Consider the following 115,343-nt stretch of genomic DNA (forward strand, 5'->3'; position numbering starts at 1 on the left):
CTGGTGAATGGTTAGAATTAAGCTTCGACAAGCACGGCTTAAATGCATCAAATCCTACTTACGCTTTTAGTGATCAAGCCGATGTTGTTGTTCATGCACGCTTAGCAGCAGATGCTCGAGGCGCCACCAAAATGGACCGTCCAGAATGGGTTGCGGTCAACCCAGAAAATGGTGAAGTCTATGTCACACTGACCAATAACACTAACCGTGGTCGCTCATACGAGACCGATGCTGCCAATCCTCGCAGTTACGTCGATGTAAAAAATGGTAGTGCAAGTAACTCAGGAAATATGAATGGGCATATTATTCGTTTCCATGAAAATGCAGACAAGACAACGGCAACAACCTTTACTTGGGATATTTTCTTGTTTGGCGCAGAAGCTGACGCTGCAGCAAATATTAACTTATCTGGCTTAGATGATCTGAATGACTTTTCTAGCCCAGATGGTATGTGGTTCGACCCGCGTGGTGTGCTTTGGATTCAAACGGATGACGGCCAATATACAGACGAAACCAACTGTATGATGCTTGCAGCACTTCCTGGTAAAGTCGGTGATGGTGGCAAAACAATGGCTGCCTCTACCAAATCTGGAGGACAGGAAACCATTGTCGGTGCTCAATTAAAAAATGATCGTGTCCGCCGTTTCTTAACTGGACCAAGTGGCTGTGAAATAACAGGTGTAACAATGACTCCTGATTACAAAGCAATTTTTGTAAACGTTCAGCATCCTGAAGGTACATGGCCTGCAAACCAAAGTTCTAAATACAGCTTAATGGGGTCTGCTCCAAGGTCAGCGACTGTCGTTATTACACGTAAAGATGGTGGTGTGATTGCCGGTGAAGCATTAGAAAAAAAAGCAACAACAGCATAAAATAAAATCATAAAATGCCGACCTATGGTCGGCATTTTTTATTGAACCAAAGGAATCTTAAAGTGAATTATTTGACCTTGCGTTGTGCCTTGCTGTGATTTTTCTTGCCACAACCATGTATTATTTTTCAATCTTAAAAAATTTGAACAACGAGTTCCGTAAACAGGACTTTGAATAAAAGTAGACGATAATAAAACTTCCATTTCAGTGCTAATCCCCGTTTGTGGAAGCCTCTCAGCAATCACTTTTCGTTCATCTTCCAAAATATCCCAAGCAGTGTATTCAAGATCAGCTTCTGCTGTGGTGCTTTGTTGCAACATTGGTAAAAATTCTTGCGTAAAACGCTTACGTAAATGTTTGGTTTTTTCCCAGTGCTCCGTCATTAAACCATTAGACACCACATATACCCCTTGAGCCAAAACTTGTGGGGCCTCACCACGGTTGCTCATATACACAGCTTGATATTGATCGCCGACAAATAAATTAAAGCCTGCATAATCACATTGCTTTTTTTCCAATTCTTGAGCGAATCTAATCGGAGTCAAAGACGATTCTAAAAAGGTCTGGATCAAGTGCCCACGTGACGTTGGATATTTCTTTTGATCTTGACCATCTCGAAAATTAGTCACTACAGCCCATCGACCAGATTCGGTCACCCCCATCCAGGTACCACCTGACTGTAAATCTTGTCCCGCAATAATTGGACTATTTTCCCATGGGGTTAAACCACGGGTTGGACGTTGATAAAATTCATCTCGATTTGAAATTAGACAAAGAGGCATCTCGTCCAAGACATGCCAAGCTAAAGCCACGATACACATATTTTGTACTCATTATCTTTACACATTGAATGTACAACATTTTTCTTTATATTCAGCTAAAATCTGTGCAAAACAGAACGAGAATGAACAGGAATGCTGACCTATCCAAATATTGACCCTATTGCAGTTTCACTAGGCCCCTTACAAGTGCATTGGTATGGACTAATGTACTTACTGGCATTTTTATTTGCTTGGGGACTAGCGACCTACCGGACCAAACAACGTGATGGTTGGACACCGGACATGGTTTCCGACCTAATTTTCTATGGTGCCTTAGGTGTAGTCGTGGGTGGTCGTATGGGCTACGTTTTCTTTTATGGTTTTGAACAGTTTCTTGCCAACCCACTTTGGCTGTTTCAAGTCTGGACAGGCGGTATGAGTTTCCATGGTGGCTTCTTGGGTGTCATGATTGCAATGCTGTTCTGGTGCAAAAAATATAAAATGACATGGTTTCAAACCTTAGACTTCATCGCACCCTGCGTTCCGACAGGTTTAATGTTTGGCCGTATAGGCAATTTTATTGGGGGTGAACTCTATGGTCGCCAAGTCACTGATCCAAACTTTGCTTTGGGTATGATTTTTCCGACAGACCCATTGCAATTGGTTCGCCATCCGTCACAAATTTATCAAGCACTGGCTGAAGGTTTAATTTTATTTATCGTGTTGTGGTGGTTCAGTTCAAAACCACGTCCACGTATGGCCGTTTCAGCGCTGTTCCTGATTGGCTATGGCATTGCACGTTTTGTGGTGGAGTTTTTCCGCGAGCCAGACAATGGACAACTCTTTATCGGCTGGATGAGTAAGGGACAATTCCTCACTGTACCGATGATTTTGATCGGTCTATGGATGATGTGGTATGCCTACCAAAAGAAAATTTACGATTGGGGACCACAGAAAAATAGTTAAAAGTGAGCGAGGCAAAAGCCTCGCTTTTTTATGGTTATTTTTGCTAAAGTGCATCAATTCCGTTTGATTAATCAAAAAATTATGCTTGAATTTTGGTTTGATTCTAAAGTTTCGATGTGGCGTAAACTGATCATTTTTTCTGCCATCGCCATTACAACTGCTGTGTTGTATTGGATGCAACCCTTGAAACCTGATGCCATCCTCATGTATTTGGGAACGGGAATTATTTTTCTGATATGCCGTTACTGCAAAGTTCATTTCGCTCTAAAAAAGCCCAACGGCTTGTTATATCGTCTACTGCATTGGATTCCAATCGCATTATTACTGGCCTTAATCTTTATGCATATGCAAGAAGGTGAAATTTTGGTTTCTGGTGCTCAAGGTATTGGCTTTATGGCTTTAGCAGTGTGCTTATTCTCACCTTTGTCTTTCTTGAATCGACAGCATCATTCAACCGAGCAAAAATGATTTTAGATTTTTGGTATTCAGCACGATGTACACGACAAATTAAGCTGATTGTTTGTATCACCACATGTGTGATGATTTATCTATGCGCTACAGTGGCACCACTTTCACCTCTATTCACCATGATCAGTCTTGTCATTGGAATGGCGGTGCATGGATTAAGAGTATTAAGTTTAAAAATAACAGCAGATAACCCCTATCAAAGTGGATTTTCTATTTTATTTTTGATTATGCCAATGATCGCACTTATGACATTAATCTCGAGCTTAAGCGCAGAACATCAAGTGATTCTGATACTTCAGGTATTGGGCTTTACAGCACTTGGTTTATTTCTTTTGTCGACATTTCCACATCGAAAATTTAATTAATCTCAATATGTTTATTGAATCCTGATACTTTTCCTTTTTTATGAAAATTGATGATAAAAAAGACCGCAAAAGCGGTCTTTTTTATCATCGAAGATGATTAAGCAGCTAACGCATCTTTAGCTTTAGTCGCTAAAGCTGTGAATGCAACTGCATCATGCATAGCGATATCAGCAAGTACACGACGGTCGATAATCACTTGAGCTTTTTTCAAGCCAGCGATCATACGGCTGTATGACAAACCATTTAAACGCGCACCAGCATTGATACGTGCAATCCACAAAGCGCGGAATTGACGTTTCTTCTGACGACGGTCACGGTAAGCATATTGACCTGCTTTAATTACTGCTTGGAACGCTACGCGATAAACACGTGAGCGAGCGCCGTAGTAACCTTTAGCACGAGCAAGAATTTTTTTATGACGACGATGCGCCTGTACACCACGTTTTACACGAGCCATTTATAATCTCCTTAGATGTATGGGCACATACGACGAACTGAAGCAACGTCACTCACGTGAACCATTACACAGCCGCGTAACTGACGAATACGCTTAGCAGATTTTTTGGTCAAAATGTGGCGTTTGAACGCTTGTTTACGCTTGATACCGTTAGCAGTCGCTTTAAAGCGTTTAGCTGCACCACGGCGAGTTTTCATCTTAGGCATAACAACCTCTTTTGAACACCTGTTCGGAGCGTCTGCACCATTGCAAAAACGACCTGCAGGTAAGGGAGCGCGTATTCTAAAGCATATTTGTTTAAAACAAAAGCACCTCTTCGGAAAAATACAGCGCACATTCTGGTTTGTTTTGCTCCTGATCGTACTGGTAAGCGTATTTATCCACGATCATATTACCTTCCCCTGCTTACATATTTGTTTGTATGCAAATACACGTGGATGTATAAGCCTTATTCATTGCACATAGAAATTAAAAACCAACCCAAACATTATTTCAAATGAGAGTTTAGGAGAGCTCAAATCAATATTCTTATAATTAGAGCAATCAGAGGTGATATCAGCCTAACAGTGATCTGATTAAGATCACTGTTAGGCTGATATATCTGCGCAAGAGAGAGGACTCAAAAGCATGTTCAAGTACGCGTATTCATTTTTTAGACTTGCCAGTCTGCCTAATTCAGGAAATACTCTGCCTCGAATAATAATCTGCTTTTGCTCTTATCCATGATTTAACGAAAGAAATAGAATTTATGAAACAAATATTGTGTTTTTCTCTACTCATGAGCCTCCCCTTAAGTGCTGTTTATAGCGCTGAAGTTAAAAGCTCCAAACAACTTTCTGTTCAAAAAAGTGCAGCGTTGCCTGCTCATTTGACCACGCGTATTCAATGGACCAAATTTCCTCAACCCGAATATAAGAATGAAGATTTAAAAGACCAAAACCGGAGTGCCATTATTCGCATCTATGCTGATGAATCAGGTCAAATCAGTAAAGCCACTGTACAAGAAAGTACCGGTTTAGGTGACTTAGACCAACGCTTACTGAAAGCCGTGAATAATGCGCATGTCAAACCTCATATTGAGAATAATATAGCGATTGCACAAATTGGCTATCAAGCATTTAATCTCAAACTGAGTCCAGATCATGAGCGTGAAATTTGCCAATATGGCTTTAATTCTAAAAATTGGCAAGCTCAGCAAAAAGCGAAAAAAACTTCTTTTTCCTATCGAACTCAACCCACTTTATCGCTCAATTCTGAACAATTAAATGGGCATAATCGTACAATTAAATTTAGTTTTAAAGTCAATAAACAAGGGGATGTCAAAAAAGTTAGAATTAAAAAAGGCTCAGGCATTTTTGCCTTAGATCAAATGCTTGTTCAAGCCGTATCTAATGTACAGGTCGATGTTCAACGTCAATATTGGATTTATAAAAAATCAACACTTAAAGATGAAATCAAGTTTGATTTAGATCAATGTGACTAATCCATTTTGCGTAAAAATAATTATGGATACATAGGTGTGGTCTAATGCCACACTTTTTCCCATCATCATAAAAATGTCATTTCAAAAAGAGAAGAATTTTTCCTGCGCATTTTAATCAACAGACTTGTATTATTCATCACTTTTTATTCTTTCAAGTGAAAGGATGATACATCCATATTTTAAAATTTCACTCTGATCATTCAAGTCAAAACCCTCGACCATTCTGGTTCAAACCGCTTATTTTAGAACAAAGAAAAAGCCAAATACACGAATAAATAACGTGCGAATTTGGCCACACTGACTATGCATAAAAATCGCCAAAAATTTTCTTTGAGTAAACCTGCAATCAAAGTGATTGGATCACCAATAATCGGTAGCCAACTCAAGAATAATGACCAGTAGCCATATTTTTGATAAATTTTTTGAGCTTTCAGCATATTCTGCGCTGAAACAGGAAACCATGTTTTATCTTTAAATTGTTCTATTTTTAAACCCAAATACCAATTTATACATGACCCCAAAACATTACCGAGACTTGCCATCAAAACCACGATATAAACTGGATAATCATCTTGTAATAACACGCCTACCAAGACTGCTTCTGATTGCAATGGCAACAGAGTTGCAGCACCAAATGCTGCACAAAATAATAGCAATAAGCTCAGGATTAAAGCCCAAGTTTTTTCTTGGTCGATCTATATTCATAACTCGACCAAAAAATGGTTAAAACCAAAACAATATACCGACTTAAACTATAACGCTCGGTTAAAGGCTGAATCGCTTCACGTAAAATCTGTTGGTCATTCGTGTTCAAAGTAGCCGCAAAATTTTGAATATGGACTGCTTCTGCAACAAAAATCATTAAACATAAGGCAATACCAAAAATAACACTTAAGTAAATTCTGGCATTCGTTTCGATAATACGTGTCAAATTTAAAAAGAATTCTTTCATTGTGGTCTGTGCATCCAATAAAAAACCACCATTCAGGTGGTTTTTGTGATTATTATTTATTTTATCACAGTTCCAGATGATTCACTTTTAAGGAATCATTTGAATAGATAATGCTTTTTGAACAGCAGGTCTTGCGGTTAAGCGTTGAATATAGTCTTTTACATGTGGATAATCTTCTAATTCAATGTTCTGCCATTCGTAGCGTAATACCCAAGGCAAAATTGCCATATCTGCAATTGAATATTCACCAGCAACATATTTCTGCCCAATCAATTGTTTGTTTAGAACGCCATATAACCTTTTTGTTTCGTTGACATAGCGATCAATGGCATAAGGAATTTTTTCGGCTGCAAATTTCCCGAAATGATGATTTTGCCCTAGCATTGGCCCTAATCCACCCATTTGCCACATCAGCCATTGCTCAACTTCAACACGTTGCTGCTCATCGCTTGGGTAATACATCCCTGTTTTACGGCCTAAATATTGTAAAATTGCGCCCGATTCAAAGATTGAAATAGCCTCACCGCGCGGGCCTTCTTGATCAACAATGGCAGGAATTTTATTGTTTGGAGAAATCTTTAAAAAATCAGGTTGGAACTGATCATTTTCTAAAATATTAATTGGGAAAATTTGATAATCCAAGCCCATTTCTTCTAGTGCGATGGTAATTTTATGTCCATTGGGAGTGCCCCAATAATATAAATCAATCATTTTCTCTCTCTTTTACTGTTCTAGTCTTACTTTAAAATATGAAACAATACCCATCTTTATAGCATCTTTTAGCGCTTAAAAACTTAATCTTTGCTTAAACTTAATAAACACAATTAAGTTGCTTGATCTATTAATTTATCACCTATTATCCGATTAAGATTTTTCTCAATTTTTTAATTAAAATGCTTGAAAAGCTAAATTGCAGACCTATATTTATTCAAAGTAAAGCAAAAATCGCTTAAAGCTATAGCTTTACAGAGTGTTGATGCTCAGCATGACAGCCTTGAAATCTTATTTATAAAACTTTGCTAAACTCAGGAGGTTCTATCAATGAGTAATGTAAGTCTTACTCCACTATTTCGTCGCAGTATCGGTTTTGACCGTCTTAATGATCTATTTGATCATGCGATGCAAAGTGATACCCCTAATTATCCACCTTATAATATTGAAAAGACGGGTGACCATCACTACCGCATTGTGGTTGCTACCGCAGGCTTTGCCGAAGAAGAACTGATGATTAAGCTTGAAAATCAAGTACTCACCATTTTAGGTAAACCTGCGGAAGAAAGAACCGATAACACGATTGAATTTTTACATAAAGGAATTGTCCGTCGTTCATTCAAACTCTCGCTACGCCTAGATGAACATATTGAAGTACAGCATGCCGACTATGAAAATGGTTTATTAAAAATAGACTTAGAGCGCATTATTCCAGAAGAGAAATTGCCGAGAAAAATTCCAATTGGGAAAAGAATTGAACGCTTAAAGTCCACTACTGTCGATGCATAAACCTTATAAAAGACCTGCCTATGTGCAGGTCTTTTTCTATTTCTTCTAGTTTTAATTTAACAATCACCTCAAAAAAATAAAATGATATTTAGAAGCTTATATGAAATATACTACTCAAGCAGTACATAAAAAAATCATAAATATTTGCAAAGAAAAATAGGCAAAATATGCATTATTCAAAACCTGCCAATATGGGTCCAGCCACGATTTTTATCGCTTTTATGTGTTTCATCATTCTGATTGGTCTATTTCTTTTTGGCTGGTCACATTATAAAGTATGGAAACAAGGTATGGATGGTCAAGCGGCATTAGTAGAAGCTGAGCAATCCAAAATGATTCAAGTTCAGGTCGCTAAAGCAGAACTGGAAAGTGCCAAATTGCGTGCCGAAGCCATAAAATTAGTCGGTCAAGCCGCGAAAGATTATCCTGAATACCGTAAACAGGAATTTATTGGTGCCTTTGGTGAGGCATTACGTGATGGTCGTATTCAGCAAATTATTTATGTACCGACCGAAGCCAATATTCCAATTGTGGAAGCAGGTAAAAACAGTAGCCCTCTACAACAATAAGTAAAAAAGGCAGGCATAAAAAAGCACTGCCCATGCAGTGCTTTTTTATTCAATGAGTGCTTATTTTTTACGTTTTGGTCCAATGAGCATACCCATTTGACGACCTTCCATTTTTGGTGCCTGTTCAACAGTACCAAATTCAATTACGTCTGCTTCAACTTTTTGTAATTGAGCCAAACCTAATTGTTGGTGAGCCATTTCACGACCACGGAAGCGTAAGGTAATTTTTACCTTGTTGCCTTCTTCAAGGAAACGAAGAATAGCACGCAGCTTGATGTTGTAATCGCCAACATCTGTACCTGGACGCAACTTAATTTCTTTCACCTGAACTTGATGCTGTTTTTTCTTCGCATCTTTTTGCTTTTGCTTCAGATCAAACAAATGTTTATTAAAGTCCATGATTTTACAAACAGGTGGCTCTGCATTAGCAACGATCTCGACCAAATCAAGCTCTACTTCTTCTGCAGCACGCAACGCTTCAGCAAGTGAAACGATGCCTTTTTGTTCCCCATCTGCAGCAACGAGACGTACTTCTTTTGCACGGATCTCGTCATTTAATGCAGGACGATTGCTTTTAGCACCTTGTTGTTGGTTACGGTCAGGCTGTTTAATCTTTATTACTCCACAATATACCGGCCACGTTCGGCGACGGCTACTTTCACTAGGTCAACGAAGGCATCAATTGACATAGTACCTAAATTTTTTCCTGAGCGCGTACGAACATTCACTGTTCCTTCCTCAACTTCACGGTCTCCAAGAACCAATAAGTAAGGAATACGCTCTAAAGTACGTTCACGAATCTTAAAGCCGATTTTCTCATTTCTCAAGTCAGAAATGGTACGAATTCCATTTTCTTTAAGTTTCGCAACGACTAAATCACAAGCATCTGCTTGAGAATCAGTAATATTCATGACACAGGCTTGCGTTGGTGCAAGCCATGGTGGCATAAAGCCCGCATAGTGTTCAATAAGTATACCAATAAATCGCTCGAAACTGCCAAGTATTGCACGATGCAACATTACAGGTTGATCACGATCATTGTCTTCAGTTACGTAAGACGCGTCTAAACGCTCAGGTAAATTGAAATCACACTGAATTGTACCACATTGCCAAACACGGCCTAAACAGTCTTTCAATGAGAATTCAATTTTCGGACCGTAGAACGCACCTTCACCCGGTTGTAAGTCCCACTCTAATCCCGCAGTATCTAAAGCATCAGCCAGAGATTTTTCTGCCATGTCCCATAGTGCATCTTCACCGACGCGTTTCTCTGGGCGAGTAGACAGCTTCATTTGTACTTCTTCGAAACCGAAGTCTTTATATACATCTAAAGTCAGTTTAATAAAGTCAGCCACTTCTTGGCCAATTTGCTCTTTGGTACAGAAAATATGTGCATCATCTTGAGTAAAGCCACGAACACGCATAATGCCGTGCAATGAACCCGATGGTTCGTTACGGTGACACGAACCGAACTCGGCCAAACGAATTGGCAAATCACGGTATGATTTTAAACCTTGGTTGAACACTTGTACGTGACAAGGACAGTTCATCGGTTTAATGGCATAGTTACGGCTTTCTGAATGCGTCGTGAACATACCATCTGCATAATTTGCAGCATGGCCTGATTTTTCCCAAAGCGTGAAATCAACCACTTGTGGGGTACGAATTTCGAGGTAGCCATTATCTTGTTGTACTTTACGCATGTATTGTTCAAGCACTTGATAAATGGTCCAACCGTTCGGATGCCAGAACACCATACCTGGTGCTTCTTCTTGCATATGGAACAGGTCTAAGGCTTTACCAATTTTACGGTGATCGCGTTTTTCTGCTTCTTCAATACGTTTTACATAAGCCGCAAGCTGTTTCTTGTCTGCCCACGCTGTACCATAAATGCGTTGTAACTGTTCATTCTTCGCATCACCACGCCAGTAAGCACCTGACATTTTAGTGAGCTTGAATGATTTTAAGAATTTAGTGTTGGGAACGTGTGGACCACGACACATATCGACGTATTCTTGATGATAGTACAAGCCCATTTGGGTCTCGTCTGGCATATCATCAATTAAACGTAATTTATAATCTTCGCCACGTTGCGTGAATAATTCAATGACTTCGGCACGAGGTGTCATTTTTTTAATGACATCATAATCTTCATCGATCAGCTTTTTCATGCGTGCTTCGATGGCTGCGAAGTCATCTAAAGTAAATGGTTTTTCACTGAAGATATCGTAATAGAACCCTTCTTCAATCACTGGACCAATGACCATTTTTGCTTCTGGGAACAATTGCTTAACTGCATGACCCACCAAATGTGCGCATGAGTGACGAATAATTTCGACACCTTCGTCATCTTTTGGCGTAATAATTTGCAAACTTGCATCAGTGGTAATCAAGTCAGATGCATCGACTAAACGTCCATCCACTTTCCCTGCAACTGTATTTTTTGCAAGACCTGGGCCGATGCTCGTCGCAACTTCCATCACAGATACGGCGTGATCAAATTCTTTTTGATCGCCATTTGGCAAAGTGATAATTGGCATAAAAAATCCTTAAGGAGTGATGCCCCGTACCATAGGGCATATCACCGCGAGATTATGATCAAGGCGAGCCTCAAAAGATAAAAACGGTGGATAAATAAAATTTGCTGAGAATTTTACACTGTCATTCCCTTTTTATAAACCTTAGACAAAAGTTAATCGTAAATTAAATTGGTTTTTAATCTTAAAAATAAATACAAGGCTTCGTATTTTAAATACAAGGCGCTTTAATCTTTAAGTTTTTTATTAAAAATTCCCAATAAGAAGATCACAATATTGCTCCAATTTAAGCAATATCTTTGTACAACACTCTGCTTTTTATCGATCTGTTATAGATGTATGATTATTTTTTAAAACTGTTCTTTTGGCTTGTACTTTTCAAATAAACTATTTTTAAAAAGCAAATTTTAAAACCGAACAGTTCAACAGACCGAAATACTATAAAACAATTTTATTATTATTCAATGGTTTATAATTATTAAAAAATCACTCGACTAAAGCATAACTGCAAGACCGACAACAAGGGCATATCTTTTTAGCAGGATATGAAAATAAATATGGAATGGAGTTTCAACATGATGAGTGCATACGATGAATTACCGCGTACCCCCGCCAATTTTGTGGCACTGTCGCCTTTACGTTATTTAGATCGTGCCGCGTATATCTATCCTCATCAACATGCCATTATTCATGGTCAACGCCGAATTAGTTGGCAACAAACGTATCAGCGTTGCCGCCAATTTGCTTCAAAACTCCAAAAACTCGGTATTGGCAAAAATGATACCGTGTCTGTACTATTACCTAATGTCCCAGCGATGATTGAAGCACATTTTGCAGTGCCTATGGCCGGTGCTGTACTCAACACCTTAAATACGCGTTTAGATGCCAAAACGCTCGCCTTTATGCTTGAGCATGCTGAAACCAAAGTACTTTTGGTAGATCCAGAATTTGTAAGCCTTGCTACGGAAGCACTCGCTCTAGTTACACAGAATATTTATGTCATTGATGTGGCTGATGCGGAATATGAACATCCTTCAATCCCAATGGGTCAAATCGAATATGAAGAATGGCTGCTAGATGGTGATGTAAACTTTGAATGGCATTTACCACAAGATGAATGGGATGCAATCAGTCTCAGTTATACCTCTGGCACTACAGGCAATCCAAAAGGCGTGGTTTACCATCATCGTGGTGCTTATATCAATGCAGCTAGCAATATCATTGCCTGCGGCATGACCCCACGTGCCACTTACTTATGGACACTTCCCCTCTTCCATTGTAATGGCTGGTGCTTTGCTTGGACCATGGCGGCCAACGGTGGAACCAATGTTTGCCTAAGAAAAGTCGATGCTGAATTAATTTTCAAATTGATTGCTGAACATAAAGTCGATTATTTCTGTGGGGCTCCTATTGTACTCTCGATGCTCATTAATACACCTGAACAGAAAAAAACTGCTTTTGATCATCGTGTAGAAGTGATGGTGGCAGGTGCAGCACCTCCTGCTGCTATTATTGAGGGCATGCGTCATATCGGTATCAATGTGACTCATGTTTATGGTTTAACCGAAACCTATGGACCTTCTGCCTTATGCGCCTCACAAGCAGGTTGGAGCGACCTTTCGATTCAAGAACAAGCCAAACTCCATTCACGACAAGGTGTGCCATATCCATTACAAGATGGTATGAAAGTGCTTGATCCTGAAACCATGCAAGAAGTACCACATGATGGTGAAACCATGGGGGAAATTATGTTCCGTGGCAATATTGTCATGAAAGGCTACTTAAAGAACCCTGAAGCAACTACAGAAGCTTTTGCTGGTGGCTGGTTCCATACAGGCGATTTAGCTGTTTGCCAACCTGATGGCTATGCAAAAATTACCGATCGCTCAAAGGATGTCATTATTTCAGGAGGAGAGAACATTTCATCACTTGAAGTCGAAGAAGTACTTTATCAACACCCTGCCGTACTCACTGCCGCAGTGGTGGCAAAACCTGACCCACGTTGGCAAGAAGTACCATGCGCTTTTATTGAACTCAAAGAAGGTAAAACTGCCACGCCTGAAGAATTGATTGAATTCTGCAAACAACATTTAGCACGTTTTAAAGTGCCAAAAGATGTAATGATTACTGAAATTCCTAAAACATCTACAGGGAAGTTGCAGAAATTTATCTTACGTGATTGGGCTAAAAAACGTGCAAACAGTGAAGTAATTTAAAAGCCTCAGCCTAAATTTTCTAGAATAGAATATAAAAGTGCGCATGTAAAAAACGGCTTAAAATAAGCCGTTTTTTACTGTTCAATTCATTCTATGAAAAGCTTTATAGCAAAACTGTGGTCTTGAGATTCATCAGTTATCTGAAATTAATGCCACTTGCTGAATATAGTTAAATAATTTCAACTTAGAGGCAGCGACCTGCTCTTCAGGTAATTCCTTAGTAATATCACGTTGAATACGCAAAATATGCTGACGAATCGGATGATGTTCAGCCGCATTATGCGCTTTCATAAATTCTTTAATGGCAGGGTCACCTTGAGCAATCATACGATCGACCCAACGCTGTAATTGTGCGGTTTTTTTCGCACCCTGTTGCGGTGTCAAATAAGACAAAATTACGGCTTCATCTTCATTACGCAATAACTTACCAATCCGTAAAAATTGGCGACGACGCGCTTCATGTGAAGTTATGGTACGTACATCTAATAATGCATCAATCAAACGCTCTTCCACAGGAAGTTTTTGAATCTGTTTAAGACTCAATTCTGACAATTGCTCACCCAAAGCAGCCATACGCTGAACTGCTTTCTTTTGTTCGGTTTTGCTTGCACGCCCTTCTAAAGTTTCAAAGTCATCTTCAGTAAAACGCTGTTGCGGTCGACGTGCCACGATTAATCTGCCTCGTAAAATTTTGCTGCGAATAGTGCATGAATTTCAGATAAAGCTTGTTCTTCATCTGTACCATCTAGGACTAAACGTAAAGTTGTGCCTTTGCCTGCACCAAGCATCAGCAAAGACATAATATTTTTTGCATCCACTAATTTGTCACCTTTCCCAATTTGAATCGATGAACGAAATTTGGTGGTCACTTCAATTAGCTTTCCAGATGCACGCGCATGTAAACCTAGTTTATTAATTACGTCAACAGTTGTGTCAATCATGACCAGTGCTTCATTTCTCTATGTAAGACCTGAATAGACCAATTTTCCTCAAGGGCTTTTTTGAGTCTATCCACCATATATACTGAACGATGCTGCCCTCCCGTACATCCAATCGACACCGTCATATAATGACGATGACCTTCTGAAAAGGCAGGCAGCCACTTATCTAAAAAACAATAAATATCTTGAAACATCTCATTGGTCTGTTCACTTTGCAGCAAAAATTGTTGCACAGGTAAATCTAAACCTGAATATTTCCGCAATTCCAAATCCCAATGAGGATTGGGCAGATGACGGACATCGAATACATAATCTGCATCCAATGGAATACCGTGTTTATAACCAAAAGATTGCAAAATTAAAATTAATTTATCGGACTGTCCAAGTTTAGACAATAAAGTATGTTTTAGATCATGCACACTTTTATCTGTAGTATCAATATGGACTGTGGAACGTAATTGTATCGGAAGCAATAAGGTTTTTTCTTCTTGAATACATTGATTTAAACTTTTGAAACGACCAGCCAAAGGATGTGGTCGACGTGATGCACTAAATCGAGAAATCAATTCCTGATCTTGTGTAGTCAAATAAATAATATCGACTGAACCATATTTTTGCAGTTGCTCAAAAACAAGATCAAATTCTTGTAAATCTGCTCGTGTGCTGCGTACATCAACACCTAACGCGAGTTGTTCAAGATTATTTTCTCGATCAAGTTTTTCAACTATTTCAGGCAGTAATGCCAAAGGTAGATTATCAATACAGTAATAACCCAAATCCTCAAGCACCTGCAAAGCAGATGACTTTCCTGATCCAGATTGTCCTGTAACGATTAAAATACGCTTCATGGCAAGGCTGTCCTTAATAACTTATCTATGCAGTATATTTGACTTGCAGGTTATCAATCAGACGGGTGGTGCCGAGTTTAGCAGCAACAAATAACACCACATCCTGATTAAATACTTCAATTTTGTCTAAATCTAATGTGCGCGCTTCCACATAATCCACAATAAAACCTGCTTGTGTCAATGTTTGCTTAATATTTTCTAACACTTCAGCTAAGTTAACAGCCTGCTTCAGTTGTTGTTCAGCCTCTTTTAAACTCTGAAATATGATCGGTGCAGTTTTACGCTGTTCTTCAGTTAGATAGCCGTTGCGCGAACTGAGTGCCAAGCCATCTGTCGCACGCGTAATCGGTACGCCAATCACTTCTAAAGGAATATTCAAATCACGAACAAACTGACGAATAACCGCCAATTGCTGATAATCTTTTTGTCCAAAAAATGCAAAATTGGGTTGTACCATATTGAACAGTTTAGTGACCACGACGGCAACACCATCAAAGTGACCATGACGCTGTAAACCACACAAATCATTGGTAATATCAGACACGCTAATATTGGTTAGACGTGGTTTATGACCATACATTTGTTCAACACTTGGTGCAAAAACGATATCGCAGCCCACTTCGGCCAATAAATGGCTATCGTGCTCTAAAGTACGTGGATAATTTTCAAAATCTTCATTGGGGCCAAACTGAATGGGATTAACAAAAATACTCACCACCACCACATCGCATAAACGACGTGCTTCGCGTACCAAATTCAAATGACCTTCGTGTAAATTACCCATGGTCGGTACAAAACCAATAATTTTACGCGACGATCGAGCTGGGCTCAGTGAAGCGGTCAAGCCTTGGATGGTAGTTTCTGTTTTCATGTTACAGCTCGACTTGAAAAGTATGTTCTTTGGCAGGAAATGAAGCGTCTTGAACTGCAGCATGATACGCTTTAAACGCATCTAAAATAGCCGTTTCCCCTGACTGTTCTTTCATAAAATTACGGACAAATTTAGCCACACGACCAAACGTTAAACCGAGCATATCTTGTACAACCAATACTTGGCCATCTGTATCTACACCTGCACCAATCCCAATGACAGGAATATGCGGGAATAATTCAGTAATTTCTTTACCCAATTGGGCTGGTACACATTCAAGTAGCAATAATGCCGCACCTGCTTCCACTACAGCTTTACAGTCTGCAATTAATTGATCCGCAGCCTCACGGGTACGGGCTTGCAATTTATAACCACCAAAAACATGTACAGATTGTGGTGTTAGACCCAAATGAACACACACGGGTATACCATTACGCGTGAATACCGTTACTGTTTCACTCAGCCATGCACCACCTTCAATTTTGACCATCTGTGCACCGGCTTGCATCACGGTTTTAGCACTCACTAAAGCATCATTAAGCGTGGCATAACTCATGAAAGGTAAATCAGTCATAATGAATGCATGCTGATTACCACGACGTACAGCTGCTGTATGGTATGCCATATCTTCGACCGTAACAGGCAGGGTTGAATCACGACCTTGAATCGCCATCCCTAAAGAGTCACCAATTAAAATACTATCGATTTCTGCTATTTCCATAGCTTTTGCCATACTAGCATCGTAGCAAGTCAGACAGGAAAATTTTCGCCCATCTGTTTTAAATTGTTTTAAATTACTGAGACTAATCATCAAGATGTTCCTCTATCTTGTTCCAAGAACATGCCTAAATTAAATATTCGCCCACGATTCATCATCCAAAAGTGAAACGGTCGGATGTTGTATGACAGACAAATCTTTTAATTGTTGTGTTTTAACTTGCATATTTACATCTAAATCGAGCAAAGGAATAACCACAAAATCTCGTTCTAGTAGTCCAACATGCGGAACGCTTAAACGTTCATTCTGAATATTTTCTTGGCCATACAGCAGCAAGTCCAAATCCAGCGTCCGCTCACCCCAACGTCGTAAACGAACTCGACCTGATTCTTGCTCAAAATACTGTAATTGATCCAACAATGCGAGCGCGGTTAAATCAGTTTCCAGTCGAACCACTGCATTTAAATAATGCGGTTGGTCTTGCGGCCCCATCGGTGGACTTTGATATAGTTTTGAAACCTGAACAGCACCCAGCATTGCTAGTTTTTGTACAGCTTCACGCAAAATCTGCCGTGAATCGCCTAAATTACTGCCTAAACCAATATACGTTATGGTCATTGGGTGGGCCCAAAGACCACATGACTTAAATCACGCTTAACCCGTTTACGTTTTAAAATCGGATGGTCATAAGCAATTGCTGAACCATCAGATGCTGAAACTGCTTTTTGAACTGGTTTTTCAGGTCTGCTTCTACTTTTACGATCACGACGATTGCGAGGTTCTGGCTCATTGACCAATGGTTCAATTTCAACTTGAGCCGCTCTAGCATCTACTGTTTCTTCTACCACCGCAGCTTTACGACGACTTTTTGCACGTTGACGGTTATATTGACTGATGGCACGTTCTTTTTCATCGGTGCTCATGAGCTGATACGTATCCCACCACATTCCCATCCCTTGGGTACTCGCATCACCAGATTTTTCGCGCAATAATAAAAAGTCAAAGCCAGCACGAAAACGCGCATGGTTTGCTAAGGCTTGAATTTGCTGCGGCTTAGGGCTGAGTAAACGGGTTTGCATTTCCCAAACTTCACGAATAAAAGTTTCAGCAAAGCGAGGAATAATCGTTCGTGTCGCCTGACGCTTTAATACATCCAAACCTGCTTGTGCACGGGCTTCAGCAGGAACAGTACCTTTACTCAAATAAAACTCACAACGTTCTAAAAAAGGTTTCCAAAGCAATACCGCATAGAAAAAGGCTGGATTAATCGTTTTGCCAATTTGAATACGTTGATCAGTATTGATTGCAGCACGTTCAATAAATGTGCTGATCTGAGGCGGAATTTCTGCAAATAACTGACTCCAAATATCAAAATCAATTAACATTGGCAGTACACGATTTAAATGACCCATCGTGAATAATTTTTGTGACTCATCATATAAACGATGAGGAGAAATATCACGTAATAACGGGGTCAATTTAGGCGTAAAAATTTCTAATATTTCAGGTGCAATACTAAAATTTAGTTTGGCTGCAAAGCGTAAAGTCCGTAACATTCGTACTGGATCTTCTTCAAAACGTAAAGTTGGGTCGCCCAACAAACGTAACGTTTTATTTTTAATATCATCGATGGCATGACAGAAATCAAGCACAATACCCGTGTGTGGTTGATAGTACATAGCATTGATCGAGAAATCACGACGAATAAAATCTTGTTCAATCGTGCCCCAATTATTATCGCGTAAAATCATACCAGAAGCTGAAGTGACCGCTTTTTTAGGCGGTGCACGAAAAGTGGCGACTTCTATCAATTCACGACCCGAATAAACATGGGCCAATTCAAAACGTCGTCCAATAATACGACAACGCCTTCCAAAAACGTCTTTAATCTGAGCAGGTGTTGCATTGGTGACGGCATCAAAATCTTTAGGATTCAGGCCTAGCATTAGGTCACGAACACCACCACCAACAATGTAGGCTTCAAAGCCTGCCTTGGTTAAAGCCTCGATAACATCTAATATGGAAGAAGGTAATTGAGCGGTTGATAAACCACATTTTGACGCGCGCAAAGTTTGCAAAAGACGCTGTCTCCTACGTCTGAACGTAAAATATCTAAGATGACGCTAATCATATATCTAACACCATCAAAGGGCAATTTGATTATCTCATTGCTGGATATTTTGTTGTGGGCGATGAAATGTATTTATCCACAATTATAAGCTCAGATTATAACGTTAAATTACAATCCTAAGCGCTGTTTATTTTTGGCAAATAATGCAGGCCCAATACCTTTTACCTGCTGCACATCCTCAATGGTTTTAAATTTTCCATTTTTTTGTCGGTAAGCAATAATAGCTTCTGCTTTCTTTAAACCTACCCCAGATAAAGTTTGCAACTGCTCTGCATTGGCTTGATTTAAACTGACTTTATTGCCCGTTACAGCAACTAAACTTGGTTTTGCTAAATAATAATTTTGAGATGTTGCTGTATTTGGACCTTTTAAACGTGCATCTTGAGCATCTTGATCCGCCTTCCATTTCAAATACTCTTGATCAAATTTTTGAGCATACCCATTTGAACCCAACAACAAGGAGATGAAAATCCCCATATATAAAAAATCACTGAGTATCTGTATTCTTTTTTGCATTGTAGATTAAACCTATTTTTTTAATTGTTGTTTTGCCTGTTCCCAAAGCTGATCCATTTCTTCTAATGTCATATTTTCCACAGTTTTGTGGTGTTGTAATGCCTGATCTTCAATGAAAGCAAAGCGTGTTTTAAATTTATGAATAGTGCTTAATAACGCCATTTCACTAGAAAGCCCCAGTTTACGTCCAACATTGATCAGTGAAAATAGACAATCTCCAAATTCATCAAAAATTTCGTCGGAATTTTGATTCTGCATGGCTTGTTGCAACTCGGACAACTCTTCATTCAGTTTGCCAAAAGCATCATTAACATTTGGAAAATCAAAACCAATTTTTGCCGCTTTTTTTTGGATTTCATGTGCTTGCTGAATGGCAGGCCCATGTTTTATCTCATCTAAGCGAGATTGTATTTTACCTTGCTTTTCTTGTTGTTTGATCTGCTGCCAAAGTACGGCAACATCATCTGAACTAAGCTGTAAAAATGCATCTGCCTGAAAAACATGTGGATGACGACGAATCATTTTTTGAGTAATCGCCTTCACGACATCATTAAAATCAAAGGCATTCTGCTCACTGTACATTTGCGACTGAAATACCACTTGCAGAAGTAAATCTCCTAGTTCATCGCGAATGTCTTCAATATTGCCTTGCCTTACGGCTGCTTCGACTTCATAGGCTTCTTCAATTGCATATTGAGTTAAACTTTATGGTGTTTGCTGCTGATCCCATGGACATTTTTCTCGTAACTCACGCATCACGGCCAATAATTGTTCCATAGTCTGACTCTCTCCGTTTTTTTGATGGTAAATCGCGATTATTTAAATATCTGAATTTTAGGAAAATTAAAACCTTTACAAGATGCTTCCGAACGCCAAGCCACTGTCAACATAACATCTCCTAAATTAAAATTTTGATAAGCAAAAGTTCCAATCATCGGATGACTACACATCCCGCCATTTTCAATAGGATGCACATTGGTTTGTAATTCATTTAGACTTAAACGCACACCCAATCCCGCAGCTTTCAATACAGATTCTTTCGTGGTCCAGACTTTAAACCAATATTCAGCATCTTGCTGCAACTCATTCCAGCACTGCAACTCTTTGGCATGAAAAGCATGTTTCGCCAACGCTTCGAATCGCACCTGACGATCTAAATCTTCTATATCCACTCCTAAATCAGGCATGTACCGACTACTGGCTAAAGCATAATTTTTTTGACTATGACTATGATTAAAATGAAATGCAGAAAAATGTGTTAAATACGGTTTGCCATATTCGGTGACAGAGAAAGCATCCTGCTGAATGTCAGTTTCTAATTGCTGCGCCAACAATTGATTACGATGCTGATAGATTTTTTGTTTTTGCAGTTGAATTTTCGCCCTACGATCAAGCCCATGAGATAAACCGACAATCTTCTCTAGCGTAGCTACATCCACTCGTATAACTTTGCTCACCTGCATCTCCGTCGTGACCCATTCCATTACATCTTAAAACAAAAAAGCCCCAAGTAAACTTCGGGCTTTTATCATTAATAGAGGATCACTTAGCTTTTGAATTTCTTTTCAGCTTTTTTAAACTTCTGCACATAACGGCGTTTACGTGCTGCAATACGCTCATCCATTTGTGTTTTGCGACCTTCAAATGGATTTTCAGAGGTTTTAAACTCAATTCGAACTGGTGTCCCTTCAAGCTTATAGACTTTACGGAATACGTTCTCAAGATAACGACGATAATCGGCAGGGGTTTTATCTACCTTATTACCATGCACGACAATTGTTGGTGGATTTTGTCCACCCATGTGCGCATAACGCATTTTAATACGACGACCGCTAATCATAGGTGGTTGATGTGCTTCAGTCGCATCATTCAAAATCTGTGTGATTTTGGCAGGTGAAACTTTTAAATGCGAAGAATCATAAGCACGATGGATCGAAGGATATAAATCACCGACTCCAGTACCATGTAAGGCAGAAATCAAATGTACTTTTGCCCATGGAATAAAGTCAAAACGACGATCGACGTCAAGCTTACATTGCTTGCGGTCGTACTCGGTCATGTTATCCCATTTATTGATTGCAATCACCATCGCACGACCCGCTTCTAAAGCATAGCCGATTAAATGCAAATCTTGTTCTACCACGCCTTCACGCGCATCAAGCACGACAACAATAACATGTGCATCTTTAATGGCTTGTAAAGTTTTAACAATCGAGAATTTCTCAATCATTTCATCCACTTTACCTTTCCGACGTACACCAGCCGTATCAATTAAAGTATATTTTTTCTCATTACGCTCATACGGAATATAAATCGAATCTCGCGTTGTGCCTGGCATGTCGTACACTACGACACGATCTTCACCCAACAAGCGGTTGACCAAAGTCGATTTACCTACATTTGGTCGACCAATCACTGCCAAACGTAAGCCCGTATTTTTGTCATGTTCTTCTTGGCTTTCATCTTCAGGAACATCAGACAATACTTCTTCAAGCATTTGAGCCACACCACGACCATGACTTGCAGCCACGTGTAGAGGTTCGCCAAAGCCCAGTTGATAAAACTCAACCACAGCGGCTTCTGCATGGACGCCATCTACTTTATTGGCCACCAAATAAACTTTTTTGCCCAAAGTACGAATTTCGCGAGCAATTTGCTCATCAGATGCCAGTAAGCCTGCACGTGCATCGACGACAAAAACAATAATATCAGCTTCATTGATGGCTGTTTTCGACTGTTCTGCCATATAAGCATCAATGCCTGCTTCACTTTCGCCAATACCACCAGTATCCACGACAATGAATGATTTATTTTGATAAACAGCATCACCATATTTACGGTCGCGAGTGAGTCCCGCAAAGTCAGCAACAAGTGCATCACGACTCTTGGTAATCTGATTAAACAACGTTGATTTTCCGACGTTCGGACGACCAATGAGCGCAATAACGGGTTTCATAGAATAACCTTTATTCAAAATCAGCCAGTGAGACTGGTCTGAACATCAGAAACAATGGAAGAATATAAAATATAAATAACTAAATAAAACACGGGGCATTGAAAATTTTCAAATACCCCGTGTTTAAAAAATACGGATTTGGACTAGTTTAACATAAGCCAATAAAAATTAACGGTTCTGCCAAACGCTTAATGCGCCCTTTCTCGTAGAAACATACAATTGTCCGTCAATCACACGCAAAGAACGTACTTCACCACTGGTTTTTGAACGCCCCACAAGCTGTCCAGACGTGGGATCAATTAAATGCAATACGCCATCTAAATCACCCACCACCAAGTCTTGTCCTAAAATAACAGGATTACTTAACTGACGATTCAGCAAACTTTCGTTTTGCCATAACTGCTCACCTGTAGTGAGTGCATAAGCGGTAATCTTACCGTCGGCTTGAGTTACATAAACAATATTATTCGATACTTCTGGACGCTGGATACTGCTGGCATCTTCACTCCACACTACTTGCTGTGAAGCTAAATCGGTAACCGTTACTTGGCCTTGGAAACTGGTGGTCACCAAAAACTGACCCGCAACCACTGGATCACCATCAATATCATTGAGACGTTGAATATCTGAACGTCCTTCGCTGACTGAAACACGGCGCTGCATACGCGGAATACCGCTTAATACATCAAGCGCGTAAACATAAGCATTGGATGAAGCAATTAAGACTGTACGTGAGTCAAGTGCAACCGGTGATGCCATACCTCGTAAACTAAATTGTACATTCGGCATGTTATAGGTCCAGACTTGCTGGCCTGTGGCGAGATCATGTGCATAGACCGTACCATCGTTGCTAACACTAATTACACGGCTTGACTGAATCAGTGAAGCCGATAGTAAAGCACCTGACAACTGCGCACTCCACTTTTGCTCACCTGTTGCTTGATCAAGCGCAAACAGTTGGCCTTTTTTATTCCCAACAATGACTATTCCTTCAGCAGCTTCTACGCCAGAACTTAGACCCTGTTTAGAAACTTTTGTTTCCCACAAACGCTGTTTACCTTTATAGGCAGTTACCTCACCTTTCGGATCAAGTGCGAAGATAACGCCATTATCTACATCTAAACGCAAACGTAACGGATCTTCTTCACTGGTTGAAGAAACACTTTGGGAAAATACAGGCACAAGGCTTTTTGCTTGAACTAATTTTGGTAATGGATTGGGTTTCACCTTTTCCACTTTCACTTTATTGGTTGAACAACCAACAAGTGCGAAAGTTAAAATGGTGAGTGCAAACGGTATTTTATATTTTCTATCCATCATGTTTTATCCACTTGTGTTTCTAAAATTGGGCGCTCAACTTCAGGATCATCAACTAAAACGCCAACACTTTCGAGTTTAATTTGTAAAATTTGACGCTCTTGCTTACGCTCAATCAATGTTTCCCAAGCGCTCATGTATGATTTTTTGGCATTTTCGATATCATTTTTTGCCACATATACGTCACCACGTGCTTCATCAGCCGTCGCTTTAAATGCAGGATCAGTCACTACTGCTAATGTTTTAATCGCATCATCATATTTTTTCTGGGCTAACTGCGTATATGCCAATCGTAAATTAACCACTTGAATCAGGCCAACATCATCCACTTTAGCATGTTGAACTTTTTTCAAAGCACGTTCAGCATGGGCATAATCAGCTTTATCGTAAGCTAATTTTGCCATCAGTAATTGGGTTTGAATCGCCTGCACTGAGTCTGGAGACTCTTTTACAATTTTATCCGCTGTTGAAGCAAGCGCATTAAATGCATTCTCATTTCCCTGCACACTTCTCGCTTCGTCCATTAACTGTTGAACTTTTGCAGTTTCCATTTGAGATTCAGCTAAATTTTTCTTCTGCCAGTATTCCCATCCAAAAAAGGCAATCAACGCAATTAAAATCCCACTGATCATGGCAGAACCATATTTCTTGGTGAAAGATTTCAAGTTATCAAATTGCTCGTCATCACTTAATGCATTCATGTGATTGCCCTTTCCTTATATTCTTAGCTTATTTTGAAGAAAATTTTTCAATGATAAATGGTACAAAGTCTGTCATCGGCACTTCAGTTTGTGCTGCTGTGGCCAACTCTTTAACCAAAACCTGATGTGCCGCTGCCTCACGTTCGCCGAAAATCAGAGCATACAATGCACCTGATTGGTCAGCTTTTTTCATTTGGCTCTTCATTGAACCTTGTGATCCGACTTTCAAGCGAATATTACTATTCATAGCCTCAAGCTGATCACGAACCTGTTCAGCAAAAATCATTGCTTTGCCTTGAGCAGCAGGATCTGACAATAAAAAGATTTCGCAGTCACGCACAGGCGTAGAATCTTCTAATTGTTCAAGCAGCAACAAAAGACGTTCCATACCCATCGCAAAACCAACAGCTGGAACAGATTGATCTGCTTTACCTTTCAGTTGCCCCACAAGACCATCGTAACGACCGCCTGCACACACTGTTCCTTGTGAACCTAAATGTGTTGTGGTCCATTCAAATACTGTTTTGTTGTAATAATCTAGACCACGAACCAGTTTTTGATTAATGACAAACTTAATTCCTGCATCGTTTAAATACTGCTGTAATTGCGCGAAATGACTCATGGTATCTTCACCCATAAAATCATGCAATTTCGGTGCATTTTCTAGAATTTTTTGTGTACGCACATCTTTAGAATCTAAAATACGTAAAGGATTAGTGTCTAAACGACGCTGCGAATCTTCATCCAAATCCGCTTTATGCAACATTAAAAATTCAACCAATGCCGCACGATATTCAGCACGTTCCTCAGATTCACCTAAAGTGTTGAGTTCTAGTTGAACTTTATCTGCCACACCCATACGTTTCCACAAACGTGCAGTCATCAGAATCAACTCTGCATCCATATCTGGCGTTGCTACACCAAAGGTTTCTACACCAAATTGATGAAACTGACGATAACGCCCTTTCTGCGGTTTTTCATAACGGAACATTGGGCCGATGTACCACACACGAGGTGTTGCACCGCGAAGTAAGTTGTGTTCAAGCATGGCACGAACACAACCAGCTGTTCCTTCTGGGCGTAACGTCAAGGACTCAGGTGGATTACCTTTGTCCAAAAAGGTGTACATTTCTTTTTCAACGATATCTGTTGCGTCACCAATTGAACGTTTGAATAAGTTGGTTTGCTCAACGATGGGCAAGCGAATCTGTTGATAACCATAAGCGTCCATAATGGATGCCAAATGTTGCTCAAGACGTCTCCACGCTGCTGTTTGCGTTGGGAGAATGTCATTAAAACCTTTAATTGCGACGATTGAACTCATGACTTACTCAAAAACTTGTGCGAATAATTTCTTTAGACTTGGCTTCTTCAATCTCGATAACACGTTGACGAACCATATTTTCAATCTCATCAACCAATTGATTAGTATCAATTAAATGACTTTTTTCACCATTACGATACACCAGTGAACGTGGACTTGCACCCACTACACCAATATCCGCTTCTTTGGCTTCGCCTGGACCATTCACTTTACAGCCAATGACCGATACATCCATTGGAGTACGAATATCTTCTAAACGCTCTTCTAAAGCTTGCATCACTTTAATCACGTTGAATTCTTGACGTGAACAGCTTGGGCAAGCAATAAAGTTAATCCCATTTGATCGAAGACTGAGTGATTTTAAAATATCAAAACCAATCTTAATCTCTTCTTCGGGTTCAGCTGCCAATGAAATACGCATGGTGTCGCCAATGCCTTCCATCAACAGGCCGCCCAAAGCAATTGCAGATTTAACAGAACCTGTACGATAAATACCCGCTTCAGTGACACCCAAATGTAATGGATTATCAATCTGCGCCGATAATAAACGGTAAGCATCCATGGTTAAAAACACATTTGAAGCTTTCACCGATATTTTAAATTCTTGATAATTCAATCGATCTAAAATATCAATATGACGCATCGCTGATTCTAGCAATGCCGCACCAGTGGGTTCGCCATATTTCTTTTGAATGTCTTTTTCGAGTGAACCTGCATTGACCCCGATACGCATCGAAATATCATGATGTTTTGCTGCAGCCACCACTTCACGAATCTTCGCTTCAGAACCAATATTGCCGGGATTAATACGTAAACAATCGGCACCAGCATCGGCAACTGCTAAAGCAATCTTATAATCAAAATGAATATCGGCAACCAAAGGCACAGAAACACGTTTACGAATTTCACCAAATGCGATTGCAGCCTCCATCGATGGAACTGAAACACGCATGATATCCGCACCCACTTCGGCGCAACGCTCAATCTGAGCAACGGTTGCATCCACATCACAGGTTTCAGTATTGGTCATACTTTGGATGCTGATGGGCGCATCACCGCCTACATAGACTGAACCTACACGAATTTTTCGAGTCGGACGGCGCTTAATCGGATTTTCAATCATGATTATTGCTCTTCTCTGTAGCCATTAACGTGACAAACGGAAATCTGCTTTACCATTGACGGTATAAGGTGACAATCCAATTTCTTCATTATTTAAAGTCAGTGAAACAGCAGATGCATCATCAAGACGAATTTGGAAAGGTGTTTCACCATTTAGTGTTACGCTAGCGGCTTGACGACCCGTTGCCAAAACCTTACCCGTCGAATCGACAATATGAATAGACGTAGGACGCTTAAAATCAAGTTGCAATTGATCGCCAGATACAACCGTTGAATTATCTAAACTCAATACTTGAACATCTGATTCAGCAGGCGTAATTTCTGTTTCATTTGTTGTACTGGACGACCAGTTTTGTATTGCCATCACAGCAATCGCAATCGCCAACAATACTGCAAATCCAACCACTAAACGCTTGAACCACTTTTTATTGCGATCGCTATTCGAGCCTGGCAACTTCCCCATAATTTTAATTGGAGAATTATTTAAAGCATGGTTGGGTAGTAACCCAGTATCATTTTGATAGATCTCATCAAAGCGCTGAATGATACTGCTGGCATCGACTTTAAGATATTTCGCGTAAGTCCGATAATAACCTTTAATAAAAGTCGCTTCAGGCAATGACTTATAATCATCCTGCTCTAAAGCAGTCAAAGTTTTTACAGGAATGCTTAAATCACTGGCAGCGTCACTTAATTCACGCTGTTGTGCAATTCGCACTTGACGCAAGTACTCACCTGGACGCTGAATATTTCCTAATGCACTGGATACTGCACTTGAACTCGATTGCTGTGAATTCGGATTTACTTCCATACGGCCTCAGTACTGTACTGTAATTGCAGATAACGTTGGTATTCTGGACTCTCTGGGAATAATGCACGCAATTGATTGACAAGTACCTGCATACCCATTTTGTCACTATTTGCCCGTGCAATTCGGATACCAATCCAAAGAGCCCGCGCACCTTGATTTTTCTGACCCACCCCGCGCGCAAACTGTTCATACAGCTGTGTCGCAGCAGCGGTCTGTTGTTTCAAATAAAAAATCTCTGACAACTCTAACATTGAAATATAAGAATCACGATTGGCTTGTAAAGCTTGTTTGAATGATTTTTCAGCATTCGCACCATCGCCTATTTTTAAATAAATCCGACCGACATTTTCCAAAGCTCGAAAGCGCTGATCATAACCTAGTGTTGTGCCTGCAACATTCAGTTGTTCAATCGCTTCATTATAGCGTTCAGTTTGATACAAATAAGTACCATAGTTGTTACGAGCTTGTGCATTTTTGGGGTCTGCAGAAATTGCACGCTTAAAATAAGCATCTGCTTTATCCATACTCACTTTACTGCCTTCTTGTTGCAGTAAAATCCCCATCATCATATTTGCGGCTGAATCTCTCGACTCAATTTCGAGTGCCTGATCTAAAGCCCGCTTTGCGGAATCTAAATCACCTGTTTTAATATATTCGGCTGCCAACTGAGTTCGAACCTGAATGGCTTTTTCAGGATCTTTTTTGCCTAATGTACTTTGAGTTTGACAAGCAGCCATCAAAATAGCAGATACACCAATACTGGTCAGAACAGCAACTTTGTTTATGGGCTTTCTCAACTGGCATCCCCTGTTATTATCCTTGAGAGCGCATGATCTCATTTTGCTGCGCCACTTTCTTTTTCCACTGTTCAGCACGACGTGTGCGATCAGCCACTTGTCCGACTAACTGGCCACACGCAGCATCGATATCATCACCACGTGTCTGACGAATCGTACACACAAATCCAGCATCAGACAAAGTTTTTTGGAAAGAAATAATTCGGTTACGGCTTGAACGGCCATAAGGTGCATGTGGAAAAGGATTAAACGGAATTAAATTAATCTTGCTAGGTAAGTTTTTTAATAATTTAATCATTTGCTGCGCGTGTTCAGGATGATCATTCACCCCATCTAACATGACATATTCAATAGTGACATGTTTACGTGAACTTTCATTACCATCTTTGGTGATATAACGCTGACAGGCAGCAATCAATTGTTCAAGTGGATATTTCTTATTGATAGGAACCAATTCATTACGTAATTCATCATTCGGTGCATGCAATGAAATAGCCAAAGCGACGTCAATATCTTTCACCAATTGATCAATTTTAGGCACCACGCCTGAAGTTGATAACGTTACACGGCGTTTAGACATACCATATGCGAAGTCATCGAGCATAATACGCATTGAACTGAGCACTGCATCATAGTTCAATAAAGGCTCGCCCATGCCCATCATTACCACATTGGTCACTGAACGCTCACGCTCAGCCACAGGCACATCTTCCATATAGGAGTAGTTCGCAACCCACAATTGACCAATGATTTCGTCAGGAGTTAAATCACGTTGAAAGCCCTGTTTACCTGTTGAGCAAAATGAACAATCCAACGCACAACCCACTTGTGAAGAAATACACAAGGTACGACGCAAACCACTTCGATGTTCTGCTGGAATCAGTACAGTTTCAACCAATGAACCGTCACCATCGCCGACACGGAAAACCCACTTACGGGTACCATCTTTAGAATATTCACGATGCACCACTTCTGGCGCTTTCACTTCAGAAATTTTTTCTAATTTTTCACGTAGTTTTCCTGAAATATTGGTCATTTCAGCAAAATCAGTGACAAAGAACTGATGAATCCATTTCATAATTTGCCCAGCACGAAATTTCTTTTCACCTAAATCTTCAAAGAATTTTTCGAGTTGCGGACGTGACATGCCGAGTAAATTCACTTTTTCCACAGCATTCTGTAGTTTGGGTGCAGCAGGAGATTGTTGCTGTTCATCAACAGTTGCAGATGAAGCGGCCACTTCAGTACTCATGTGTATTACCTAGATCATGTCAAAAACGAAAGGAAGAAGCTCAATAAACAAGCAAATAAATAGGATAAGAATAAAAAAACCAGATAAGCATAATAACACTTATCTGGTTTGAATACTTGGAATTAACGAGTACGCGGAGCAATCTCAGTTTGAGCGAAGAAGTAGTTAACTTCACGATCAGCTGATGCTACAGAGTCAGAACCGTGAGCAGCATTTTCATCGATGCTTACAGCAAAATCTGCACGGATAGTACCAGGAGCAGCTTCTTTAGGATTCGTTGCACCAAGAATTTCACGGTGTGCAAGAACTGCATTTTCGCCTTCAAGAACTGAAACAACTACAGGGCCAGAAGTCATGAATGCAACAAGATCAGCAAAGAAACCACGTTCTTTGTGCTCAGCGTAGAAGCCTTCAGCTTCAGCTTGAGTCAAATGTTTCATTTTAGTAGCAACAATTTTAAGACCCGCTTTTTCAAAACGAGCAAAAATGTCACCGATGTTGTTTTTAGCAACTGCATCTGGTTTTACGATAGATAAAGCACGTTCGATAGCCATGATAGGCTCCTTATGTCAATTTGACGAGAAAATTTTGCCGCATTATACCGAGATAATCAGCAAGTATCAGCTTTTCATATGTAAAAAATGAGATTTTTCGATAGAGAACTTAACGAACTTCGTCAATCCATGCCATTTGAATCCCTTCTAAAAGACCTTCAGTCGATTTTGCAGGATCATCTTGAAATTCTGGTAAGGCACATACCCATGCATGTAAGTCAGTAAAGCGTATCCATTGTGGATCAACTTCCGGATGAGCTTCTGAAAGCTCAATTGCGATATCAATTGTGTCAGTCCAACGTAAACCCATAGGTATTCCCAAGTGCTAAATATATGCACGGTTATACTGAAGCAAATTGCTCAAATCTAAAAATCTTTTTTCAATTTTTAATCTCTATTTTTATAACACTATATTTAAAAATGGTGCGGTCGCAATAATCGTACTGGCCACCAGCGCCCCAATCAGCGCCCCAATCAGTACATCGCTTGGATAATGCAAACCGAGGACCATACGTGAAAGTGCCACCAAAATAGTAAAAGGCAACATTAGAATCAGTAACATTGGTTGAATATAACCCACCACTGTACTCACCATGACGGCGTGTAAAGTATGTCCTGAAGGAAAACTAAAATGATCGAGTGGCTGTTCATGCAAACAAATGACCTGATGCACTTGATAAGGTCGAGGTCGTGTGGTTTTTTGTTTTAAAATTTTATAAATACCGGTCCCAACAAGACCACTCATCATGACATAACTAATTTGTACAATATAAAATAAGCCTTCTAAAACCCAAAGACTCAGCAACATCACCCCCCAAAATAAACCATCACCCAAACGACTGATGCCTTTAAAAAAATGAATGACTGCTTGTGATTTTGAAAAATGGTTGAGGTATAAACAGCCTTTTAAGTCGAGATCTAGTATTGTTATTTTTGCTTTTTTAAAACTCATCATGATACTCCTTAAGCTTTGGCTTAAAATTTAAGATGTCATGTGCATCTCCATAGCGACGCCATATAAAGCTTGTTCAAATTGATGTACAGGATATTGCCAACCCACGTGTTGCACATTTTTTCGCGCTTGAATACCCATTTGCTTTAATTGCCCATTATCGGGTAACTGATACATCGATTGAATCAAACCACTAATATTTCCCAATGGGCTGAGCCAGCCCGTTTCACCTTGCTTTACATGTAAATGCGCACAGGCATAATTATACGCAATGATCGGCAAACCACTTGCCATGGCCTCTAGTACCACATTGCCAAAAGTTTCAACCTGACTTGCAAAAACAAAAATGTTGGCACTGGCATAGGCTTGAGCCAACTTTAAACCCGTTAAAGTACCTGTAAAAATAACGTCTTGTCCTTGAGCGATCATTTCTAAATGGCTGCGTTCTGGGCCATCCCCCACAATCACCAATTTTATATTGGTTTTATTGATTCGCCGCATTGCGATATAGGCATTGATTAAAACATCTATTTCTTTTTCAGGAGATAATCGCCCCACATAGAGCAAAACTTTTGTATCCGAATTTACACCCCATTGCTGACGCAAATTTTGTGAATAATGATCCGGAGAAAATTGTTCAATATCGACACCACGCCCAACAATCACCAACGGGCACGATACACCCAACTGTCTTAAAATAACTTCTGTGTCTTTACTCGGAATACAGGTCATTTGGGTATTGTTGTGAAACCAACGTAAATAACGCTGGATCGGTTTAACCATAAAAGCCAAATCAAAAGAACGGCTAAACTCCTGAAAGGGAGAGTGAAAACCACTTGAAACAGGAATTTTTTTTGAGTTGGCAGCCTGTAACACTGCTAACCCCAATGGTCCTTCCGTCACTATATGCACGACATCTGGACTAAATTTTTCTAGTGCTTGAGAGACTTTTAAAAATTGTGGCCAACCAAACTGCAAACTTGGATATTTAGGGATTGATTGTGCTTTAACCAAGCATTCTCGATTCGGTGAAAACTCATGACACTTATGCTTTTGTTCTGGTCGAATGAGTAAAATTTTATGACCTTGTTTTTGTAGACCTTTACAGAGTTGCAGCAAAGACAATGCAACGCCATTAATTTCAGGTGGCCAAGTTTCAGTCACAATAGCGATTTTTAATCTTGGGCGAACCAAATCTTTTAAATCTTGAAGATGATCAGCTGCATGTTCTTGCTTTTTTTGCTTAAAATAAAACTGAAAGCTTTCAGGAAAATCTTGTTGTTTGAGCAGGCTGGTCGCATACAAAGTTGTCATACAACACCTATATCGTTATTTTAAACTGAGTGTAGATGTTGTTTCTTTCAATTTGATGATTTTTATATGACAGTTTCTTGACATATATTTTGAATATAAAACACGTTGTAATGCAAAAGCCTTTTTGAAGCTGCATTTAAGTTAAATCGGGTTTGCACCACGTAAATATTTCTTCACAACCATTGTTCAATTAAAACATCAGGTTAATATACAAATTATCCTTATAGACACCTGCAGGTGTCATCGCCGTTGGACGTTCCATCAATTGCACCAACACTACAAATTTATTTTGATTGGTCGCAGGCTGTGAAATTGGCGAATTCCAGCGTGATGCAGTAGCACCACTAATATTCATTTGTGTTCTAAGTTTGTAGTTTTTTTCATTGGATAGATAACTACTGCCTGTCGAATTGGTTAAATTGCGTGAGTTAAATTGAATCGCATATCGACTGTCACAGGCAACTGAAAACGAGGTAGCGGCCTGACTTAAATACGATGAATTTAAATTTAATTGTGTCGCGGTTAAGCGTTCAATTTGACATTGTTTGGCATATACCAACGATATCTGACCCAGACACAATAGGAATAACAAGATTTTCATTTTCATGGTCTTACTCCACTTATTTACAACTCAAATCGAGCGGTGCTAAGTTCTCTTGAGCTGGAGTATCTGTCACTTTCAGCTCCGCTAAACAAGTCCGCGATTCTTTGGTTTTAATCTGTAACGGATAAGTGCCTGGAATAAGCCCATACAAAGTCACTGTACCGTCGGTAGACACAGGATAAACTTCATCCTCTTCCCCATTTTTAATATAAACCTCGGAGCCTGGTGCAAATAATTGCTGATTTACATCCAACAACCTTAAGGTCACTTGTTTCGCATGATAGATCGGAAAATTAAGAACATAACCCCGTTGATTTAATGCTGTTAGCTTTTGGCTGGAATATGGAATTTTATCTTCAACAGGTAATTGATTTTCATCAAATGCAATATCATATTTAACGTAAGGAATAATATCGTGAACAAAGGCATAACCTTTTTTATTGGTTTTATCGACATAGGTTAAAGATCTTAAAATATCAATATCTTTATAATCACCTACATGAACCAATGAAAAGGCATTATCAACAATTTTGGTAAAACTCAGTTTGTTACCTAACCACACCACGGCACCACGATAATTTAATTGAGATTCATGATTTTCTTGACTCTGTACATGATAAAAATCAAGATCACCAACATTGGTTTTAACCACGCCATTCACGTTATACATGGTTTCATCACTACGACGATTGACACCCACCGAGTAATCAAACCCAACTTGATTAGAATCATATTTAACCAATTGTAAATTGGTATTTTGATCAGCAGACTGACTAAAATAAACTGCTTTATCATCAAAACTATAACTTAATGATAAGATGCCACCCGAATCTTTACGTTCACCAAAGGCATTAAAATAACTGAGACCAAATGATACTCTAGGCCCAAAATTTCGATTAAATCCAACATTCACAACTTTTTGGGTATTCTGTGAAAACTCAGGATTGTCATAATATTTTTGTTCAGCATAGTTAATATTAACATTATGCAAATAAGGCACATCAGTCATACCAAAATAAGCCAAGTTTTCAAATTTCGGATAATTAAAGGCATTGTCTAAATCATCACCCAAAAATTTAAAATCTCGTTCCGTATATTTAGAACTGGCACCTATTGAAAAACGCCCAAAATCTTTACTCGCGGACAAACCATAAGAATAGTTAAATTGATTATCCTTATCATGTGAAGCTAAAACAACACTATCGAGAATAAAAATATTTTTGATGGCTTGAGTCCATAACAAACCCACATTTTGTATATCCTGACTATAAGAAATATTGGTACCAAGTGTGGTCGAATTTGAAATCCCTTTTCGATAATAGCCACTTGCAAAAAAATCACGATAATCACTACTATCCAAATTATAGTTATAGCGCAATTTCCCTAAGGCAACATTATATTCACTTAAGTCGGGACGTAATAAACGATTGGTCACCATAATCGGAAAACTTTGTACACTTCGATTTCCCAATACATCTTCTACTACTATTTGTGCATTTCCCGCCTGCTGAATTTGTGCCCCTGTCTGTAAGTTATAATCACCCGGACTCACCTTTTGACTATAAATATTTACCCCATTAATAAATAAGTCTACTGTGGATGGAATACGTGCACTCCCCTGTAGTGTCGGCATATTCCAGTACACAAAATTCGGCCGCTCCGTGAAATTGGTTCCCCAATTTAAACCAGCGAAGCGCAAAGAATTGATTAATGGATTATAGGCAGTGGTGCTGTCACCTACCGTTAAGCGTGTCATTTTTTCTGGGAATTCAAACTCGACACTGCTGCTTAATCTGACCACGCGCTCATCTGTAGGTGTATTTTGATAAAGCATTGAATTTTTTAGTATCCAATAGTTTTTAAAAATACCCAACTCAACCAAACTGCTATAAGAGTTGTTTGAATTACTGTTGGCATAGACAAAATCATAATTTATAAAACCACCCAAACTGGCTTTTTGAGGAATGACATTTGCCGTTAAACTATTTAAAGTGGTTTGAAAAAAATGTGTAGGTATGGTGAGTTTAATTGCTTGTGATGACTGATCAAAAACAGATTGTATTTCACCATTACTGACTAAACAATAATTGGGACGTGCAGATAATTTTTTAAGCTGAGCAGTATCAATTTGTCGTTCTGTTAATAAATTACATTCAATATAGTACTGCTTCCCATCGGTTAACAAAGTGACATCAGTATTATGATCAAGCTCATTAATCCATAGATTAGCAATATTTTCTTCTAAAATATTTTCACTTGCATTCACTTGTAGTGCAAAAAAAATATTAATAAAGATTAATATTTTTATTCGTGTATTCATAATAATTACCCCACATCAATTTAATCCGATAATTTAAGCTCCACCATATCGTCGTTCTTGTCCGTAAATAACTGAACATAATATTTATTAGGATTGGTTATTTGACTACTACTTAAATCATAAGAAAGACTTTTATTGGCCAATAAATAATTCATTGTTTCACTTTTAAAGACTTCTTTTTTATTGGCATCTACTATTTTTAAATTACTGATTTGAATATGTGAGTTGGCCTGATTGGTTGCAATTAATTTATTCTTATCAATATTAAATTTTATTTTAATATTTTCTTGTTTAAGTATCAACTAAAAAGTAAACATGTATTCATTACCAAAACCCTTTGAAATCTGCCCAACCCAACGCTCTATTTGATCTGCCTTCATCACCTTAAAATCCCGCCAGTTATACTTCATCTGCTTCCAAACCATCTCAATTCTATTCAACTCAGGACTATACGCAGGTAGAAAATACAAAGTCGTTGAATACTCTTGTACAAGAAGCTTGCGCCAATCTACCATCTGTTTGCTGCGATGAATCGAGGCATTGTCAACAATCAACACCAAAGGAACTTGATAGCTGCGTTTCACCTGTGCTGCTACACCCATCAAATAGGCATAAAACCAGCGACTGTTAACGGATTCCTGTAGGCAACTGGTGATCAGATGACCCGTTGACAGTAGACAACCCATCACATTGACTCGCTTTAGTCTTACAGCATCAACCGCATGGACATCGCCTATCATTGTCCATGCATAACGGTTGTCAGGCGTAGCCGAAAACCCTGTTTCGTCGACATAGCCCAATATAATTTCACCTCGTGCCGCTTGCTCACGTAATGCTTCAATCTGCTGTTGCGCTTGTCCAAATGCGATCGGGTCTCTTTTTTTTCAAGCTGTGACGGGTGCGTTTGAAGACCATGCCTGAATCTCGCAAAAACTTGCGAAGAGTTTCAACAGACACGGACACACCGTATTTTTCATGCAGTTTGACTCGGATTTGTTCTGCATTGAGTGGGCTTGTGTTGACCCACTCTAAGATTTGAGCCTGATAGTCTGCGGTCAGTGTATTGGGTCGGCCTGAGCGACGGCCTTCTTGAATCGATTCAAACCGATGTAGCTCCCAATGTCGGCGTTGTAGCCTTATGGTTTCTGGGATACGCTCTTGTAACCTAGCAACTTCGGCAACAGTTTTACCTTCGGAAAGCCAGAGAATGGTTTGGGCACGTTGTCTTTCACGCCAATGTGCTGCGTGCTTGGTCAGAAGAATCAGTTGTTCACGCTCTTCTAAGCTGAGTGGGACGGTAACAATCCGTGGCATGTGCAAACATCGTTTAACCAAAAATGTCTTTTCGCATGTTTAGTTATTTTTGTCAACTTACCCACAAACAAAGGTAAATTAAAACTCATGAGAAAATTGACTGAAGATTCTTTTACCGCTTGTGGGATTTCATCAATCATGATTCTCCACGTACCTTCTTGCTGTCCATTTAATACCGATTCAATCGGTCGATTAAATCCAACACGTACAGTTTGTTTTCCGTTGGGTTGTAAAATAAAATTTTTGGGATTAATGATTAAACTATTATCTGGCTCAAGTACATTTTCACCATTATCTTTTTGAGTCCATTTAAAGGCTTTAATTTCGAATATTCTTTTTTCAGCTTCATCTTTAGATTCTAATGTGACCGTGGTACTTTTTTGCTTGCCCTGATTTAAGATATACATTTGTACAGGATCAACTGAAACGCCAGCTTGTGTTCCTGACACATAACATATCGAAGAAATTAAAAAAGCGATTATTTTTTTCATGTCTTCACCTTCTTTTTTATAATTCTTAGCATTGCATTTAAAAAAAACCTAACCCGACACGATGATCAAGTTAGGTTTTATAACAGCATTAATAGAACACTTTGATACGATAAGTGTCAGTATATGTACCCGCGCGTTGGAATGCACTCACAGCAGAGTTATTCACTGAAACGGTATAAACATCATCCGCTAGACCGTTGTGATTTGAATTACCCCATGGGATAGCCCCACCGCCTGCTTTAGTTGTACCGATTGTAGTTGATACACGTACACTACTATCATCTTCATGTTTGACATAAGTACTCGCAGAAGTACCTGTGTTTGCTGTTTGAATATTCAAGGTATAATGCGTATTACTTCTAACGGTATAGTTTGAGGTTTTAGCACCCCCATCTTTACTTAAAGTAATTGCTGATCCCCCTAAAATTTCACATTTTTTAGGTATTTCTAATTTAATTGGAATATCTTTTTCACAACCTAAAGTTGTACAGTTGCCCCAATTATAACCACCACCTCTTGCTGCTTCATCCTCTGCATAAACGCCTGTTGAACAAACACCGAGTACTAAGACTGCTAACGCAGCTTGTGTCATATTATTCATGGTCTTCTCCATTTCTTTATAAAAAAGAATATGCATTTGTAAGAGTTTTAACGATTACCCTGTTAACTCTTTGTTCCGTGAGTAATCTTGTGTAACCGTTAAGCCATCTTAGGATGCTTGATCAAAAAAAACACAATAGCGATATTATTCACAATATATTTATTAACTGTTTATATTTACTTACAAATACTCAAAGTTATTTATTTTTATCAAGTTTTTTATATAAATTTGAACTCAATTTAGGAGTTTTCAAATATTAAAAAATATCTGAATCAAAACCCCATATAACATAAAGCAGAATAATATATAGCAATTTGATTTTATTGATTTTTTTTAAAAAAATAGCACTTACACAAACATCCACTAAAGTTACTTAACTTACAAAACTATGTAATTTAATTCATATTTAATAAAAATAGTGTGACTTTGTTATCATTTTTATAATATTTTTCAATAAATTTATCATTTTTTGTTATTTTGTTGAAATTAATCAAATTATTCTGATTTTAGAAAAAAATCCTTTTAAAATCAATAGAAAGTAAAATTTTTTATCTAAATTAAATTCAACTTTGATTACTCAAGGCGATTTAACAAACCATCTGTTACCTGATAGATTTGCCCATTTCCAAAATCAATTTGTTGTTTTTCGCCATGCAAGCTTGGAAAGCCAACAATATTTTCAAGTTGAGGTGAACGTTGGAATTGACCTGTTTTAGGGTTATACATCCAATAAATAAACCGTTTATCTTCCACTTTATATGTATTTGAAATATCAGATAAAACTACATCATAGTAGCCATCAAAATTGATATCCATATAGCCGATACTTTTAGGATAAGCATCAAAATTGGTCAGGCTTTGCACTACTTTATGATCTAATTTGTTAATCACATCAACTTGCTTTAAGCGATCAGTTCCAGCTAAATTAATATTTTTTAAACCATAAAATTTAAAGACAAAGCGTGGTTTTTCAGCAGCTTTAAATGCGGGTTCAAATTGGATTGGTGTTTTCAATGAACTGTGCAAAGCACTGAATGTAGACGCCATGTTTCCAGTATTGGCATCTAAATGCCCACTAAGCTGATATTGCTCAGATGAAGCGGAATCACCATTCACCTTGACAGATTTTAAATGAAGTTGATCTGCTTTTTGCGAACCTTTAAAAGCCACCACATTCTGATCTCTCAAATCATAAAGCGTGCCATGTGGATTCCAAATGCCTGCGTATAAATCAAGGAAATAACGACCTTCAACAGAACGTAACATGCGCTGCATAGAAACACGTACATCACTAAGCGGCTCAAATTTTGCACTATTTGTAGACTCTTGAGACCAAGCTACAGAAGAAAAAGAAAATACACTTATACTTATTAATAATTTTATATTCATTGTTCAATACATCCAATTATGCGGAATATAAAATAATGTATCATAAAAAAAGCCACTCATTTGAGCGGCTTTTTTATCGTTTAACAAAGTAAAAACTTAGTTTTTCTCTTTATCTACGATTTTGTTTGCTTGAATCCAAGGCATCATAGAACGAAGTTTATTACCCGTTACTTCGATCCCATGTTCAGCATTTTGACGGCGACGCGCAGTCATAGATGGATAATTCAATGCACCTTCTTGAATGAACATTTTTGCATATTCACCAGATTGGATGCGCTTAAGTGCATTACGCATTGCTTCACGAGACTGTTCGTTAATGACTTCAGTACCCGTTACATACTCACCATATTCAGCATTGTTTGATACTGAATAGTTCATGTCCGCAATACCGCCTTCGAACATTAAATCAACAATTAATTTAAGTTCGTGTAAGCATTCGAAGTATGCCATCTCTGGTGAATAACCTGCTTCAACCAAAGTTTCATAACCCATTTTAACCAATTCAACTGCACCACCACAAAGTACTGCTTGCTCACCAAAAAGGTCAGTTTCAGTTTCTTCACGGAATGAAGTTTCGATAATACCAGTACGACCACCACCTACGCCTGAAGCGTAAGAAAGCGCGACATTACGCGCATTACCAGACGCATCTTGGTGAATGGCGATTAAGTCAGGAACACCAGAACCACGTTGGAATTCTGAACGTACTGTATGTCCTGGTGCTTTAGGTGCAACCATAATCACATCTAAGTCAGCACGTGGCACAACTTGGTTATAAAGAACCGAGAAACCGTGTGCAAATGCTAAAGTCGCACCTTGCTTGATGTTTGGTTCAATCACATCACGATAAAGTTGTGATTGAAACTCATCTGGCGTCAAAATCATCACAACGTCAGCTTGAGCAACTGCAGCAGGAACTTCAGCAACTTTAAGACCTGAATTTTCAGCTTTCTTCCAAGAAGTAGAGTTGGCACGTAAACCTACAGTTACGTCAACACCTGAGTCTTTAAGGTTAAGCGCATGTGCATGACCTTGTGAACCGTAACCAATAATGGCTACTTTTTTAGCTTGGATGATAGATAAGTCACAGTCTTTATCATAAAAAATTTGCATTGCTGTCTCCGCTTAAATGCTTTTGTGTTCTTTCAAACTTAATCGGCTAAGATTAAGCTCCCCCTTTCCTTGATTTAAGAAGGGGATGAATTGGGAATATAAAATTAAACTGTTAAAACTTTTTCGCCACGTGCAATGCCTGATACACCTGAACGCACCACTTCAAGAATGGTATTTTCAGCCAGAGCATCAATAAAACCATCCAGTTTTTCGGTGGTTCCTGCAATTTGAATCGTATAGGTTGTTGGTGAAACATCTACGATCTGAGCACGGAAAATATCTGCTGTGCGCTTAATTTCAGCACGCGATGAACCCAATGATTTGACTTTAATCAACATCAACTCACGTTCAATGTGCGCACCTTCAGACAAATCCACCACTTTAACCACTTCAACCAATTTATTCAGTTGTTTGGTAATTTGCTCAATTTTATGATCATCACCATACGTGGTTAGCGTAAGACGTGACATGGTCGAATCTTCGGTAGGCGCAACATTTAAAGTTTCAATGTTATAACCACGCTGAGAAAATAAACCCACCAAACGAGAAAGCGCACCTGCCTCATTTTCTACAAGTACAGAGATAATATGTCTCATGCTGTACGCTCCCCTTTTCCTAACCACATATCCTGCATAGACTGACCTGCAATCAACATTGGATAAACGTGTTCTGTACGGTCAACCATCACATTAATGAACACGCATTTATCATTAATCGCCATCGCTTCTTCAAGCTTAGATTCCAAATCATCTGCATGATCAATTTGGATACCTACGTGACCATACGCTTCCATGAGTTTAGCAAAATCAGGCAATGAATCGACATATGAACTTGCATGACGACCTTCATAGTTCATATCTTGCCACTGCTTAACCATGCCCAAAGCTTGGTTATTGAGGCAAAGAATTTTGACATTTAAGCCATATTGCTTACAGGTCGATAATTCTTGGATACACATCTGAATAGATGCTTCACCTGTAATACATACGACTTGTTGATCAGGAAATGCTAACTTTGCAGCCATTGCGTACGGCAAGCCAACACCCATAGTGCCTAGACCACCCGAGTTAATCCATTGGCGTGGACGCTTATAGGTATAGTAATTAGCACCAAACATTTGATGCTGTCCTACGTCAGAGGTAATAATCGCTTCACCATTGGTCACACGGTCAAGTGCTTGAACCACTTGTTGTGGTTTCATTACACCATTAACGCCTGCTTCATAACGTAATCCATGAACCTTGCGCCATTCATTGATCTGTGACCACCATGCCGCAATCGCTCCCGGATTTGGTTTTGAAACATTCATTTGTTTCAACTGTACTAACATTTCTTGCAGTACAGGTTCAACTGCACCCACGATTGGAATGTGGGCCATAATCGTTTTTGAAATCGTCGCTGGGTCGATATCAATATGAATCACTTTGGCATTTGGACAAAATTTTGCAGGGTTGTTGGTGACACGGTCATCGAATCGAGCCCCAATACACAAAATCACATCTGCATTGTGCATGGTCATATTGGCTTCATACGTACCATGCATGCCCAACATACCAATAAATTGCTCATCATCTCCAGGGAAAGCACCTAAACCCATTAAAGTATTGGTGACTGGATAATTTAACAGATGTGCAAGTTCAGTCAGTAGTTCAGAAGCATTACCTTGAACCACACCACCACCTGAATAGATGATAGGACGTTCAGCACTAATTAATTCTTCAATCGCTTTACGAATTTGACCCGAATGACCACGGTGCGGTGGCTGATATGAACGCATCTTTACTTTTTCAGGATATTCGTAAGCAAACTTGTCCACAGGATTCGTCACATCTTTTGGAATATCGACAACCACAGGACCTGGACGGCCTGAAGCTGCAATATAGAAGGCTTTTTTAATAATCCCAGGAATTTCACTCGCATGACGTACTTGAAAACTATGTTTTACAATCGGACGAGAAACACCGACCATATCAGTTTCTTGGAATGCATCTTCGCCAATTAGATGTGAAGCAACCTGACCAGACAAAATCACCATTGGGATTGAGTCCATATAGGCTGTTGCAATAGGCGTTACTGTATTGGTGGCACCAGGGCCAGATGTGACGAGAACAACGCCCGTCTTACCTGTAACACGTGAATATGCATCTGCCATATGACCAGCAGCTTGCTCATGACGTACAAGGTAATGATTGATTTTTTCTTGTTGAAAGAGCGCATCATAAATATGAAGTACTGCGCCGCCTGGATACCCAAAAACATGTTCAACGCCTTCGTCCGCTAATGCGCGAACAAGCATTTCACCACCAGATAAAAGTTCCAACGTGATTCACCCTAATATTTTTTCACTGTGTTATGGGAGACATAAACAGTGATTCATTCATTTAATTGTGCGCTCTGTTATAGCACACATATTTCATAGTTTTCGCAGCAATAGGAAAAAAATCTGGTCTGTTTGCTGTTTGAGCAAAATGAGACCTCAAACGTATTGGGATAAATACATTTGGTTGTTTACTCTGTTCACTTTCTCGGCTAGAGAGAGTGCCCATTGCATGACATGATATTTATTCGAAGGGTGATCAAATAAATACATATAAAACTACAGTGAGTATTTTTGTGGTTTCGACTGTTAAAGTCAAGTTGAAAGATTGGCTTTTTTTTGTTTATTTACAAGCTTGTGGTTTTTTAGATTAAATCCTTTTCTTTTAAAATATTCATGACGTTATATTTTGCTAGAAAAACCAAGCACTTCGCTAAGTCTAAGAAATTATTAATAAAAAAATATTATATGTTGAATAAGTTATTCTCATCAATTTTTAGAATTGATTGAATAGTTTTAAATAGACATGGTTACAATTGATCAAGCATTAAACAACATCATTATATAAGACGGTTTAAGTTTTTAATTCTATGATCATTAAGGATTGAGGCAAGAACACTATCGTTTGGATAAAAAACCTGTTGCTTGTGACTGCTTTTTATTCGCTTATTCTTTCTGCTCTTTAATCAAAAACAGATAAAATAACCCAACTTTATTCTGTCGATTTAAATACTATACGAGTAATGATTAAAATAAGGAACTACTCATCATGCCATCTTCTTTTCCTGTCATTAAAATCACGTTTATCCCACTCTGCTTAATATTGAGTTTGGGTTCTACCTCAAGTTTTGCCAAAGAATATTATAAGTGGGTTGATGCCAAAGGCTCTACCCACTACACCACCACACTTCCCCCAAAATCAGCTCAGAAAAAAGGCAAAGTGGAAACGTACGGCTGGAATTCGGCTTCAACACTGACGTCGCCCAATCGTTCAGAAAATTCAACTGCACATGAGGCTGCAAAAGAAGCGGAAAAAGCAGCTCAAGAAAGTAGACCTGTGGTCGAAATCCCGCAAATTCCAGAAAGTGCAATTCCTCCAGCACCCTCCATGCGTGAAGCGGATCGCATTCAAAATCCAACGAGTAATTATTGATTGAGCGGACAATCTATTTTCAAGCGTACTTCTGCTTTTGAGCTTTAAATAACTTTTATATTTTATGCGTTATGTCTCGCGCAAAATTCACTTTTAGGTGCATTTTGCGCTATGCTGTGCAACAAACTTTTTAACCCTTGTTCTTTATATACGTATATGACTATTTCTCACATTGACCCTGAATATCAAGCCAGTGCGATAGAACCTACAGTCCAACAGGATTGGGAATCTCGCAAAGCCTTTAAAGTTGCCGATACTGTTGAAGGAAAGCATCGATACATCCTCTCGATGTTCCCTTATCCGAGTGGCAAACTGCATATGGGTCATGTGCGTAATTATACGATTGGCGATGTGATCAGCCGTTTTTATCGTTTAAAAGGTGAAACTGTGCTGCAACCTATGGGTTGGGATGCTTTTGGTTTACCCGCTGAAAATGCTGCAATTGCACATCAAGTTGCACCAGCAAAGTGGACCTTTGAAAATATCGCGTATATGCGTGATCAGCTCAAAAAACTAGGATTATCTGTAGATTGGGATCGTGAATTTGCGACCTGCACACCTGAGTATTACCACTGGGAACAATGGCTATTTGTTCAGTTATATAAGAAAGGGCTTATTTACCGTAAACTTTCCACCGTAAACTGGGATCCAGTCGATCAGACTGTTCTTGCCAATGAACAAGTTGAAAATGGTCGGGGTTGGCGTTCGGGTGCATTGGTTGAAAAACGTGATATTCCCATGTATTACTTCCGCATTACCGATTATGCACAAGAATTATTAGACGATTTAGATTCGCTTAAAGATGGTTGGCCGCAACAAGTTTTAACCATGCAACGCAACTGGATTGGTCGTTCACAAGGGATGGATGTCACTTTCCCTTCTGCAAATACTGAAATTTATGCAGAAGGCTTAAGCGTTTATACCACACGTCCAGATACCTTAATGGGTGTGAGTTATGTGGCTGTTGCTGCTGAGCATCCCATTGCACTTAAAGCGGCTGCCCTTCAATCAGAAGCCGGTCATCCTGAACTTGCTGCATTCATTGAAGAATGTCGTATGGGTTCAGTGGCCGAAGCTGACCTCGCTGTTGCCGAGAAAAAAGGCATGGCTACAGGTTTGTTCGTAAAACATCCTGTATCGGGTGAAGAAGTTCCGGTTTGGATTGCCAATTATGTCTTAATGTCCTACGGTTCTGGTGCGGTAATGGGCGTACCTGCGCACGATGAACGTGACTTCGAATTTGCCAATAAATTCGGTCTTCAAATCACTCAAGTGATTGACAATGCCAAAGCAGATGATGGCGAATATGATTCAACCACATGGCAAGATTGGTATGGCGCGAAAGAAGGTAAACTAATCCATTCAGGTGACTTGAATGGCTTAACCATTCAAGAAGCATATGATGCATTATTAGCTAAACTTGAGCCGCAACAACTGGCAAACCCGAAAGTTCAGTTCCGCTTACGTGACTGGGGTGTATCCCGTCAACGTTATTGGGGTTGTCCAATTCCAATGATCAACTGTAATACCTGTGGTCAAGTCCCTGTGCCTGAAGAACAACTTCCGGTGATTCTTCCAACAGACGTAGTTCCAGATGGTTCAGGCAACCCTTTAAATAAAATGCCTGAATTCTATGAAACTCAATGTCCAAGCTGTGGTGGCGATGCACGTCGTGAAACGGACACCTTAGATACTTTCGTCGAATCGTCTTGGTATTATGCGCGTTACGCATCTCCAGACTTTACAGGCGGCATGGTTAAACCAGAAGCTGCACAATCTTGGTTACCTGTGAATCAATACATTGGTGGTGTAGAACACGCCATCCTTCATTTACTCTATGCACGTTTCTTCCATAAACTTATGCGTGATGAAGGTGTGGTTCAAGGCAATGAGCCTTTCGCTAACCTCTTAACACAAGGGATGGTTTTAGCAGACACATTCTATCGCGAAGCTGAATCTGGTAAAAAAACGTGGTTTAACCCAGCGGATATTGAATTAGAAAAGGACGAAAAAGGTCGTATTCTTTCTGCCAAATATACTGGAGACGGTCAAGAGGTTGTGGTTGGCGGTCAAGAAAAAATGTCGAAGTCTAAAAATAACGGCATCGACCCGCAATCCATTATCGACCAGTACGGTGCAGACACCGCACGTGTGTTTATGATGTTTGCTGCTCCACCTGACCAATCCCTTGAATGGTCTGATGCCGGCGTTGAAGGTTCAAACCGCTTCTTAAAACGTGTATGGCGTTTAGCAACAGGCTTCTTAGAAAAAGACTATTCAGTAACGCCTCTTGATCTTGCTCAACTGTCTACAGAAGCACAAGACTTGCGTCGTAAGACCCATGAAACCATTCAAAAAGTGGGCGATGACATCGAGCGTCGTCATGCGTTTAATACCGCGATTGCTGCGATGATGGAATTGCTCAATGCAAACAATAAGTTTGAAGTAAAAAATGATCAAGACAGTGCTGTTGCACGTGAATCTATTACCACACTTTTAACATTACTCGCACCTTTTGCGCCACATTTAAGCCAAGTTTTATTGGCTGAATTTGGAATTGAGTTAACCTCTGCTCTTTTCCCAAGCGTTGATGAGTCTGCCTTAACTCGAAACACGCAAACCATTGTGGTTCAAGTGAATGGTAAACTGCGTGGTAAACTTGAAGTTGCTGTTGATCTTTCTAAAGATGAAATATTAGCTTTGGCAAAAGCTTTGCCTGAAGTACAACAATTCTTAACTGGTGCAACCAAAAAAGAAATTGTAGTACCGAATAAACTGGTCAACTTAGTGGTTTGATCACTATAAAATCGCTTCTGGTTTTAATGTGAAGACTTTATTTCACAAGGATGCGAGTTGGACTCTTATCTGATGGAATAGATTTCTGAGCGGTTAATACCAGCAAGAATTTTAAGCAATACAACAAAAACCAAACAAAGCCCGTTGTCAATCAACGGGCTTTGACTCTAAAATCAAGCAGATTTTAAAAATGATGATTCACATGGATCATTCACTCTGATGATTCAATCTATATTTAAGATGAAGAATTTCACAAAGGAAAAAGCATGCATTTAGTTCAACGTGTGGCAGCGATTGTATTAACCTTGGGTTTAAGTGCCAGCTTGGTCGGCTGTGGTTTTCACTTAAAAGGAACAAATCTGACGACTGCTCCTGTCGCATATTCTAAAATGCGTTTAGTGCTCCCCAACAATACCGAAGAACTACAAGAAAAATTGGCGGTCTACTTAGGTGCAACGGGTATTCAACTGAGTGAAAATCCAGATGCTTATGTACTGCGTGTACTCGATTACACCCCACAACGTCATGAACTCAACGGTAAATTGGTTGAAACCTTACTCCGTCTGACCGTAACATTTCGTATAGAAGATGCACAAGGTCAACCTGTGACAGAGCCACGCACTATTACTGCTTCTCGCAGTTATCAATACAATGTGGAAACGGTTAACACAGATGATCAAGAACAAAAATATTTAAATCAGGTCATTATTGATGATTTGGCTCAGCAAATTGTCCGTCAAATCGCGTCAAATCGCTTACCTAAAGTCGTGACCAAATCTAGCTCATCCACCACTCAGCCTGAATAGACAGCGTTTATGAAACTTGACTACGCTCAAGCCCTCAAACGTGTAGATGAAGCGCGTGGGGCTTGGATTATGTACGGTCAAGAACCGTTACTAGAGCAAAATTTACTGGATGCTTTTCGTAAGACTTGGCACAAGCAAGAAATTGAGCGCCAACGTTACGATATCAGTAATACCAGTGACTGGAAAAATGTATTTAATGCTTTAAATAGTTTATCTCTTTTTTCGAATCAGCTTGCCATTGAAGTGCATGGCCAGATTAAGCCCGATGCCAACGGCATTAAACAACTTAAAAGCTATATTCAGCATAATGAACAAAACCTGTTACTGGTGGTCATGCCCAAACAGGACAGCAGTAGTTTAAAATCGAGCTTTTTCCAAGTCATTGATGCCAATGGCGTTACAGTGCCGTTAACCGCAAACTATCCGCAAGATCGGCAACGTATTTTAAAGATTGAAGCAGAAAAACTGGGCATTAAGTTGGCCAACGATGCATGGCAGTGGCTTGAACAGCATCATGAACATAATTTATTGGCGGCAAAAAATAGTTTAATGCGTGTGAGTGACACGTTTGCAGAAGTTGATCTAATTCAAATCGAGCATCTACATTCATGTTTACAAGATCAATCACGTTATACCACCTATGATTTAAACGATTCCCTGCTTGCTGGGAATCTTGCTCAAGCCATTAAAATTTTTCAATATTTAATGGCATCAGGTGAGCCAATGAGCCTGATTCTATGGAGCATTAGCAAAGAAATGCGCTTATTGATGCAACTGTTTGAACAACCACAAAATGCTTTACAACTCGGAATCTGGAAAAATAAAGTCAGTCAATATCAACAAGCATTACGACGTTTAAATCCAAACTGTTTTTTAACTTGGCCTGCACTTTTGTTAAGAATCGATGCTTCAATTAAAGGTTTAGGTTTTGAGAATGCCGAGCATTTGGTTCTGCAAGCCATTAGCAGTATGTGTGGTCAACGTTTATTTGTTGAATAAAATGGTTCCTCATCAAACTACTTTTTGCTGATTAATTTTGAATCATCCACTTGCCTTCAAAATTAATCCTACTCTCGAATCTTGCTCAACTGATCACCCTAATAATAATTCTCATTTGTTTTAAAAAGTTCACGCTTTATCCTTATTTAGCTTTTATAATTCGTTAAATTTTCTTGATTTACATGCCTATTATGCCAAAAATAAAATCATCCAAGATAGTCATTGCTGTGATCTGTATTCTTGCGCTTGCAGTAACGGCATGGTTTTTTTTAAAACCGAAACAACAACAACCGCAATATATTAGCACTGAAGTCGTTCGTGCAGATATTGAAGACTCAGTACTGGCCACTGGGGTACTTGAAGCCACCAAAATGGTCAGTGTAGGCGCGCAGGTTTCAGGTCAGGTTAAAAAAATGTATGTAGTATTAGGCGACCAAGTTAAACAAGGTCAACTGATTGCTCGAATTGACTCTATTCGTCAAGAAAATGACTTAAAAACCGCCGAAGCCAATATTAAAAATCAACAAGCGCAACTGGCTGTAAAACAGGCAAATCTCGCTAAAGTTCAAGCAGAATATCAACGTCAACAAGCGATGTTCGCGCAAGATGCAACTTCTCGAGCAGAATTAGAATCAGCTTTAGCCGGTTACAAAACAGCACAGGCTGAAATTTTAGCTATGAATGCACAGATTGAGCAATCTCGTCTCACTTTAGCCACCGCCAAAGAAGATTTAGGCTACACCCAAATTGTGGCACCAATGGATGGCACAATTGTCGCGATTGTGACTGAAGAAGGTCAAACTGTGAATGCAAATCAAAGTGCACCGACCATTGTGAAGTTGGCAAAACTGGATACCATGACCATTAAGGCTGAAATTTCAGAAGCAGATGTGATGAAAGTTGAACAAGGTCAGACGGTCTATTTCACTACCTTAGGAAATAGTGATAAAAAACATTATGCAAAATTACGTCAAGTAGAACCCGCACCCAATTCAATTAATACCGAAACCAGTAACTCTTCGACTTCATCGTCAAGTACGGCCGTTTATTATAATGCGCTTTTTGACGTGCCGAATGAAGATGGCAAATTACGTATTGATATGACTGCACAGGTTTATATTGTATTGAATGAGGCCAAAAATGTTCTCACCATTCCTGCCTCAGCCATTCAAAGCTCAAATCGCCCACAAGGCAAACGTAGCGAACGCAGTGGTCAAACAAATTCAGAAAAACAACAAACCTCAAACGACGATACCACCCATCAAAACCAGCGCCCAACACGCTTAGAATTATCGGCTGAAGAAAAAGCTTTAATTGAACAAGGTAAAGCATCTAGAGCCATGGTTCGCGTATTACAGCCAGATGGAACAGCAAAACCTCAACCTGTATTGATTGGTTTAAACAACCGCGCTACAGCTCAAGTCATCAAAGGTTTAAAACTCGGTGACAAAGTGGTCATTGCAGATGGTTCAGATACATCAAATGATTCTGCTAAACGTAGCAACCGTTCAGGCGGCGCTGGCCCGATGAGAATGTAATCATGATTCAAACTCAGCAAGCTTTGCTTAAGGTCACAAATTTGACCCGTGAATTTCCCGCAGGGGAAAACACCATTCAAATTTTAAAGGGCATTAATTTAGAAATTTACTCTGGAGAACTGGTTGCGATTGTAGGTCAATCAGGGTCAGGTAAATCGACTTTGATGAATATTCTGGGATGTTTAGACCAACCTACCGCGGGCAGTTACCAAGTTGAGGGCCGAGAAACACGTAAACTAGAGCCTGATGAACTGGCACAACTGCGCCGTGAATACTTTGGTTTTATTTTCCAGCGTTATCATTTATTGGGGGATTTGAGTGCTGCGGGAAATGTAGAAGTCCCTGCAATTTATGCGGGCGTAGATGCTGCTGCTCGTCAGCAACGCTCAACTCAGTTATTGACAGATTTAGGCTTGGCTGAAAAAACTCAAAATCGCCCCAGTCAACTTTCTGGCGGTCAGCAACAACGTGTTTCGATTGCCCGCGCCTTGATGAATGGTGGTGATGTCATTTTGGCCGATGAACCTACTGGCGCATTAGACAAAAACAGCGGTATTGAAGTAATGCGTATTTTACGTGAACTGAATGCCAAAGGTCACACCATCATTTTAGTCACGCACGATCATAATGTTGCCAAAAATGCCTCACGCATTATTGAAATCAGTGATGGTAATATTATTTCAGACCGTGCCAATATTCCTGAAACAGACGGCGAAATGCTTGAGAAACAGCAGCTTGATCGTACCCCACAAAAGAAAACACCCTCTTGGCGCTCTGCAGCAGACCGACTGACTGAAGCCTTCCACATGGCTTTACTGGCCATGAATGCCCACCGCATGCGTACTTTTTTGACCATGCTTGGGATTATTATTGGTATTGCCTCAGTTGTTTCGGTTGTTGCGCTTGGCAATGGTTCTCAAAAACAGATTTTAGAAAATATTAGTAGCTTAGGCACCAATACCATTACTGTATATCAGGGGCGTGGTTTTGGTGATAATTCCAGATCCTCACAAAGTAAGACTCTGATTCCAGCCGATGCAGATGCACTTTCCGAGCAACCTTATGTAGATGGTGTCAGCCCTTCAGTTAACAACAGTATTACTGCTCGTTTTAAAGATATCGAAGCATCCACTACAGTGAATGGCGTCAGTGAAGACTTTTTCTATGTTAAAGGAATGACCTTTCAAGCGGGTCAGCCTTTTGACAAAGAAGCTGTCACTGAGCGCGCTCAAGATGTCGTCATTGACGACAACACCAAAAATACTTTTTTCCCCGATGGCACCAATCCTGTCGGGCAGGTCATTTTACTGGGTAGTGTACCCAGTCGCATTATTGGCATCATTGATGCACAAAAATCGATGATGGGGAATTCGGATAGCCTAAATGTTTATCTACCCTACTCGACTGTGATGAGCCGTATGCTGGGACAAGCCAATGTGCGCAGTATTATTGTTCGGGTCAAAGATGAATACCCGAGTGCTGCTGCTGAAAATGCGATTCTCAATTTACTGGTGCAACGTCACGGTGCACAGGATGTATTTACACAGAACTCAGACAGTATTCGTGAAACCATTCAACAAACCACCCAGACCATGACCTTGCTGGTGTCTGCAATTGCCGTTATTTCTCTGATTGTTGGTGGTATTGGCGTAATGAATATCATGCTGGTTTCTGTGACAGAACGAACTCAAGAAATTGGGGTTCGTATGGCCGTCGGTGCACGCCAAAGTGATATTTTGCAACAGTTCCTGATTGAAGCGGTACTGGTGTGTATCTTGGGTGGCATTTTAGGCGTACTTCTATCCTTGGGGATTGGGCAGTTAATCAGCCACTTTGCTGGCGGCACCTTCCAAATGGCTTACTCGACCACCTCTATTGTTGCCGCTTTTATTTGTTCAAGCATGATTGGAATTGTGTTTGGTTTTATTCCCGCCCGTAATGCAGCACAGCTTAACCCTGTCGATGCACTGTCCCGCGAATAAGGATACTCAAAAATGCACATTAATTTTACCAAACTTGCCGCTACCTTGATGTTAAGTGGAACACTAGTCGGTTGTGCGGCAGTGGTGAAAACTCCCTATCAGCAACCCAGTGTCAATATTCCAGTCAGCTTTCAGAACAACAAAGCACTCAATCAACAGGTCCATGCTGATGTATATGCAGATCAATGGTGGACGCTGTTTGGGGACATGCAGCTCAATCAATTGGTCAATCAGGTTCTATCCACCAATACTGATTTGGCTGTTGCGGGTATTAATTTACAACAAGCTCGCTTACAAGCAGGCTTAGCTGCAAATCAGCAAGGCATTCGTATTAGCAATGCTGGAATTTCAACTGGACATCAATTTAACTTAAATGGAGATGGCGACTCATCTCGTGGAATTTCAATTAACTACCCAGGGCTAAGTTACGAAGTCGACTTATTTGGAAAATTAGCCCGTCAAACTGAATCCAGTCAATGGGAAGCCCTTGCGACAGAACAAGATTTGCAAAGTACCGCACAAAGCTTAATTGCGACCACCGCAAATTTGTACTGGCAATTGGGTTATCTCAATGAGCGTTATCAAATTGCTCAGCAAAACTTGGCCAGTACCCAAAAAACTTATGAACTGGTACGCAGTCAATATCGTGCTGGCGCAGTGTCAGGTTTAGATTTAACTGCGGCAGAACAGTCTGTCCAAAGCCAAAGAGCCAGCTTGAGTCAAATTGAGCAATTACGAGTAGAAAGCCGTACTGCTTTGGCTGTTCTCATGCAAATGCCTATACAGCAACTCAGCATTCAAGAACCCAGTCGATTATCCCAAATTGCTTTACCGGTTATTTCAGCAGGGTTACCCGCAGATTTGTTGTCACGTCGTCCAGACTTACAAGCCTCTGAACTGCGCTTACGCAAAGCTTTAGCCAATAAGGATGCCAACAAAGCCAGTTACTATCCCTCTATTAGCTTGACAGGAACATTATCTACAGGCGTTGGAGTTGGCACAAATACCTCATTAACCGACACATTAAAGAATCCAATTGCAACTTTAGGCGCAGGTTTAACGCTCCCATTTCTACAATGGAATGATATGAAGCGTGATTTGAAAGTAAATGAACTTGAATATGAAAAATCGATTGTACAATATCGTCAAACTTTATATCAGGCCTTTGCCGATGTAGAAAATGCCCTTTCTGCACGCAGTGAACTGAATAAACAAGTGGCGTTACAAGAACGAAATGTTCAACTGGCTGAAAAAACTGAGCGTTTAACTGAAGTTCGTTATCGTAATGGTGCCATTGCGCTTAAAAATGTATTAGATGCACAAGAAACCACACGTAACGCACGTCTAGCTTTGGTTCAGACCAAACAAAGCCAATACAATGCTTATGTCACTTTGATGCAAGCTTTAGGCGGAAGTCCGATTAAAACTTTGCCTTAAAATATCGTTTTTATATTTTTAAAAGCCCATAAACAACAAAGCCTCTATCGTAGAGGCTTTGTTGTTTAGACTATTTTAATCTTTAAAACGGAACCAATAAAACTAAAAACCAAGACGATAATATTGATAGGTCAAACCATTTTCTTTATAAACGTCGTAACTTCTTTGCTTAAAATCAGAGACCCATTGCTTGCCAGAAAACCCTGCAATATGACCATAGGTATGTTTACTGGTTCGGTTAATAATATAGATATCACCTTCTTTAGGTTCATCAAATTTAGGACTGATTTGTCGATAACCAATTTTCATTAAAGTATTCCCCCAATCTGCCGCAGCAACAGGATGACTTTTAAATTGAGCTCCCGCAGACTCCAAGGCAATACGAATACTCTTGGCACATTTTTGGGTACTGGTTTGAGTGGTAATACTTTTTAATTTTTGAATAAATTTATCAATATCAATGCGCTGATTATTGGCAGAACTATAATTCTTATACTTTGATGGTTCGGGTTTATTCATCGTTTCAAAATCTGAATCAGCGCTATAGTTTTGCCCTGCTTTCTTTGAACGAATCATGATTTCTGTGGCTGCAGGTGCATAAACATCATGCAGAGCTACATGTTGATCATAAATCATTTAAACCTCTAAACTTGCTTTGAACATCAGAATCATCTTTGGCAATACATCTCTGTGCTGATTTATGCGCTCAGGATGTTAACCTCAGAGCATTTTTTTTTCATAAAAAAAATGTAAGATATTTTTGCTTTGTTAATACGGATCACTTAAGCCACTCTTTTTGTTTTATTTTTAAAATTGCAAAAAATGAAAAATAAAATTGATTCCATTTAGGGTGTGTTGACATTTCCTGCTCATAATTCACTCTATAACGGTAACCATATAAATATACAAGCTAAAGCAACTGCACTTTGATAATTACGCTTTAGCTTGTCATATCGTGTCGCAATCCCCCTAAATTGTTTCAATCTACAAAATGAATTCTCAACTAAGTGTCTGATTTTATACATATACCAATCCATGTGATCATTACTAGACTTTGTATTTGATTTTCTAGGAATATTTGGTTTTGTTTTGCTGTCTTGAATTTGCTTTCTAAGACTTTTAGAATCGTAACCTTTATCAGCGCACAGCATTTCTGATTCACTTAAATCTAGTTTTGATACAAGATCTGGGGCAATTTTCATATCATGAGAAGTTCCGTCAGAAATAATAAACTCAATTGGATTACCATTTGAATCAATTGCTAAATGTATTTTAGAACTATTGCCACCGATACTTTTAGAAATATCTTGATTCTTAATTCCTGCTGAATGTTGATGTGCTCTAACATGACTACCATCAATAAAAATCCATTCTTTATCAGCATGCTGACTAAATAACTTAAATATATTCATAAGTTTATTTTTTTTAGACCAGCGATTATATTTCTTGAAAATAGAGTTTGGCTTACCGAATTCCTGAGGTAAATCTCTCCAAGGACAACCTGTACGTATCCTAAATAGAATAGCTTCGATAAAATTCCTCAAATTTAATTTGAGATAAATATTAAAGTGACGGAAAATGGTAGTTAACTTAGACCAGTGTTGATCATTCAGCATTGTACGAGGCATAGCGAGTGTAAAATTGGGTTTGGCGATTTGATTTTACTATCTCGCTATTTTTTTAGGCAACAATTGTCAACAGACCCTAATATTTATCCGATTTTATCTATCTTTATTTGATGACTTAAGAAAATTTTGAATAGATTGATTTGTTATCTTTCTTTCAGATTGATGATTTCTTCAGTATTCCTGCACCCCAATTAGTCCATACGATGCTTAAAAACCCCACCAGTTTAGTATAAACTGACCCGTTCACTTGACTCCATTTTTAGCAGAGCTGTTATTGATTAATCTTAATTAATTGGCAGACGCTTTGGGGAATTTAACTTTTTGGAATTTTTATGAAAGCGTATTTAGACCTTTTACAACACATTCTCGATAACGGTGGCGACAAAGGCGATCGTACTGGAACGGGCACACGCTCTGTGTTCGGTCATCAAATGCGCTTTGATCTTTCTCAAGGTTTTCCGTTATTAACCACAAAAAAAGTGCATTTTCGTTCTATTGTCATTGAACTGTTATGGTTCCTCAAAGGCGACACAAATGTTCAATATCTTAAAGATCACAAAGTGTCCATTTGGGATGAATGGTCTACCGCAGAGCAAACAGCACGTTTTGGTCGCCCTGAAGGTGAACTAGGACCCGTGTATGGACATCAGTGGCGTAATTTTGGTGCGACCCAAAAAGCAGACGGTTTATATGAGAAAAATGGTTTTGACCAGATTGAATGGCTAATCAACGAAATAAAAACTAATCCGAATTCACGTCGTTTAATCGTGTCGGGCTGGAATCCAAATGAAGCCGGAAATGTTGCACTACCACCTTGCCATACCTTATTTCAATTCTTCGTACAGGACAACAAACTGTCTTGTCAGTTATACCAACGTAGCGCAGATGTGTTCTTGGGCGTACCGTTCAATATTGCCAGCTATGCCCTTCTTACGCATATGATTGCACAAGTCTGCGATCTGGGTGTGGGTGACTTTGTCTGGACAGGGGGCGACACACACTTATATGTAAACCATTTTGAACAAGCTAAATTACAATTGAGCCGCGAACCTTTAGCTCTTTGTCAATTGAAGCTAAATCCTGAAATTAAAAATATTTTTGATTTCAAATTTGAAGATATTGAAATTGTGGGTTATGAATCTCATGCAGGGATTAAAGCACCCGTAGCAATCTAATTTTGTTTGATTTAATTGTTTAAAAGATGATTTCAAACGATTGAAAAAAAATCCTTTTCGTTCCTTCTTTCAACTGAAGGAACTTCTAATTCGGAAAAATACATCAAGGTTGAATAATGACATTTCAAAATTTAGAGATTGTACATGTGGTTGCAATGGACAGCCGACGTTGTATTGGTAAGAATAACGATCTACCTTGGCATATTTCCTCAGATCTCAAACATTTTAAAGAAATTACGCAAGGTGGCGTGGTGATTATGGGGCGTAAGACCTTAGAATCTATGGGTCGTGTTTTGCCAAAGCGTGTGAATTGGGTGATTACTCGTGATCGCAATTGGAGCTTTGCAGGAACCAAAGTCGCTTATTCTATTGAAGATGCTTTAACCCAAGCCATTTGTGATGTACAGACATCTGAAAAAACAAGCACCATTTTTATTATTGGCGGCGGCGAGATTTTCAAGCAAACCCTTGCTATTGCAGATCGTTTAGAGCTAACCCATGTTGAACTTGACGTACAAGGCGATGCACACTATCCCGAAATTCCACCAGAATTTAAAAAAGTGGCCGCTGAACAACATATTGACGACAAATCTGGGATTGCTTTTGAGTTCGCAACCTATCGAAAATAAAGAACATAATCACTTATAACAATTATCTATGCATAACATTGGAAAAAAAGAATTTTTTATAGCTTTGGGTGTGGCTGCACTGCATGGCATATTCAGTCTTTTTGTCATTTTATCGTCTATTTGGTTGTGTCTTGCTTTATGGTTTCAAGAGCCTCTAGGCTGGTTAATGACGCGTTTAGTCATTGGTTTTTGGATTATCTTTGCGCTGAGTATTTTGGGTATTTACGTAACACAGCATTTTTTTAGTCGCTATACCGATGTGCTGATCTATCTGTTGGGTTTTCTGTTTGGGTTATTCTGGTATTTTGGTTTAGAAGCCAAACAAGATCGTGACTGGAATCCTGAAGTGGCTCAAGTGCTCACTTTTGAGCAAAAAAACAATCAGGTGACGCTGCACAATGTACGTAATTTTAGTTGGCACGAAGATGGCAGTTATGATGAACGCTGGGAAACCCGTCATTTTGATTTAAACCAGATTACGGGAGTCAATATCATTACCTCTTATTGGATGGGACCGCATATCGCACACACCTTGGTCAGTTTTGATTTTGCCAACAACAAACCATTAACCTTTTCGATTGAAATTCGGAAAGAAAAAAATGAAGAATTTTCAACGTTGGGTGGTTTTTTTAGAAAGTATGAACTCAGCCTTGTCGCAGCGGATGAAAAAGACTTAATTTACACCCGCAGCAACACACGTGGTGAACAGGTCTATATTTTTCCCGTGTATATGTCAAAACAAGAACGCAGCGCTTTATTTGAAGAATACTTACACAAGGCGAATGATTTAAAACAACACCCTAAGTGGTATAACACCCTAACCAGTAACTGCACCACCTTAGTTTTCGATATGGTTCAAGCCATCTCTCAACGTCAATTGCCTACCGATTACCGACTCTTGGCTTCGGGATACTTGCCCAACTATCTTTATGATTTAAATGCTATTTCTCATGATCTAACCATCCAAGAATGGTATAAAAAAGCCCATGTGAACCCGCGTGTTAGCCAATACAATAAGTTATCCAGTGATGAATATTCAAAGCTGATTCGCCAAGGTGTTCCTGTACCGCAGCAATCAAAAAAAATCCCACCTAGAATTTAAAATATTGCTTTTAACTGGTGGAAGATCATTTTTTTTGCTTATATAACACTATATTTAAATGAAAAAGTGAGTATTTCAACATGTTAAACAGATTATTTGCACTGGGCTTATTGGGTAGCACACTGATATTTACAGGTTGTGAATCCATTCCCACATCGTCCTCTCATCTAGAAGCGTCTAATTTGATGCAACTCCAGAACCGAACATGGTTCATTACTCATGTGGGTAACAGTGAGGCGAAGATTATGCCAAATATGCCGAGTCTACAATTTGATGCAGCAACCAAACGTGTTACGGGATCAGATGGCTGTAATCGTCTTATGGGAAGTTATGAAGCTGGTCGAGATACTTTGGTTTTAAGTCAGATGGCTTCTACAAAGATGGCTTGCTTTAATGGCCATCCTGCATCACAAACTTTTAAAGATGCGCTCCCTAAAGTCGCCAATTATCAAGTTTTTGGTAAAACTCTAAAATTGCTTGATCGTCATGGAAACCCGCTGATTCAAATGCAAAGCAATGTATTAGCACAATAAAGTTTTAAATAGCTCCATTTTAACGATACACAACAAAACTTGTGGCTTACTGAATAATCGCTATATTAAAATAATAGATAAACAAAGGATACGACGATGCAACAAGCCTTATTCGGTGGTGGATGTTTTTGGTGTGTAGAAGCTATATTTTTACAACTTAAAGGTGTAGAAAACGTCGTCAGTGGATATGCTGGAGGTCATACTGAACAGCCCACTTATGATGATATTTGTCGTGGTGATACTCAACATGCAGAAGTCATTTTGATTGATTATGATGAAACTCAAATTAGCTTTATGCAGTTGCTTGATGTCTTTTTTACCACCCATGACCCGACCACACTTAACCGTCAGGGCAATGACGTCGGCACTCAATATCGTTCTGTCATTTATTATTTGAATGAACAGCAACAACAACAGGCACAAAACACAATTGAGGCGCTTCAGACAGAAGGACTCAATATTGTGACAGAACTCAGTCCTGCTCCAAAATTTTACCCTGCTGAAGACTATCATCAGAACTTCTTTGCCAAAAATCCATCCCAAGGCTACTGTAACTTTTCTATTCCCCCTAAACTAATGAAATTGCGCAGTAAATTTCAGGACTTATTGAAAGTTGAATAAAATTTTATTTTGGACAATCTATTGTGCAGAATTAAATGGTTTGAATATTAACTTACTCTCAAATTCAATATTTAAACATAAAAAAAGCGACCTATTCGGTCGCTTTTTTTCGCTCAGTTTTTAGTTATCACTGGCAAATGCAATATCGCTGAGCCCGGCTTCGCTCGCACGAGACATCACTTGTGCCACAGTGTCATAACGTGAATCTTTATCTGCTTTTAAAACGATAGTAGGCTGACGTTCTTCCTGACCCGCTTCCTTCAGTTTACTTTGCAACTCATCCAGTGTTAATACATGACCATCCCATGCAACATCACCACCTGCATTAATACTAATCGTCACACTTTTAGGCGGCAAATCAATAATATCGGCTGTAGTTTTTGGTAAAGTTAATGGAATTGATGGGTTTGCAACGGTGGCTGTCACCAAGAAGATGATCATCAATACCAACATAATATCGATGAGTGGAATGAGATTCATCTCATTCATACCTACATCGTTGTCTTCACCCAATTGAAAGCCCATTAAGCTTGACCTCCAACCAAATTCTCTGAAGTCGCTTTAGTGTTTACTTGAGCAGTTGAGCTGTCTTGTTGCAACATGGTATCAATCAGCAAGCTATGTGCTTGATCTTGCAATTCGTGCGCCAAACCACGGTTCACACGGGTACAAATATTATATGCCAGTACTGCAGGAATCGCGACTGCCAAACCTAAACCAGTCATAATTAAAGCCTCACCTACAGGTGTTGCGACTTGTGCCAAGCCAGCTTGACCACTTTTACCTACTGCAACCAAGGCATGAAAAATACCCCAAACTGTACCAAATAAACCCACAAATGGTGCAAGTGAAGCAATCGTACCCAAAACGGCTACACCTTTTTCAGCCTGCGATTTTTCGGCAGAAATTTGACGCAATAATGCTTGTTCTGCAACAGCCTTACGTTGCTCAAAATTTAATGGGCTAAATTTTGCTTTTAGTTTGCCTAAAGCTTGAGAAAGTTGAGCATAAGCTTGCTGCTTCAGTTGGCGAGTCCCCATTAAACGTAAAACGAAGATCGTCCATGTCATAATCGACATTGCCAATAATATGAAATACAGTGTTTTACTCACTGCATCAGCATGTTGCCAATAAACTGAAAAGTTCATACTCGAACTCCTAATAAATGTTAGCCGCGTGGATTCAATGTCAATTCAAATGGTTGGTCAGCACTAATTGGATAGGCCACGCCATTTTCTTTGTACGGTTTGAATTTGGAACTACGCACAGAGCGTAAAATCTTTTCATCTAAAGCAGGAAGACCACTTGAACGTGAAATACGGGTAGAGGTTATGACCCCTTTTTCATTCGCTTCAATATGTATCACCACAGTGCGTGTTTGACCGTCTAAATCTTTATTGTTGTAAGAAGGTTTTGGTGAACGACTCCATTGCACGCCTGAACCACCAATCGAAACACTTTTTGGCGATGGAGGTGCAGATGGCGTAACAGGAGCAGGTTCAGCTTTCGCCACGGCAACAGGTTTTGCCACTTTAGTTTCTGAAATCGTGGTCGTCACTGTCGATTTGACTGGGGCTTCTACTGGCTTAATCACTGGTTTGGGTGTTTCTGCTTTTTTAACTTGTTGAACCTTCTCAACCTTTTTCGGTGGTGGCGGAAGCTGCTTTTCAACAATTTTAACTTGTTTCACTTCTTTGGGCTTTGGCTCTTCTTTTTTGGGTTCAACTTTAGGCTTAGGCGGCAAAGGTTTTGGTGGTTCTTGAATTTTAACAAAACGAACCTTTAAAGGTTGTTTCTCAATCGGTTTTAATTCGGGGGTTTTCATGTTTCCAACCGCCCATAATACAGCCACATGTCCGACCACCACAGCCAAAAGTGCTGTGATTATTTTCTTCTTGATTGGATTGGGATTTGGCATATTTAGAGCTGGAGATGGACTCATTAAAATCATTTACCTAATTCAAGCGATTGTAAATCGAAACAGATTTAAACAATCAAACTCATCGGTTAGTACAATTAAAGCAACGCAATAATAAATGAGAAGTGTTTTCATTTGCAACTATTAATTGAAAACTTTTGATGCGTTTTTTGAATGTTACATAAAAAAGGCGTGCCATGAGCACACCTTTTAAATTGATTATTTAGGCAATTCTTATTGAAAAACAACTGTTTTGTTGCCGTCTACAATCACTCGATCTTCCAAATGCCATCTCACCGCCCGTGCCAAAACATTTCGCTCAACATCTTGTCCAAGCTCACGTAATTGATCAACAGTAAAATCATGATTCACACGTTCTACATCTTGTTCAATAATAGGACCTTGATCTAAATCTGCAGTGACATAATGAGCGGTTGCACCAATCAGCTTCACTCCTTTTTCATGCGCTTGTTTATAAGGGTTAGCACCCACAAAAGCAGGCAAGAAAGAGTGATGAATATTGATGATTTTCATTTCCCATTTAGAAACAAAGTCTTCGCTTAAGATTTGCATATAACGCGCAAGCACAAGTAAATCATTACCCTGCATAATCTCGTCAATTTTCGCGTAAGCTTCTTCCTTGTTGTCTTTATTGACAGGAACCACAATAAATGGAATACCAAAATTCTCTACCGATTCACGCAAATCTTCATGGTTTGAAACCACGGTGGTGATTTCACAAGGTAAACCACCACGCGAATGACGCCACAATAACTCAAGCAAAGCATGATCTACTTTTGAAACTAAAATGCCGACTTTTTTTACGTCACTGACCAATGCCAAACGCCACTGCATGTCATAACGTCCAGCCACATTGGCGGCAAAAGTCTGAGTCAGACTTTCTTTACGACTTTGCAGGCTATCCAACTCAAACTCAACACGCATAAAATAACGTCCACCCTGAGCTTCCGTTGCATATTGATCAAGTGCAGTAATATTGGCACCTTGATGATACAAAAAGCTGGATACAGCTTGCACGATTCCAGGTTTATCCTCGCAAGTAATCAGTAAACGTGCTGTGTTAGCAGTGGTCATATTCATGTTGGTTTATATCACTAATCAGTTAAATTGAAAATCAAGCCTAGCATTCTAACGCTTTTTGTAGGCTTTCTAAATAGCTTAGGGCGTATCGTGGTTTTTACTTGAAGATAAACTTTCAAAAAGTTCAGAAGATCCAAACGTTTCGAGCAAATGCTCATACGTTTGGCGACTCTCACCACGTAAATACGCCCCTTCAAGGAACACCATTTGACGCAAAGCTTGCCACACCCACTTTTCCTCCAAATGATTTGAATCGACAATATGACCAGACATATATAAAAAATTAGTCCAGTTGGTCAACACAATCCACAAATTGATAATCAAAGCTTCAATTTCAGAAGTGGTCATTTGCATGAGGCCAGCATCGACAAAAGCTTGATAAATTCTTTTGCCTTGCTGCATCACCTGACCAGCAAAACGTGGATACATTTTTCGAAAATCTTCATTACTTTCAACCAAATGATAGACATCTCGATGTAAAAAACGATAGGCCCACAGTTGACTGCTTAACACCTGAAAATAATGAATCTTGTCGTTGGCATCAAGCACTCGATCATCGGGCAAAGCCAGCATATCCAAGGTTTGTTGTTGATACTTTTCCATCAACTCTTTAATAATTTCGTTTTTATTGCGAAAGTGGTAATACAAATTTCCCGGACTCATATTCAATTCAGCGGCAATATGATTGGTCGTAACAGAACGTTCTCCACGCTCGTTAAAAAGCTGCAAACTGAGTTGCAAAATACGTTCTTTGGTTTTCAACGTTTTAGTTTGAGACATCCTAAAATAACCATTCATTCAGTGCATTAGAAGACTAACACATAAAGTAACTTGACTAATTAGAGCAATTACTCTAAAAATTAAACATAAATTGAAATTTGAAATGGTAGTGCGGCATGAACAGTCAAACAAAAACAACTTCATTGACACCACATTCTTATGATATTCAGCACCTACATGATGTGCTTGAACAGCAAAAGCACGCTTATTTACGCTATCCATTGCCAACCGCAAAAGAGCGTATTGACCGTTTGGCACGACTTAAGCGTATCTTAGTTAAGTATCAAGATCAATTTGCAGAGGCAATTAATCAAGACTACGGTAACCGTTCCACCAGTGAAACTAAAATTGGGGAATTACTCACCTGCCTTGAACACATCAAATATTATAGCAAGCATTTAACCACATGGATGAAACCCTCGAAACGTCACGTTTCAATCATTCATCAGCCAGCTAAAGCATGGGTGCAATATCAACCTTTAGGTGTGATCGGCATTATTACCCCATGGAACTATCCTTTATTACTCTCGATTGGCCCCCTGATTTGTGCTTTGGCGGCAGGCAACCATGCCATGATCAAAATTTCCAGTTCATCAGGAAACTTTGGTCGCATCCTTGAAAAAGCGCTCTCTGAAGCCTTTCCTCAAGAACTGGTTTCAGTGACCAATGGCGGTGGTGCGATGTCGGATGCCTTTTGTCGTTTGGCTTTTGACAAACTTATTTTCACAGGTTCAACCAATGTCGGTAAAACCGTCATGGCTGCTGCGGCAGAGAACCTCGTTCCACTGATCCTCGAACTTGGTGGAAAATCACCAGTATTAGTACATCCTTCTATTCATTTACGGGATGTTGCACAGCGTATTGCTGCAGGTAAACTGTGGAATGCAGGTCAAACCTGTGTGGCACCTGACTATATGTTCTTGCCTAAAGGTAAAACTGCCGAGTTCATTGAACACTTCCGCGAGTGTGTGGAAGAGATGTATCCCGACATTCTGCATAATCAAGACTACACCTCGATTATCAATGACCGCCAATACAACCGCTTGCAAGGTTATCTCGAAAATGCACGTGAGCATGGAGCGCAGGTGGTTGAGGTCAACCCAGCCCATGAAACCTTCTCCGATACACGTAAAGTGCCCCCTACACTGTTAACTGGGGTCACGCCTGACATGCGTATTATGCAAGAGGAAATCTTTGGGCCACTGCTGCCGATCATGGAATATGATCAAGTAGACGATGTTATCGAGTTTATTAATAGCCGTCCGCGTCCACTTGCATTATACTACTTCGACTTTGATCAGGCGCGTGCAGATTATGTTGCACAGCGTACTCATTCAGGGCATTTCGGACAAAACACGGTTTTGACCCATGTCGCACAAGACGATTTACCATTTGGTGGCGTTGGTGCATCAGGTATGGGGAAATATCATGGTCCAGAAGGTTTCTTCAGTTTGTCGCATGAACGGTCAGTGATGTCGAATCCCAAGTTATATAGCTTGAAATTCATTCTCCCACCGTTTAACAAACCAATTCACAAGTTGATTTCAAAGACCCTTCTTCGCTAAATGATCAAGGCATGACCTATCGCACGGGTTCATGCCTAGTTTTAATGAAAATCGCTTGTCTTTTAAGCGCATTTTTGGTATAAAACGCCCCTTGAATGATTTCATCCGTTTACTTAATAACTAGCGCACAATCGGTGCTGTCTAGCAATGGAGTTCACCATGTCTAAGGTTTGCCAAGTTACCGGCAAGCGTCCAGTCGTTGGAAACAACGTCTCGCACGCCAATAACAAAACCAAACGCCGGTTCGAGCCGAACCTGCATCACCACCGTTTCTGGTTAGAAACCGAAAAACGTTTCGTACGTCTTCGTCTAACCACTAAAGGTATGCGTATTATCGACAAATTGGGTATTGAAAAGGTTGTTGCTGACCTTCGTGCTCAAGGTCAAAAGATCTAAGGAGTCTGAACCATGCGTGATAAAATTCGTCTAGTTTCTTCAGCGGGTACAGGTTATTTCTATACCACCACTAAGAACAAACGTACTATGCCGGAAAAAATGGAAATCAAAAAATTTGATCCAAAAATCCGTCAACACGTAATTTTCAAAGAAGCTAAAATTAAATAATTTTGACTTCTTTAAAAAACGGCCTTTTGGGGTCGTTTTTTTTGCATTTTTTTTTGCCCAACTTGATAAACTTTAGATCAGTTTTGGCATTGTTTGTGCTTTTAAATTTTTACCCTTAACTAGACTTAAGGAGTGTTTAGTGCCTCATGACGTAGATCTTATTATTTTATTGGCTGTTGGCTTTGGATTAGCGCTTGTTTTTGGCTATATTGCGGCGCGCGCACGTCTTCCCCCTCTCATGGGCTATCTTATTGCCGGTATTATAATTAGTCCAAACACACCAGGTGTGGTGGGTGATATTCAACTTGCTAATCAATTGGCTGAACTTGGGGTGATGTTCCTCATGTTTGGTGTCGGTATGCATTTTTCTCTAAGCGATTTGATGCAAGTGCGTCGTATTGCTTTGCCGGGTGCAATTTTACAAATTGCGGTCGCCACCTTACTTGGAATTGGCGTTTCCATGATGTGGGGTTGGAGTTTCGGTTCTGCCTTGGTTTTTGGCTTGAGTCTCTCTTGTGCCAGTACCGTGGTTTTACTCAAGGCCTTGGGGGATCGGGGTTTACTCAATTCAGTGAACGGTAAAATTGCCGTAGGCTGGCTATTGGTTGAAGATTTGGTCATGGTGTTGGCTTTGGTTCTTTTACCTGCCACCGCCGTACTGCTGGGTGGAGTACCCATTGCAGGCTCGGATACTGATGCCAATATTTGGATGACTCTTGCACTTACTTTACTGAAAGTAGCAGGCTTTATTGCCTTTATGCTGATCATCGGGAAACGTTTAGTTCCATTTATCATGCAAATTGTGGCCCGCTTAGGCTCTCGCGAACTTTTTACCCTGACCGTCGTTGCCGCAGCAGTTTCGATTGCTTTTGGTGCCTATAAAGTTTTTGGCGTTTCCATGGCACTCGGTGCATTTTTTGCGGGCATGGTCGTTAAAGAATCTGATTTTAGCCATCGTGCAGAAGAAGAAACATTACCTTTGCGTGAGATTTTTTCAATCTTATTCTTTGTTTCCGTTGGAATGCTGTTTGATCCACGTATCTTATTCGACCAACCCATGCACGTTCTTGCCGTGGTTGGGATTATCATGGTCGGTAAAACCATTGCTGCAATGGCCTTGGTATTATTCTTCCGATATCCTATTAACACAGCATTAACCGTCGGTGCCAGTCTGGCACAGATTGGAGAATTTTCGTTTATTCTGGCCACGCTTGGTGTTTCGCTACAGCTTCTCTCTTTAGAAGGACAAAACCTAATTTTGGCAGGCGCCCTCATTTCAATTACGCTTAACTCGTTTATCTTTTCGGCTATCGAACCTGTTCAAAACTGGATACGTGAACGTTCTCGTTTAGCACGTTTATTAGAGCGTAGTGGTGATCCACTGGCGATGCTCCCAGATGATGTGTCACAGGACTACCTTCGCGACCAAGTGGTTATAGTGGGACATGGAGAAGTAGGACGACGCATTACCCGAACCTTAATGGCACAAGATATTAAGGTGGTCATTGCTGAAGAAAACCGTGACATTGTAGAGAGTCTGCGTACAAAAGGCATTGCTGCGGTTTCTGGACATGCGAGAGAACCCAGTGTATTGATTCAAGCGCATATTCAACATGCTCGGTTACTGGTTTTATCACCAATGGATATTTTAGATATTCATAAAATTGTCGATATCGCCAAAACATTAAACCCTCAAATTCAGGTTTTAGTGTGTGCAGAAAGCAAAGAGGAAGCCGAAGTGATTCGTCGTGATGGGATTGGAGAGGTTTACTTTGCCAAAGAAGAAATGGCGAAAAATATGACCAATCATATTTTGAATCAAATTCAGATTGCCCATCATCAAGAGCCAACCCATTAAATTTTGACATCAAAAAACGCACTCATGAGTGCGTTTTTTATGCAGAATCAACTTAAGTATTGCGGTTGGTCATCGACAATTTCTGCCTGCCATTCATTGACTTGTTTTTCCATTAAAGCCAATAAAGCTGCCTGAACCATATGTTGTGCAATCACGGGCATCTGGTCACCCAAAAGTGACTTTACTTCATCATTAAAATGAATTTTCACCAAGGGCTCTTTTGTCGAACCTGCATTTCGCAATGCCAACTCACCACCTTCAAGTTGAACCAATTCTAAAATGGCTTCTTGATTCCCAAATAATTCTTTCAATTGTTCTATAGACATAGTTCCTCCATGTTCAACATGGTGGCAAAGGGCTCATCCACTTTGCATTGCGTAGACTATTTATATCGGGTCAATACTCAAAACTTCAAGAGCATCATAACGATTAAAACTCCACCATTTCATTGCGAAAACCATCTATTAACTGCGTTAAATCGCGGTGCCATTCACGTAAAATTTTGGTGTCCGGTAACCACGCTTGTGGAGTTTGCGTCACTTTGATGATTAAGTTAGATGAAGTTTCATTCTCAGGCTCAGGTGTACTCGGTTCAGGTGCATACTGACACATACGATAAGCACGTTTGAGCTCTGCAAGAAAACCCTGTTTTGCCAACTGTTGCATCACTGCGACTTCTGGCGAAACCTGGCCTTTGTCTGCCATATGTTCTTCAATAGACTTTAAAGTGGGCGCGAGGTCATTTAAGCGATAATAGCGTACGAGTTCTTGTAAAAACGCTAAAGCTGCACCATGCAAATGAAATACTGCCGCTTCACGATGTGCCTGAGCTTGTTGAATATGCTCGGTTTGCTCGGCTTGCTGACAGGAAAGACGGGCAAAATACAACTTTTGATTGGTACGATCAGCATGAAAGCGAGCAACACGGGACATAGCGATATTCCTAAATTTTAGCGTTTTTTACGACTTAAGATTAAACATTATTTTGATCATTTCACAATATAAATTCTACATGATCCATTTCAATTCAATAGATTTTGCGCTTCGCACTCGCTTCAACATGGTTTTTGATGGGGAGAATATTACTCAGCTGCCAAGCAAAATAACCTTTGGCACAATCACTTGCACATTCAGCTCCAACTTCATGAGGCTGCAAAATGTGAACTGAGTCGACATCAATCAAAGCCAACGCGCCCTCCTGTTCTTCAGCCTCAGGATGATTTAAAAAGTTTTTATTTTCGATAATCAATAAATCTTTTACAGGGAGTTGTTCAGGTTGCCATGAGCGAAGCTCTAAAGTTTTCATAGCCTCTGCAATACGCCTAGCATTCGGTGCCACAATGGAGGGTGCGGAAAACTTTCTTTTCATTGTCATTCAGCCATAAAAAAAGGAGCCTACGCTCCTCTTTATCATTATTTCACTTCAGGTTTAATTTCAGCTTTATCTTCTGGTTTGTTTTCCGCCTGCTTTACGCGAATACCATGTCCATGCAAACGCAAGGTGTTTAAGCCTTTAATCGCTTTTACTGCTTCACGGCCATGCGGCATTTCGACAAAAGCAAAACCTTTCGATTTCCCTGTTGCTGTATCCAGTACCAACTTACATGATGACACTGTGCCAAAATCTTGAAATAATTTCAATAATTCAGCTTCTGTTACTGTACGTTCTAAACTACGAACTAAAATTTTCATTTCACAACCTTTAAATAGGCAAAATCATCAAAAAGCACTCGCCTACTCGACTTTTTGAACTTCGCAACAAAAACAAAATAACGCAATTGTGATAGTTTAATCGAGATCAATGCCAAAATCTAAATTAATCGACTGTCGTTCAATTAAAGCACTTTTTACTGTTTGCTGACGTTGTTTATAATGCGTTTCCGTTATGCACAATTGACGAGTTAAATCATTTAAGAAATAGCTTTCAATTTTACGACCTTGAGCATCGACCTGATCGCGCGCCCATAAGTTTAAGTTTTGTTTGGTTAAAATCAATTCATTTTGAGCTCGTGTTAACGCAACATACAGCACACGGCGCTCTTCTTCGACATCATCAAAATCACCCTGTGCCCGTGCATGTGGATATTGCCCAGCAGAAACATTGGCCACATAACACACTTTTTGTTCCGTACCTTTGGCTGAATGAATGGTAATGAGTGTGACCACATCATCTTGCTGTTGACGTTCTATTTCACTGATTGAGACTGGATCGAGTACATATTCTTCTAAGAACTCACTGAGCTGAGTATGCTTAGATGCCAATTGCTGCACCAGTTCAAAATCTCCCACACGTTTTGACCAATCTTTTTTGGCATAATTTTCTTCAAGTTGCTGTTTTAATGCGTCGATCCCCAAAGATACGCAAGCCTGTACTTGATCTTTTAGCACCAGCATTTGCTTCATAATGAGCAAAGTCTGATCTGGAATACGACCAAATTTGTCTAATTTTTCAAAAATCTGATCAATCTCAGATGCAAGTAGTAGCTGTTGCGCCAATTTACTGGCACCAACATCACCCACACCATTCCATAAGGTCAAAAAGCGCATCCAAGCAATATCATCCAATGGATTGGCAATAACGCGCAGTAAACTAAGCAAATCTTTGACATGCGCAGTTTCAAGTAATTTCATGCCACCAATAAAGCGATATGGGACATTGGCTTGAATAAATGCGGCTTCAATATGGCGTGCGGCAAAACTTGAACGTACCAACACCATGTGCTCATACCATGACGAACCTTGTAGTAAATGCCGCTCTTTTATATCGATAGCAATCCACTTGGCTTCATCAAATTCGTTTGGAAAAATATGCATGCGAGGTTTAACACCTTCCCCACGATACGCCTCTAAATGTTTATCATATTGAATCGCACTTTGATCAAGCAACCAGTTGGAAAGATCTAAAATTTCTTGAGTAGAACGGTAGTTTTTTTCCAGTTTAAAAATCTGTGCATCGGGCACACGTTGTTTAAAATGATGAATATTTTCAAAGTCTGCACCGCGAAAACCATAAATCGACTGTGCATCATCTCCCACACAAAATAGACTGGTTTTATCTTTTAACGGTTCAAGCAGTGCCCATTGCAAAGGATTGGTATCTTGCATCTCATCGACCAACATATGCTGACAGATAGAAGATACATAGTCGACCAAGCCTTCAGATTGTGCCAATGCTGAAGCAACCACTGCCAAAATATCATCATAATCAAGAAAGCTACGCGCCTGTTTGCGTGCTTCATATTCCTTCATGATGGCTGCAATTTGATCTTTATATTCTAAAAATTCTGGAATTTGTTTTTCTAAAGCCAAACTGAGTTTTTGTCGTGTATTGCGGGCAAATGAATAGACATCACACAGTTCTTTAGGCTTAGGCAGTGCATTGGGGTGGTTTTTATCATCCTTACCACGGATCAGACGGAACATCATCAACTGATCATCACGATCGATAATTGAGAATTGCTCTAAACCAAAAGCTTTGGGAATACGGCGTAAAAGATACATACAAAAGGTATGAAAAGTCGATGCGCGTAGGCCCTTGGCCTGTTCACCCAGTGCTAACTCTACTCGCGCCACAATTTCACTGGCTGAACGTCGGGTAAAAGTTAAAATTTGAATTTGATTGGCAGGAACGCCCTGATCAATCAGATAGGCTGCACGTGCCACAATGGTTTTAGTTTTACCACAACCTGCACCTGCAAGGACCAAACTATGTTTTGTTTCAGTTGTGGCAGCTTGCTTTTGTTGAGGGTTTAATTCATCAATCAGGGTGGCTAAACTCATGGTGTCTCATCGTACTCAGTCAGTGGATAGTCTAACAGAGCTACTCACAGAAAACTTCATCCGCATAAATGACCATATATTTTTACACCTTACAGCAGTGATTATTTAAAGCGCTTACTCCTCTAAACTCATGCTTAAGATGGCATAATTATCGTCTGTTAGATCGAGGAGATAAGGAATAAGCTTCAATTCAACAATCAATATTCTCCTGACTCAACTATGCTTTTCATCCTTCCTGAAAGCCCCAATTTGTCTGGGTAATTTATACCTTCGAAATCAGGTTTTGAAGATCAGCCATCCTCTGTAGATTTTTTAAATTTATTGCTTCATTCGAACTACACTAAATATTCATCCTCATTTCGCAAAATATTACTGAGGGTTTCCACGACTGCTTCTTCCAAATGCTTTGCCGCATTTTGCAACGCATTCACCAAAGTACAGTCTGGCGGATTAATACCTATAATCTGTGTAAACCCCACATCATAAAGTTCATCAATCCCGTCCCCGACTATGCCTGCAAAAACAATCACAGGTTTATTGAGTTGCTTGGCAACTTGTGCCACACCAAATGGCGTCTTTCCATATTGGGTTTGATGATCAATTTTGCCTTCACCCGTCAAAACATAATCTGCTTGTGCTATTTTTTCAGCCAATTTGGTCTGCTCAATCACCAGTTCTATGCCTGAACGAATGTGTGCGCCAGCAAAAACCATTAAGCCAAAGCCCAGTCCACCTGCTGCCCCAGCACCGGCAACATCTTTTAAATTTTTATTCATTTGAGTCGACACTAAATCAGCAAAATAACCAAGATTATCATCAAGCTGCTGCACCATTTCAGCGGTTGCACCTTTTTGCGGACCAAAGATAAAGGACGCACCATTTTCACCACAGAGTGGATTACTGACGTCACTGGCAATGATTATTTTAGTCTGTTGTAAACGTAGATCTAAACTTGATAAATCAATGCTTTTTATTTGCTTTAGATATGCAGCCCCCAGAGCAACCTGTTGATAATGGACATCTAAAAATCTCGCACCTAAAGCCTGTGCCATTCCTGCACCTGCATCATTGGTCACACTTCCACCCAAGCCTACAATAATTTTAGTCACACCGCAATCTAGTGCAGCTTTGATCATTTCGCCTGTACCGAAAGTGCTGGTGAACAAAGGATTACGCTGAGCCACATCAAGTAAATGAATACCATTGGCTTGTGCCATTTCAATTACGGCAGTTTTACCTTGATCAATTAAAGCAAAATAAGCTCGAATATGCTGCGAAGCTAAAGGCCCTGTCACCTTACATTGAACGGCTTGACCATTTGAAGCAGCAATAAAAGTATCCACAGTACCTTCACCCCCATCTGCCATGGGAACATGAATACAATGTGCATCAGGGAAAATTCTTGTGATTCCACGTTGCATAGCACTACAAGCTTGTTCAGCCGTCATACTTTCTTTAAAAGAGTCTGGTGCAAGAATAAAACGGAGCGGCATTAAAATATCTTTTATCCACAAATGAGGTTTAAATTGTGGATAAAATACACATTATCCACAAGCATTTATTTCCAACCTAGCTCAATGGCTGTCCTTTCATTAATTAAAGTTTGTGCTAAAGACTCTGGCATTTTACTTTTATCATTTGTCACAGGAATATGTCCTGCCATCAATTCAGCCTTGGCCTGAGGAAATAAAGGTTGCTGATTGGGATAGGCATAACCCACAGGATAAATAGGCTGACCTGTGCTGAGATTATATTTATCACTCGCGCCAAAAGCATGGAGTAACTCATGTACCACTACAATTTTATTCTGATCAGACTGTTTTTTCGATGCAAATAAATTCACTGAGCCAATTCGCCCCTTTTGTAAGGCAGTAGAATGCTTCAGTTGTTTATTCAATGCAGGATCATAGTAATTGAGAAACAAGGTTACACTGGGCGATCCATCTGCACGTTTATGCTGTTTCCATGCATAAAAACGGAATTTCAAACTCCATAAAATAGTATCAAGCAAATTTGCATTTTCAGGAACTTTTGGAGGAATTTGTTTCAGTTCACGCCCCATTTGAAAATAAAAAGAGATGGGTTGGCTGCGATATTGAGTCGACATTTGTTTCAAATACGCTTGCGCATCGGTCAACTCATGTTCTGATAATTGTTGAATATAATTTTGAGTCAGCGCTTGTCCATCCGCATTAATAGGATGTAACAGTACAAAAATAGGTTGGTTCCAATCTTGATTCTGGTCGCGCCACGTATTGACCGCAACAATCAATAAGATCATGAGTAAGCACAGTATTCGAATTTTTTTCCACATTTGAGTTTAACTCTGTTTTTTCATTTTTTTTAAATACATCTGGCTCATCTCAACTTTTGTTTCAAAGAGATTAAGCGTTTTTATTAAACCTGATAATTTTGCCCTTCCATAATTTCGTGAATCAAAATCTGGTTTTACAGCACTAATATACTTACCTACCATACTAAGATTAGCCCACCCACTATCATCCGCATTATCTTTTACAGCTTTATAAATTAAGTTTAATGTCGCCCGATCAATTGATTCACTAATATCAGTATTCTCCTTTAAATTAAGATTTTTTTTATTTTCCAAAATCTTATCTGAAATTAATATTTTTTTTGGAGGATTATTTGTTAATTCCTCATCTTCTTGTTTAAGATCCATCTCTGTAATTAAATTTTCGATTGAAATGAATTTATCACAAGCTTTTTTAAATGGTTCTGGCGTTGTTTTTCGGCCAAAACCATACACGATTAAACCATTTTCACGAACTCGAGATGCCAAAGGTGTAAAATCACTATCGCTTGATACAATACAAAAACCATCTAAAGCACCAGCATATAATAGATCCATCGCATCAATGATTAAGATCATATCGGTAGCATCTTTACCTTTGGTATAAGCAAATTGCTGCACTGGCGTGATTGCATGCGGTAGCAAGACATCTCTCCAGCTTTTTAGGGTTTCACTACTCCAATCACCATAAACACGTTTAACACTGGCAATGCCATATTTGGCCACTTCTTCAAGTATAGAAGAAATGGCATGAATAGAAGAATTATCCGCATCAATTAAGACAGCAAATTTTTTGGTTTGAATATCCATTTACTTACCCGAATCATTATTTTTATCATGATCAAAAATGATTGTGACATAAAAAATGCCGACTTTCGTCAGCATTTTTCAAAGTTTTAAAGCTTAAGCTTCAACCCATTTTCCATCTTGGTACACCAGTGACCATTTGGTTTGTTTACCTTCAGCATTTTCAGACCCAATATATTGCACTTGGTTTTTACGGCTAAATTTTACCAAGGTTGGATTACCTTCCGGATCTACATCAGGTGCTTTTAAAATAAATTGATATTTTGGATCAAGCTGCTCGGCTACAGTACGCAGTTCAGCAACTTTAGGCGCGCGAGTTTCACGGACTTTCGGGAATTTACTCGCTGCCAAGAATAAGCCAGCGGCTCCATCACGGAGTACAAAAAAATCATCATGCTTGGTTGAACGCAAATGTTCCATTTTAATCGGATCGACCCGTGGTGGCGCAGGTTGACCACTTTTCAGGACTTTACGTGTGTTATCACAGCTTGTGCAGGCAAAATAAGGACCAAAACGACCGGTTTTTAACTGCATTTCACCGTCACATTTGTCACATGGAATGCTTGGGCCATCATAGCCTTTAATTTTGAACTCGCCTTCTTCAAGCTCAAAACCTGAACAATCTGGATTATTGCCACAGACATGTAATTTTCGACCACCATCAATCACATAACTGTCCATTGCCGTTTCACAAATTGGACAACGTTTTTTCGACATCAAATCTGCGGTTTCAGCAGCATCATCATCAGACAGAGCAGCAAGCGATTCGACTGGCGTCAGATTTAAAGTTCCTTTACAGCGTTCTTTGGGTGGTAAGTTGTAACCAGAACATCCCAAGAACACCCCAGTTGTACCTGTACGAATTTGCATCGCACGTTCACATTCTGGACAATGTACTGTTTCCACTTCTATAGGCAAATTACGGCGCATACCGTTTTCACCCTGTGCGGTGGTCAAGCGTTTTTTAAAATCACCGTAGAAATTATCGAGCAATTCTTTCCAGTTACGATCACCCATCGCCACTTTATCGAGCTGACCTTCAAGATCGGCTGTAAAAGCATAATTCATTAAATTGTTAAAATTTTCATCGAGGCGATCTGTTACGATTTCACCCATCTTCTCTGCAAAGAGACGACGGTTATCTAGCTTCACATAACCGCGATCTTGAATGGTAGAGATAATTGCAGCATACGTCGAAGGACGGCCAATGCCTTTTTTCTCTAATTCTTTCACCAAAGATGCTTCGGTAAAACGAGCAGGCGGTTTAGTGAAGTGTTGAGAAGGATCAATTTTTTCAAGTTTAAGTATTTCACCGACTTTGACCGCAGGAAGTAAAATATCATCATCTGCTTTGTTGGCAGCACGTACACGAGTAAAGCCATCAAACACCAAGGTACGACCTTTGGCCTTAAGTTCTACCCCATTGGCATCGACCAAAATCGTCGAAGATAAATATTCTGCTGATGTCATTTGACATGCAACAAACTGACGCCAAATCAAATCATACAAACGCTGAGCATCACGATCCACACCTACTAATTGATCACCTTTTAGCGCGACATTAGAGGGACGAATCGCTTCATGAGCTTCTTGTGCACCAGCTTTGTTGCCATAACGAGTAGGTTTGGCAGGTAAATATTTTTTCCCGAACTCAGATTCAATATGATCACGTACCATGCTGACCGCATCATCACTTAAAAAGGTCGAGTCAGTACGCATATAAGTAATAAAACCTGCTTCATACAACCGTTGTGCCATCGTCATGGTTTTCTTTACAGAAAAACCTAAACGCGTGCTGGCTGCTTGTTGCAAAGTCGAGGTGATATAAGGCGCACTTGGGTTGACCTTGGTCGGTTTATCTTCACGCGCGGATACTTTATATTCAGCATCCTTTAAAATGTCTAACAAAGCATCCGTTTGTGCTTTATTTTGTAACTTTAAGGTTTTACCACCTTGTTTAACGGCTTCTAGCCGAATGTCATACTTTGCTGATTTGGTATCTGCAAAAACTTGCCAATATTCTTCTGGAATAAACGCACGAATTTCACGCTCACGCTCTACCACCAATTTCACGGCAACCGACTGAACACGCCCTGCAGATAAACCACGGGCAATTTTTTCCCACAGCAAAGGTGAAATCATAAAACCGACAATACGATCTAAGAAGCGACGTGCTTGTTGGGCATTGACCTTATCGATATCTAAGCGTGAAGGTTGTTTAAAGGCTTCTTGAATCGCATTTTTAGTAATTTCGTTAAAGACCACACGCTGATAACGTGAATCATCACCGCCGATCACTTCTTTTAAATGCCAAGCAATGGCTTCCCCTTCACGGTCCATATCCGTTGCGAGGTAGACTTCATCGACTTGCGATGCCAGTTTTTTCAGTTCAGCAACCACATGCTCCTTACCTGGAAGCACTTCATAATGCGCTTTCCAATCGTGTTCAGGGTCGACGCCCATTCGATTGACTAAAGCCATTTGTGATTTTTCAGCTTTCTGCGCCTCAGTTAATTTGGCACGAGAGACTGGTTTTTTTTCTGTACTTCTCGAAGCACCTGTAGGCAAATCACGAACATGACCCACTGATGATTTTACAATGTAATCTGGGCCCAAATATTTATTGATTGTTTTCGCTTTTGCAGGCGACTCCACAATCACTAAGGCACGCTTTTTTGCAGCACTTGAGGATTTGGCTGTGGTGCTTTTAGATGTGGACTGAGGAGCATTCGCCATAGTTAACCATTATTCCTGTGTACTAAATATGTATATAAATTAAAGTTCAGCCAAAGACTGCAAATAGGTTTTAATCTCATCCAACTGTGTCGCTCGAAGGTCAGATTCTTCATCCCAATAGAGTCCTACACAGTTTGCCTGCATATCAATAGCATAAATGCCCTTTAAAGTAATCGGCAAATTGTTAAATTTATCATCGCCCTGCACTAGCTTTAGCTGCTGATTTTCAACACGTGCACGCATTAAGGCAAGCCGTCCCTCAGGAATGATCACACTATAATAGGCCACCATACTGGCACGACTTTCAGTTGCCATTGGAATTTTGGTCCAATCAGGTGCTGCAACTAAACGGGGATGCAACCCAATCTTACGTGCTTTCTCTCGCATCAGTCCCAAGGCTTTTTCTCGCGGACTCACGCGTAGGCCAAAAATTGAACCCAAGACAAAGATCACGATCAGAACAGTAACCCAAATTCCAGTATTTTCCATAGTACAACCTTTTTATGCCTTTATTAGAGTTGCATAAGCTGAATATAAAACGCAAGTTAACACGATCAAATTAATTTAAGAACATTTCATGGCTATACGAGATTTCACTACCATTCCAATAAATATAACCTTTTTCAATCAACTCTTTAAGTAACAATCGAACATCGGATTTTGGAAACATTTGTTCCAATAAATCCCGTAAAGCATAAATATCAGTCGGTTTATTTGATTTTAATTCACGCAGTTTACGTGCGACCACCACTTGAACAGGATCAATTTTAGAAAAATTTTTATATAAATCCTGTTGTACGTCCTGTAGATGGGTGGACGACTCTCCCTCTGCATGAAGCGACAGTTTTTTTGCAATTGAAGCATCTTTAGATTGGTTATTTTGGCTGACTATATTCTGCTGATTTTGACTTAAATGGAGTTCTATCCACTGTTTTAAGACTTTTTTACGAAAGTGAATCTGCTCACCGTCATGTTTCACAATTTTGAGATTGGTTAATAAGCCAACCAAATTTTGAGCATGCTCATTGTCTATCTGCAACGTATTCATAAGCGAATTTTTAAGCTGATGAAGAGCATTCGGTTTGCCTTTCATTTTATGCAAAGCATCACAATATTTTTTAACCAAGCATAAATCGGGTTTTTGTTGAATGCTGGCAATACTTGGCATTTTATTTTTTTGCTTTACAAGGGTTTCAGCTTGAACCTGTATGAGCTGACAATCAATCTGCGATGATTGCATCATTTCAACTAAAATTTCACTACTCGGCATCGCAGAAATCACTTCGACCATTGATTCTGGTTCTAACAAGGCAATAAGCTGACCAACCACAACGGCATATTCGAATTCTTTATGTTCAACTTCAGCCGTTTCCAAAATCACCACTTGTCCACTTGTGACCCAACTTGCAAACTCAGTCATTTCTTCAAGTGCGTACTCAAACTTTCCTGCACAATTAAATAAATAGATCACAGCATAGTGTTGAATAATGTCTCGCAGCAGTTGTGCATTTGCCATATTCTTTTCAAGATCAAGCAGAACGACTTTGTTGGTCATAATTTCACTAGCAATAAATAAAGGAAACTTTCAGCGCGCATTAGAACGAGCTTGACCGAAAAGGTCAAATCAATTCAACCAATGAATGCTAAAATTTACTTAATAATGAGGGGGACGATCCGCCAAAGGGTCAAAAGTCGCAATTCCATCAGATAAATCTGCAGATTCGATTCGCTGATACAAAAACTGCATTTGTTTTTTTAAATCAGCAATTTCCACACTTTGACGACTGACTTGTTCATTCAGTTGTTCAACTAAATCATCTAAAAATGTAATTCGGACTTGCAAATCTTCTATGGGTGCGGAAAATGACGCCTGTTCATTAAGATTTTTTTGTTTAGTCATTTTAAGTCCTCATTTGGGATTTCAGGAAACAGTATGGCCTATATTACGTTAAGGGATGTCCAACTCGCATTTGGCGGACCGTCCCTGCTCGACGGCGCGACCTTTAATTTGGAACGCGGTGAACGAGTGTGTTTGATTGGCCGTAACGGTGAAGGTAAGTCTACTTTACTTAAACTCATTGAGGGAAGTTTACTGCCAGATCGTGGTGAAGTTTCTATTCAAAATGGCATCACCATTTCCATGCTGGCGCAAGATGTACCGATGGATTCGGGTAAAGTGGCCGATATTGTGGCCGATGGTGCGGGTGAAGCAGCGACTGTGCTTAAAGCCTATCATGAAGCCAGTGATGCCTGCGTGCTCGGTGATATGGAAGCCTGTGACCGCATGGGCAACCTGCAACACAAGCTCGATCAAGTCGATGGCTGGGCTTTAGAAAATAAGGTTAACTCTATTTTAAGCAAAATGGGGCTTGATCCAGATGCTGATTTAGCCGATTTATCAGGTGGTCGTAAGCGTCGTGTATTGCTTGCACGTGCTTTACTGACTCAACCCGATGTTTTGTTACTCGACGAGCCCACCAATCATTTGGACGTAGAAAGTATCGAATGGTTGGAAAAATTTCTGCTTGATCAGAATAATCTGACACTTTTATTTATCTCGCATGACCGTTCATTTGTTGACAGCATTGCCACACGTATTGTTGAACTTGATCGTGGTACTTTACGCAGCTATGAAGGTAACTATTCACGCTATCTGGAATTAAAAGCGCAGCAAATGGAAGCCGAAGAAAAGCAAAATGCTTTATTTGATAAACGTTTAGCTGAAGAAGAGGTCTGGATTCGTCAAGGCATTAAAGCACGTCGTACTCGTAATGAAGGGCGTGTACGTGCATTAAAAGATTTACGTGAAGAGTCAAGAGCGCGTCGTTCACAGCAAGGCAAAGTGAGCATGGCGACTCAAGATGCCAATCGTTCAGGTAAATTGGTCTTTGATATTGAAAATCTGAGTGTTGCTTTTGGCGACCAAGAGCCGATTATCAAAGATTTTTCTGCATTGGTACTTCGTGGCGACCGTATTGGTTTAGTCGGTGACAATGGCGTGGGTAAAACCACATTAATTAAAGCCATTTTGGGTGAACTTGAACATGGCGGTACTGTGAAAACAGGTACGCAGCTTGAAGTCGCTTATTTTGACCAATTGCGTAATGCACTGGATCTGGAAAAATCGGTTAAAGACAACATTTCTGAAGGTTCAGACTTTGTTGATGTCAACGGTGGTCGCCGTCATATTTACAGCTATCTTCAAGACTTCTTATTCTCCCCTGAACGTGCACGCACACCGGTCAAAGCTTTATCGGGTGGTGAACGCAATCGTATTCTTCTTGCAAAATTATTGCTTAAACCATCGAATTTAATTGTCATGGATGAGCCAACCAATGACTTGGATATGGTGACTTTAGAGCTATTAGAAGAAATGCTCGGTGGTTACAAAGGTACTTTACTTTTAATCTCACATGACCGTGCGTTTATGGACAATGTGGTGACCTCAACTTGGGTTTTTGATGGTAAAGGCCATATCGATGAATATATTGGGGGTTATCAGGATTATTTAGAACAACGTCCTGATCAAACTGCGGTTGATCAAAAGAGTGATGTAAAAAAAGCCTTGGCCAAAGCTGAAGCAGCCGCTGCCGCAGCGGCACCGAAAAAAGTCAAACTCAGCTATAAAGATCAGCGTGCTTTAGAGCAATTACCTGCTGAAATGGAAGCTTTAGAGAAAGAACAAGTAGATATCAATGCAAAACTTGCTGATGGTACTTTATTTGTTTCAGACAATGCTCAAGCCATGCAACTTTCCGCACGTTTGAGCGCAATCGATGAGGCGCTTTTAGAAAAACTTGAGCGCTGGGATGAATTAGAAAAGTTAACGCAAGGTCATTAATTGATCTCTTTAAACTGGGCATCTGTAGAAATATCTACAGATGCCTTTTTATTTTGAAAATAGGTTCATGTACACTGCATGAATGTCTGCCTAAGGTCACAGCATTTTAAAATGAGTAAAACGCCCAAATATCAGCCTGGTGAATTTCAATGGTCTTTTTTGTTGCCACAATATTGGGGCATCTGGATTGGGATTGTCTTTTTGATGATATTGGCCATTTTACCTTGGGCACTGCAACATCGTCTGGCTTCGGCATTAGGTAATATTGCATTTAAATATTTCAAATCACGTCGCAAAACGGCTATTCGGAATCTAGAGTTGTGCTTTCCAGAATGGACAAATGAGCAAGTTCAGGCAAACACCCGACAGGTTTTCATCGATCAAATGATCGGCATTTTTGAAACTTTAAATGCGTGGTACTCTCCAGAATGGTTTAAGAGTCGTGTCAGTATTCAAGGATTGGAACATTTACAAAATGCGCAAGCAGGAGGCCAAGGCGTTTTACTGATCGGACTTCATTCGACCTTACTTGATGCAGGTGGCTACTTATGTGCACAGTATTTTGATCCTGATATTGTCTATCGTCCACAAAACAATCCATTATTAGACATGCTGATTTATCGTTGTCGCGCCAGCATTTATGCCCATCAAATTGACCATGATGATATGCGTGGTTTGGTACGACATTTAAAAAATGGACGCGCGATTTGGTATAGTCCAGACCAGGATTTCGGTTTAAAACAAGGAGTCATGGCACCATTTTTTGGTGTTCCTGCCGCGACCGTAACGGCACATCGGCGTTTACTCAAAATGTCTAAAGCAGTCGCCATTCCTTTGTATTTTTATCGTCATGGAGATATCAGAAATCCGCAATATTCAGTGTTGCTTCAACCTGCGTTAGACAATATGCCCAGCGATAATGAATTACAGGATGCGATAAGAACCAATCAGTTTTTTGAACAACATTTGAGAATTGCCCCAACACAATATATGTGGTTTCACCGTCGCTTTAAAACCCGTCCTGAAGGCTACGACAAGATTTATAAATAGATTACTTCCCCACCCAGCTTGAAGAGAACTTTTCATGAAAATTATGCAACTTCTTCCTGAATTAAACAGTGGCGGCGTTGAACGTGGCACACTCGAAATTGCACGCGCATTGGTGGATGCAGGACATGAGTCGTTGGTGGTTTCAAATGGAGGACGGATGGTATCTCAACTTGAAGCTGAGGGTTCACAACACTTCACTTTGGCCATTCATAAAAAATCTATAACGAGTCTTTGGCAAATTCGCCCCTTACGCAGACTCATTGAACAGCATCAACCCGATATTGTGCATGTTCGTTCACGCGTACCGGCTTGGTTGACCCATTTTGCGCTCAAAGGAATACCTTCAGCTCAACGTCCACATTTGGTCTCTACGGTTCATGGTTTTTATTCGATTAATCGTTATAGCGCCATCATGACGCAAGCTGAAAAAGTCATCGCAGTCTCGGACAGTGTAGTGAAATATATCACTGATCATTACAAAAACTGCCCACCTGAAGATATCGTGCGAATTTATCGGGGTATTTCACCTCAGGAGTTTCCGCATGGCTATCAACCTTCTGCGCAGTGGCTTGGACAAACCTTTCAATCCTTTCCTGAACTGGAAAATAAGTTTTTAGTCTGTCTCCCTGGGCGGATTACGCGCTTAAAAGGACATGAAACACTGATTGAACTGATGCAGCAACTCCACACGCAATATCCGAACGTACATGCGGTGGTGGTCGGCGGTGCAGATGCAAAAAAACAGACATATTTAGATGAACTAGAAAATACTATTCAAGCGACAGGCCTAAGAGAAAACATAACCTTTGTGGGACATCGTTCAGATATTCGAGAATGGTTGTCTTTGAGTGATGTAGTACTTTCTCTTTCGAATCAGGCAGAAACTTTTGGTCGAACGGCGTTAGAAGCACTCTCGGTAGGAACCCCAGTGATAGGTTGGAACCGTGGGGGTGTAGCTGAAATTTTATCACAGCTCTATCCACAAGGCTTGATTACCATCAATGACCAAGTTTCACTTTTAAATACGTTGCAACAGCATATTGAGCAGCCCCAAAAAGTGCAGCCTGTTAGCATTTTCAGTTTAAAAGCAATGTGTAACCAAACCTTAGAGCTCTATCAATCTTTATTAAACAAAAAATAAATTCAATATGTTGTCGTATTTTTTCGAATAATCATTGATGGAAAAGATTGATTAAAACAGTGCCAATAAATCGTCTTTATCTTACCTGTATGTCTTATGGCTATACATTCACAAGCACGAAACCAGCTATTTAAAACTCAAAAGTACGACACTTAAGAATCAAAGTTTTTGTTTAAGTTGTTTTAGTCTCATTATTTTTAGGAAATTCTAAAAAATTAAAACCCGAGTTCTGCTTCCTGCAAAACTCGGGTTAATAAGGTTGTGCTTTCAAATCTTATATTTATTGTGCAATTTGCTATCCATCGCTGCATCATATCCATGATGACTATCCACTTTCAGCATCGTCTTCCTTAAGGGGATTTTCCGTTCCCAACTCCTTGGCTGATGAGTTTAGATTAAATGAATGAGCTCAAAATCACTATTCGCAAACGGCCTAAATCACTGTAAGCCATTTCGTACATTAATCCAGCGAAGCCTAAGAAATTTTTGTAGCTCCTTGATAATCTTGAATGATTGGGTCAGTTAATCTTTTTTCTTCTCTTTCTGCTTTTTCAATCCCTTCCTGAATGGCCTCTTGTGCTTCTTGTTCATCTGCATCCGTTTGTTCTAGAGGTTGTTGCACCTGTTCAAAAACACGTCCAGTTTGTAACACAACGTGCACTGGAAAATGATCGGATCCCATATGGGGTAACCGCTCCATCTTCACCAAAGCAAAATCTGTACTGTGAAAAACATGATCTAAAGACCAACGTAATAGCGGATAATCGGCATGGAACGTATTGACATAACGTCGTCCTACACGCGGATCTAACAGACCGCTAATGCGTTGAAAAAGACGCGTGGTTCGTGACCACGCCACATCATTTAAATCACCCATCACAATACAGCTTTCATCTAAATCTTTAATCTGATCACCGACAATCAGTAGTTCAGCATCACGCAAGGTCGAATCTTTGGCTTCTGTTGGACTAGGAGGTTTTGGATGCAAGCAATACAACTGTACAGGTTGTCCTGATCGTAAGATCACCGTAGTATGAATTGAGGGAATTTCATCACTTAAAATAAATTTCACTTCAGTATCTTTGAGCTCTAAACGACTATATAAATGCATACCGTATAGGTTATCTAGTGGTACAGGCACACGATAGGGATAATCCTGCTCAATCACAGACAATTCATTCTGCCAACGCTGATCTGTTTCCAAGGTAAGAACCAAATCTGGCTGATATTTTTGAATTTCCTGAATTAATAGATGATATTTTTGATTAGGGGTCAGTACATTTGAAACCATTAATGAGATTTGCTGATCTGGATTAAACTGACTTTTACGTACATGTTTTACCTGCTTTTTCCAAATAAACGTATAAGGCAAAACCATTTTGAGTTGATACGCAAGCGCAGCAATCAAGCCAATCAAAGTAAGTTCACGCCAAAGATCCCACGGCTGATCCCAGACCAGTAATAAAACGAAAGCAACAATACCCAAAACCAAAATTTGTAAGCGTGGAAAGTCAGCACCGCGAAACCACCATTCATCACGTGGAATGAGAGACCAAAAAGTCAACCAAATGACAATAACTGCAATTATTTCCACCCAGACCATAAAGCCCTACTCTCTTGTATCTTCTATTTTTTGTATTATGTAACAACATTATCAATTTTGTATGTAACATAAACAAGATATTCCGCTCAAGAATATTGATGTTTTCGTTGTGTAGGTCTTGCAGTTGTGGTCGCTTTTGATACACTCAAGCCCCCTTTTATTTTTTACGTACCGAGGCATAGTGGCATGAAAGTAGGTCTGGTCGGTTGGCGCGGGATGGTTGGTTCTGTCCTCATGCAACGTATGGTTGAAGAGAATGATTTTGCTCATTTTGAGCCATTCTATTTTTCTACCAGTAATGCTGGTGGTCAATCCCCTGCATTTGGTGGTAAGACTGCACCAGCACTTATGGATGCATCAGACATTAATAGTCTGAAGCAAATGGATGTCATTATTACCTGTCAAGGTGGTGACTACACTTCTGAAGTTTTTCCAAAACTTAAAGCGGAAAACTGGAAAGGTTACTGGATTGATGCGGCATCGACCTTACGTATGGATGATGAAGCGATCATCGTACTTGATCCAGTCAACATGCATGTCATTAAAGATGGTTTAGTCAATGGAACTAAAACATTTGTCGGTGGCAACTGTACTGTTTCATTGATGTTGATGAGCATGGGTGCACTTTACCAAAACAACTTGGTTGAGTGGATGACTGCTATGACCTATCAAGCTGCATCAGGTGCAGGTGCGCAAAACATGCGCGAGCTGATCACAGGAATGGGTTATTTATATAATAATACCAAAGATTTGCTAGACGATCCGCGCTCTCCAATTTTAGACATTGACTCTAAAATTGCTGACTTGCAACGTGGAGAAGGTTTCCCTGCTGCCAACTTTGGGGTTCCTTTGGCGGGTTCACTGATTCCATACATCGACAAACAACTTGATAATGGTCAATCAAAAGAAGAATGGAAAGCGCAAGTTGAAACCAACAAAATTTTAGGTAATCAACAAATTGTCCCTATTGATGGTCACTGTGTTCGCATTGGTGCAATGCGTTGTCATTCTCAAGCATTAACGTTGAAACTGAAAAAAGATGTGCCACTAGATGAAATTGAAGATATGATTCGTCAATCCAATCCATGGGCTAAAGTCGTACCAAATACGCGTGAAGCATCAATGACTGATCTTACGCCTGTTGCAGTCACAGGGACTTTAACTGTTCCAGTGGGTCGTTTGCGTAAACTCAATATGGGTAAAGAATACCTAGGCGCATTCACAGTGGGCGATCAATTACTTTGGGGTGCAGCAGAGCCATTACGCCGTATGCTTCGCATTTTAATTGAGTATCAAAATTCTTAATTTTTGAATTTAAGAAAATGAAAAGCCGGTCAAAATTGATCGGCTTTTTTGTGTATTCTTTATGTTAATATTTTACAATACCTGTATATCTCGCTAATCTACAACTTTCGCTATGCGATAAAAAACCGAGCTAAAGATTAAAATGACCGCATATAACAAATTAAAGATCGCCATTTTAGCCATTATTGCTTCGCAGAATATTTATGCGATTACTATTGATCCGATTCAAATCCAGTCTGCACCAGGCGAATTACTGTATGCCGAAATGAATTTTCGCCAAGCTGATCCGACTGCACAAATTCAAGCCAGTTTAGCCACGCTCGAGGATATTACAACCTTAGGCGTAGTCCATCAGCCGCCTGGACATCTTAATTTTTTTACCCGTCGAGATGGTGCAGGTAATGGTGTGATTACCATCACTTCTTCCCGTCCACTGACCGATGCCGAATTGAATATCATCATTAAGATTCAAGAAGGCAAGGCTACGCGCTTACAACATATCAAAACGCCTTTAACACGCATTACGGCATCCAACAAGACACGCTCTTCAACCAATGAAAAAGCCTTAAACCCAATTAGCATTGTCAGTGAAAAAGAGATTGCGTTGCAATTACCTGAAAGTACGCAATATCAGATAGAAAAACAAAAAATAGTATCCTCTCAACCATTTGAAGCACCATTAACGCTACAACAAGCAGCGCCACCGCGTTTAAATACCACGGTTTCAGCACAGGCCAATGTGCCTCAGCCCCAAGCCCTTTCTACCAATCAAGTCATCGCAAATAAAGCAGCAACAGACAAAACAACAGCAGATAAAATCACAACAGATAAAAACGACACACTGACAACGCAGAAGAATACGGTCAGTGCTTCAGTGAAATCACCTCAACCGCACACCTCGGCAGATCCCTTAGTGAGGAAATATGCGGAAACTTCAGCACAAGATGTTGCAGTTAAGCGTGTAATACCCTCCAAACAGAGTGCGAATAAAGCTTCAGAGCAAAGCACCGTCAAACCCAAAATACAAGCGTCAAAACCTACAGGTCAACCTGCTCATGCACCTCAAAACAGTCAACATGTAGTACGATCAAATGAGTCTCTTTGGGCAATCGCATCACGCGTAGCCACTGCGCAAAACCGTCCAATTAATGAAGTAATGAAACAAATTCAGGCCAATAATCAGCATGCCTTCATTCAAGGTGATATCAATCGCTTACGTCGTGGCGCTGCTTTAAATCTGAATAGCAATCTTGATGCAAAAGAAAAGTTCAAAGTCAGCACCAAAACTCAAGCGAAAATCCCCCAACATCAATCAGGCAAAGCCAAATATCGTTTAAATCAGGCCGAAATGAGCTTGGTGGCAGAGAAAGAACAAGACTCTGCGAGTGGTTCTGCTAAAAAGAACACAGAAATGAAGCAAACTTCGAATGAATTATCATTAAAAGTTATGACATCACGGGAAAAAACCGTTAAATTACAGAGCGACGTAACTCAACTAGAAATGGGTTTACGTCATAAGGATCACAGAATTCAATTATTAAATGCTCGTCTTGCCCAATTACAACAACAGTTGAAAACACAGCAAGTCGAAAAAAAGCCAACACATTAACGTGTTATACAATATGATTTTTGGATGGGTTTTATTGATAAAACTCAATCTTGCAAGGGGTAAAACATGCTGATTTATGTGATTCCGTTTATCTTGTTATTAGTGATCGCAATTGTCTTAAAAAAGCGTGAAGCAAGTAAACAAGCAGAACAAATGTCTACAGCAAAAGCCAAGACGAAAGGAAAAAAAGTTAGTTCCACTAAAAAAACACCACAAAAAACTCAAATTGTGGCCGATCCGATTATTGAAAAGAAAAAAACCACACCACTCTCTCAAGATCAGCGAAATAAAATTGAAAGTCTCATCGCTGAACGTAACTTTTTTTCTGCAGAAGCGCAAATTAATCAGGCATTAAATAAAGACAACTCACAGCATGAACTCTATTTATTGTTACTCGATCTTCACATTTCACAAAAAGATGAGTTTGCGATTAACCAACTGATTAATCATTTACGTTCATTGGAACTGGATGATTTTTTTACACAAGCGCAAGCAAAAAGAACAGCATATGATCAAGAAACAAAGGGTTCTATAGATAGTACTGGCTTCCAGCCACAGTTCAGAGCAGCAACTTCTGCTGAACCAAAGCGTACTGATGATTTTGATGCACTGATGAGTTCATCTACATCCTCTGTAGCAAAAAATACCCCTTCTTTTGAGCAATTGCAGCAAGATGTACAGTCAACACAGACCGAATCTGTCAAAAACATCGAGCCTCTCGATTTTAATGATTTTTCGTTCACTCCAACTTTTGATTCTGTAAAAGCTAAAATGCCAGAAACGGTTGAAGAGATTAAGCCTGTAGACTTTAGCAACCTTTCTTTAGAACCCCAACCTGCTTCACCTCCACAACCAGAACTCGCTCCAGTAGAGGATATTCAACCTCTAGATTTTTCTTTTAGTGTCGAAAACTCCCTAGAGCAATCTTCTACAACCGTTATAGCTAAGCTTACGCCTGAATCTGAACAAAATGAAACACCAGAATTCAATTTTAATTTTTCAAATACAGATACTTTAGCCACAACCGAAGTACCAGAAATTATTCACCATCATCAGCCAAATTTAGAATTTAATTTAAATACTCTTCCGACTGAAGCAACGCAATTAGATATAGCATCTGAACAAAATTTAGATGAGCACTTTGATCTACCCACTGCCAATCTCGTTCAAATCAATCCTAATGATCCGCTGGCTCAATCTTTCCCAGAGCTTGTCACTAGCAATGAACTAAGTATAAATTTAGAGTTAGCAGAACAATATATTTTGTTAGGGGCAGCTGAAGCTGCTCGTGAATTATTAACGGAAAATGAGCCTGAATATACAACCACACAACGCTTACAAGCAGATGAACTACTTAAGCAGATAGCTTCTTAAGTTATTTCGTTTTATGATCAAGCAGTCTTTATAGGCTGCTTTTTTATGATGAAAAAAATTGCTTTAATTTATATGGGTGGGACGTTTGGTTGTTTTGGTGAACCACTCACTCCGATGCCCGCAGAAAAATTTATTCCGTTACTACAACACGCTCTTCCGCAACATTTAAATATTGAGTGCTTTGTCGCTCCTGTGATGAAAGACAGTAGCGCCTGTACCGCAAATGATTGGCTACAACTCATTCAAATGATTCAAAGTTTACAACTTGAACATTATCAACACTTTGTTATTATTCATGGTACCGACACCTTAAGCTATGCAAGCGCGGTGCTGGCACGTTTTATGGGACAATCTGCACATATTGTACTCACAGGCAGCCAATATCCTTTACTCGATACTTCGGGTACACATCCTCGAGAATTTACTGATGCAACAGATAATCTCAATTTTGCTTTAAATGCAGTAACACAGACACCTATGGGTGTATATTTGGCTTTTCATCAAAAGCTGATTCACGCTCAAACTGCACTTAAACGACATAGTACTGAGCTAGATGCTTTTACAGGCTCAACTTTAAACCATCCTATTGCGCTTATTCAGCACAGCTCTGCAGTACAAGAACAAGATCTTGAGAAAGCTAAAAGTTTTAGTTGCTTAAGCTTAATGTGGCAACCCTTAGATCTCAATCAGCATATTAAAACCTTTAAAAACTTAAACGTGAATCCGCCTCATTTTTTAATTTTACAAGGCTTTGGTGTAGGAAATATTGCCAGTAATTCTGAAATGATTGAAGCTCTTCAACAACTACAACAGAATAATTGTCTCATCATTCTCACCACCCAAGTTCCTTTTGGAGCAATCAACCATCAATATGCAATTAGCCAATGGTTAAAAGACAGTCAAATTGTTCGTGGCGACGCGCTTGGACATGCAGATCTTTATGCAAAAGCACTAAAAATGTATTTACAATACGATAGTACCGAAGAACGGTATATGCATTGGTATGATGAATAAATTTGAGGTAAGTATGCAACGTTTTGCAGTGGGTATTGAGTTTTGTGGAATTCACTACAGAGGTTGGCAGACTCAACAATCTGGTGTACCAAGCGTGCAAGAAACGATGGAGAAGATCTTAAGTAAAGTCGCAGATCACCCCATTAGCCTTCAAGGTGCAGGTCGTACTGATGCTGGTGTACATGCGACCAATATGGTGGCTCATTTTGATACTTCAGCCATTCGCCCATTACGTGGCTGGCTTATGGGCGCAAACAGCACTTTACCGAAAGACATTGCCATCCAATGGATTAAAGAGATGGATCATGACTTTCATGCGCGTTTTAAAGCACAATCTCGGCGTTATCGTTATGTGGTCTACAATTCGCCGAGTCGTCCTGCACTACTCTACAAACAAGTCACTCATGCCTACTATCCACTTGATGTCGATAAAATGATTGAAGCGGCCAAAAGGTTTGAAGGTACTCATAATTTTGAGAGTTTCCGTGCTGCATCGTGTCAATCCAACCAGCCTGTTCGACATGTCAGTCATTGTCGTTTAATTCGTCATGGCTGTTATTTAGTACTCGATATTCAAGCAGATGGTTTTTTACACCATATGGTGCGTAACATTATGGGATGCTTACTTGAAATTGGACAAGGAATGTATGAGGTTGACCATATTGAGCATATTTTTGCAGCAGAAGATCGTAAAGCTGCTGGGGTAACTGCGCCACCTGACGGTTTATACTTTATTCAAGCTCACTATCCTGAAGAGTTTGATTTGCCTAAAGCACCTTTGGGACCTCACTGGTTAAATATGCCTGACTAGCTCAGCTAATTCCTTTTTAAATCGAGAACTCCATCTTAAAATACGTTGTTCTGCTTTCTAGTCAAAATAAGTTAAGACCTCCAAATAAAATGAGGTTATTAACTTAGATTAACTTAAAAAATTATTGTCGTTGTTTACGTTTTCTATATTCGACCGGCGTTTCATTGGTCCATCGTTTAAATGCTCGGTAAAATGTACTTGGCTCGGAAAACCCTGTTAAATATACAATTCGTTCAACACTCTCGCTGGTGTTAGCCAATAATTTTTTTGCTAAACGACAACGATAATCTGAAAGAATTTGTTGAAAACTGGTATTTGCCTCACTTAACTGTGTTCTTAAACGACGAGGAGTGATATTTAAATGCGTTGCTACAGTTTCTAAAGTTGTTTCGCCACTTTCAAGCGTTGAACCAATTGCACGACGAACCTCCCCCACCAAATCGTAGCGTGCAAGCTCTTGTAATTTTTCAATTGCCAATTGCTCATGTAACTGTAATAGCTCTGGTTCTGCTTGCCATAATTGATAATCTAAAATGGCAGGATCAAAATAAAGGCGAGTTTCTTTTTGTCCTAAACTGACAGGACATTCATAGACGCGAAAATATTCATCATCAAAAGCGCCTTGACTAAAGTTAAAATCGATATAAATCGGGTCGAAACGCCCTTCAGTAATAAATTTAAAAAAACGTAAAATACCAGACATCGCACATTCAGAAAAATGACGATTGACCAAATGATCCGCCCAGCGCCCTTGTTCACCATTGGTTAAATAACAACGATCATCTTCAATCACCAATTTGGCATGGAAGGCATCACTGATAAGGCGTTGATAAGCCAAAGCACGTTTGAGCCCCTCACCAAAATTTTCACTCGAAATAAACAAGTGTTCAATCACCTGTCCACGATATAAAGGAAGATGTTCGCCCAAATGTAAACCAATATCTGGGTCTTTACTGACCTCTTCTGCCGCGACCCAAAAAGCATATTGGGCGTTCAGTGGAGTACGATCGTTGGTTCCTACCTGACTTAAGGCAACCCCAGCTTTTGTTAAAATTTCTTCCGTTGGTAAACCAGCACGACGAATCGCTTGGTAACCCAATCGTAAAACTACCGATGCATCCGTTAACTGACCCACGCAATGACCTTCCTTGTATGTTCTTCATTTATACTTAAAAAGATTAATTTTAGATTAACTGCGATTGACCGAACTGACAACAGATCAATACACTTTTTTGTAGAATATTTTAAAACGCGTGTTCGCTTATTTAACTGACAGATGATCGGTAGACGGCCCATTCCACCTTGTTTTATACAAAAAAATTGACTATAATTTGCCCCTTTCCAATTTGATCATCAGGTAGGCTATGGCCAATAAAGAGGAACTCATCGAGTTCGAAGGCGTTGTCACCGAAACGCTTCCTAATACTATGTTCCGTGTACGTTTAGAAAACGGTCACGAAGTGATTGCACACATCTCTGGTAAAATGCGTAAACATTATATTCGTATTTTAACGGGTGATAGTGTCAAAGTAGAAATGACACCTTATGACTTGACTAAAGGTCGTATCACTTATCGTGCGCGCTAAGTTTTAGCGAAAGCAGAAGCCACTTTCCAGTGGCTTTTTTTATCTGATTAAAAACTAGTTTAATGCCTTGGTTTTACACCCTATCGTTTGACATTCACGTAAGCGCTCTCTAAGCCAGTTATTACGTTCTTGGGTTGTACTTAAACGACATTGCACATCAATTGTTGTATCAACTGTACATTCCGCATCACGCTGATGAATCCAAGCCAATTGAGATTTTTTCAAAATATTTTTTTGCTTGTCTGAGAGTTTTCCACGCAAAGCCTGATAATTTTTATTTAATTCAGTATCTGCACTGGCATAAATTTTATTTGTACAATACACATCATCATAAGTATTACGTGCATTTTCACAATTATCAGCGAATACAAAACCAGAGCACAAAATACTGCTTAATATCAAAACTAATTTTTTCATGGTTTATCCCTCAACATTTTTGTATTTTTAAAATTCATTTTCTTAGATCGTCTAAGCCAAATATCTTCCATCAAATATTAAAAATTGTCATTATGTTTTAAGCAACTCTCTTACACAGTTCTAAGTTTCATTTCTTAACCTCATGACCACCTATCGAATAACAACATTTCTATCCATAAGAACACGATAAAATCATATTTTGCTTCAATGGAGAAAGGTCATGTCTTTTTTTCACTCCGTTGTTTTTATTATAATGCTGAGTGGGTTGTATGGTTGTGCTCATTCACCGACGATTAGCCCCCAACAGCGTGATCTTTATCTAGAGCAATTTATTGGACAAAGTAGTCAGCAGATTCAAGCCAATTTAGATTTGACACGTTTAGGTTATCAACAAATTCAATCTGCTACTGTGACGCCAAACCGAATAACCTATACTGTTATTCGTCCTATTGCGATTCCACTCTCTATTCCCCAAAGTATTGCAGGATCACAACCCGGAGCTGTGCCAATACAAGTTAATTCCAATCCTGAGCGCTACGATGTACATTTACAATGCATGATTGTTTTTACTTTAGAAAATCAAATTGCAAAATCGGTTCATTACACGGGTCGTACTTGCTAAAAATGATTTACTAAAAATCAGGTCACAAAAAAACGCAGCTCAAATGGGCTGCGTTTTAAGCAAAGTTGAGGATTAGTTCAAGGCTGTAACCACAGCTTGACCCATTTCAACCGTACCGACTTTGTTCATTCCCTCAGACAAAATGTCTGCTGTACGTAAGCCTTGGTCTAGAACCTGACCTACAGCATCTTCAATGGCTTGTGCTGCTGCTTCTTCACGGAAAGTATAACGAAGCATCATTGCAACGGAAAGAATGGTCGCCAAGGGGTTTGCAATGTTTTGACCCGCAATATCTGGTGCAGAACCATGACAAGGCTCATACATGCCTTTACCATTTTCATCAAGTGATGCTGATGGCAACATGCCAATCGAACCTGTCAACATCGCCGCTTCATCTGACAAAATATCACCAAACAAATTTGAGGTTACCATCACATCAAATTGTTTTGGTGCGCGAACCAATTGCATTGCAGCATTATCGACATACATATGCGATAAATGAATATTCGGATATTCTGCTTCTTTCATCGCAGTGACTGTTTGTTTCCAAAGTTCAGTGACTTCAAGTACATTGGCTTTATCTACAGAACAAACTTTGCCACCACGTAGTGTTGCCATTTCAAATGCAACTTTGGCGATACGTTTAATTTCAGATTCTGAGTAAACATCAGTGTTATACCCTTGTTTCTCACCATTTTCCAACTCACGGATACCACGAGGTTGACCAAAATAAATCCCTCCCGTCAATTCACGCACAATCAGAATATCTAAACCAGAGACGATTTCTGGTTTTAAGCTTGAAGCATCGGCAAGTTGTGGGTATAAAATTGCTGGACGAAGATTGGCAAAAAGATTAAGTTCGCTACGGATTTTAAGTAAACCGCGTTCTGGACGAATCGAACGTTCAATGCTGTCCCATTTAGGCCCACCGACAGCACCGAGTAAAATTGCATCGGCTTTTTTTGCTTGCTCAGCCGTTACCGTTGGATAGGGTTCACCATGGGCGTCAATTGCAACACCACCCAATAAACCTTGCTCCCAAGTCAAACCTAGATTGAATTTTTCATTAACGCGTGTGAGTACTTGTTCAGCAGCTTTAATAATTTCAGGCCCAATGCCATCACCCGCTAAAATCAAAATATGTTTTGACATGAGATTTTCCATAATAAAAATCAGTCTCTGGACTGATAAAGAATTAAATTTTTCGTTCTACAAACTCACCTAAGCCATTCAGGACATTATAGGGTTTGCAGAAACGCCGAATAGTTTTTTGTTCCTGTTGCAGCTCTACACACAAAGGATCCGGTGCAGAGACATCCAACAAATTCCCTGCATGCTTGATACGATTACGGTACATTTTAAAAGTGTAGCTTTTTTGAGCACCGAAATTATGAAAGACATGCAAGGTTTCAGCACGATCTGGCGATACAGGATAAAAGCGAATCACCAGTTCATGCTGGCCAGCAGGTACAGACAAAGACAAAGGATTGGGATCATTCAAAGATTTGGATTGTAGACGTACAATTCCTTGCTGAATGGCTTCAGAATTTAAACGATGATTGAGAGCATCAACAATTTGAGTTCTGTTGAAACGCTCAAATTCACACTGTTCTGTTCCCGCACAGAAAATCAAAGCATTTAATTTGCTTGATTCTGTTTCTCCGACATTTTTAACCCGCATTGTATCGATAGTTTGGCATGCACTTACTGATGCAACCATCAGCCCAAATACAGCCAATCGAGCGTAAATGTTTATCATTGTTCGAACCTAACCCCTGCCAGTTAAAACCAACTAAATATTTTTATGGATTTGATATTAACAAGAGTTAGGCTCTGATACTACTTAGAGCTAAAACTTCAACGCATTAACCGCGAATTTCTTGGAATACCCACGGGCGTGATTGCTTGGTTTTGGTTTCATAAGCACAAATATCTTCTGAGGCTTGTAAAGTTAAACCAATATCATCTAAACCATTGAGCAAACAATGTTTACGAAATGGATCAACCTCAAATTTAAAAGCGTCACCCTGAGAAGTTCGAACCTCTTGCGCTTCTAGATTAATGGTTAATTGATAACCTTCAGTCGCTGCACATTCTTTAAAAAGCTGATCAACAATGTCTTCCGCCAAAATGACGGGCAACATCCCATTTTTAAAACTGTTATTGAAAAAAATATCGGCATAACTGGGTGCAATCACAGTACGAAAACCATACTCTTCCAAAGCCCAAGGTGCATGTTCACGACTTGAACCACAACCAAAATTGGCTCGTGCCAACAATACAGACGCACCTGCGTAACGTGGCTGGTTCAAAATAAAATCAGGATTAATTGGACGCACTGAATTATCTTGCCCTGGATAACCTTCATCTAGATAACGTAATTCATCAAATAAATTTTCGCCAAAGCCTGTGCGTTTGATCGACTTTAGAAACTGTTTTGGAATAATTAAATCGGTATCGACATTGGCACGGTCTAAAGGTGCAACAATACCTTGTTCAATGGTATAAGCTTTCATATTTTGCTCCTAGTCCCAATTAGAATGAACGAACATCAACGAAATGACCTGCAATCGCTGCGGCAGCAGCCATGGCTGGACTGACTAAATGCGTACGCCCGCCATTGCCCTGACGACCTTCAAAGTTACGGTTCGACGTAGATGCGCAGTGTTCACCTGGCTGTAATTTATCTGCATTCATGGCTAAACACATAGAGCAACCCGGTTCACGCCACTCAAAACCTGCAGCCAAAAAGACTTGATCCAAGCCTTCCGCTTCCGCTTGCTGTTTGACTAAACCAGAACCTGGAACCACCATGGCTTGTTTAATCGAACTGGCCACTTTACGCCCTTGAATCACTTCAGCAGCAGCACGAATATCTTCAATCCTTGAATTGGTACATGAGCCGATAAAGACACGGTCTAATTGAATATCAGCCAAAGCTTGACCTGCATTTAAACCCATATATTGATAAGCACGTGTCCAATCATTACGCTGTACGTCATCTTTGGCTTGTTCTAAAGTAGGTACAGCTTGGGAAACAGGAATGACCATTTCAGGTGAAGTTCCCCAAGACACTTGTGGCTCAATCAGTTCACCCTGCAATACCACTACAGTGTCGAAATGGGCATCTTGATCAGAATGTAAAGTGTTCCAATATTCTACTGCAGCGTCCCATTGTTCACCTGTAGGTGCATAATTACGACCTCTCACGTATTCAATGGTTTTTTCATCGACCGCAACCATTCCAACTCGTGCACCCGCTTCAATCGCCATATTACAGACTGTCATACGTCCTTCAATCGACATATCACGAAACACTTGTCCACCGAATTCGATGGCATGTCCTGTACCACCCGCAGTTCCGATTTTACCAATGATGGCCAAAACCACGTCTTTGGAAGTCACGCCTTGACCTAAAACCCCGTCTACCCGAACCAACATGTTTTTCATTTTCTTTTGCACTAAACACTGAGTTGCCAATACATGTTCAACTTCAGATGTTCCAATGCCATGTGCCAAACAACCAAAAGCACCATGCGTAGCTGTATGTGAGTCACCACAAACCACCGTCATACCCGGTAAAGTTAAACCTTGCTCAGGCCCCACCACATGCGCAATCCCTTGACGAATATCATTAATTTTAAATTCAACGATATTAAAAGCATCACAGTTATCATCCAAGGTTTGTACTTGAATACGTGAAGTCTCATCTTCAATTCCTGCAATACCTTGATCACGCTCCGCTTTTGAGGTCGGTACGTTATGATCAGGCGTCGCAACATTGGCACTTAAACGCCAAGGTTTACGACCCGCAAGTTGCAGACCTTCAAAAGCTTGTGGTGAAGTAACTTCATGTAATAAATGACGATCGATATAAAGTAAGGCTGAACCATCATCGCGTTGTTTAACCAAATGGTCATCCCACAATTTGTCATATAAAGTCTTTGCTTTTTGGGTATTGCCTGCCATGTCGACGCGCTCCATAGAACTGGGTAATGCTTTTATTGAATTTGATTATAACGGTCTATTCACATAAATCTAATTTATCATTTTTATTAGTTTGAAAACTTTTTGGAATAGTTTTTAATCCGAGAATATCCATGAATTCTCAAACTGACCCAGTTATATTTCATAAAAAGTTTCTTCATTCAGACAACTATAAACCGATATGAATCAGCCTATATTTTCATCATGAAAATGCTTAAATTAAAAATAAAAATCTAAAAAAACAAAAGCAGCTCAAAGTCTGCCTTTATCTAGGTTTTGAACGTTAGGTCGATCTATTTTCTTTCACGTGGATTAGATCTTCAATCGCTTTAAGCAACTCTGCTTTGGCTTTACCACAATCGGCGGCAGCTTGATTTTCATCATTCTCATCTTCAGCCAACTCATACACAGCAGTCCGTTTTTCCACTGCACCTTCAAACAGATCGAGAAGATATTTGATATGTTTAATGTCCATGCGCTTCATCCTTAAAAAATCTATTTTTATTCAAAGTTTTTAATTTGAATTTTGACACTGAAATCATTATTCATAAAACCAATCAATAATATAATATTATTCGTTTTTACAAATTAAATAAGACTCATTATTATTTAACTCTATTTTAGAAAAAGAAGGTAGATCTCTGATGGCTCATATTCAGAAATTTATTGATTACAACCAAAAAACGTTAAAAAAGACCCTAAGTTATTACTTCATGCATATTACGATTGCCATGTTGGTGGGTTATTTCGTCACAGGAAATATCTGGATGGCACTGACTTTAAGTTTACTTGAACCGACTGTTCAAGCCTTTGCATTTTTCTTTCACGAAAAAGTTTGGGAAGCCAAAGCATCAAACTCATCACAAAGCAAAACCGAACCGCTACAAAATATTTAAAAGATTCTCGAGATGTTCAAATTTTTGTAAAATATAAACATTTATGTCGAGGATCTTGATTGACTGGAAAATACAAGTTTACATCTACATACATTTTTTTAATCGGTTTTTTCATGAATTGAACATTTATCTATAAAAATATTTTATAATTATGTGAATTTATCATAACCAGATTATCACTATGAATCTTGCTGCTTTTGAAGCTTTTATTAAAGTCATGGAAACAGGATCTATTTCCATGGCTGCCGATCTGTTGTTTATTACCCAACCAGCGGTCACCAAAAGAATTCACAGCTTAGAAGATTATTTTGGCGTCAAATTATTTGAATCTGCTGGACGCGGAGTTCAAGCGACTCATGCCGCACATTCCCTACTCCCCAAAGTTAAAAACTGGCTTAATGAACTGGGTGATATTCACCACACTTTAAGCCATCAACAAGGTCAAGTTCAGGGTAAACTGAAAATTGGAACCAGTCATCATATTGGATTACATCATTTGCCTAGTCATTTACGTGATTATGTACAAACATTTCCAAATGTCACTTTAGATGTTCATTTTGTCGATTCAGAACAGGCCCATGAAAAAGTACTGGCGGGTGATTTGGAACTGGCATTTCTGACGCTACCGCCGCAAGGAGATGATCGACTCAATTATGTGACCATCTGGAATGATCCATTGGTATTTGTCGCCGCGCCTTTTCACCCTTTGGCACAGCAACACAACTTGAGTTTGCAAGATTTAATTGAATATCCGAGCCTCTTGCCTGCCACTCAGACTTATACCAGTCAAATCACGCTTGCCGAATTTGAAAAACAGTGTTTAAAACCCAAAATCAGTATGAGTAATAATCCACTAGAATCTATCCGTATGTTGGTTTCAATCGGATTGGGTTGGTCGGTTTTACCTAAAACATTAGTCAATCAAGAATTACAACAACTTGATATTGCTGTAGATATGAATCGTGAATTAGGAATGGTTTGGCATCCAGGACGCACTCAGTCTAAAGCTGTTTTAGAATTAATTGAGATGATGAAACTTAAAAGCTAAATCACGACGAGAACCAAATAGAATCACTTTTTAATGCGACTTAAATTTAACGTGTTTAACGATGGGTGGATTCTTCATGTAAGGATTCATTCAGTTGATCAACCACAATCGCCCATTCACCATCCGATTTAATTTTTTCGGCTAAAAACTGACGCTGACTCTCAGTCCAATATTCAGCTTCAGTCATTTTGGTGTGTGCGGGTAATTGATGGGTTGCAATAAATAAGCTAATCGCGGGTTCAGAAGCATCTAAACCCAACTGTTCAAATAAATGCGTCATTCTTGGGCGTAACACACTCATTGTCTTCTCCATTCATGTCGTTCTTCTACTGAACATAACAGTTTTACACTAAAAATGAAGAATAAAACTGTAAGAATGTTATGTACATAATTAAAAGACAGTATTTTAAGGACTGTCTTTTTGTAGCTTATTTTAAGATCAGCATCTTCACCTTATAGGGACCAGTCCTGAATAACCCAATGCTGTTGTATTGCAAGTTCAGTCAAACGTTGATCTGGACATACCGCAATCGCATGATCGGCATACTCTAATAAAAAACGATCATTGAATGAATCGGAATAGGCCCATGATTCTGTCACAGATCGACCCGCAAGCCACTGCTCCAAACGTGCTAATTTACCTTTTTGATAACAGGGAATATTAATCACTTTGCCCGTATATTTGCCATGAATCACTTCAGCCGTAGTCGCAATAATTTCAGTGATTCCAAATTCACGAAAAATAGGCGCGGTAATAAAGTCTGAAGTGGCCGTTATGCCGACCAAGGCATGCCCTTCTGCACGATGCTTTTCAATTGCATTGAAACCTTCAGGACGCATTTGAGGACGAATCACTTTTTTCATAAAGGATTCATGCAAATCGGTTAAATACTCAGCATCATGTTGCGTTAGAAACTCAAATACAAATTCGTTATACGCAATAGGATCAAGTTGACCTGCTTTATAGTCCTCATAAAACTTGTCGTTCATTTGACGATGTCGAATGGGATCGACCAAACCTTCGTTTACTAAAAACTCACCCCATGAATAGTCTGAATCGGTATTTAATAAGGTGTGATCAAGGTCAAATAAAGCCAATTTCATGAAAATACTCGTAAAAACTGAAATTTAAGAAAAAAATTGTAAATCTATCTCCGCTAGTCGATAGAAATTCGTTAAGATCATAGCAATTTTAACATTTTTACACTTTGCTTTTTTCGCGTTGGATACAGAAATATAAGTCCCCGAATGCAGAGTCACAAATTACACAATATTTAGGTAGCCAAATGATCGATTCAGAAGGTTTCCGACCAAATGTCGGGATCATTTTGGCAAACGACTTTGGACAGGTTTTATGGGCAAAACGCATTGGACACAATGCTTGGCAATTTCCACAAGGAGGTATCCAATATGGAGAAACCCCTGAACAGGCACTTTATCGTGAGCTGAGAGAAGAAGTTGGCTTATTGCCCGAACATGTTCAAATTGTAGCACAAACAAAAGGTTGGCTACGCTATCGTTTGCCTCAACGATATATACGCTCGGATTCAGACCCAGTGTGTATCGGACAAAAACAAAAGTGGTTTTTACTTAAACTGACTGCGCCAGTCAAACATATTCAGTTGAATCTGTCTGAACCTCCAGAGTTTGACCAGTGGCAATGGGTCAGCTACTGGTATCCACTGGGTCAAGTCGTCAATTTTAAACGCGATGTCTATCGAAAAGCGATGGTGGAGCTATGTCACCAGTTGCCTGCGCTTTAGAGATAAAAAAGTTGCATAAATGTGCAGCTTTTTAAAAATTATGTTGTATAAATAAAATAGATTTAGACTTTTTTTTGGAGCAAATTTTTATGTCGAATATGCAACTGGATACCCTAAGACGGATTGTACAAGAAATCAATGCGTCGACCAGTTTGCATGAATCACTCGACATTATGGTCAATCGAGTGGCCAATGCCATGCATGTGGATGTCTGCTCTATTTATTTACTGGATGAACGTAACCAACGTTATTTACTCATGGCCTCTAAAGGTTTAAAGCCTGAAGCAGTGGGTCATGTTTCATTGCATACCAGCGAAGGCTTAGTCGGTCTGGTTGGACAACGTGAAGAAATTGTCAACTTAGACAATGCACCTAAACATGAACGCTTTATGTATCTGCCTGAAACTGGAGAAGAGATTTACAACTCTTTTTTAGGCGTTCCTGTCATGTACCGTCGTAAAGTGATGGGTGTTTTAGTGGTTCAAAATAAAGAATCTCATGACTTTAGTGAAGCCGCAGAATCTTTTCTAGTCACCTTATGTGCTCAGCTTTCAGGGGTAATTGCCCATGCACATGCAGTCGGCAATATTGACGTTTTTCGTAAGCCTAATAATCTACCCACCTACAAAACCTTTCAAGGCGTTTCAGGTTCAGGCGGCATTGCCTTAGGTCGTGCCGTCATTCTGTATCCACCTGCTGATTTGGCGTCGGTACCAGACCGTGAAGCAGATGATATTAGTGAAGAATTAGCACTACTTGATCATGCGATTGCTTCGGTTCGGCTAGAAATTCAATCTCTTGATGATAAAATGCAAGACGCCTTAATGGCAGAAGAACGTGCTTTATTTAGTGTGTTCTTGCGTATGTTGGATGAAAATGCGCTGCCTGCTGAAATTAAAGCTGAAATTCGTGATGGTAACTGGGCGCAAGGTGCGGTACGCATTGTCATTGACACGCATATTGCGCTGTTTGCACAGATGGAAGATGATTATTTACGAGAACGCGTGTCCGATCTGAAAGATTTGGGACGGCGTATTTTAGCTTTTCTACAAGAAGCAGATGCCAGTCATCGTGAACTTACCGATGAAAGTATTTTGATTGGCGAAGAAATCTCTACCGCTGCACTGGTTGAATTGCCTGTCGATAAAATTGCGGCTATTGTGACCACCGAAGGCGCGATGAATTCACACATGGTGATTGTAGCCCGTGCCTTAGGTATTCCGACTGTCGTAGGAGTAACTGAACTACCAGTAAATGCACTGGATGATGTCGAGATGATTGTCGATGCGCATCAAGGTCGGGTTTTTATTAATCCGCCACGTCGTTTGCGTACCCGCTATAAAGAAATCCAAAAAGAAGAAGAACAAATTGCCAAAGACTTAAAGCAATATGAAACTAAAGATGCGATTACCCCAGATGGGGTTTCAGTCAATCTTTATGTGAATACTGGTTTGATGATTGATGTGGTACGCGGCGTACAACGAGGTGCTAAAGGGGTAGGCTTATATCGCTCCGAAATTCCGTTTATGCTGCGTGACCGTTTCCCAGGTGAAGAAGAGCAACGCGCCATTTACCGTCAACAGCTCAGTCACTTTGCCAACAAACCTGTGGTGATGCGAACTTTAGATATCGGCGCAGACAAAGACCTGCCTTACTTTTCGATTGAAGAGGAAAACTCAGCACTGGGCTGGCGTGGGATCCGATTTACACTAGATCATCCTGAAATTTTTTCTTCACAAATTCGTGCCATGCTTAAAGCGAGTATTGGTTTAAATAACTTGCACATTTTATTGCCGATGGTCACCAGTGTCAGTGAAGTTGAAGAAGCATTGTATTTACTTGAACGAGACTGGATTGCGGTCCAAGAAGAAGAGCAAGTTAAAATTACCAAGCCCAAGATCGGGATTATGGTCGAAGTGCCGAGTGTGCTTTTACAAATTGAAGAGTTTGCTGAATTGGTGGATTTCTTTTCTGTCGGCTCGAATGACTTAACCCAATATTTATTGGCAGTGGACCGCAATAACCCGCGTGTTGCCAATGTGTATTCACATTTTCATCCTGCGGTACTACGTGCTTTAACCCGTTTGGTGCAACAATGCCACACGTACAATAAGCCTATCAGTATTTGTGGAGAAATGGCGGGAGATCCTTTGGCGGCAATCTTGTTAATGGCGATGGGCTTTAATACCCTTTCAATGAGTTCAAGCAATATTTTGCGTGTTCGCAAAGCCATTTGCCATGTGCCCATGTCAGATGCACAGGTGCAGCTTGCGCATGTATTGAAAATGGATAATCCTTTGGTGGTCAAAAGCTGGATGGAATATTATTTTAAAACCCATGGTTTAGCAGATATGGTGAAGTCTGCCACCCGAATCGTTGGTGCTTAAATTGCGACAGAAATTAAATTAAGAAGTATTAAAGCAAAAGGGCGATAATCCTCAGAATATCGCCCTTGTTTATGTTTGCTATAGCCACGTTTTGCATTTTTCTTACGATCTACAAATATCTGACTTTGATTAACTTCATGCATATGTTTCGCCACAAAATTGTTCAACACAATTTCTGGTTTTTTCTTTTGTTTCGCCATTTTACTCACCTTTTAGGTTCGGTTTTTTGTTGTCTTTTCCAACATTTTGATGGGAAAGCGATCATATACCTTTTCGCGCAATTTACAAGTAAGTTAATGGGGCAGCTGATCAAAATTTAAAGTCTTTTTTAAGATTCACTTTTAAGCTGTGCTAAAAATGCATCTCCTTCTTTTTCTTCAGATCTGTATACACAATATTTTAACTTAAGCAGTAAAACTTCGTGCTAATAATCTGGTTACATCAATATCTTGAGGATTTAACATTCCAACCACTTGTCCATGAAAGGGATGATAACGAGACTGGATAAAAGCCTGCGCAACAAAGTCAGGGGCATATCTTTTGAGTAAAACAGCTTGTACTAAAATGACCAAACGACTCACCAATTGACGTGCCATAAATTGTAAATTTTCTGAATTTTGCTGAAATAACTTACATAAGGCATCCTGTTCTTGTTGTAGTACAGCTTCTTGTGCCGTTATTTCAGCCAAAGAGATAAATAAAATGGCGACTGAATCTGGATCATGTTGCATGGCACGAAGTACATCTAAACACATGACATTGCCTGAACCTTCCCAAATGCTATTCACTGGAGCTTCTTTAAAAATACGCGCCATGATGCCGTTATTTACATAGCCATTTCCACCAAAAATTTCCATCATTTCGCCACTCAGTTCAACGGTGCGCTTGCAAATCCAAAACTTAGCAGCTGGAGTCAAGATGCGTCTCCATGCTTGTGAGAGTTGATCTTCCATTTCGTAACAATGTGCCAAATGAAAACTCAACTGAGTGGCTGCTTCAGCTTCTAAAGCTAAATCGACTAACACGGCTTGCATCAAGGGTTGTTCGAATAAAGGTTTTCCAAAGGCCTTTCGTTGACGGGTATAGGCAATGCATTGAACCAAGGCTTGACGTAACATTGCGCTACTACCGATGGAACATGTTAGGCGAGTGTAATTTGCCATTTCAATGATCGTGGGAATACCACGTCCTGCTTCACCGATCATCACGCCCCACGCATCCTGAAACTCAACTTCTGAACTGGAATTGCTGCAATTTCCGACTTTATCTTTTAAACGCTGAATCAAGATGCTGTTTTTAGTTCCATCTTCTAACCATCGTGGCACATAAAAGCAAGCCACACCATTCTGCTCAGTTTGTGCAACCACCAAGTGGGCATCTGACATGGGGGCTGAAAAAAACCACTTGTGTCCCGTTAACAAATAAGCATTACCACGCCCTGCTTGCGCAACAGGACGCGCAAGGGTCCGATTGGCCCGTACATCCGAACCGCCTTGCTTTTCAGTCATACCCATACCCAGCCAAATCGACTTTTTTTGGGCAATGGGGAGATCACGTTCATCATATTCATTACAGAGCAGTTTTTGGCCCAGTTTTGCCCACAGTTCGGGTTCACGTTGTATCAACGGAATACTGCCCAAAGTCATGGCATTGGGGCACAAATTTCCAGCTTCAACTTGTCCACTCAAATAAAAACGTGCTGCCCAATCCACCCATTTACTGGCGGATTGAGTTGCTATAAATGGATGTGCATGCGTATTAAACTGACGGTTCAAGGCCATCCATTGATGCCAAGCAGGATGGAACTCTAGTACATCTTTACGGTGACCGCGAGCATCGAAACAATGCAAAATTGGTGGATGTCGATTGGCTAAATCGGCATAGTGATAATATTCAGCAGACCCCACCTTTTTTCCCAAATCAGATAACTGCTGCTGATCACTGCTGTTATAACGCATTAAAATTTCTTGTAAGATCAAATCCGTGTTAAACAAATTGTAGTTTTGCTGTTCATCAAACTGATTTGAAATTTGGTGTGTGGCCCATGTCTGCATACTGATTCTCTGTCTTGTTATTTCTGTACTTTCACTTCAGTATAAAGAAAAATGAGAACTAGGATGTTCAGCTTTCAGCTATGAAAATTGCAGCAGCTCAAGTACGTCGAAAGCCACGTCAATCACGTGCCAAAGTAACCCAAGAGGCGCTGATAGACACTTTTGTTCAGCTTTTAATCTGCCGAAACGATTACGATTCGTGCAATCACTGAGGTAGCAGGTGTAGGACTGGGTACTTTTTATGAATATTTTGCTAAAAAACAAGATTTGATTGCCTTGACGATTCATCAACACGTTAAACAAAATGCAATCACACTTAAAACTTATGCACAAAGTCGAATTGAGTTATCCACAAATGAAAAACTTTCTCTTTATTTAAGCCATTTGATTCATTTTCAAATTACGAACATTCAACAACAGTCTCGAATCTGGTCACAACTTTTTTGTCTTGAACGACAAATCTCTACGCCTAAGGCCTATCAAAACCACTATAAACTTATGCTCGATCTTTGGAATGGTCTTTTAACGCCATTTATGACAAATTTAAACATACGGCAACGTTTTGCTTTAAATCTACATCGGATTATTTATGGATTTATTTCTCAGACCCTATTGCTCCATCCAGATTTCAACGCATGGGATACATTAGAACAAGATATTTTAAGCTCAATCCAAGGCTTAATTACTGAATTGGAGTGCTCTATTTCCACTCTTTAAAACCTATTAAAATCTAGGATTTGATTTATCGGATATTCCATTGACCAAGAATAGAATATTCCATTTGTATCTATTTCATTCTGCGCTTAAAGTCTAAATAGATTCTGCTGTTTTTAAAGTCACATTCAGGCGATCTATTCAACTTTTCGACTGAATTTTAAATTGCTTTTTAATGGAATGAGCAACATATTAAAAATGTCATGTTAAAAAGATAAAGTAGGTTAAATCCGAAATTATTTCCTATTTTAAACTTACTGATAACAATGGAGAAAGACCATGAGCGAAGACTCTAAAAAATGCCCTGTATCCCACCTAACGACGGCCTTTGGTGCTCCGGTAACGGACAATCAAAATAGTTTAACGGCAGGTGCGCGTGGTCCATTACTTGCCCAAGATTTATGGCTCAATGAGAAATTGGCCAATTTTGTTCGTGAAGTTATTCCTGAGCGCCGTATGCATGCCAAAGGTTCAGGTGCCTTTGGTACATTTACGGTTACCCATGACATTAGCGCTTATACCCGAGCAAAAATTTTCTCGGAGATTGGTAAAAAAACCGAAATGTTTGCACGCTTTACCACAGTTGCAGGTGAACGTGGTGCAGCCGATGCTGAACGAGACATTCGCGGTTTTTCATTAAAATTTTATACTGAAGAAGGTAACTGGGATTTAGTCGGTAACAATACACCCGTATTTTTTATGCGTGATCCACGTAAATTCCCTGATTTGAATAAAGCGGTTAAACGCGACCCAAAAACCAATTTACGCAGTGCGACCAATAATTGGGATTTTTGGACCTTATTACCTGAAGCACTGCATCAAGTGACTATTGTGATGTCAGATCGAGGTATTCCGAAAAGTTATCGTCATATGCACGGTTTTGGTAGCCATACCTATAGCCTCATCAATGCACAGAATGAACGCTTTTGGGTTAAATTTCATTTCCGTACTCAGCAAGGCATTCAAAATTTGACCGATGCTCAAGCTGCTGAGGTGGTTGCAGCAGATCGTGAAAGTAATCAACGTGATTTATTTGATTCAATTGAAAAAGGTGATTTTCCAAAATGGAAACTGCAAGTTCAGATCATGCCTGAAACTGATGCAGAAAAAGTGCCTTATCATCCCTTTGATTTGACCAAAGTTTGGCCACATGCTGATTATCCATTAATTGATGTGGGTGAATTTGAGCTGAATAAAAATCCTGAAAATTTCTTTTTGGATGTAGAACAATCTGCTTTTGCACCCAGCAATTTAGTGCCAGGCATTAGTGCTTCACCAGACCGTATGTTACAAGCACGTTTATTTAACTATGCTGATGCTCAGCGTTACCGTTTAGGTGTGAACTATCAGCAAATTCCAGTCAATGCCGCACGCTGCCCTGTTCACTCCAATCACCGTGATGGTCAAGGTCGTGTCGATGCCAACTATGGCGGCTTACCGCACTATGAACCAAACAGTTTCAGCCAATGGCAAGAACAAGCTGAATTTAAAGAACCACCGTTAAAAATTTCAGGTGATGCCGCTCATTGGGACTTCCGCGCTGATGACGCCGATTATTTCAGTCAACCTCGCGCCCTGTTTAATTTAATGAATTCTGAACAACAGCAGGCTTTATTTGACAATACTGCTGGCGCAATGGGTGACGCGCTAGATTTTATTAAATATCGCCACATTCGAAACTGTTATGCCTGTGACCCAGCCTATGGTGAAGGTGTGGCAAAAGCATTGGGGATGAGTGTTGCTGATGCTCAAGCGGCACGCGAAAATGATCCAGGCCGAAATAATCCAGGTTGGCTTTAATTTTTAACTAGAGTTGCATAAAAACCACCCTCAGGTGGTTTTTATTTTTAATCATTTTTTTACATCTGCTCGATATCTTGAACTCAACGATTGAATGACACTTTCTTTGGATAATGATTTTCTTACAAATTTGCTGCTCTATCTTAAATTTGAATAATCAAATTTAAAATTTCTTATCACCATACATGTCATTCAATTTTCAAGCGAATAAAACCGTCTGTTCAATATCCTCAAATAGACCATCACACCACCAAACGCCGACCTTCTCGAACACAATAAAAAGGCGCCATTAATTTCGAAGTATTTTTCATTGCAACTTTCAAATCTAACTCAGGTTGTTCACGGTTTTCATCGGTGAGTTGAAAGGTCCGATAATGAATGGCCAATGAGCATTTAGAATGCAGGTCCTGATGTGCTTGAAAAGCTTCATGCGGATTCATATGCATATAATGCATCAATTGACGTGGTTCATACGCACCGATGGGCAAAAGCGAAATACGCGGTGCACCCAAACGGCTTTGAATTTCCTTAAAATGCGGCGAATATCCAGTATCACCCGCAAAGAAGCAATGATCTTTACCTGCCAAAATAGAAAAACCACCCCAGAGTGCTCGGTTTTGATCACGTAAGCCTCGCCCTGAACCGTGTTGTGCAGGCGTATAAATAATTTTTAAATCGTGCAGTAACGAAGACTGCCACCAATCCATTTCTAAAACATGAAAACTTTTGGGTAAATACCACGAATTGCCTAAACCGGTATAAATGGGCATAGCAAATTTATCATGCAACCATTTTAAACTGGACAAGTCCATATGATCATAATGGTTATGACTGAGTAGAACCGCATGAATAGTCGGCAATTCCTCTAATGCAATACCTGCTGGAATGACACGCTTTGGCCCTTTGCCTTGCTGTGGACTCACATATTCACACCAAACTGGATCGGTGAGTAAGTTATAAGGACCAATTTGTAAAAGCACCGTTGCATGCCCTACAAACCATACCTGCCAATCATCGATGCTCGCCTGTGGGCGATCCTGTGGAAGGCTTCGTTTGGTCGTATGGAGTTCAGCTTCTTCTTTTTCTACATCAATCTTCCAAGTAGTGGATTTACGTGTGATGAGCCATTTTAATAAATCTGCACGACCACGTCCTGCAGGACGAGGAAGCATGTTGATGAATCGCTCACCATTATGATGATTAGAATGCATAAACTGAAAAGAAGGCTGGCGCCAAGTATGTGACCAGCATTCTGTCGTAGGCAGTTGAAAGTGTAATTGTTCGGGATTTTGCTTCATGTACATTCAATTTCTTAGAGTGACGTAAATATTCAAAATCCGATATTTTGAATATTATGTTATGTATATCACGTTTTTATTCTAAACGACCTTTCATACGTTGTAACCAAACTTTTTTCGTTTGTGGCTTAACAAACAATGCCATAATTTCAGGATGAATCTGTTTAATTTTCGCTTCAATTCTATTGACACAAGCTTCGATATCATCGGAAGTTAAATGGTCTTCAAACTCTAAACTTAAAGAAGCAATCACTTGATCTGCGCCCATTTGTTCAGTTAAAACACCATTTGCAGAAAATACGGCATCATCTTCTTGAGCAATCAATAACAGATGATCTCGCAATTGCGGATCAGCTGACTCACCCAACAATAGACCTTTGGTTTCTCGCGCCAATAAAATAGCAGAAATCGCCAACACAATTCCAATGAAGATTGAAGCGACGCCATCTAACTCTGGAATATTTAAGGCATGCGCCAGATAAATTCCGATTAGGGCAATAAAAAGTCCACATAGCGCTGCAGTATCTTCAAATAATACGGTGAAAGTCGTGGGGTCTTTACTCCGACGAAAAGCTTCAAAGTAACCGAGCTGCCCCTTGGTTTTACGAAAAGCTTTTAACGCCACCAACCATGATATGCCTTCACATAAAATCGCAATTCCCAAAACAATATAATTTAAATTTGGACTCAGCATTTCCTCAGGATAGCGCACATGCTGTATGCCTTGATAAATCGAAACCACAGCACCCAGTGCAAACACCATTAAAGAAACAATAAAGGCCCAAAAATAAAGTTCGCGCCCATAACCAAACGGATGCTGTGCATTTGGAGATTGTTGCGATTTTTTTATGCCGTACAGCAATAGAATTTCATTTAGAGTATCCACCACTGAATGAATCGCTTCACTCAGCATAGCGGAACTATTGGTGATATACGCTGCAACAAACTTGACCAAGGCAATCGCTAAATTGCCCGCCAGAGCAGCATACACCACAATTTTATTTGAATCCGACATTTAAACGCGCCTTAGATTTATTATCATCGAGTAGCATTATTGAAATAGTACTATTCAATTTTTATCTTTATTTGGACTCATCTTAACCAAACATTCGGTATCAATAGTTTATTTTTTGTTGTTCTCTTTAAAGCCTGCTGCATTCGATCATTCAGGGAAGCATTTTTCATTTAGATCAAGTTAAATGGAGGATAATGTAAAGATCACTCATTAGATGAGGATTCTTGTTTTAGTTTAATTTTAGATGAAAATATTGGGTTGATTGTGCGTTTCATTTATTCAAAATAATGAGAATTAATTTATACCGTTTATTAAATTTTATGATTTAGCACAATCTTTTTATTTTAGTTTATCGGTTTTATTGACTATAAATACCGCGTTTTAATATACAAAAATATTAATAAAAATAGAAATATCATTTATTTACTAAATGCAATCATCATCATGCGCTCATTGTTTATAGATTATACTCTTGCCAACTTATAGTAAGAGATTTTTTGGATTACTTATTGGACTTAAGTATATGGAATTACGTCACCTACGATATTTTATTACGGTTGCTGAAGAACTCAATTTTAGTAAGGCCGCTTTAAAGCTGTTTACTGCACAACCCTCTTTAAGTCAGCAAATTAAAGACCTAGAAGAAGATGTAGGGGTTCAACTTTTTTACCGAACAAAACGAAAAGTTGAATTGACTGAAGAAGGTACAGTATTTTTAGAACAAGCACGCTTAACGCTCGCGCAAGCCGATAAAGCCGTTGCTATGGCACGTCAAGTTTCACAAGCCAAACAACAAATGTTACGTATTGGTTTTGTACCTGTGGCGGAGGTAAAAATTTTTCCTTCGGTATTGCCCAATTTACGGGTTCAACATCCAGACTTTAAAATAGAACTCCTCAGCTTAAACAATACTGAGCAAATGAAGCGCTTAAAAAAAGGCGAATTGGATATATCGTTTACGCGGCACAATTTAAACAGTGATGAAATAAAAAGCTTATTTGTTTTACGTGAACCCATGGTATTTATTTTGCCAGAAGACCATCCTTTGGCAAAATATGAAAAAATTCCTGTACAAGCACTTCATGGGGTCGATTTTATTATTCCTGCGGTGGAACAATCTCACACCATTCATCACCATATTCTTGATTTTGCCAAAACACAGGGAATTACTTTAAATATTGTCCAAAAAGCCGATAATATTTTATTCAATATCAATGCAGTGGGTATGGGTTTAGGTTGTACCATTTTACCTGCCTACACTGCTCCACTGATCACTTCAAATAGCGTTATTCGCCCATTAGAGGTTGAGTTGCCTTATGTCGATCTCTATGTCAGCTACCATAAAAGCAATACATCTGTCGCGGTACGAAAATTTATCGAATTACTCACTCAAATCTTTTATCTTGATATCAATCGTGATTGAGTTAACCTGCTTCTTTTAAGCGGATATGCTGCAGCAGAAATCGATGTAAGTCACCAACATCATTCAAAATTGCGATTGGGTCAAATTGTGCTAATACGTCAACTGTATGAACGCCATAACTCACGCCAATGCTTGGCATCACAATATTTTGTGCCATTTCTAAATCATAAGACGTATCACCGACCATAATGGCATGCTCAGCCTTTACACCTGTAACTCTTAAGATTTCAGCCAGCATCAGTGGGTCAGGTTTAGATTTGGTTTCGCTGGCGGCACGTGTTACATCAAACATATCTAGACTTTGCGTTTGCGCCAAGACACGGTCTAGCCCTCTTCGGCTTTTACCCGTCGCAACAGCCAACTTGATGTTATGATTCTTTAAATCTAAAAGAAGCTCAGCGACCCCCTTAAACCAAACATCATCAGTAGAATTTTCCACATAATGGTCGCTATAACTTTGCAGAATTTCATGATGTAATTCAGGTACATCTGGAAATAAAACCTGAGCTACTTCAGGCAAACCTAGACCGATAATACTTTGTGCAGCCTCTGCGGTCAGCGGTTGATTAAATTGCTGCGCTGCAAATTTTAGGCTAGAAACAATTTGACTGACTGAATCGAATAAAGTGCCATCCCAGTCAAAAATAATCAGTTCTACAGGTTTGTTCATCTTCAGTTCCTCAGTTAAATTCAGCTTTTTCAATCTCACTCTATGTCTTCTCCTTGAAGAAATAGAGTGAGATTCATCATGACAAGGAAAGTTCAAAAAACTTCAAATCACTATTTTCATCCATTATTTATCAAATATTAACAGCTTAATATGACTCAAATTTTAAACATGCAACTGATAAAATAAGCATATTACTCAGCCGCTCATTTCTGTCCTACAGCCTAATAACGACATCCATGTCGTTTTTGACCTAACAGCTCATGTCAAATAGGGTGTCTTAATCCTTTGACTGTGCACGTAATTGCGCCACCACACTTTGCATATCTTCAGGCAAAGGCGCTTCAATGGTGTCATAACCTGGAATTTCTAAACGCAAGGCATGTAAACACAGACGTCGTGCCGCTGGGCCTCTATATTCAGTTTGATGGCCATATTTATCATCACCCAACAGAGGATGACCAATACTCAACCCATGTACACGAATTTGATGAGTCCGTCCTGAAAGCGGTGAGGCATAAACCAAAGTCGCATGTCGAAAACGCTCAGCAACATTCCACTGTGTTTGACTTGGCTTACCTTCTTTAGATACGCGTACACGACGCTCACCATTGGCCAATTCATAACGATGTAAAGGTGCATCAATCAGTTGTTTATCTAAACTGACCTGCCCTTTCACAATGGCTGCATAGGTTTTTTTAATTTTATGTTCACGTAATAAATCTTGTAGCGTTTTTAAAGTACTACGCTTTTTGCTGATCATCACCAAACCAGAAGTATCCCGGTCAATTCGGTGAATCAATTCCAAATATTTTTTACCTGTTGCGGCACGTAAGCCCTCAATTAAGCCATAGGCCACACCACTTCCGCCATGCACAGCAATCCCTGAAGGTTTATTGACCACCATCAAACCTTCATCTTCATAAATGACACGACTCAGTAAACTTTGTGCGACTTTATCAGACACAGGTGCCGCAGTTTCATCTTTAGGCTCATAACGGATGGGTGCGACCCGAATTTGATCGCCAATCGCAAGTTTGGTTTCCGCTTTAATACGCTTTTTATTGACCCTAACTTGCCCTTCACGCATCAAACGATAAATCCGACTTTTCGGCACACCTTTCAGTCTGGAAAATAAAAAATTATCAATACGTTGACCCGATTGATGCTCGTCCACTTCAAACCAAGTGACACTTTGCCATTCTTGCGTAGAATTCATACAGTTACGATGACCCAAAAAATACTAAAATTGATTAAAAACTGATCACTTAGGCTATGCTTTACCCAATAAAGGTAAGCTTAACCCATAGGCAGATGATGCAAGGTTTGATATAGTCAGCGCATGGATACCACCGTTAGTGTGAAAAAATTTAAAAACTTCAATTTTTTGGAGTTCGATATTAAATTTCTCAATTCACATTAAATACGGAAAGGTCCCTAAAGAATATGCCGACGCCGAAGGCTTTATTATATCGGCAAAAAAGCAAACTGTTGCGTTTAATTGTATTTCGGTACATAAAATCAGTTTGCCGCAAAAAATATGTCGCCAACCAAAAGTTGGTTTTAAACGTAAACTGATACACATCAGATAAGTCGCGTCCTAAAGTCGCATTCAGGCTACAACGTTGATGTATTGGATCTGCACATGAAGCACTGATACGATGATAATTCCGTATCAAGACACTCTATCTGTAAATGAAGAGATGATCTTTAAGCTAAGTGACAGTGAAAGTTACTCACATCCAATGCACCGTCTGTCCGCCAGTGAATCGTTTAGGTTACTTTAATCAACTCATGATTAAAGCCGTATTGCCATCATCAATATGGACATCAAAAACCGAAGCCCAACAAAAAAGGCCGGTAAAAAAGCTCAGACCACAATTGTAGTATTTTGAGATCTGGGTGTTGATCCTTAATGTATGGTGTTCGCTACGTGAATAGCGATGTTTTGTTGTGTATCGCTATTAGGTGTTACACCCATGAAACGTATGTTGATTAATGCAACACATGCCGAAGAGATTCGCGTTGCACTTGTCACTGGTCAGCGTCTTTACGATTTTGATTTAGAGAATCGTACCCGTGAACAAAAAAAATCCAATATCTATAAAGGTCACGTGACTCGCGTTGAACCTTCTTTAGAAGCTGTCTTTGTTGAATACGGTGCAGGTCGTCAAGGCTTTCTCTCAATGCGTGAAATCGCAAACTCATATTACAAAGCAGACCCTCGCCAAACTTCAAATATCCGCGAATTAATCACTGAAGGTACTGAACTTTTAGTGCAAGTGGAAAAAGAAGAACGAGGCAATAAAGGTGCAGCGTTATCTACTTTTATTTCACTTGCGGGTCGTTATTTGGTCCTTATGCCAAACAACCCAAAAGGTGGCGGTATTAGTCGTCAAATTTCAGGTTCAGTTCGTGAAGAATTGAAAGAAATGCTGGCATCACTCAATATTCCACGCGGCATGAGTGTAATTGTACGTACTGCTGGTATTGGTCGTTCGCAAGAAGAATTACAACTCGATTTACAACATTTGATGGATCTTTGGGCACAAATCCAAACCACAGCAAGTTCTGGCCCATCGCCAATGTTAGTTCATCAAGAAGCAGGCGTGGTGACACGTGCTATTCGTGACTATTTACGTGATGATGTTGCAGAAATCTTAATTGACTCCGAACAAGCTTATAACGAGGCTTATAACTTCGTAAAAGCAGTGATGCCACGCCAATTAGAAAAACTAAAAACTTATACTTTAAATGAGCCATTATTTGCTCATTTTGCAATTGAAAGCCAAATTCAAACCGCTTATGAACGCGAAGTTAAACTGCCATCTGGTGGTTCAATCGTAATTGATCAAACTGAAGCCTTGGTGTCAATTGACATTAACTCAGCAAAATCGACACGTGGTCATGACGTTGAAGATACGGCTTTAAGTACTAATTTAGAAGCGGCAGAAGAAATCGCGCGCCAACTACGTTTACGCGATATTGGCGGTCTAGTGGTGATCGATTTTATCGACATGACCAAAGATCGCAACCAGCGTATGGTTGAAGCGAAACTTCGTGAAGCAACGCAAAGCGACCGTGCTCGTATTCAATTCGGCCAATTGTCTCGTTTTGGTTTAATGGAAATGAGCCGTCAACGCTTACGTCCATCGCTTGAAGAAGCAACAGGTTATGTGTGCCCACGTTGTCATGGCACAGGTATGGTGCGTGACTTACGCTCTCTTTCACTCTCAATTATGCGTAAAGTTGAAGAAATTGCGCTTCGTGAGCGTCATGGTGAAGTTCAAGTTGAAGTTCCAGTTGAAATTGCAGCATTTTTGTTGAATGAAAAACGTCATACTTTGGTTTATTTAGAACAAACCTCAAATGTACGTGTCACTGTGTTGCCCCATCCGCACTTAGAAACGCCACATTATGAAATCACTTATAATGCTGAAGGCTTTGCACCGACTAGCTATGAACGCACAGAAGCAACGCGTTCAAGTGAAAAAGAATTGGGTTATGAATCTTCTGAATGGCATTTAGAAGAAGAACAACACGTTCAAAATACCGCTCAAACAGTACAACAATCAGAGCGCAATAACAAAAAGCAGCCACAACATCAACAGGCAGCTCAAACACAACATCAAGCGATTGCGCCTGCTGTACCATCAACCAGTCCATGCGCTTGGCTTGA

General features: G+C 39.7%; 116 protein-coding genes and 2 pseudogenes (2 of these 118 running past the window's edge). 42 read left to right on the plus strand and 76 right to left on the minus strand.

The features are described from left to right. A protein-coding gene (locus H0S58_RS11255) for a PhoX family protein (protein WP_195726559.1) crosses the window boundary here: on the plus strand, positions 1-872 show its 3' end. Its footprint begins 1,378 nt before the window's first position; 872 of the gene's 2,250 nt are visible here — the last part of the coding sequence; its start codon lies beyond the left edge, outside the window; it ends in the stop codon at positions 870-872. A 38-nt stretch (positions 873-910) separates the two neighbouring features. Here H0S58_RS11255 and H0S58_RS11260 read toward each other — a convergent pair whose 3' ends face one another. Then, positions 911-1,693 (minus strand): NRDE family protein, encoded by a 783-nt coding sequence (locus H0S58_RS11260; RefSeq protein WP_195726560.1) that lies wholly within the window; start codon positions 1,691-1,693, stop codon positions 911-913. A gap of 93 nt (positions 1,694-1,786) precedes the next feature. Here H0S58_RS11260 and lgt point away from each other — a divergent pair, with 93 nt between their 5' ends. The 3 genes from lgt to H0S58_RS11275 all read left to right on the plus strand — a co-directional run bounded on the left by lgt (position 1,787) and on the right by H0S58_RS11275 (position 3,432). Then, positions 1,787-2,599, plus strand: coding sequence for a prolipoprotein diacylglyceryl transferase (gene lgt, locus H0S58_RS11265; protein ID WP_092718266.1), 813 nt, complete (start codon positions 1,787-1,789; stop codon positions 2,597-2,599). An 81-nt stretch (positions 2,600-2,680) separates the two neighbouring features. Beyond that, positions 2,681-3,067 (plus strand): hypothetical protein, encoded by a 387-nt coding sequence (locus H0S58_RS11270; protein WP_195727609.1) that lies wholly within the window; start codon positions 2,681-2,683, stop codon positions 3,065-3,067. Further along, positions 3,067-3,432: a hypothetical protein gene (locus H0S58_RS11275; RefSeq protein ID WP_195727610.1), complete on the plus strand. Its 366-nt coding sequence runs from the start codon at positions 3,067-3,069 to the stop codon at positions 3,430-3,432. The genes H0S58_RS11270 and H0S58_RS11275 overlap by 1 nt, the downstream gene beginning before the upstream one ends. A 97-nt stretch (positions 3,433-3,529) precedes the next feature. On the opposite strand, the gene rplT is transcribed toward H0S58_RS11275, so the two are convergent. Together rplT and rpmI are read right to left on the minus strand one after the other, a co-directional pair. Then, the gene (gene rplT / locus H0S58_RS11280; RefSeq protein ID WP_053578758.1) at positions 3,530-3,889 is read right to left on the minus strand and encodes a 50S ribosomal protein L20; all 360 of its coding nucleotides are present in this window, start codon (positions 3,887-3,889) and stop codon (positions 3,530-3,532) included. A gap of 11 nt (positions 3,890-3,900) precedes the next feature. Then, on the minus strand, positions 3,901-4,095 hold the full coding sequence (gene rpmI / locus H0S58_RS11285; RefSeq protein ID WP_004672526.1) for a 50S ribosomal protein L35: 195 nt from the start codon (positions 4,093-4,095) through the stop codon (positions 3,901-3,903). 542 nt (positions 4,096-4,637) lie between these two features. Here rpmI and H0S58_RS11290 point away from each other — a divergent pair. Beyond that, on the plus strand, positions 4,638-5,372 hold the full coding sequence (locus H0S58_RS11290) for a TonB family protein (protein ID WP_195726561.1): 735 nt from the start codon (positions 4,638-4,640) through the stop codon (positions 5,370-5,372). A gap of 242 nt (positions 5,373-5,614) precedes the next feature. Here H0S58_RS11290 and H0S58_RS11295 read toward each other — a convergent pair whose 3' ends face one another. The 3 genes from H0S58_RS11295 to H0S58_RS11305 form a co-directional block, all read right to left on the minus strand. Beyond that, positions 5,615-6,037, minus strand: coding sequence for a YqaA family protein (locus H0S58_RS11295; protein WP_195727611.1), 423 nt, complete (start codon positions 6,035-6,037; stop codon positions 5,615-5,617). A gap of 2 nt (positions 6,038-6,039) precedes the next feature. Then, positions 6,040-6,324, minus strand: a complete 285-nt coding sequence (locus tag H0S58_RS11300; RefSeq protein WP_195726562.1) for a hypothetical protein — start codon at positions 6,322-6,324, stop codon at positions 6,040-6,042. An 87-nt stretch (positions 6,325-6,411) separates the two neighbouring features. Further along, the gene (locus H0S58_RS11305; RefSeq protein ID WP_193889908.1) at positions 6,412-7,035 is read right to left on the minus strand and encodes a glutathione S-transferase N-terminal domain-containing protein; all 624 of its coding nucleotides are present in this window, start codon (positions 7,033-7,035) and stop codon (positions 6,412-6,414) included. 330 nt (positions 7,036-7,365) lie between these two features. On the opposite strand from H0S58_RS11305, the gene H0S58_RS11310 reads away from it, so the two are divergent. Both H0S58_RS11310 and H0S58_RS11315 read left to right on the plus strand, forming a co-directional pair. Beyond that, complete coding sequence (locus H0S58_RS11310; protein ID WP_193889910.1) at positions 7,366-7,824, plus strand: Hsp20 family protein; 459 nt, start codon at positions 7,366-7,368, stop codon at positions 7,822-7,824. Between the two features lie 221 nt (positions 7,825-8,045). After that, complete coding sequence (locus H0S58_RS11315) at positions 8,046-8,393, plus strand: hypothetical protein (protein WP_413784421.1); 348 nt, start codon at positions 8,046-8,048, stop codon at positions 8,391-8,393. A 60-nt stretch (positions 8,394-8,453) separates the two neighbouring features. Here the strand turns inward: H0S58_RS11315 and infC are convergent, their stop codons facing one another. Together infC and thrS are read right to left on the minus strand one after the other, a co-directional pair. Further along, a complete protein-coding gene (infC, locus tag H0S58_RS11320) occupies positions 8,454-8,939 on the minus strand; it encodes a translation initiation factor IF-3 (RefSeq protein ID WP_406741588.1) in 486 nt (161 codons plus the stop codon). 71 nt (positions 8,940-9,010) lie between these two features. After that, on the minus strand, positions 9,011-10,933 hold the full coding sequence (gene thrS, locus H0S58_RS11325) for a threonine--tRNA ligase (protein ID WP_193889912.1): 1,923 nt from the start codon (positions 10,931-10,933) through the stop codon (positions 9,011-9,013). Between the two features lie 572 nt (positions 10,934-11,505). On the opposite strand from thrS, the gene H0S58_RS11330 reads away from it, so the two are divergent. Beyond that, positions 11,506-13,146 (plus strand): acyl-CoA synthetase, encoded by a 1,641-nt coding sequence (locus H0S58_RS11330; protein WP_195726563.1) that lies wholly within the window; start codon positions 11,506-11,508, stop codon positions 13,144-13,146. A gap of 132 nt (positions 13,147-13,278) precedes the next feature. Here the strand turns inward: H0S58_RS11330 and yjgA are convergent, their stop codons facing one another. The 33 genes and pseudogenes from yjgA to H0S58_RS11495 form a co-directional block, all read right to left on the minus strand. Beyond that, entirely contained in the window at positions 13,279-13,815 is a 537-nt protein-coding gene (gene yjgA, locus H0S58_RS11335; RefSeq protein WP_053578768.1) for a ribosome biogenesis factor YjgA, read from the minus strand. A 2-nt stretch (positions 13,816-13,817) separates the two neighbouring features. Continuing rightward, positions 13,818-14,087, minus strand: a complete 270-nt coding sequence (locus H0S58_RS11340; protein WP_053578769.1) for an HPr family phosphocarrier protein — start codon at positions 14,085-14,087, stop codon at positions 13,818-13,820. After that, entirely contained in the window at positions 14,084-14,935 is an 852-nt protein-coding gene (gene rapZ / locus H0S58_RS11345; RefSeq protein WP_195726564.1) for an RNase adapter RapZ, read from the minus strand. Before rapZ ends, H0S58_RS11340 begins: the two co-directional genes overlap by 4 nt. A gap of 25 nt (positions 14,936-14,960) precedes the next feature. Beyond that, positions 14,961-15,806: a pantoate--beta-alanine ligase gene (gene panC / locus H0S58_RS11350; RefSeq protein ID WP_195726565.1), complete on the minus strand. Its 846-nt coding sequence runs from the start codon at positions 15,804-15,806 to the stop codon at positions 14,961-14,963. Position 15,807: 1 nt separating this feature from the next. Then, a complete protein-coding gene (gene panB / locus H0S58_RS11355) occupies positions 15,808-16,617 on the minus strand; it encodes a 3-methyl-2-oxobutanoate hydroxymethyltransferase (protein ID WP_053578772.1) in 810 nt (269 codons plus the stop codon). 39 nt (positions 16,618-16,656) lie between these two features. Then, positions 16,657-17,142 carry a 2-amino-4-hydroxy-6-hydroxymethyldihydropteridine diphosphokinase gene (gene folK / locus H0S58_RS11360; protein WP_053578773.1) on the minus strand — a complete coding sequence of 162 codons (486 nt, stop codon included), beginning with the start codon at positions 17,140-17,142 and terminating at the stop codon, positions 16,657-16,659. Then, entirely contained in the window at positions 17,139-18,602 is a 1,464-nt protein-coding gene (pcnB, locus tag H0S58_RS11365; protein ID WP_053578774.1) for a polynucleotide adenylyltransferase PcnB, read from the minus strand. The genes folK and pcnB overlap by 4 nt, the downstream gene beginning before the upstream one ends. Positions 18,603-18,763: 161 nt before the next feature. Continuing rightward, positions 18,764-19,171 carry a ComEA family DNA-binding protein gene (locus tag H0S58_RS11370; RefSeq protein WP_053578775.1) on the minus strand — a complete coding sequence of 136 codons (408 nt, stop codon included), beginning with the start codon at positions 19,169-19,171 and terminating at the stop codon, positions 18,764-18,766. Positions 19,172-19,183: 12 nt separating this feature from the next. Continuing rightward, positions 19,184-19,948 (minus strand): annotated as a pseudogene (mazG, locus tag H0S58_RS11375) (nucleoside triphosphate pyrophosphohydrolase). A 38-nt stretch (positions 19,949-19,986) separates the two neighbouring features. Continuing rightward, positions 19,987-20,628 (minus strand): 4'-phosphopantetheinyl transferase family protein, encoded by a 642-nt coding sequence (locus H0S58_RS11380; protein ID WP_195726566.1) that lies wholly within the window; start codon positions 20,626-20,628, stop codon positions 19,987-19,989. A gap of 89 nt (positions 20,629-20,717) precedes the next feature. Beyond that, the gene (gene der / locus H0S58_RS11385) at positions 20,718-22,127 is read right to left on the minus strand and encodes a ribosome biogenesis GTPase Der (RefSeq protein ID WP_193889923.1); all 1,410 of its coding nucleotides are present in this window, start codon (positions 22,125-22,127) and stop codon (positions 20,718-20,720) included. Between the two features lie 168 nt (positions 22,128-22,295). After that, positions 22,296-23,444 carry an outer membrane protein assembly factor BamB gene (gene bamB / locus H0S58_RS11390; protein WP_195727613.1) on the minus strand — a complete coding sequence of 383 codons (1,149 nt, stop codon included), beginning with the start codon at positions 23,442-23,444 and terminating at the stop codon, positions 22,296-22,298. Next, positions 23,444-24,145 carry a YfgM family protein gene (locus H0S58_RS11395; RefSeq protein ID WP_053578780.1) on the minus strand — a complete coding sequence of 234 codons (702 nt, stop codon included), beginning with the start codon at positions 24,143-24,145 and terminating at the stop codon, positions 23,444-23,446. Before H0S58_RS11395 ends, bamB begins: the two co-directional genes overlap by 1 nt. A 28-nt stretch (positions 24,146-24,173) precedes the next feature. Further along, entirely contained in the window at positions 24,174-25,469 is a 1,296-nt protein-coding gene (gene hisS / locus H0S58_RS11400) for a histidine--tRNA ligase (RefSeq protein ID WP_195726567.1), read from the minus strand. Between the two features lie 7 nt (positions 25,470-25,476). Further along, a complete protein-coding gene (gene ispG, locus H0S58_RS11405; RefSeq protein ID WP_053578782.1) occupies positions 25,477-26,592 on the minus strand; it encodes a flavodoxin-dependent (E)-4-hydroxy-3-methylbut-2-enyl-diphosphate synthase in 1,116 nt (371 codons plus the stop codon). Positions 26,593-26,616: 24 nt separating this feature from the next. Continuing rightward, positions 26,617-27,402 (minus strand): helix-turn-helix domain-containing protein, encoded by a 786-nt coding sequence (locus tag H0S58_RS11410; protein WP_092718299.1) that lies wholly within the window; start codon positions 27,400-27,402, stop codon positions 26,617-26,619. Then, positions 27,393-28,139 carry a type IV pilus biogenesis/stability protein PilW gene (gene pilW, locus H0S58_RS11415; RefSeq protein ID WP_227592280.1) on the minus strand — a complete coding sequence of 249 codons (747 nt, stop codon included), beginning with the start codon at positions 28,137-28,139 and terminating at the stop codon, positions 27,393-27,395. Before pilW ends, H0S58_RS11410 begins: the two co-directional genes overlap by 10 nt. Positions 28,140-28,215: 76 nt before the next feature. Beyond that, positions 28,216-29,451, minus strand: a complete 1,236-nt coding sequence (gene rlmN / locus H0S58_RS11420; protein ID WP_053578785.1) for a 23S rRNA (adenine(2503)-C(2))-methyltransferase RlmN — start codon at positions 29,449-29,451, stop codon at positions 28,216-28,218. Positions 29,452-29,573: 122 nt separating this feature from the next. Further along, positions 29,574-30,005, minus strand: coding sequence for a nucleoside-diphosphate kinase (gene ndk, locus H0S58_RS11425; protein WP_053578786.1), 432 nt, complete (start codon positions 30,003-30,005; stop codon positions 29,574-29,576). A gap of 109 nt (positions 30,006-30,114) precedes the next feature. Next, complete coding sequence (iscX, locus tag H0S58_RS11430; protein ID WP_053578787.1) at positions 30,115-30,315, minus strand: Fe-S cluster assembly protein IscX; 201 nt, start codon at positions 30,313-30,315, stop codon at positions 30,115-30,117. 90 nt (positions 30,316-30,405) lie between these two features. Continuing rightward, positions 30,406-30,957 carry a phosphatase PAP2 family protein gene (locus H0S58_RS11435; RefSeq protein ID WP_195727614.1) on the minus strand — a complete coding sequence of 184 codons (552 nt, stop codon included), beginning with the start codon at positions 30,955-30,957 and terminating at the stop codon, positions 30,406-30,408. Between the two features lie 30 nt (positions 30,958-30,987). After that, on the minus strand, positions 30,988-32,271 hold the full coding sequence (locus tag H0S58_RS11440; protein ID WP_195726569.1) for a glycosyltransferase family 4 protein: 1,284 nt from the start codon (positions 32,269-32,271) through the stop codon (positions 30,988-30,990). A gap of 190 nt (positions 32,272-32,461) precedes the next feature. Next, positions 32,462-32,878, minus strand: coding sequence for a hypothetical protein (locus H0S58_RS11445; protein ID WP_053578790.1), 417 nt, complete (start codon positions 32,876-32,878; stop codon positions 32,462-32,464). Between the two features lie 13 nt (positions 32,879-32,891). Continuing rightward, entirely contained in the window at positions 32,892-35,195 is a 2,304-nt protein-coding gene (locus H0S58_RS11450) for a fimbria/pilus outer membrane usher protein (RefSeq protein WP_195726570.1), read from the minus strand. Between the two features lie 20 nt (positions 35,196-35,215). Next, positions 35,216-35,497 (minus strand): hypothetical protein, encoded by a 282-nt coding sequence (locus H0S58_RS11455; protein ID WP_227592242.1) that lies wholly within the window; start codon positions 35,495-35,497, stop codon positions 35,216-35,218. Then, positions 35,498-36,064, minus strand: coding sequence for an IS630 family transposase (locus H0S58_RS11460; RefSeq protein ID WP_195727615.1), 567 nt, complete (start codon positions 36,062-36,064; stop codon positions 35,498-35,500). Continuing rightward, on the minus strand, positions 36,033-36,509 hold the full coding sequence (locus tag H0S58_RS11465; protein ID WP_195726571.1) for a helix-turn-helix domain-containing protein: 477 nt from the start codon (positions 36,507-36,509) through the stop codon (positions 36,033-36,035). Before H0S58_RS11465 ends, H0S58_RS11460 begins: the two co-directional genes overlap by 32 nt. After that, the gene (locus H0S58_RS11470; protein WP_195726572.1) at positions 36,476-37,000 is read right to left on the minus strand and encodes a molecular chaperone; all 525 of its coding nucleotides are present in this window, start codon (positions 36,998-37,000) and stop codon (positions 36,476-36,478) included. The genes H0S58_RS11465 and H0S58_RS11470 overlap by 34 nt, the downstream gene beginning before the upstream one ends. A gap of 88 nt (positions 37,001-37,088) precedes the next feature. After that, positions 37,089-37,601 (minus strand): hypothetical protein, encoded by a 513-nt coding sequence (locus tag H0S58_RS11475; RefSeq protein ID WP_092718315.1) that lies wholly within the window; start codon positions 37,599-37,601, stop codon positions 37,089-37,091. Between the two features lie 573 nt (positions 37,602-38,174). Continuing rightward, the gene (locus H0S58_RS11480) at positions 38,175-38,990 is read right to left on the minus strand and encodes an XAC2610-related protein (RefSeq protein WP_195726573.1); all 816 of its coding nucleotides are present in this window, start codon (positions 38,988-38,990) and stop codon (positions 38,175-38,177) included. A 96-nt stretch (positions 38,991-39,086) separates the two neighbouring features. After that, complete coding sequence (ilvC, locus tag H0S58_RS11485; protein WP_053578795.1) at positions 39,087-40,103, minus strand: ketol-acid reductoisomerase; 1,017 nt, start codon at positions 40,101-40,103, stop codon at positions 39,087-39,089. 104 nt (positions 40,104-40,207) lie between these two features. Beyond that, positions 40,208-40,699, minus strand: coding sequence for an acetolactate synthase small subunit (ilvN, locus tag H0S58_RS11490; protein WP_053578796.1), 492 nt, complete (start codon positions 40,697-40,699; stop codon positions 40,208-40,210). Further along, the gene (locus tag H0S58_RS11495; RefSeq protein ID WP_195726574.1) at positions 40,696-42,423 is read right to left on the minus strand and encodes an acetolactate synthase 3 large subunit; all 1,728 of its coding nucleotides are present in this window, start codon (positions 42,421-42,423) and stop codon (positions 40,696-40,698) included. The genes ilvN and H0S58_RS11495 overlap by 4 nt, the downstream gene beginning before the upstream one ends. Before the next feature lie 766 nt (positions 42,424-43,189). Between H0S58_RS11495 and H0S58_RS11500 the strand changes: the two genes are divergently transcribed. The 7 genes from H0S58_RS11500 (at position 43,190) to H0S58_RS11530 (ending at position 53,131) form a co-directional block, all read left to right on the plus strand. Next, positions 43,190-43,573: a DUF4124 domain-containing protein gene (locus tag H0S58_RS11500; protein ID WP_195726575.1), complete on the plus strand. Its 384-nt coding sequence runs from the start codon at positions 43,190-43,192 to the stop codon at positions 43,571-43,573. 156 nt (positions 43,574-43,729) lie between these two features. Next, positions 43,730-46,369, plus strand: a complete 2,640-nt coding sequence (leuS, locus tag H0S58_RS11505; RefSeq protein WP_195726576.1) for a leucine--tRNA ligase — start codon at positions 43,730-43,732, stop codon at positions 46,367-46,369. A gap of 266 nt (positions 46,370-46,635) precedes the next feature. Then, a complete protein-coding gene (gene lptE, locus H0S58_RS11510) occupies positions 46,636-47,175 on the plus strand; it encodes an LPS assembly lipoprotein LptE (RefSeq protein ID WP_195726577.1) in 540 nt (179 codons plus the stop codon). Between the two features lie 9 nt (positions 47,176-47,184). Then, positions 47,185-48,174 carry a DNA polymerase III subunit delta gene (gene holA, locus H0S58_RS11515; RefSeq protein ID WP_193889943.1) on the plus strand — a complete coding sequence of 330 codons (990 nt, stop codon included), beginning with the start codon at positions 47,185-47,187 and terminating at the stop codon, positions 48,172-48,174. Positions 48,175-48,365: 191 nt separating this feature from the next. Then, positions 48,366-49,712 (plus strand): MacA family efflux pump subunit, encoded by a 1,347-nt coding sequence (locus tag H0S58_RS11520; RefSeq protein WP_195727616.1) that lies wholly within the window; start codon positions 48,366-48,368, stop codon positions 49,710-49,712. A 2-nt stretch (positions 49,713-49,714) separates the two neighbouring features. After that, positions 49,715-51,694 carry a MacB family efflux pump subunit gene (locus H0S58_RS11525; protein ID WP_195726578.1) on the plus strand — a complete coding sequence of 660 codons (1,980 nt, stop codon included), beginning with the start codon at positions 49,715-49,717 and terminating at the stop codon, positions 51,692-51,694. 12 nt (positions 51,695-51,706) lie between these two features. Further along, the gene (locus H0S58_RS11530) at positions 51,707-53,131 is read left to right on the plus strand and encodes an efflux transporter outer membrane subunit (RefSeq protein ID WP_195726579.1); all 1,425 of its coding nucleotides are present in this window, start codon (positions 51,707-51,709) and stop codon (positions 53,129-53,131) included. A 102-nt stretch (positions 53,132-53,233) separates the two neighbouring features. Here H0S58_RS11530 and H0S58_RS11535 read toward each other — a convergent pair whose 3' ends face one another. Further along, positions 53,234-53,767, minus strand: coding sequence for a hypothetical protein (locus H0S58_RS11535; protein WP_053578803.1), 534 nt, complete (start codon positions 53,765-53,767; stop codon positions 53,234-53,236). A 245-nt stretch (positions 53,768-54,012) separates the two neighbouring features. Then, positions 54,013-54,759, minus strand: a complete 747-nt coding sequence (locus H0S58_RS11540; protein ID WP_155857467.1) for an IS5 family transposase — start codon at positions 54,757-54,759, stop codon at positions 54,013-54,015. 332 nt (positions 54,760-55,091) lie between these two features. Here H0S58_RS11540 and thyA point away from each other — a divergent pair, with 332 nt between their 5' ends. From thyA to msrA, 5 genes are all read left to right on the plus strand, one after another. Beyond that, positions 55,092-55,934, plus strand: a complete 843-nt coding sequence (gene thyA / locus H0S58_RS11545) for a thymidylate synthase (RefSeq protein ID WP_195726580.1) — start codon at positions 55,092-55,094, stop codon at positions 55,932-55,934. 116 nt (positions 55,935-56,050) lie between these two features. Then, positions 56,051-56,563, plus strand: a complete 513-nt coding sequence (locus tag H0S58_RS11550) for a dihydrofolate reductase (RefSeq protein WP_195726581.1) — start codon at positions 56,051-56,053, stop codon at positions 56,561-56,563. Positions 56,564-56,591: 28 nt separating this feature from the next. Continuing rightward, positions 56,592-57,665 (plus strand): DUF4105 domain-containing protein, encoded by a 1,074-nt coding sequence (locus H0S58_RS11555; RefSeq protein ID WP_195726582.1) that lies wholly within the window; start codon positions 56,592-56,594, stop codon positions 57,663-57,665. A gap of 80 nt (positions 57,666-57,745) precedes the next feature. Further along, positions 57,746-58,198: an META domain-containing protein gene (locus H0S58_RS11560; protein ID WP_195726583.1), complete on the plus strand. Its 453-nt coding sequence runs from the start codon at positions 57,746-57,748 to the stop codon at positions 58,196-58,198. A 96-nt stretch (positions 58,199-58,294) separates the two neighbouring features. Further along, positions 58,295-58,819, plus strand: coding sequence for a peptide-methionine (S)-S-oxide reductase MsrA (msrA, locus tag H0S58_RS11565; RefSeq protein WP_195726584.1), 525 nt, complete (start codon positions 58,295-58,297; stop codon positions 58,817-58,819). Between the two features lie 120 nt (positions 58,820-58,939). Here the strand turns inward: msrA and H0S58_RS11570 are convergent, their stop codons facing one another. The 5 genes from H0S58_RS11570 to H0S58_RS11590 form a co-directional block, all read right to left on the minus strand. After that, on the minus strand, positions 58,940-59,344 hold the full coding sequence (locus tag H0S58_RS11570) for an ExbD/TolR family protein (RefSeq protein WP_053578809.1): 405 nt from the start codon (positions 59,342-59,344) through the stop codon (positions 58,940-58,942). Then, positions 59,344-59,967, minus strand: coding sequence for a MotA/TolQ/ExbB proton channel family protein (locus tag H0S58_RS11575; RefSeq protein ID WP_053578810.1), 624 nt, complete (start codon positions 59,965-59,967; stop codon positions 59,344-59,346). The genes H0S58_RS11570 and H0S58_RS11575 overlap by 1 nt, the downstream gene beginning before the upstream one ends. Positions 59,968-59,987: 20 nt before the next feature. Next, positions 59,988-60,761, minus strand: a complete 774-nt coding sequence (locus H0S58_RS11580; protein ID WP_053580262.1) for a TonB family protein — start codon at positions 60,759-60,761, stop codon at positions 59,988-59,990. A 210-nt stretch (positions 60,762-60,971) separates the two neighbouring features. Then, entirely contained in the window at positions 60,972-61,838 is an 867-nt protein-coding gene (purU, locus tag H0S58_RS11585) for a formyltetrahydrofolate deformylase (protein WP_195726585.1), read from the minus strand. A 78-nt stretch (positions 61,839-61,916) separates the two neighbouring features. After that, the gene (locus tag H0S58_RS11590; protein WP_195726586.1) at positions 61,917-62,618 is read right to left on the minus strand and encodes a TetR/AcrR family transcriptional regulator; all 702 of its coding nucleotides are present in this window, start codon (positions 62,616-62,618) and stop codon (positions 61,917-61,919) included. A 116-nt stretch (positions 62,619-62,734) separates the two neighbouring features. On the opposite strand from H0S58_RS11590, the gene H0S58_RS11595 reads away from it, so the two are divergent. The 4 genes from H0S58_RS11595 to H0S58_RS11610 all read left to right on the plus strand — a co-directional run bounded on the left by H0S58_RS11595 (position 62,735) and on the right by H0S58_RS11610 (position 66,605). Beyond that, positions 62,735-64,183: a coniferyl aldehyde dehydrogenase gene (locus H0S58_RS11595; RefSeq protein WP_195726587.1), complete on the plus strand. Its 1,449-nt coding sequence runs from the start codon at positions 62,735-62,737 to the stop codon at positions 64,181-64,183. A gap of 159 nt (positions 64,184-64,342) precedes the next feature. Beyond that, positions 64,343-64,579 carry a 50S ribosomal protein L28 gene (gene rpmB, locus H0S58_RS11600; protein WP_053578814.1) on the plus strand — a complete coding sequence of 79 codons (237 nt, stop codon included), beginning with the start codon at positions 64,343-64,345 and terminating at the stop codon, positions 64,577-64,579. A 12-nt stretch (positions 64,580-64,591) separates the two neighbouring features. Then, positions 64,592-64,747: a 50S ribosomal protein L33 gene (rpmG, locus tag H0S58_RS11605; protein ID WP_001205031.1), complete on the plus strand. Its 156-nt coding sequence runs from the start codon at positions 64,592-64,594 to the stop codon at positions 64,745-64,747. Positions 64,748-64,886: 139 nt separating this feature from the next. Further along, positions 64,887-66,605 carry a cation:proton antiporter gene (locus H0S58_RS11610; RefSeq protein WP_195726588.1) on the plus strand — a complete coding sequence of 573 codons (1,719 nt, stop codon included), beginning with the start codon at positions 64,887-64,889 and terminating at the stop codon, positions 66,603-66,605. A gap of 47 nt (positions 66,606-66,652) precedes the next feature. On the opposite strand, the gene H0S58_RS11615 is transcribed toward H0S58_RS11610, so the two are convergent. The 12 genes from H0S58_RS11615 to H0S58_RS11670 all read right to left on the minus strand — a co-directional run bounded on the left by H0S58_RS11615 (position 66,653) and on the right by H0S58_RS11670 (position 78,139). Continuing rightward, a complete protein-coding gene (locus H0S58_RS11615; RefSeq protein ID WP_053578816.1) occupies positions 66,653-66,931 on the minus strand; it encodes a hypothetical protein in 279 nt (92 codons plus the stop codon). A 103-nt stretch (positions 66,932-67,034) separates the two neighbouring features. Continuing rightward, on the minus strand, positions 67,035-67,538 hold the full coding sequence (locus tag H0S58_RS11620; RefSeq protein WP_053578817.1) for a DUF6586 family protein: 504 nt from the start codon (positions 67,536-67,538) through the stop codon (positions 67,035-67,037). Positions 67,539-67,632: 94 nt separating this feature from the next. Then, positions 67,633-67,974 carry an ASCH domain-containing protein gene (locus H0S58_RS11625; protein WP_195726589.1) on the minus strand — a complete coding sequence of 114 codons (342 nt, stop codon included), beginning with the start codon at positions 67,972-67,974 and terminating at the stop codon, positions 67,633-67,635. A 44-nt stretch (positions 67,975-68,018) separates the two neighbouring features. Further along, the gene (locus H0S58_RS11630) at positions 68,019-68,297 is read right to left on the minus strand and encodes an RNA recognition motif domain-containing protein (RefSeq protein ID WP_053578819.1); all 279 of its coding nucleotides are present in this window, start codon (positions 68,295-68,297) and stop codon (positions 68,019-68,021) included. Positions 68,298-68,393: 96 nt separating this feature from the next. Beyond that, positions 68,394-70,385, minus strand: a complete 1,992-nt coding sequence (locus H0S58_RS11635; RefSeq protein WP_195726590.1) for an ATP-dependent helicase — start codon at positions 70,383-70,385, stop codon at positions 68,394-68,396. Between the two features lie 335 nt (positions 70,386-70,720). Further along, positions 70,721-71,878, minus strand: a complete 1,158-nt coding sequence (locus H0S58_RS11640; protein WP_195726591.1) for a glycerate kinase — start codon at positions 71,876-71,878, stop codon at positions 70,721-70,723. 65 nt (positions 71,879-71,943) lie between these two features. Further along, positions 71,944-72,699 carry a hypothetical protein gene (locus tag H0S58_RS11645; protein WP_195726592.1) on the minus strand — a complete coding sequence of 252 codons (756 nt, stop codon included), beginning with the start codon at positions 72,697-72,699 and terminating at the stop codon, positions 71,944-71,946. Between the two features lie 6 nt (positions 72,700-72,705). After that, the gene (locus H0S58_RS11650) at positions 72,706-73,506 is read right to left on the minus strand and encodes an NYN domain-containing protein (protein ID WP_195726593.1); all 801 of its coding nucleotides are present in this window, start codon (positions 73,504-73,506) and stop codon (positions 72,706-72,708) included. A gap of 93 nt (positions 73,507-73,599) precedes the next feature. Then, positions 73,600-76,239 (minus strand): type I DNA topoisomerase, encoded by a 2,640-nt coding sequence (gene topA, locus H0S58_RS11655; protein WP_053578824.1) that lies wholly within the window; start codon positions 76,237-76,239, stop codon positions 73,600-73,602. Positions 76,240-76,278: 39 nt separating this feature from the next. Beyond that, positions 76,279-76,728: an ammonium transporter gene (locus tag H0S58_RS11660; protein ID WP_053578825.1), complete on the minus strand. Its 450-nt coding sequence runs from the start codon at positions 76,726-76,728 to the stop codon at positions 76,279-76,281. 70 nt (positions 76,729-76,798) lie between these two features. Beyond that, positions 76,799-77,794 carry a hypothetical protein gene (locus H0S58_RS11665; RefSeq protein WP_195726594.1) on the minus strand — a complete coding sequence of 332 codons (996 nt, stop codon included), beginning with the start codon at positions 77,792-77,794 and terminating at the stop codon, positions 76,799-76,801. A 99-nt stretch (positions 77,795-77,893) separates the two neighbouring features. Beyond that, complete coding sequence (locus H0S58_RS11670; RefSeq protein WP_053578827.1) at positions 77,894-78,139, minus strand: SlyX family protein; 246 nt, start codon at positions 78,137-78,139, stop codon at positions 77,894-77,896. Positions 78,140-78,172: 33 nt separating this feature from the next. On the opposite strand from H0S58_RS11670, the gene H0S58_RS11675 reads away from it, so the two are divergent. The 3 genes from H0S58_RS11675 to H0S58_RS11685 all read left to right on the plus strand — a co-directional run bounded on the left by H0S58_RS11675 (position 78,173) and on the right by H0S58_RS11685 (position 82,271). Then, the gene (locus tag H0S58_RS11675; protein WP_195726595.1) at positions 78,173-80,080 is read left to right on the plus strand and encodes an ATP-binding cassette domain-containing protein; all 1,908 of its coding nucleotides are present in this window, start codon (positions 78,173-78,175) and stop codon (positions 80,078-80,080) included. Positions 80,081-80,191: 111 nt separating this feature from the next. Then, a complete protein-coding gene (locus tag H0S58_RS11680; protein WP_195726596.1) occupies positions 80,192-81,130 on the plus strand; it encodes a lauroyl acyltransferase in 939 nt (312 codons plus the stop codon). A gap of 34 nt (positions 81,131-81,164) precedes the next feature. Next, positions 81,165-82,271 (plus strand): glycosyltransferase family 4 protein, encoded by a 1,107-nt coding sequence (locus H0S58_RS11685; RefSeq protein ID WP_195726597.1) that lies wholly within the window; start codon positions 81,165-81,167, stop codon positions 82,269-82,271. Positions 82,272-82,746: 475 nt separating this feature from the next. On the opposite strand, the gene H0S58_RS11690 is transcribed toward H0S58_RS11685, so the two are convergent. Beyond that, positions 82,747-83,874, minus strand: a complete 1,128-nt coding sequence (locus tag H0S58_RS11690) for an endonuclease/exonuclease/phosphatase family protein (protein ID WP_053578831.1) — start codon at positions 83,872-83,874, stop codon at positions 82,747-82,749. Between the two features lie 186 nt (positions 83,875-84,060). Here H0S58_RS11690 and asd point away from each other — a divergent pair, with 186 nt between their 5' ends. The 5 genes from asd (at position 84,061) to truA (ending at position 89,987) form a co-directional block, all read left to right on the plus strand. Then, positions 84,061-85,179 carry an aspartate-semialdehyde dehydrogenase gene (gene asd / locus H0S58_RS11695; protein WP_092718391.1) on the plus strand — a complete coding sequence of 373 codons (1,119 nt, stop codon included), beginning with the start codon at positions 84,061-84,063 and terminating at the stop codon, positions 85,177-85,179. Between the two features lie 142 nt (positions 85,180-85,321). Beyond that, positions 85,322-86,788, plus strand: a complete 1,467-nt coding sequence (locus H0S58_RS11700) for a FimV family protein (RefSeq protein ID WP_195726598.1) — start codon at positions 85,322-85,324, stop codon at positions 86,786-86,788. 66 nt (positions 86,789-86,854) lie between these two features. After that, a complete protein-coding gene (locus H0S58_RS11705) occupies positions 86,855-88,162 on the plus strand; it encodes a hypothetical protein (protein ID WP_195726599.1) in 1,308 nt (435 codons plus the stop codon). Between the two features lie 45 nt (positions 88,163-88,207). Continuing rightward, entirely contained in the window at positions 88,208-89,176 is a 969-nt protein-coding gene (locus H0S58_RS11710) for an asparaginase (protein WP_195726600.1), read from the plus strand. A 13-nt stretch (positions 89,177-89,189) separates the two neighbouring features. Next, entirely contained in the window at positions 89,190-89,987 is a 798-nt protein-coding gene (gene truA / locus H0S58_RS11715) for a tRNA pseudouridine(38-40) synthase TruA (RefSeq protein ID WP_195726601.1), read from the plus strand. 121 nt (positions 89,988-90,108) lie between these two features. On the opposite strand, the gene H0S58_RS11720 is transcribed toward truA, so the two are convergent. After that, positions 90,109-91,122 (minus strand): AraC family transcriptional regulator, encoded by a 1,014-nt coding sequence (locus tag H0S58_RS11720; RefSeq protein ID WP_092718404.1) that lies wholly within the window; start codon positions 91,120-91,122, stop codon positions 90,109-90,111. A gap of 229 nt (positions 91,123-91,351) precedes the next feature. Between H0S58_RS11720 and infA the strand changes: the two genes are divergently transcribed. Beyond that, positions 91,352-91,573: a translation initiation factor IF-1 gene (infA, locus tag H0S58_RS11725; RefSeq protein WP_001284370.1), complete on the plus strand. Its 222-nt coding sequence runs from the start codon at positions 91,352-91,354 to the stop codon at positions 91,571-91,573. Between the two features lie 54 nt (positions 91,574-91,627). Here the strand turns inward: infA and H0S58_RS11730 are convergent, their stop codons facing one another. Continuing rightward, positions 91,628-91,990 (minus strand): lysozyme inhibitor LprI family protein, encoded by a 363-nt coding sequence (locus tag H0S58_RS11730; protein ID WP_195726602.1) that lies wholly within the window; start codon positions 91,988-91,990, stop codon positions 91,628-91,630. Positions 91,991-92,210: 220 nt separating this feature from the next. Here H0S58_RS11730 and H0S58_RS11735 point away from each other — a divergent pair, with 220 nt between their 5' ends. Beyond that, positions 92,211-92,612: a hypothetical protein gene (locus tag H0S58_RS11735; RefSeq protein ID WP_195726603.1), complete on the plus strand. Its 402-nt coding sequence runs from the start codon at positions 92,211-92,213 to the stop codon at positions 92,610-92,612. Between the two features lie 72 nt (positions 92,613-92,684). On the opposite strand, the gene leuB is transcribed toward H0S58_RS11735, so the two are convergent. The 5 genes from leuB to H0S58_RS11760 all read right to left on the minus strand — a co-directional run bounded on the left by leuB (position 92,685) and on the right by H0S58_RS11760 (position 97,074). Beyond that, positions 92,685-93,764, minus strand: coding sequence for a 3-isopropylmalate dehydrogenase (gene leuB, locus H0S58_RS11740; RefSeq protein WP_195726604.1), 1,080 nt, complete (start codon positions 93,762-93,764; stop codon positions 92,685-92,687). A 43-nt stretch (positions 93,765-93,807) separates the two neighbouring features. Next, positions 93,808-94,371 carry a hypothetical protein gene (locus tag H0S58_RS11745; protein ID WP_053578841.1) on the minus strand — a complete coding sequence of 188 codons (564 nt, stop codon included), beginning with the start codon at positions 94,369-94,371 and terminating at the stop codon, positions 93,808-93,810. Between the two features lie 106 nt (positions 94,372-94,477). Beyond that, entirely contained in the window at positions 94,478-95,128 is a 651-nt protein-coding gene (gene leuD, locus H0S58_RS11750) for a 3-isopropylmalate dehydratase small subunit (RefSeq protein WP_053578842.1), read from the minus strand. A 19-nt stretch (positions 95,129-95,147) separates the two neighbouring features. Then, positions 95,148-96,581: a 3-isopropylmalate dehydratase large subunit gene (leuC, locus tag H0S58_RS11755; RefSeq protein ID WP_092718414.1), complete on the minus strand. Its 1,434-nt coding sequence runs from the start codon at positions 96,579-96,581 to the stop codon at positions 95,148-95,150. A 301-nt stretch (positions 96,582-96,882) separates the two neighbouring features. Then, complete coding sequence (locus H0S58_RS11760; protein ID WP_195726605.1) at positions 96,883-97,074, minus strand: hypothetical protein; 192 nt, start codon at positions 97,072-97,074, stop codon at positions 96,883-96,885. Positions 97,075-97,243: 169 nt separating this feature from the next. On the opposite strand from H0S58_RS11760, the gene H0S58_RS11765 reads away from it, so the two are divergent. After that, complete coding sequence (locus H0S58_RS11765) at positions 97,244-97,495, plus strand: DUF2061 domain-containing protein (RefSeq protein WP_092718419.1); 252 nt, start codon at positions 97,244-97,246, stop codon at positions 97,493-97,495. A 181-nt stretch (positions 97,496-97,676) separates the two neighbouring features. Continuing rightward, positions 97,677-98,543 (plus strand): LysR family transcriptional regulator, encoded by an 867-nt coding sequence (locus H0S58_RS11770; RefSeq protein ID WP_195726606.1) that lies wholly within the window; start codon positions 97,677-97,679, stop codon positions 98,541-98,543. A 55-nt stretch (positions 98,544-98,598) separates the two neighbouring features. Here H0S58_RS11770 and H0S58_RS11775 read toward each other — a convergent pair whose 3' ends face one another. Both H0S58_RS11775 and H0S58_RS11780 read right to left on the minus strand, forming a co-directional pair. Continuing rightward, positions 98,599-98,844: a DUF2789 family protein gene (locus H0S58_RS11775; protein ID WP_053578847.1), complete on the minus strand. Its 246-nt coding sequence runs from the start codon at positions 98,842-98,844 to the stop codon at positions 98,599-98,601. 152 nt (positions 98,845-98,996) lie between these two features. Next, positions 98,997-99,647, minus strand: a complete 651-nt coding sequence (locus H0S58_RS11780) for an HAD family hydrolase (protein WP_195726607.1) — start codon at positions 99,645-99,647, stop codon at positions 98,997-98,999. Positions 99,648-99,829: 182 nt separating this feature from the next. Here H0S58_RS11780 and H0S58_RS11785 point away from each other — a divergent pair, with 182 nt between their 5' ends. Further along, positions 99,830-100,306: an RNA pyrophosphohydrolase gene (locus tag H0S58_RS11785; protein WP_053578858.1), complete on the plus strand. Its 477-nt coding sequence runs from the start codon at positions 99,830-99,832 to the stop codon at positions 100,304-100,306. Between the two features lie 89 nt (positions 100,307-100,395). Beyond that, a complete protein-coding gene (gene ptsP, locus H0S58_RS11790) occupies positions 100,396-102,693 on the plus strand; it encodes a phosphoenolpyruvate--protein phosphotransferase (RefSeq protein ID WP_053578859.1) in 2,298 nt (765 codons plus the stop codon). Here ptsP and H0S58_RS11795 read toward each other — a convergent pair. After that, positions 102,690-102,893: a hypothetical protein gene (locus H0S58_RS11795; RefSeq protein WP_195726608.1), complete on the minus strand. Its 204-nt coding sequence runs from the start codon at positions 102,891-102,893 to the stop codon at positions 102,690-102,692. The genes ptsP and H0S58_RS11795 overlap by 4 nt on opposite strands. A 204-nt stretch (positions 102,894-103,097) precedes the next feature. After that, on the minus strand, positions 103,098-104,747 hold the full coding sequence (locus H0S58_RS11800) for an acyl-CoA dehydrogenase family protein (RefSeq protein WP_195726609.1): 1,650 nt from the start codon (positions 104,745-104,747) through the stop codon (positions 103,098-103,100). Between the two features lie 80 nt (positions 104,748-104,827). On the opposite strand from H0S58_RS11800, the pseudogene H0S58_RS11805 reads away from it, so the two are divergent. Together H0S58_RS11805 and H0S58_RS11810 are read left to right on the plus strand one after the other, a co-directional pair. Then, positions 104,828-105,464: pseudogene (locus H0S58_RS11805) on the plus strand (TetR/AcrR family transcriptional regulator). Positions 105,465-105,740: 276 nt separating this feature from the next. Beyond that, positions 105,741-107,261, plus strand: a complete 1,521-nt coding sequence (locus H0S58_RS11810; protein WP_195726610.1) for a catalase — start codon at positions 105,741-105,743, stop codon at positions 107,259-107,261. Positions 107,262-107,503: 242 nt separating this feature from the next. On the opposite strand, the gene H0S58_RS11815 is transcribed toward H0S58_RS11810, so the two are convergent. Both H0S58_RS11815 and H0S58_RS11820 read right to left on the minus strand, forming a co-directional pair. Further along, a complete protein-coding gene (locus tag H0S58_RS11815) occupies positions 107,504-108,559 on the minus strand; it encodes an MBL fold metallo-hydrolase (RefSeq protein WP_053578864.1) in 1,056 nt (351 codons plus the stop codon). A gap of 76 nt (positions 108,560-108,635) precedes the next feature. Further along, positions 108,636-109,574: a cation diffusion facilitator family transporter gene (locus tag H0S58_RS11820; protein WP_092718432.1), complete on the minus strand. Its 939-nt coding sequence runs from the start codon at positions 109,572-109,574 to the stop codon at positions 108,636-108,638. A gap of 523 nt (positions 109,575-110,097) precedes the next feature. Here H0S58_RS11820 and hcaR point away from each other — a divergent pair. Continuing rightward, positions 110,098-110,997: a DNA-binding transcriptional regulator HcaR gene (gene hcaR, locus H0S58_RS11825; RefSeq protein WP_092718435.1), complete on the plus strand. Its 900-nt coding sequence runs from the start codon at positions 110,098-110,100 to the stop codon at positions 110,995-110,997. Between the two features lies 1 nt (position 110,998). Here hcaR and H0S58_RS11830 read toward each other — a convergent pair whose 3' ends face one another. Both H0S58_RS11830 and H0S58_RS11835 read right to left on the minus strand, forming a co-directional pair. Beyond that, positions 110,999-111,667, minus strand: a complete 669-nt coding sequence (locus tag H0S58_RS11830; RefSeq protein ID WP_195726611.1) for an HAD-IA family hydrolase — start codon at positions 111,665-111,667, stop codon at positions 110,999-111,001. 277 nt (positions 111,668-111,944) lie between these two features. After that, the gene (locus H0S58_RS11835; RefSeq protein ID WP_195726612.1) at positions 111,945-112,883 is read right to left on the minus strand and encodes an RluA family pseudouridine synthase; all 939 of its coding nucleotides are present in this window, start codon (positions 112,881-112,883) and stop codon (positions 111,945-111,947) included. 760 nt (positions 112,884-113,643) lie between these two features. On the opposite strand from H0S58_RS11835, the gene H0S58_RS11840 reads away from it, so the two are divergent. Further along, positions 113,644-115,343: the 5' portion of an Rne/Rng family ribonuclease gene (locus tag H0S58_RS11840; protein ID WP_195726613.1), read on the plus strand. Its footprint extends 1,729 nt past the window's final position; only the first 1,700 of its 3,429 coding nucleotides appear in the window; the start codon lies at positions 113,644-113,646; its stop codon lies off the right edge, out of view.

It is taken from the genome of Acinetobacter sp. TTH0-4, assembly GCF_015602665.1.
In the GTDB taxonomy this organism is placed as follows: Bacteria; Pseudomonadota; Gammaproteobacteria; order Pseudomonadales; family Moraxellaceae; genus Acinetobacter; species Acinetobacter albensis.

Bases quoted from the DNA above. Each gene is read 5' to 3' on its own strand.
- H0S58_RS11260 (WP_195726560.1), bottom strand. From the start codon at position 1,693: ATGTGTATCGTGGCTTTAGCTTGGCATGTCTTGGACGAGATGCCTCTT.
- lgt (WP_092718266.1), top strand. From the start codon at position 1,787: ATGCTGACCTATCCAAATATTGACCCTATTGCAGTTTCACTAGGCCCC.
- H0S58_RS11270 (WP_195727609.1), top strand. From the start codon at position 2,681: ATGCTTGAATTTTGGTTTGATTCTAAAGTTTCGATGTGGCGTAAACTG.
- rplT (WP_053578758.1), bottom strand. From the start codon at position 3,889: ATGGCTCGTGTAAAACGTGGTGTACAGGCGCATCGTCGTCATAAAAAA.
- rpmI (WP_004672526.1), bottom strand. From the start codon at position 4,095: ATGCCTAAGATGAAAACTCGCCGTGGTGCAGCTAAACGCTTTAAAGCG.
- H0S58_RS11290 (WP_195726561.1), top strand. From the start codon at position 4,638: ATGAAACAAATATTGTGTTTTTCTCTACTCATGAGCCTCCCCTTAAGT.
- H0S58_RS11300 (WP_195726562.1), bottom strand. From the start codon at position 6,324: ATGAAAGAATTCTTTTTAAATTTGACACGTATTATCGAAACGAATGCC.
- H0S58_RS11305 (WP_193889908.1), bottom strand. From the start codon at position 7,035: ATGATTGATTTATATTATTGGGGCACTCCCAATGGACATAAAATTACC.
- H0S58_RS11310 (WP_193889910.1), top strand. From the start codon at position 7,366: ATGAGTAATGTAAGTCTTACTCCACTATTTCGTCGCAGTATCGGTTTT.
- H0S58_RS11315 (WP_413784421.1), top strand. From the start codon at position 8,046: ATGTGTTTCATCATTCTGATTGGTCTATTTCTTTTTGGCTGGTCACAT.
- thrS (WP_193889912.1), bottom strand. From the start codon at position 10,933: ATGCCAATTATCACTTTGCCAAATGGCGATCAAAAAGAATTTGATCAC.
- H0S58_RS11330 (WP_195726563.1), top strand. From the start codon at position 11,506: ATGATGAGTGCATACGATGAATTACCGCGTACCCCCGCCAATTTTGTG.
- H0S58_RS11340 (WP_053578769.1), bottom strand. From the start codon at position 14,087: ATGATTGACACAACTGTTGACGTAATTAATAAACTAGGTTTACATGCG.
- rapZ (WP_195726564.1), bottom strand. From the start codon at position 14,935: ATGAAGCGTATTTTAATCGTTACAGGACAATCTGGATCAGGAAAGTCA.
- panC (WP_195726565.1), bottom strand. From the start codon at position 15,806: ATGAAAACAGAAACTACCATCCAAGGCTTGACCGCTTCACTGAGCCCA.
- panB (WP_053578772.1), bottom strand. From the start codon at position 16,617: ATGATTAGTCTCAGTAATTTAAAACAATTTAAAACAGATGGGCGAAAA.
- folK (WP_053578773.1), bottom strand. From the start codon at position 17,142: ATGACCATAACGTATATTGGTTTAGGCAGTAATTTAGGCGATTCACGG.
- H0S58_RS11370 (WP_053578775.1), bottom strand. From the start codon at position 19,171: ATGCAAAAAAGAATACAGATACTCAGTGATTTTTTATATATGGGGATT.
- der (WP_193889923.1), bottom strand. From the start codon at position 22,127: ATGAAACCCGTTATTGCGCTCATTGGTCGTCCGAACGTCGGAAAATCA.
- bamB (WP_195727613.1), bottom strand. From the start codon at position 23,444: ATGGATAGAAAATATAAAATACCGTTTGCACTCACCATTTTAACTTTC.
- H0S58_RS11395 (WP_053578780.1), bottom strand. From the start codon at position 24,145: ATGAATGCATTAAGTGATGACGAGCAATTTGATAACTTGAAATCTTTC.
- hisS (WP_195726567.1), bottom strand. From the start codon at position 25,469: ATGAGTTCAATCGTCGCAATTAAAGGTTTTAATGACATTCTCCCAACG.
- ispG (WP_053578782.1), bottom strand. From the start codon at position 26,592: ATGATTGAAAATCCGATTAAGCGCCGTCCGACTCGAAAAATTCGTGTA.
- H0S58_RS11410 (WP_092718299.1), bottom strand. From the start codon at position 27,402: ATGGAAGTAAATCCGAATTCACAGCAATCGAGTTCAAGTGCAGTATCC.
- pilW (WP_227592280.1), bottom strand. From the start codon at position 28,139: ATGGCTGCTTGTCAAACTCAAAGTACATTAGGCAAAAAAGATCCTGAA.
- rlmN (WP_053578785.1), bottom strand. From the start codon at position 29,451: ATGAGTACTGAAGTGGCCGCTTCATCTGCAACTGTTGATGAACAGCAA.
- ndk (WP_053578786.1), bottom strand. From the start codon at position 30,005: ATGGCTATCGAACGTGCTTTATCTATCGTAAAACCAGATGCAGTTGCT.
- iscX (WP_053578787.1), bottom strand. From the start codon at position 30,315: ATGGGTTTACGTTGGACTGACACAATTGATATCGCAATTGAGCTTTCA.
- H0S58_RS11435 (WP_195727614.1), bottom strand. From the start codon at position 30,957: ATGAGTTTTAAAAAAGCAAAAATAACAATACTAGATCTCGACTTAAAA.
- H0S58_RS11440 (WP_195726569.1), bottom strand. From the start codon at position 32,271: ATGACAACTTTGTATGCGACCAGCCTGCTCAAACAACAAGATTTTCCT.
- H0S58_RS11445 (WP_053578790.1), bottom strand. From the start codon at position 32,878: ATGAAAATGAAAATCTTGTTATTCCTATTGTGTCTGGGTCAGATATCG.
- H0S58_RS11450 (WP_195726570.1), bottom strand. From the start codon at position 35,195: ATGAATACACGAATAAAAATATTAATCTTTATTAATATTTTTTTTGCA.
- H0S58_RS11465 (WP_195726571.1), bottom strand. From the start codon at position 36,509: ATGCCACGGATTGTTACCGTCCCACTCAGCTTAGAAGAGCGTGAACAA.
- H0S58_RS11470 (WP_195726572.1), bottom strand. From the start codon at position 37,000: ATGAAAAAAATAATCGCTTTTTTAATTTCTTCGATATGTTATGTGTCA.
- H0S58_RS11475 (WP_092718315.1), bottom strand. From the start codon at position 37,601: ATGAATAATATGACACAAGCTGCGTTAGCAGTCTTAGTACTCGGTGTT.
- H0S58_RS11480 (WP_195726573.1), bottom strand. From the start codon at position 38,990: ATGAATATAAAATTATTAATAAGTATAAGTGTATTTTCTTTTTCTTCT.
- ilvC (WP_053578795.1), bottom strand. From the start codon at position 40,103: ATGCAAATTTTTTATGATAAAGACTGTGACTTATCTATCATCCAAGCT.
- ilvN (WP_053578796.1), bottom strand. From the start codon at position 40,699: ATGAGACATATTATCTCTGTACTTGTAGAAAATGAGGCAGGTGCGCTT.
- H0S58_RS11500 (WP_195726575.1), top strand. From the start codon at position 43,190: ATGCCATCTTCTTTTCCTGTCATTAAAATCACGTTTATCCCACTCTGC.
- leuS (WP_195726576.1), top strand. From the start codon at position 43,730: ATGACTATTTCTCACATTGACCCTGAATATCAAGCCAGTGCGATAGAA.
- lptE (WP_195726577.1), top strand. From the start codon at position 46,636: ATGCATTTAGTTCAACGTGTGGCAGCGATTGTATTAACCTTGGGTTTA.
- holA (WP_193889943.1), top strand. From the start codon at position 47,185: ATGAAACTTGACTACGCTCAAGCCCTCAAACGTGTAGATGAAGCGCGT.
- H0S58_RS11520 (WP_195727616.1), top strand. From the start codon at position 48,366: ATGCCAAAAATAAAATCATCCAAGATAGTCATTGCTGTGATCTGTATT.
- H0S58_RS11525 (WP_195726578.1), top strand. From the start codon at position 49,715: ATGATTCAAACTCAGCAAGCTTTGCTTAAGGTCACAAATTTGACCCGT.
- H0S58_RS11530 (WP_195726579.1), top strand. From the start codon at position 51,707: ATGCACATTAATTTTACCAAACTTGCCGCTACCTTGATGTTAAGTGGA.
- H0S58_RS11535 (WP_053578803.1), bottom strand. From the start codon at position 53,767: ATGATTTATGATCAACATGTAGCTCTGCATGATGTTTATGCACCTGCA.
- H0S58_RS11540 (WP_155857467.1), bottom strand. From the start codon at position 54,759: ATGCCTCGTACAATGCTGAATGATCAACACTGGTCTAAGTTAACTACC.
- thyA (WP_195726580.1), top strand. From the start codon at position 55,092: ATGAAAGCGTATTTAGACCTTTTACAACACATTCTCGATAACGGTGGC.
- H0S58_RS11550 (WP_195726581.1), top strand. From the start codon at position 56,051: ATGACATTTCAAAATTTAGAGATTGTACATGTGGTTGCAATGGACAGC.
- H0S58_RS11555 (WP_195726582.1), top strand. From the start codon at position 56,592: ATGCATAACATTGGAAAAAAAGAATTTTTTATAGCTTTGGGTGTGGCT.
- H0S58_RS11560 (WP_195726583.1), top strand. From the start codon at position 57,746: ATGTTAAACAGATTATTTGCACTGGGCTTATTGGGTAGCACACTGATA.
- msrA (WP_195726584.1), top strand. From the start codon at position 58,295: ATGCAACAAGCCTTATTCGGTGGTGGATGTTTTTGGTGTGTAGAAGCT.
- H0S58_RS11570 (WP_053578809.1), bottom strand. From the start codon at position 59,344: ATGGGCTTTCAATTGGGTGAAGACAACGATGTAGGTATGAATGAGATG.
- H0S58_RS11575 (WP_053578810.1), bottom strand. From the start codon at position 59,967: ATGAACTTTTCAGTTTATTGGCAACATGCTGATGCAGTGAGTAAAACA.
- H0S58_RS11580 (WP_053580262.1), bottom strand. From the start codon at position 60,761: ATGAGTCCATCTCCAGCTCTAAATATGCCAAATCCCAATCCAATCAAG.
- purU (WP_195726585.1), bottom strand. From the start codon at position 61,838: ATGAATATGACCACTGCTAACACAGCACGTTTACTGATTACTTGCGAG.
- H0S58_RS11590 (WP_195726586.1), bottom strand. From the start codon at position 62,618: ATGTCTCAAACTAAAACGTTGAAAACCAAAGAACGTATTTTGCAACTC.
- H0S58_RS11595 (WP_195726587.1), top strand. From the start codon at position 62,735: ATGAACAGTCAAACAAAAACAACTTCATTGACACCACATTCTTATGAT.
- rpmB (WP_053578814.1), top strand. From the start codon at position 64,343: ATGTCTAAGGTTTGCCAAGTTACCGGCAAGCGTCCAGTCGTTGGAAAC.
- rpmG (WP_001205031.1), top strand. From the start codon at position 64,592: ATGCGTGATAAAATTCGTCTAGTTTCTTCAGCGGGTACAGGTTATTTC.
- H0S58_RS11615 (WP_053578816.1), bottom strand. From the start codon at position 66,931: ATGTCTATAGAACAATTGAAAGAATTATTTGGGAATCAAGAAGCCATT.
- H0S58_RS11620 (WP_053578817.1), bottom strand. From the start codon at position 67,538: ATGTCCCGTGTTGCTCGCTTTCATGCTGATCGTACCAATCAAAAGTTG.
- H0S58_RS11625 (WP_195726589.1), bottom strand. From the start codon at position 67,974: ATGAAAAGAAAGTTTTCCGCACCCTCCATTGTGGCACCGAATGCTAGG.
- H0S58_RS11630 (WP_053578819.1), bottom strand. From the start codon at position 68,297: ATGAAAATTTTAGTTCGTAGTTTAGAACGTACAGTAACAGAAGCTGAA.
- H0S58_RS11635 (WP_195726590.1), bottom strand. From the start codon at position 70,385: ATGAGTTTAGCCACCCTGATTGATGAATTAAACCCTCAACAAAAGCAA.
- H0S58_RS11640 (WP_195726591.1), bottom strand. From the start codon at position 71,878: ATGCCGCTCCGTTTTATTCTTGCACCAGACTCTTTTAAAGAAAGTATG.
- H0S58_RS11645 (WP_195726592.1), bottom strand. From the start codon at position 72,699: ATGTGGAAAAAAATTCGAATACTGTGCTTACTCATGATCTTATTGATT.
- H0S58_RS11650 (WP_195726593.1), bottom strand. From the start codon at position 73,506: ATGGATATTCAAACCAAAAAATTTGCTGTCTTAATTGATGCGGATAAT.
- topA (WP_053578824.1), bottom strand. From the start codon at position 76,239: ATGGCGAATGCTCCTCAGTCCACATCTAAAAGCACCACAGCCAAATCC.
- H0S58_RS11660 (WP_053578825.1), bottom strand. From the start codon at position 76,728: ATGGAAAATACTGGAATTTGGGTTACTGTTCTGATCGTGATCTTTGTC.
- H0S58_RS11665 (WP_195726594.1), bottom strand. From the start codon at position 77,794: ATGACCAACAAAGTCGTTCTGCTTGATCTTGAAAAGAATATGGCAAAT.
- H0S58_RS11670 (WP_053578827.1), bottom strand. From the start codon at position 78,139: ATGACTAAACAAAAAAATCTTAATGAACAGGCGTCATTTTCCGCACCC.
- H0S58_RS11675 (WP_195726595.1), top strand. From the start codon at position 78,173: ATGGCCTATATTACGTTAAGGGATGTCCAACTCGCATTTGGCGGACCG.
- H0S58_RS11680 (WP_195726596.1), top strand. From the start codon at position 80,192: ATGAGTAAAACGCCCAAATATCAGCCTGGTGAATTTCAATGGTCTTTT.
- H0S58_RS11685 (WP_195726597.1), top strand. From the start codon at position 81,165: ATGAAAATTATGCAACTTCTTCCTGAATTAAACAGTGGCGGCGTTGAA.
- H0S58_RS11690 (WP_053578831.1), bottom strand. From the start codon at position 83,874: ATGGTCTGGGTGGAAATAATTGCAGTTATTGTCATTTGGTTGACTTTT.
- asd (WP_092718391.1), top strand. From the start codon at position 84,061: ATGAAAGTAGGTCTGGTCGGTTGGCGCGGGATGGTTGGTTCTGTCCTC.
- H0S58_RS11700 (WP_195726598.1), top strand. From the start codon at position 85,322: ATGACCGCATATAACAAATTAAAGATCGCCATTTTAGCCATTATTGCT.
- H0S58_RS11705 (WP_195726599.1), top strand. From the start codon at position 86,855: ATGCTGATTTATGTGATTCCGTTTATCTTGTTATTAGTGATCGCAATT.
- H0S58_RS11710 (WP_195726600.1), top strand. From the start codon at position 88,208: ATGATGAAAAAAATTGCTTTAATTTATATGGGTGGGACGTTTGGTTGT.
- truA (WP_195726601.1), top strand. From the start codon at position 89,190: ATGCAACGTTTTGCAGTGGGTATTGAGTTTTGTGGAATTCACTACAGA.
- infA (WP_001284370.1), top strand. From the start codon at position 91,352: ATGGCCAATAAAGAGGAACTCATCGAGTTCGAAGGCGTTGTCACCGAA.
- H0S58_RS11730 (WP_195726602.1), bottom strand. From the start codon at position 91,990: ATGAAAAAATTAGTTTTGATATTAAGCAGTATTTTGTGCTCTGGTTTT.
- H0S58_RS11735 (WP_195726603.1), top strand. From the start codon at position 92,211: ATGTCTTTTTTTCACTCCGTTGTTTTTATTATAATGCTGAGTGGGTTG.
- leuB (WP_195726604.1), bottom strand. From the start codon at position 93,764: ATGTCAAAACATATTTTGATTTTAGCGGGTGATGGCATTGGGCCTGAA.
- H0S58_RS11745 (WP_053578841.1), bottom strand. From the start codon at position 94,371: ATGATAAACATTTACGCTCGATTGGCTGTATTTGGGCTGATGGTTGCA.
- leuD (WP_053578842.1), bottom strand. From the start codon at position 95,128: ATGAAAGCTTATACCATTGAACAAGGTATTGTTGCACCTTTAGACCGT.
- leuC (WP_092718414.1), bottom strand. From the start codon at position 96,581: ATGGCAGGCAATACCCAAAAAGCAAAGACTTTATATGACAAATTGTGG.
- H0S58_RS11760 (WP_195726605.1), bottom strand. From the start codon at position 97,074: ATGGACATTAAACATATCAAATATCTTCTCGATCTGTTTGAAGGTGCA.
- H0S58_RS11765 (WP_092718419.1), top strand. From the start codon at position 97,244: ATGGCTCATATTCAGAAATTTATTGATTACAACCAAAAAACGTTAAAA.
- H0S58_RS11770 (WP_195726606.1), top strand. From the start codon at position 97,677: ATGAATCTTGCTGCTTTTGAAGCTTTTATTAAAGTCATGGAAACAGGA.
- H0S58_RS11775 (WP_053578847.1), bottom strand. From the start codon at position 98,844: ATGAGTGTGTTACGCCCAAGAATGACGCATTTATTTGAACAGTTGGGT.
- H0S58_RS11780 (WP_195726607.1), bottom strand. From the start codon at position 99,647: ATGAAATTGGCTTTATTTGACCTTGATCACACCTTATTAAATACCGAT.
- H0S58_RS11785 (WP_053578858.1), top strand. From the start codon at position 99,830: ATGATCGATTCAGAAGGTTTCCGACCAAATGTCGGGATCATTTTGGCA.
- ptsP (WP_053578859.1), top strand. From the start codon at position 100,396: ATGTCGAATATGCAACTGGATACCCTAAGACGGATTGTACAAGAAATC.
- H0S58_RS11795 (WP_195726608.1), bottom strand. From the start codon at position 102,893: ATGGCGAAACAAAAGAAAAAACCAGAAATTGTGTTGAACAATTTTGTG.
- H0S58_RS11800 (WP_195726609.1), bottom strand. From the start codon at position 104,747: ATGCAGACATGGGCCACACACCAAATTTCAAATCAGTTTGATGAACAG.
- H0S58_RS11810 (WP_195726610.1), top strand. From the start codon at position 105,741: ATGAGCGAAGACTCTAAAAAATGCCCTGTATCCCACCTAACGACGGCC.
- H0S58_RS11815 (WP_053578864.1), bottom strand. From the start codon at position 108,559: ATGAAGCAAAATCCCGAACAATTACACTTTCAACTGCCTACGACAGAA.
- H0S58_RS11820 (WP_092718432.1), bottom strand. From the start codon at position 109,574: ATGTCGGATTCAAATAAAATTGTGGTGTATGCTGCTCTGGCGGGCAAT.
- hcaR (WP_092718435.1), top strand. From the start codon at position 110,098: ATGGAATTACGTCACCTACGATATTTTATTACGGTTGCTGAAGAACTC.
- H0S58_RS11830 (WP_195726611.1), bottom strand. From the start codon at position 111,667: ATGAACAAACCTGTAGAACTGATTATTTTTGACTGGGATGGCACTTTA.
- H0S58_RS11835 (WP_195726612.1), bottom strand. From the start codon at position 112,883: ATGAATTCTACGCAAGAATGGCAAAGTGTCACTTGGTTTGAAGTGGAC.